The organism is Streptomyces sp. NPDC040622, from assembly GCF_055593965.1.
In genome coordinates this window covers 157783-271347 of record NZ_JBVIXD010000001.1, presented here as the reverse complement: position 1 = coordinate 271347, position 113565 = coordinate 157783, and the positions used below count along the sequence as shown (strand labels likewise).

General features: G+C 72.7%; 102 protein-coding genes and 4 pseudogenes (1 of these 106 only partly in view). 51 read left to right on the top strand and 55 right to left on the bottom strand.

Features of this window, described 5'->3' with window-relative positions; translation table 11 throughout:
* Positions 1-590: the 3' portion of a LacI family DNA-binding transcriptional regulator gene (locus tag ACZ592_RS01265; RefSeq protein ID WP_471579987.1), read on the top strand. 478 nt of this gene lie to the left of the window's left edge; 590 of the gene's 1068 nt are visible here — the last part of the coding sequence; its start codon lies beyond the left edge, outside the window; it ends in the stop codon at positions 588-590.
* Positions 591-691: 101 nt separating this feature from the next.
* Here ACZ592_RS01265 and ACZ592_RS01260 read toward each other — a convergent pair whose 3' ends face one another.
* The 3 genes and pseudogenes from ACZ592_RS01260 to ACZ592_RS01250 all read right to left on the bottom strand — a co-directional run bounded on the left by ACZ592_RS01260 (position 692) and on the right by ACZ592_RS01250 (position 4348).
* Positions 692-1177: a hypothetical protein gene (locus ACZ592_RS01260; RefSeq protein WP_471579394.1), complete on the bottom strand. Its 486-nt coding sequence runs from the start codon at positions 1175-1177 to the stop codon at positions 692-694.
* Positions 1178-1220: 43 nt separating this feature from the next.
* Positions 1221-2980 (bottom strand): annotated as a pseudogene (locus tag ACZ592_RS01255) (serine/threonine-protein kinase).
* A gap of 75 nt (positions 2981-3055) precedes the next feature.
* Positions 3056-4348 carry a DUF6986 family protein gene (locus ACZ592_RS01250; RefSeq protein WP_471579393.1) on the bottom strand — a complete coding sequence of 431 codons (1293 nt, stop codon included), beginning with the start codon at positions 4346-4348 and terminating at the stop codon, positions 3056-3058.
* A 243-nt stretch (positions 4349-4591) separates the two neighbouring features.
* Between ACZ592_RS01250 and ACZ592_RS01245 the strand changes: the two genes are divergently transcribed.
* Positions 4592-5488 carry an endonuclease/exonuclease/phosphatase family protein gene (locus ACZ592_RS01245; protein ID WP_471579392.1) on the top strand — a complete coding sequence of 299 codons (897 nt, stop codon included), beginning with the start codon at positions 4592-4594 and terminating at the stop codon, positions 5486-5488.
* A 58-nt stretch (positions 5489-5546) separates the two neighbouring features.
* On the opposite strand, the gene ACZ592_RS01240 is transcribed toward ACZ592_RS01245, so the two are convergent.
* From ACZ592_RS01240 to ACZ592_RS01225, 4 genes are all read right to left on the bottom strand, one after another.
* Entirely contained in the window at positions 5547-6509 is a 963-nt protein-coding gene (locus tag ACZ592_RS01240; RefSeq protein WP_471579391.1) for an electron transfer flavoprotein subunit alpha/FixB family protein, read from the bottom strand.
* 59 nt (positions 6510-6568) lie between these two features.
* Positions 6569-7354: an electron transfer flavoprotein subunit beta/FixA family protein gene (locus ACZ592_RS01235; protein WP_471579390.1), complete on the bottom strand. Its 786-nt coding sequence runs from the start codon at positions 7352-7354 to the stop codon at positions 6569-6571.
* A 231-nt stretch (positions 7355-7585) separates the two neighbouring features.
* Positions 7586-8095 carry a flavin reductase family protein gene (locus ACZ592_RS01230; protein ID WP_471579389.1) on the bottom strand — a complete coding sequence of 170 codons (510 nt, stop codon included), beginning with the start codon at positions 8093-8095 and terminating at the stop codon, positions 7586-7588.
* Positions 8096-8329: 234 nt separating this feature from the next.
* Positions 8330-8701, bottom strand: coding sequence for a thioredoxin family protein (locus ACZ592_RS01225; RefSeq protein ID WP_471579388.1), 372 nt, complete (start codon positions 8699-8701; stop codon positions 8330-8332).
* Between the two features lie 191 nt (positions 8702-8892).
* On the opposite strand from ACZ592_RS01225, the gene ACZ592_RS01220 reads away from it, so the two are divergent.
* Positions 8893-9618, top strand: coding sequence for a lysophospholipid acyltransferase family protein (locus ACZ592_RS01220; protein ID WP_471579387.1), 726 nt, complete (start codon positions 8893-8895; stop codon positions 9616-9618).
* Positions 9619-9628: 10 nt separating this feature from the next.
* Here the strand turns inward: ACZ592_RS01220 and ACZ592_RS01215 are convergent, their stop codons facing one another.
* From ACZ592_RS01215 to ACZ592_RS01185, 7 genes are all read right to left on the bottom strand, one after another.
* Positions 9629-10339, bottom strand: coding sequence for a B3/B4 domain-containing protein (locus ACZ592_RS01215; RefSeq protein ID WP_471579386.1), 711 nt, complete (start codon positions 10337-10339; stop codon positions 9629-9631).
* 28 nt (positions 10340-10367) lie between these two features.
* The gene (locus ACZ592_RS01210; protein WP_471579385.1) at positions 10368-10961 is read right to left on the bottom strand and encodes a transglutaminase domain-containing protein; all 594 of its coding nucleotides are present in this window, start codon (positions 10959-10961) and stop codon (positions 10368-10370) included.
* Between the two features lie 107 nt (positions 10962-11068).
* The gene (locus tag ACZ592_RS01205; RefSeq protein ID WP_471579384.1) at positions 11069-12139 is read right to left on the bottom strand and encodes a threonine aldolase family protein; all 1071 of its coding nucleotides are present in this window, start codon (positions 12137-12139) and stop codon (positions 11069-11071) included.
* Positions 12136-12876, bottom strand: a complete 741-nt coding sequence (locus ACZ592_RS01200; RefSeq protein WP_471579383.1) for an SDR family NAD(P)-dependent oxidoreductase — start codon at positions 12874-12876, stop codon at positions 12136-12138. The genes ACZ592_RS01205 and ACZ592_RS01200 overlap by 4 nt, the downstream gene beginning before the upstream one ends.
* A 26-nt stretch (positions 12877-12902) precedes the next feature.
* On the bottom strand, positions 12903-14306 hold the full coding sequence (locus ACZ592_RS01195) for a DUF6421 family protein (RefSeq protein WP_471579382.1): 1404 nt from the start codon (positions 14304-14306) through the stop codon (positions 12903-12905).
* An 81-nt stretch (positions 14307-14387) separates the two neighbouring features.
* Positions 14388-15854: an alpha/beta hydrolase gene (locus tag ACZ592_RS01190; RefSeq protein WP_471579381.1), complete on the bottom strand. Its 1467-nt coding sequence runs from the start codon at positions 15852-15854 to the stop codon at positions 14388-14390.
* Positions 15854-17113: an LLM class flavin-dependent oxidoreductase gene (locus tag ACZ592_RS01185; RefSeq protein WP_471579380.1), complete on the bottom strand. Its 1260-nt coding sequence runs from the start codon at positions 17111-17113 to the stop codon at positions 15854-15856. The genes ACZ592_RS01190 and ACZ592_RS01185 overlap by 1 nt, the downstream gene beginning before the upstream one ends.
* Before the next feature lie 222 nt (positions 17114-17335).
* Between ACZ592_RS01185 and ACZ592_RS01180 the strand changes: the two genes are divergently transcribed.
* Positions 17336-17731, top strand: coding sequence for a TetR-like C-terminal domain-containing protein (locus ACZ592_RS01180; RefSeq protein ID WP_471579379.1), 396 nt, complete (start codon positions 17336-17338; stop codon positions 17729-17731).
* Between the two features lie 81 nt (positions 17732-17812).
* Here the strand turns inward: ACZ592_RS01180 and ACZ592_RS01175 are convergent, their stop codons facing one another.
* From ACZ592_RS01175 to ACZ592_RS01160, 4 genes and pseudogenes are all read right to left on the bottom strand, one after another.
* Complete coding sequence (locus ACZ592_RS01175) at positions 17813-19018, bottom strand: GDSL-type esterase/lipase family protein (protein WP_471579378.1); 1206 nt, start codon at positions 19016-19018, stop codon at positions 17813-17815.
* A 55-nt stretch (positions 19019-19073) separates the two neighbouring features.
* Positions 19074-19652 (bottom strand): TetR/AcrR family transcriptional regulator, encoded by a 579-nt coding sequence (locus tag ACZ592_RS01170; protein ID WP_471579986.1) that lies wholly within the window; start codon positions 19650-19652, stop codon positions 19074-19076.
* 141 nt (positions 19653-19793) lie between these two features.
* Positions 19794-20415: pseudogene (locus tag ACZ592_RS01165) on the bottom strand (MarR family winged helix-turn-helix transcriptional regulator); the annotation flags it as partial.
* A gap of 110 nt (positions 20416-20525) precedes the next feature.
* Positions 20526-22241 carry a dihydroxyacetone kinase family protein gene (locus tag ACZ592_RS01160; RefSeq protein WP_471579377.1) on the bottom strand — a complete coding sequence of 572 codons (1716 nt, stop codon included), beginning with the start codon at positions 22239-22241 and terminating at the stop codon, positions 20526-20528.
* 357 nt (positions 22242-22598) lie between these two features.
* Between ACZ592_RS01160 and ACZ592_RS01155 the strand changes: the two genes are divergently transcribed.
* Positions 22599-23393 carry a helix-turn-helix domain-containing protein gene (locus tag ACZ592_RS01155; protein WP_471579376.1) on the top strand — a complete coding sequence of 265 codons (795 nt, stop codon included), beginning with the start codon at positions 22599-22601 and terminating at the stop codon, positions 23391-23393.
* 77 nt (positions 23394-23470) lie between these two features.
* Here ACZ592_RS01155 and ACZ592_RS01150 read toward each other — a convergent pair whose 3' ends face one another.
* Complete coding sequence (locus ACZ592_RS01150) at positions 23471-24478, bottom strand: alpha/beta fold hydrolase (RefSeq protein ID WP_471579375.1); 1008 nt, start codon at positions 24476-24478, stop codon at positions 23471-23473.
* 381 nt (positions 24479-24859) lie between these two features.
* On the opposite strand from ACZ592_RS01150, the gene ACZ592_RS01145 reads away from it, so the two are divergent.
* The 9 genes from ACZ592_RS01145 (at position 24860) to paaI (ending at position 35364) form a co-directional block, all read left to right on the top strand.
* Positions 24860-26278, top strand: coding sequence for an amidohydrolase family protein (locus tag ACZ592_RS01145; RefSeq protein ID WP_471579374.1), 1419 nt, complete (start codon positions 24860-24862; stop codon positions 26276-26278).
* 121 nt (positions 26279-26399) lie between these two features.
* The gene (locus ACZ592_RS01140; RefSeq protein ID WP_471579373.1) at positions 26400-27884 is read left to right on the top strand and encodes a nucleobase:cation symporter-2 family protein; all 1485 of its coding nucleotides are present in this window, start codon (positions 26400-26402) and stop codon (positions 27882-27884) included.
* Between the two features lie 14 nt (positions 27885-27898).
* Positions 27899-28618, top strand: a complete 720-nt coding sequence (locus tag ACZ592_RS01135; protein WP_471579372.1) for a GntR family transcriptional regulator — start codon at positions 27899-27901, stop codon at positions 28616-28618.
* A gap of 108 nt (positions 28619-28726) precedes the next feature.
* Positions 28727-30958 carry a molybdopterin cofactor-binding domain-containing protein gene (locus ACZ592_RS01130; protein ID WP_471579371.1) on the top strand — a complete coding sequence of 744 codons (2232 nt, stop codon included), beginning with the start codon at positions 28727-28729 and terminating at the stop codon, positions 30956-30958.
* 76 nt (positions 30959-31034) lie between these two features.
* Positions 31035-31964, top strand: a complete 930-nt coding sequence (locus ACZ592_RS01125) for an amidohydrolase family protein (RefSeq protein ID WP_471579370.1) — start codon at positions 31035-31037, stop codon at positions 31962-31964.
* Positions 31965-32076: 112 nt separating this feature from the next.
* Positions 32077-32820 (top strand): aspartate racemase/maleate isomerase family protein, encoded by a 744-nt coding sequence (locus ACZ592_RS01120; RefSeq protein WP_471579369.1) that lies wholly within the window; start codon positions 32077-32079, stop codon positions 32818-32820.
* Entirely contained in the window at positions 32807-34195 is a 1389-nt protein-coding gene (locus tag ACZ592_RS01115) for a UbiD family decarboxylase (RefSeq protein ID WP_471579368.1), read from the top strand. The genes ACZ592_RS01120 and ACZ592_RS01115 overlap by 14 nt, the downstream gene beginning before the upstream one ends.
* Entirely contained in the window at positions 34186-34773 is a 588-nt protein-coding gene (locus ACZ592_RS01110; protein ID WP_471579367.1) for a non-oxidative hydroxyarylic acid decarboxylases subunit B, read from the top strand. The genes ACZ592_RS01115 and ACZ592_RS01110 overlap by 10 nt, the downstream gene beginning before the upstream one ends.
* A gap of 153 nt (positions 34774-34926) precedes the next feature.
* Entirely contained in the window at positions 34927-35364 is a 438-nt protein-coding gene (paaI, locus tag ACZ592_RS01105) for a hydroxyphenylacetyl-CoA thioesterase PaaI (protein ID WP_471579366.1), read from the top strand.
* A 15-nt stretch (positions 35365-35379) separates the two neighbouring features.
* Here the strand turns inward: paaI and ACZ592_RS01100 are convergent, their stop codons facing one another.
* A complete protein-coding gene (locus tag ACZ592_RS01100) occupies positions 35380-35760 on the bottom strand; it encodes a DUF488 domain-containing protein (RefSeq protein ID WP_471579365.1) in 381 nt (126 codons plus the stop codon).
* Positions 35761-35902: 142 nt separating this feature from the next.
* On the opposite strand from ACZ592_RS01100, the gene ACZ592_RS01095 reads away from it, so the two are divergent.
* The 4 genes from ACZ592_RS01095 (at position 35903) to ACZ592_RS01080 (ending at position 39195) form a co-directional block, all read left to right on the top strand.
* Positions 35903-37453 (top strand): phosphatase PAP2 family protein, encoded by a 1551-nt coding sequence (locus tag ACZ592_RS01095; protein ID WP_471579364.1) that lies wholly within the window; start codon positions 35903-35905, stop codon positions 37451-37453.
* Positions 37454-37525: 72 nt separating this feature from the next.
* Positions 37526-38230 (top strand): PadR family transcriptional regulator, encoded by a 705-nt coding sequence (locus ACZ592_RS01090; protein ID WP_471579363.1) that lies wholly within the window; start codon positions 37526-37528, stop codon positions 38228-38230.
* Between the two features lie 78 nt (positions 38231-38308).
* On the top strand, positions 38309-38434 hold the full coding sequence (locus ACZ592_RS01085) for a hypothetical protein (RefSeq protein ID WP_471579362.1): 126 nt from the start codon (positions 38309-38311) through the stop codon (positions 38432-38434).
* A gap of 77 nt (positions 38435-38511) precedes the next feature.
* The gene (locus tag ACZ592_RS01080) at positions 38512-39195 is read left to right on the top strand and encodes a glycerophosphodiester phosphodiesterase (RefSeq protein ID WP_471579361.1); all 684 of its coding nucleotides are present in this window, start codon (positions 38512-38514) and stop codon (positions 39193-39195) included.
* A 27-nt stretch (positions 39196-39222) separates the two neighbouring features.
* On the opposite strand, the gene ACZ592_RS01075 is transcribed toward ACZ592_RS01080, so the two are convergent.
* Positions 39223-39774 carry a GNAT family N-acetyltransferase gene (locus ACZ592_RS01075; protein ID WP_471579360.1) on the bottom strand — a complete coding sequence of 184 codons (552 nt, stop codon included), beginning with the start codon at positions 39772-39774 and terminating at the stop codon, positions 39223-39225.
* Positions 39775-39853: 79 nt separating this feature from the next.
* Between ACZ592_RS01075 and ACZ592_RS01070 the strand changes: the two genes are divergently transcribed.
* Complete coding sequence (locus ACZ592_RS01070) at positions 39854-40246, top strand: VOC family protein (RefSeq protein ID WP_471579359.1); 393 nt, start codon at positions 39854-39856, stop codon at positions 40244-40246.
* Between the two features lie 39 nt (positions 40247-40285).
* On the opposite strand, the gene ACZ592_RS01065 is transcribed toward ACZ592_RS01070, so the two are convergent.
* On the bottom strand, positions 40286-41824 hold the full coding sequence (locus ACZ592_RS01065; RefSeq protein WP_471579358.1) for a carboxylesterase/lipase family protein: 1539 nt from the start codon (positions 41822-41824) through the stop codon (positions 40286-40288).
* 197 nt (positions 41825-42021) lie between these two features.
* On the opposite strand from ACZ592_RS01065, the gene ACZ592_RS01060 reads away from it, so the two are divergent.
* Positions 42022-42684: a class I SAM-dependent methyltransferase gene (locus tag ACZ592_RS01060; protein ID WP_471579357.1), complete on the top strand. Its 663-nt coding sequence runs from the start codon at positions 42022-42024 to the stop codon at positions 42682-42684.
* A 136-nt stretch (positions 42685-42820) separates the two neighbouring features.
* A complete protein-coding gene (locus ACZ592_RS01055; RefSeq protein ID WP_471579356.1) occupies positions 42821-44167 on the top strand; it encodes an NAD(P)/FAD-dependent oxidoreductase in 1347 nt (448 codons plus the stop codon).
* Positions 44168-44310: 143 nt separating this feature from the next.
* Here the strand turns inward: ACZ592_RS01055 and ACZ592_RS01050 are convergent, their stop codons facing one another.
* The gene (locus ACZ592_RS01050; protein WP_471579355.1) at positions 44311-45129 is read right to left on the bottom strand and encodes a GntR family transcriptional regulator; all 819 of its coding nucleotides are present in this window, start codon (positions 45127-45129) and stop codon (positions 44311-44313) included.
* 286 nt (positions 45130-45415) lie between these two features.
* Here ACZ592_RS01050 and ACZ592_RS01045 point away from each other — a divergent pair, with 286 nt between their 5' ends.
* Positions 45416-46738 carry a PTS transporter subunit EIIC gene (locus ACZ592_RS01045; RefSeq protein WP_471579354.1) on the top strand — a complete coding sequence of 441 codons (1323 nt, stop codon included), beginning with the start codon at positions 45416-45418 and terminating at the stop codon, positions 46736-46738.
* 75 nt (positions 46739-46813) lie between these two features.
* Positions 46814-47869, top strand: a complete 1056-nt coding sequence (locus ACZ592_RS01040) for an SIS domain-containing protein (protein WP_471579353.1) — start codon at positions 46814-46816, stop codon at positions 47867-47869.
* Between the two features lie 65 nt (positions 47870-47934).
* On the opposite strand, the gene ACZ592_RS01035 is transcribed toward ACZ592_RS01040, so the two are convergent.
* From ACZ592_RS01035 to ACZ592_RS01020, 4 genes are all read right to left on the bottom strand, one after another.
* Complete coding sequence (locus ACZ592_RS01035; RefSeq protein WP_471579352.1) at positions 47935-49716, bottom strand: ThuA domain-containing protein; 1782 nt, start codon at positions 49714-49716, stop codon at positions 47935-47937.
* Between the two features lie 2 nt (positions 49717-49718).
* The gene (locus tag ACZ592_RS01030; RefSeq protein ID WP_471579351.1) at positions 49719-52178 is read right to left on the bottom strand and encodes a PQQ-dependent sugar dehydrogenase; all 2460 of its coding nucleotides are present in this window, start codon (positions 52176-52178) and stop codon (positions 49719-49721) included.
* 240 nt (positions 52179-52418) lie between these two features.
* On the bottom strand, positions 52419-52955 hold the full coding sequence (locus ACZ592_RS01025; protein WP_471579350.1) for a MarR family winged helix-turn-helix transcriptional regulator: 537 nt from the start codon (positions 52953-52955) through the stop codon (positions 52419-52421).
* Entirely contained in the window at positions 52952-54751 is a 1800-nt protein-coding gene (locus ACZ592_RS01020) for an FUSC family protein (RefSeq protein WP_471579349.1), read from the bottom strand. Before ACZ592_RS01020 ends, ACZ592_RS01025 begins: the two co-directional genes overlap by 4 nt.
* Positions 54752-54988: 237 nt before the next feature.
* On the opposite strand from ACZ592_RS01020, the gene ACZ592_RS01015 reads away from it, so the two are divergent.
* Positions 54989-55540 (top strand): DUF5134 domain-containing protein, encoded by a 552-nt coding sequence (locus tag ACZ592_RS01015; protein WP_471579348.1) that lies wholly within the window; start codon positions 54989-54991, stop codon positions 55538-55540.
* Between the two features lie 175 nt (positions 55541-55715).
* Here ACZ592_RS01015 and ACZ592_RS01010 read toward each other — a convergent pair.
* Positions 55716-55936 (bottom strand): annotated as a pseudogene (locus ACZ592_RS01010) (transposase); the annotation flags it as partial.
* A 593-nt stretch (positions 55937-56529) separates the two neighbouring features.
* On the opposite strand from ACZ592_RS01010, the gene ACZ592_RS01005 reads away from it, so the two are divergent.
* Positions 56530-57789 carry a polysaccharide deacetylase family protein gene (locus ACZ592_RS01005; RefSeq protein ID WP_471579985.1) on the top strand — a complete coding sequence of 420 codons (1260 nt, stop codon included), beginning with the start codon at positions 56530-56532 and terminating at the stop codon, positions 57787-57789.
* Positions 57790-57819: 30 nt separating this feature from the next.
* Here the strand turns inward: ACZ592_RS01005 and ACZ592_RS01000 are convergent, their stop codons facing one another.
* Positions 57820-59907, bottom strand: a complete 2088-nt coding sequence (locus ACZ592_RS01000; protein ID WP_471579347.1) for a transglycosylase domain-containing protein — start codon at positions 59905-59907, stop codon at positions 57820-57822.
* A gap of 265 nt (positions 59908-60172) precedes the next feature.
* Here ACZ592_RS01000 and ACZ592_RS00995 point away from each other — a divergent pair, with 265 nt between their 5' ends.
* Positions 60173-61279 (top strand): amidase domain-containing protein, encoded by a 1107-nt coding sequence (locus ACZ592_RS00995; RefSeq protein ID WP_471579346.1) that lies wholly within the window; start codon positions 60173-60175, stop codon positions 61277-61279.
* Positions 61280-61525: 246 nt separating this feature from the next.
* Here ACZ592_RS00995 and ACZ592_RS00990 read toward each other — a convergent pair.
* Positions 61526-61793, bottom strand: a pseudogene (locus tag ACZ592_RS00990) (NF041680 family putative transposase); the annotation flags it as partial.
* 126 nt (positions 61794-61919) lie between these two features.
* The gene (locus tag ACZ592_RS00985) at positions 61920-62564 is read right to left on the bottom strand and encodes an HAD family hydrolase (protein ID WP_471579345.1); all 645 of its coding nucleotides are present in this window, start codon (positions 62562-62564) and stop codon (positions 61920-61922) included.
* 137 nt (positions 62565-62701) lie between these two features.
* Between ACZ592_RS00985 and ACZ592_RS00980 the strand changes: the two genes are divergently transcribed.
* Both ACZ592_RS00980 and ACZ592_RS00975 read left to right on the top strand, forming a co-directional pair.
* The gene (locus ACZ592_RS00980) at positions 62702-63637 is read left to right on the top strand and encodes a M56 family metallopeptidase (protein WP_471579344.1); all 936 of its coding nucleotides are present in this window, start codon (positions 62702-62704) and stop codon (positions 63635-63637) included.
* Positions 63638-63973: 336 nt separating this feature from the next.
* Positions 63974-64660, top strand: coding sequence for a phosphatase PAP2 family protein (locus ACZ592_RS00975; RefSeq protein ID WP_471579343.1), 687 nt, complete (start codon positions 63974-63976; stop codon positions 64658-64660).
* 97 nt (positions 64661-64757) lie between these two features.
* Here the strand turns inward: ACZ592_RS00975 and ACZ592_RS00970 are convergent, their stop codons facing one another.
* Together ACZ592_RS00970 and ACZ592_RS00965 are read right to left on the bottom strand one after the other, a co-directional pair.
* Positions 64758-65231 (bottom strand): peptidase inhibitor family I36 protein, encoded by a 474-nt coding sequence (locus tag ACZ592_RS00970; protein WP_471579342.1) that lies wholly within the window; start codon positions 65229-65231, stop codon positions 64758-64760.
* 112 nt (positions 65232-65343) lie between these two features.
* Positions 65344-66435, bottom strand: coding sequence for a helix-turn-helix domain-containing protein (locus ACZ592_RS00965; protein WP_471579341.1), 1092 nt, complete (start codon positions 66433-66435; stop codon positions 65344-65346).
* 265 nt (positions 66436-66700) lie between these two features.
* Between ACZ592_RS00965 and ACZ592_RS00960 the strand changes: the two genes are divergently transcribed.
* Positions 66701-67396, top strand: a complete 696-nt coding sequence (locus tag ACZ592_RS00960; RefSeq protein ID WP_471579340.1) for an HAD-IA family hydrolase — start codon at positions 66701-66703, stop codon at positions 67394-67396.
* 159 nt (positions 67397-67555) lie between these two features.
* Here the strand turns inward: ACZ592_RS00960 and ACZ592_RS00955 are convergent, their stop codons facing one another.
* Both ACZ592_RS00955 and ACZ592_RS00950 read right to left on the bottom strand, forming a co-directional pair.
* Complete coding sequence (locus ACZ592_RS00955; protein ID WP_471579339.1) at positions 67556-67825, bottom strand: hypothetical protein; 270 nt, start codon at positions 67823-67825, stop codon at positions 67556-67558.
* 139 nt (positions 67826-67964) lie between these two features.
* Positions 67965-68210 (bottom strand): DUF2630 family protein, encoded by a 246-nt coding sequence (locus ACZ592_RS00950; RefSeq protein ID WP_471579338.1) that lies wholly within the window; start codon positions 68208-68210, stop codon positions 67965-67967.
* 248 nt (positions 68211-68458) lie between these two features.
* Between ACZ592_RS00950 and ACZ592_RS00945 the strand changes: the two genes are divergently transcribed.
* Complete coding sequence (locus tag ACZ592_RS00945) at positions 68459-69190, top strand: TetR/AcrR family transcriptional regulator (RefSeq protein WP_471579337.1); 732 nt, start codon at positions 68459-68461, stop codon at positions 69188-69190.
* Here the strand turns inward: ACZ592_RS00945 and ACZ592_RS00940 are convergent.
* On the bottom strand, positions 69175-70680 hold the full coding sequence (locus ACZ592_RS00940) for an LVIVD repeat-containing protein (protein ID WP_471579336.1): 1506 nt from the start codon (positions 70678-70680) through the stop codon (positions 69175-69177). The two genes, ACZ592_RS00945 and ACZ592_RS00940, sit on opposite strands and share 16 nt — an antisense overlap.
* A 208-nt stretch (positions 70681-70888) precedes the next feature.
* Between ACZ592_RS00940 and ACZ592_RS00935 the strand changes: the two genes are divergently transcribed.
* Entirely contained in the window at positions 70889-71512 is a 624-nt protein-coding gene (locus ACZ592_RS00935; RefSeq protein ID WP_471579984.1) for a DUF305 domain-containing protein, read from the top strand.
* Between the two features lie 105 nt (positions 71513-71617).
* Here the strand turns inward: ACZ592_RS00935 and ACZ592_RS00930 are convergent, their stop codons facing one another.
* The gene (locus ACZ592_RS00930; protein WP_471579335.1) at positions 71618-72271 is read right to left on the bottom strand and encodes a DUF6214 family protein; all 654 of its coding nucleotides are present in this window, start codon (positions 72269-72271) and stop codon (positions 71618-71620) included.
* A 190-nt stretch (positions 72272-72461) separates the two neighbouring features.
* Between ACZ592_RS00930 and ACZ592_RS00925 the strand changes: the two genes are divergently transcribed.
* Entirely contained in the window at positions 72462-73838 is a 1377-nt protein-coding gene (locus ACZ592_RS00925) for an FAD-dependent oxidoreductase (protein ID WP_471579334.1), read from the top strand.
* A gap of 41 nt (positions 73839-73879) precedes the next feature.
* Here the strand turns inward: ACZ592_RS00925 and ACZ592_RS00920 are convergent, their stop codons facing one another.
* Complete coding sequence (locus tag ACZ592_RS00920) at positions 73880-74254, bottom strand: ArsR/SmtB family transcription factor (RefSeq protein WP_471579333.1); 375 nt, start codon at positions 74252-74254, stop codon at positions 73880-73882.
* A gap of 160 nt (positions 74255-74414) precedes the next feature.
* Here ACZ592_RS00920 and ACZ592_RS00915 point away from each other — a divergent pair, with 160 nt between their 5' ends.
* Both ACZ592_RS00915 and ACZ592_RS00910 read left to right on the top strand, forming a co-directional pair.
* Positions 74415-75494: an NADH:flavin oxidoreductase/NADH oxidase gene (locus tag ACZ592_RS00915; protein WP_471579332.1), complete on the top strand. Its 1080-nt coding sequence runs from the start codon at positions 74415-74417 to the stop codon at positions 75492-75494.
* Positions 75495-75573: 79 nt separating this feature from the next.
* The gene (locus ACZ592_RS00910) at positions 75574-76317 is read left to right on the top strand and encodes a phosphotransferase family protein (protein ID WP_471579331.1); all 744 of its coding nucleotides are present in this window, start codon (positions 75574-75576) and stop codon (positions 76315-76317) included.
* On the opposite strand, the gene ACZ592_RS00905 is transcribed toward ACZ592_RS00910, so the two are convergent.
* From ACZ592_RS00905 to ACZ592_RS00880, 6 genes are all read right to left on the bottom strand, one after another.
* Positions 76314-77054 (bottom strand): class I SAM-dependent methyltransferase, encoded by a 741-nt coding sequence (locus ACZ592_RS00905; protein ID WP_471579330.1) that lies wholly within the window; start codon positions 77052-77054, stop codon positions 76314-76316. The genes ACZ592_RS00910 and ACZ592_RS00905 overlap by 4 nt on opposite strands.
* A gap of 147 nt (positions 77055-77201) precedes the next feature.
* On the bottom strand, positions 77202-77585 hold the full coding sequence (locus ACZ592_RS00900) for a VOC family protein (protein ID WP_471579329.1): 384 nt from the start codon (positions 77583-77585) through the stop codon (positions 77202-77204).
* Between the two features lie 279 nt (positions 77586-77864).
* A complete protein-coding gene (locus ACZ592_RS00895; protein ID WP_471579328.1) occupies positions 77865-78698 on the bottom strand; it encodes a transporter substrate-binding domain-containing protein in 834 nt (277 codons plus the stop codon).
* Positions 78699-78785: 87 nt separating this feature from the next.
* Positions 78786-80360 carry a M81 family metallopeptidase gene (locus ACZ592_RS00890; protein ID WP_471579327.1) on the bottom strand — a complete coding sequence of 525 codons (1575 nt, stop codon included), beginning with the start codon at positions 80358-80360 and terminating at the stop codon, positions 78786-78788.
* Entirely contained in the window at positions 80357-81550 is a 1194-nt protein-coding gene (locus ACZ592_RS00885; protein ID WP_471579326.1) for an ROK family protein, read from the bottom strand. Before ACZ592_RS00885 ends, ACZ592_RS00890 begins: the two co-directional genes overlap by 4 nt.
* Entirely contained in the window at positions 81547-81684 is a 138-nt protein-coding gene (locus ACZ592_RS00880; RefSeq protein WP_471579325.1) for a hypothetical protein, read from the bottom strand. Before ACZ592_RS00880 ends, ACZ592_RS00885 begins: the two co-directional genes overlap by 4 nt.
* 157 nt (positions 81685-81841) lie before the next feature.
* Between ACZ592_RS00880 and ACZ592_RS00875 the strand changes: the two genes are divergently transcribed.
* The 6 genes from ACZ592_RS00875 to ACZ592_RS00850 all read left to right on the top strand — a co-directional run bounded on the left by ACZ592_RS00875 (position 81842) and on the right by ACZ592_RS00850 (position 89778).
* Complete coding sequence (locus ACZ592_RS00875; RefSeq protein ID WP_471579324.1) at positions 81842-83683, top strand: peptide ABC transporter substrate-binding protein; 1842 nt, start codon at positions 81842-81844, stop codon at positions 83681-83683.
* Positions 83680-84639 carry an ABC transporter permease gene (locus ACZ592_RS00870; RefSeq protein WP_471579323.1) on the top strand — a complete coding sequence of 320 codons (960 nt, stop codon included), beginning with the start codon at positions 83680-83682 and terminating at the stop codon, positions 84637-84639. The genes ACZ592_RS00875 and ACZ592_RS00870 overlap by 4 nt, the downstream gene beginning before the upstream one ends.
* Positions 84636-85541: an ABC transporter permease gene (locus ACZ592_RS00865; protein ID WP_471579322.1), complete on the top strand. Its 906-nt coding sequence runs from the start codon at positions 84636-84638 to the stop codon at positions 85539-85541. The genes ACZ592_RS00870 and ACZ592_RS00865 overlap by 4 nt, the downstream gene beginning before the upstream one ends.
* A gap of 15 nt (positions 85542-85556) precedes the next feature.
* On the top strand, positions 85557-87647 hold the full coding sequence (locus tag ACZ592_RS00860; RefSeq protein WP_471579321.1) for an ABC transporter ATP-binding protein: 2091 nt from the start codon (positions 85557-85559) through the stop codon (positions 87645-87647).
* A gap of 10 nt (positions 87648-87657) precedes the next feature.
* Positions 87658-88563: a homocysteine S-methyltransferase gene (mmuM, locus tag ACZ592_RS00855; protein WP_471579320.1), complete on the top strand. Its 906-nt coding sequence runs from the start codon at positions 87658-87660 to the stop codon at positions 88561-88563.
* A gap of 129 nt (positions 88564-88692) precedes the next feature.
* A complete protein-coding gene (locus ACZ592_RS00850) occupies positions 88693-89778 on the top strand; it encodes a WD40/YVTN/BNR-like repeat-containing protein (protein WP_471579319.1) in 1086 nt (361 codons plus the stop codon).
* 11 nt (positions 89779-89789) lie between these two features.
* Here the strand turns inward: ACZ592_RS00850 and ACZ592_RS00845 are convergent, their stop codons facing one another.
* Complete coding sequence (locus tag ACZ592_RS00845; protein ID WP_471579318.1) at positions 89790-90647, bottom strand: class I SAM-dependent methyltransferase; 858 nt, start codon at positions 90645-90647, stop codon at positions 89790-89792.
* 84 nt (positions 90648-90731) lie between these two features.
* On the opposite strand from ACZ592_RS00845, the gene ACZ592_RS00840 reads away from it, so the two are divergent.
* On the top strand, positions 90732-91268 hold the full coding sequence (locus tag ACZ592_RS00840; protein ID WP_471579983.1) for a helix-turn-helix domain-containing protein: 537 nt from the start codon (positions 90732-90734) through the stop codon (positions 91266-91268).
* Between the two features lie 30 nt (positions 91269-91298).
* On the opposite strand, the gene ACZ592_RS00835 is transcribed toward ACZ592_RS00840, so the two are convergent.
* A complete protein-coding gene (locus ACZ592_RS00835; RefSeq protein WP_471579317.1) occupies positions 91299-92456 on the bottom strand; it encodes a PucR family transcriptional regulator in 1158 nt (385 codons plus the stop codon).
* Here ACZ592_RS00835 and ACZ592_RS00830 point away from each other — a divergent pair.
* Both ACZ592_RS00830 and ACZ592_RS00825 read left to right on the top strand, forming a co-directional pair.
* The gene (locus ACZ592_RS00830; protein ID WP_471579316.1) at positions 92440-92748 is read left to right on the top strand and encodes a hypothetical protein; all 309 of its coding nucleotides are present in this window, start codon (positions 92440-92442) and stop codon (positions 92746-92748) included. The two genes, ACZ592_RS00835 and ACZ592_RS00830, sit on opposite strands and share 17 nt — an antisense overlap.
* On the top strand, positions 92637-93491 hold the full coding sequence (locus tag ACZ592_RS00825; RefSeq protein ID WP_471579315.1) for an oligopeptide/dipeptide ABC transporter ATP-binding protein: 855 nt from the start codon (positions 92637-92639) through the stop codon (positions 93489-93491). The genes ACZ592_RS00830 and ACZ592_RS00825 overlap by 112 nt, the downstream gene beginning before the upstream one ends.
* Before the next feature lie 39 nt (positions 93492-93530).
* Here ACZ592_RS00825 and ACZ592_RS00820 read toward each other — a convergent pair whose 3' ends face one another.
* Positions 93531-94208 (bottom strand): uracil-DNA glycosylase, encoded by a 678-nt coding sequence (locus ACZ592_RS00820; protein ID WP_471579314.1) that lies wholly within the window; start codon positions 94206-94208, stop codon positions 93531-93533.
* A 189-nt stretch (positions 94209-94397) separates the two neighbouring features.
* Between ACZ592_RS00820 and ACZ592_RS00815 the strand changes: the two genes are divergently transcribed.
* Complete coding sequence (locus ACZ592_RS00815) at positions 94398-95444, top strand: N-acetylglucosamine kinase (protein WP_471579982.1); 1047 nt, start codon at positions 94398-94400, stop codon at positions 95442-95444.
* Positions 95445-95539: 95 nt separating this feature from the next.
* Positions 95540-96484 (top strand): sirohydrochlorin chelatase, encoded by a 945-nt coding sequence (locus ACZ592_RS00810; protein ID WP_471579313.1) that lies wholly within the window; start codon positions 95540-95542, stop codon positions 96482-96484.
* A gap of 85 nt (positions 96485-96569) precedes the next feature.
* On the opposite strand, the gene ACZ592_RS00805 is transcribed toward ACZ592_RS00810, so the two are convergent.
* Entirely contained in the window at positions 96570-97613 is a 1044-nt protein-coding gene (locus ACZ592_RS00805; protein WP_471579312.1) for a lactonase family protein, read from the bottom strand.
* 127 nt (positions 97614-97740) lie between these two features.
* Positions 97741-99246: an FUSC family protein gene (locus tag ACZ592_RS00800; RefSeq protein ID WP_471579311.1), complete on the bottom strand. Its 1506-nt coding sequence runs from the start codon at positions 99244-99246 to the stop codon at positions 97741-97743.
* Between the two features lie 331 nt (positions 99247-99577).
* Between ACZ592_RS00800 and ACZ592_RS00795 the strand changes: the two genes are divergently transcribed.
* Positions 99578-99892 carry a DUF3159 domain-containing protein gene (locus ACZ592_RS00795; protein ID WP_471579310.1) on the top strand — a complete coding sequence of 105 codons (315 nt, stop codon included), beginning with the start codon at positions 99578-99580 and terminating at the stop codon, positions 99890-99892.
* 20 nt (positions 99893-99912) lie between these two features.
* Here ACZ592_RS00795 and ACZ592_RS00790 read toward each other — a convergent pair whose 3' ends face one another.
* Complete coding sequence (locus tag ACZ592_RS00790) at positions 99913-100263, bottom strand: STAS domain-containing protein (RefSeq protein ID WP_471579309.1); 351 nt, start codon at positions 100261-100263, stop codon at positions 99913-99915.
* A gap of 257 nt (positions 100264-100520) precedes the next feature.
* On the opposite strand from ACZ592_RS00790, the gene ACZ592_RS00785 reads away from it, so the two are divergent.
* Complete coding sequence (locus ACZ592_RS00785) at positions 100521-101603, top strand: PLL family lectin (protein WP_471579308.1); 1083 nt, start codon at positions 100521-100523, stop codon at positions 101601-101603.
* 25 nt (positions 101604-101628) lie between these two features.
* Here the strand turns inward: ACZ592_RS00785 and ACZ592_RS00780 are convergent, their stop codons facing one another.
* From ACZ592_RS00780 to ACZ592_RS00770, 3 genes are all read right to left on the bottom strand, one after another.
* Complete coding sequence (locus ACZ592_RS00780) at positions 101629-102447, bottom strand: SDR family oxidoreductase (RefSeq protein ID WP_471579307.1); 819 nt, start codon at positions 102445-102447, stop codon at positions 101629-101631.
* 181 nt (positions 102448-102628) lie between these two features.
* On the bottom strand, positions 102629-103843 hold the full coding sequence (locus tag ACZ592_RS00775) for a PP2C family protein-serine/threonine phosphatase (RefSeq protein ID WP_471579306.1): 1215 nt from the start codon (positions 103841-103843) through the stop codon (positions 102629-102631).
* Positions 103840-105450 (bottom strand): sensor histidine kinase, encoded by a 1611-nt coding sequence (locus ACZ592_RS00770; protein WP_471579305.1) that lies wholly within the window; start codon positions 105448-105450, stop codon positions 103840-103842. The genes ACZ592_RS00775 and ACZ592_RS00770 overlap by 4 nt, the downstream gene beginning before the upstream one ends.
* 107 nt (positions 105451-105557) lie before the next feature.
* Between ACZ592_RS00770 and ACZ592_RS00765 the strand changes: the two genes are divergently transcribed.
* Together ACZ592_RS00765 and ACZ592_RS00760 are read left to right on the top strand one after the other, a co-directional pair.
* Complete coding sequence (locus ACZ592_RS00765) at positions 105558-106331, top strand: response regulator (protein ID WP_471579304.1); 774 nt, start codon at positions 105558-105560, stop codon at positions 106329-106331.
* Between the two features lie 168 nt (positions 106332-106499).
* A complete protein-coding gene (locus ACZ592_RS00760; RefSeq protein ID WP_471579303.1) occupies positions 106500-107381 on the top strand; it encodes an alpha/beta fold hydrolase in 882 nt (293 codons plus the stop codon).
* 34 nt (positions 107382-107415) lie between these two features.
* Here the strand turns inward: ACZ592_RS00760 and ACZ592_RS00755 are convergent, their stop codons facing one another.
* Positions 107416-108249 carry a PIG-L family deacetylase gene (locus ACZ592_RS00755; RefSeq protein WP_471579302.1) on the bottom strand — a complete coding sequence of 278 codons (834 nt, stop codon included), beginning with the start codon at positions 108247-108249 and terminating at the stop codon, positions 107416-107418.
* A gap of 246 nt (positions 108250-108495) precedes the next feature.
* Between ACZ592_RS00755 and ACZ592_RS00750 the strand changes: the two genes are divergently transcribed.
* The gene (locus ACZ592_RS00750; protein WP_471579301.1) at positions 108496-108987 is read left to right on the top strand and encodes a nucleotidyltransferase domain-containing protein; all 492 of its coding nucleotides are present in this window, start codon (positions 108496-108498) and stop codon (positions 108985-108987) included.
* 382 nt (positions 108988-109369) lie between these two features.
* Positions 109370-111658 carry an ATP-binding protein gene (locus tag ACZ592_RS00745; protein ID WP_471579300.1) on the top strand — a complete coding sequence of 763 codons (2289 nt, stop codon included), beginning with the start codon at positions 109370-109372 and terminating at the stop codon, positions 111656-111658.
* Positions 111659-111709: 51 nt separating this feature from the next.
* On the opposite strand, the gene ACZ592_RS00740 is transcribed toward ACZ592_RS00745, so the two are convergent.
* Positions 111710-113413, bottom strand: a complete 1704-nt coding sequence (locus tag ACZ592_RS00740; RefSeq protein ID WP_471579299.1) for an AMP-binding protein — start codon at positions 113411-113413, stop codon at positions 111710-111712.
* Positions 113414-113565 lie beyond the last annotated feature (152 nt).

The following is a 113565-nucleotide window of genomic DNA, read 5'->3' as shown; positions in this document are numbered from 1 at the left end:
CCGCCGGTGTCGCCACCGTCTTCGTCGACCGGCCCGCCGGGAAGATCGACGCCGACGTGGTGCTCTCCGACAGTTTCGGCGGCGCGCGCGACGGCGTCGCGCACCTCATCGCCCACGGTCACCGCCGGATCGGTTTCATCGGCGACCAGCCGCGCATCCACACCGCCATAGAGCGGCTGCGCGGCTACCGGGCGGCGATGGAGGACGCGGGCATCCCGGTCGACGAGGAGTGGGTGTCGCTCGGCGTCACCGATCCGGAGCGGGTGCGCACGGCGACCGAGGAGATGCTGGGCGGCCCCGCGCCGGTCACGGCGGTCTTCGCGGGCAACAACCGTGTGACGGTGACGGTCGTACGGGTCCTGGCCTCGCTCGACCGTCCGGTGGCCCTGGTCGGCTTCGACGACATCGAGCTCGCGGATCTGCTGAGCCCCGGCGTGACCGTGGTCGCGCAGGACGCGGCGCAGCTGGGCAGGACGGCGGCGGAGCGGCTGTTCCGGCAGCTCGACGGCGCCTCGGAGACGCCGGAGCGGGTCGAGCTGCCCACGCGCCTGATCACCCGCGGATCGGGCGAGCTGCCGCCCGCGCCCTGACGGAGCACTCTGGGGGGGCGCTCCTGGTGCGGGCCGTGCCTGCTCCTGCTCCTGCTCCTGCTGTCGAGTGTCGAGCTCCGCTCGGGGGCCGATGGGCCTGCTCAGAGCAGGAAGACGATGCCGAGGGCGATCAGCGTGCCGAGCGCCACGAGGCCGCCGACGACACCGAAGACGCGCGCGGCCTTCTGCGTCGCCGGCCGGAGCTCCTGCCAGCCGAGCTCGTCGGCCGCGTCCCGGATCAGACGGTGGCCCTCTGCGGACGAGAAGGAGAAGCGTTCGCCGCTGTCCGGCGAGGTGCCCCAGGTCCGGTACCGGCTGCGGCCGACCTCCACCTTGACGCCCGCCGCCCCGATCGCGCCGTGCTGCCGGGTGCGCACGACATCGGTCATGGTGAACGTCCTGTCCCGCGGGTGCAGTTCGACGCGGTAGGTGTGCACCTGCGTGGAGCTGCGGAGCGCCTGCGGGACGTCCACGGCCACGTCGAAGCCCTTCTCCGTCGGCTGCAGCCGGTAGTCCGTGCCCGCCGTCGCGACCTCCATGCGGGCGTACAGCGCCGCGGGGCCGCCCGCGCCCGGGGTTCCGCTCATCGATTCCCCTCCTCTCCCGCGCCGGGTCACTGTCGTCCTGGGATCAGCAAGTGGGCAGGCCCGGCAGCGGTTTGTCGTTGCCGCCGCCCTTGAGGTAGACGTCGCTGACGAAGACGTCGGTGTTGCCGCTGTCGTCGTCCGTCCTGGCCCACCAGACGTTGGTCCACTGCCCGTACGTCTCGCGGCGGCCCAGGTTCTGCTGGCAGTAGAAGTAGTTGGTGCCCGCGTTGAGGGTGCCCGCCTCGGCGCCGGCCGCCGTGTACGACTTCGCGCCGCGCCAGACCTGGCAGTTGTACTTCCCGCCGCCCGCCGGGTGACAGGCGGGGTCCGTCGCCGATCCGCCGCCCTCGGTCGGCTTGGTGGTGGGGTCGGGGCGCGAGGGGGACTTGTCGCCGTCGTCGTCCTTGTCGCCGCCGGAGGGATCCTTGCGCTTCTTGTCGGCCTTGTCGGCTCTCTCGGCCTTGTCCGCGCCGTCGTCCGCGCCGGCGGACCGGTCGCCCTTCGGCTTGCGGGGCTTCTCGTCGCCCTGCCCCGACGGGTCGGGGCGCTTCGACTCGCCGCCGAGCGGTCCGCGGCTGCCGTCGTCCTCGGCCTGGCCCGCGCCGGCCGGGCCCGCGCCCTCGCGCGCCTGCGTGCCGCCGTCTCCCTTGCCGTTGAGGACGGCGACGGTGACGCCGGTCGCGGCGAGGACGACGGCCACGGCGACCGCGGCGAGCAACGCCCTTCCCCGGCGCGGGCGTTGGGCGGTGCGCGTCTCGGCCCGGCTCGCGGGAGCCGCGGGGGCCTGCTGCACCACGTACGGAGCGGGGCTCGGTGCGGGGCCTGCGGCGTCGCGGACGGGGGCGGCCCGAAGCCCGGCGGGGGTGCGCTCGGGATGCTGCGTTCCGTCGCCCCGTACGGCGCCTGAGCGAGCCCCTGTGGCGAGGTCGCTCCCGTCTCCCCCCGCCCCGCCGACGCCACACCGGCGAGCAGCAGCCGCGCATCCTCCGCGTCGGGGCGTGCCTGCGGGTCCTTGTCCATCAGCTGCCGCAGCACCGCGGTCAGCGGCCCCGAGCGGCGCGGCTCGGGCAGCGGGTCGACGACGATGGCGGTGAGCGTCGACCACGTCGACGTACGGCGGAAGGGCGAGGAGCCCTCGACCGCGGCGTACAGCGTGGCACCCAGCGCCCAGACGTCGGACGCGGGGCCCGGGTCGTGGCCCTGGGCGCGCTCGGGCGCCAAGTAGTCGAGTGAGCCGACCAGTTCGCCGCTGCGGGTGAGGTGGGTGGCCGAGCCGTCGCCGGGGTCGTCCATGGTGGCGATGCCGAAGTCGGTGAGGACGACGCGGCCGCCGGACTCCAGGAGGATGTTGCCGGGCTTCACGTCCCGGTGCAGGACGCCCACTTGGTGGGCCGCGGCCAGGGCCTCCATCACCCGGGCGCCGATGCCGGCGGCCTCGCGGGGGTCCAGGGTGCCGCGGCTCTGCAGCACGTCGTCCAGGGAGGGGCCTTCGACGAGCTCCATGACGATGAGCGGCCGTCCTTCGACCTCCGCGACGTCGTGCACGGCGACGACTCCGGGGTGGCGCACCCGGGCGGCCGCCCGGGCCTCACGCTGCATCCGCAGGCGCAGATCGGCCAGTTCGGGCCCGGCCGCGTCCGTGTACGTGCGCAGTTCCTTGACCGCGACCTCGCGGTGCAGCACCTCGTCGACGGCGCGCCACACGACCCCCATGCCGCCGCGCCCGAGTTGCGCCGTGACGCGGTAGCGCCCGGCGAGGAGTCTGCCGACCCCGTCCGTGTGTTCCTGGTCCCCCGAATGCACCGCTGCCCCGTTCCTGCGACACCACGTTCCGTGGCGTACAGAGTACGGGGCAGCTGTGACAGGCGGTGGCCGGTGTTACTTGCCCGACACCGTGAGGTCGCCGCGCCGCGGGCCCGAGAAGCCCTGCAGGCGGGCCAGGGTGAGGCCGGTGAGACGGGTCACCTCGCCCGCGTCGAGGGCGCCGCAGTCCAGTCCGCGCAGCAGGTACCCGGCGAGGGCCTTGGCGGTGGCGGGCTCGTCGGCCACGCCGCCGCCCTCGTGGTGCCCCGCGTAGGCGGCCAGGCGCGCGGCGGCCGCCTCGAAGCCCTCGCGGTAGAACGCGAACACGGCGGCGTAGCGGGTGGGGATGTGGCCGGGGTGCATGTCCCAGCCCTGGTAGTAGGCGCGGGCCAGGGCGCGGCGGGTGAGGCCGTAGTGCAGCCGCCAGGCGTCGTGGACCTGCGATGTGGTGCCGACGGGCAGGACATTGGTCGAGCCGTCGGAGACGCGGACTCCGGTGCCCGCGGCGGCGACCTGCATGACCGCCTTGGCATGGTCGGCGGCCGGGTGGTCGCTGGCCTGGTAGGCGGCGCTGACGTGCAGGCAGGCGCTGTAGTCGAAGGTGCCGTAGTGGAGTCCGGTCGCGCGGCCCTCGGCGGCCTGGATCATGCGGGCGACGGCGGCGGTGCCGTCGGTGGCCATGATGGACTGGCTGGTCTCGATCTGGATCTCGAAGCCGATGCGGCCCGGCTCGATGCCGCGCGCCTTCTCGAACGCCTCCAGGAGGCGCACCATCGCGGTGACCTGCTCCGGGTAGGTCACCTTGGGCAGCGTCAGGACGAGGCCGTCGGGCAGGCCGCCGGCCTCCATGAGTCCGGACAGGAAGATGTCGAGGGTGCGGATGCCCCGGTCGCGTACCGCTTCTTCCATGCACTTCATGCGGATGCCCATGTACGGGGCGGCGGTGCCGTTCTTGTAGGCCTCGGCGACCAGGCGGGCCGCGCGGGCGGCGTCCTGGTCCTCGTCGGCGCCCTTGTAGCCGTCCTCGAAGTCGATGCGCAGGTCCTCGACGGGCTCGCGCTCCAGCTTGGTGCGCACGCGCGCGTAGACGGCCTCCGCGAGGTCGTCGCCCAGGCCGAGGACGGCGGCGAAGGAGGCAGCATCGGGGGCGTGCTCGTCGAGCATCGCCAGCGCCTTGTCGCCCCACGTACGGATCGAGGCGGCGTCGAACTGCTCACCGGGGACGTACACGGTGTGGACGGGCTGGCGGGTGCCTGGGTCTCCCGGGTAGAGGCGCTCCAGCTTCGCGTCCACCGGGGCGAGGGAAGCGCTGATGCCCTCGCTGACCGCGCCGGCGAGGCTCGTTGCCACCTTCTCTTGCTGACCCATTCCTGCATCCTCCACACGCTCGGTGCCGCGCCCGGCATTTCCGCTCCACGGAATCAACAATCCGTATAGCGAAGTTATCTGCGACCTTCGTGCTGGTCAACACCCTCTCGTGTCGTGGACCCGTCCCCGACCTCGGGAGTTCACGCTTGTCCCGGATTCTTCTCCCGCTGTCTCAGATCCTGCTTCCGCACCCGTACGCGCGCACCCCATCCTGACCGCGCGCCCCGAACCGAAGGAGACCGTGTGTCGTCCGACTCCCGTGTCACACGCCGTTCCGGCCTGCGGACGGTGGTGGCCGCGGCCACCGCGCTGCCCCTCCTCACCGCCCTGTCCGCCGGTCCCGCGCACGCCGTGCCGCGTCCGGGCCGCCGCCTGGAGGTCATGTCGTTCAACCTCCGCTACGCGAGCACCACCCCGCCGAACACCTGGGCCGACCGCCGCCCGGTGACCCGGGAGCTGCTGCGCCGCGCCAGGCCGCACGTCATCGGCACGCAGGAGGGGCTCTACCAGCAGGTGCGGGACATCGCGGCCGACCTCGCCCCGCACTACGACTGGATCGGCACGGGACGCGCGGGCGGCAGCCGCGACGAGTTCATGACCGTGTTCTACGACACCCGCAGGCTGGCCCCGGTCGAGTACGACCACTTCTGGCTCTCCGACACCCCGGACGTCATCGGCTCCAACACCTGGGGCGGCGGCTCCATCCGGATGGTCACCTGGGTGCGCTTCCACGACCTGCGCACGGACGACGAGCTGTACGTGCTCAACACCCACCTCGACAACGCCTCCCAGCACGCACGCGCGCGTGCCGCCGAGCTGATCGCCGAACGCGTCGCCCGCCTCGACCGTTCCCTGCCGCTCGTCGTGACGGGCGACTTCAACGTGGCCGCCCACAAGAACCCGGTGTACGACACGCTCCTGGCCGCGGGCCTCGTCGACTCCTGGGACGCGGCGGACCGGCGCGGCAAGGCGTACGCCACCTTCCACGGCTACAAGCCCCTCACCCCGGACGGCGACCGCATCGACTGGATCCTGACGACCCCCGGGGTGCACGTCCACGAGGCGGCGATCAACACGTTCTCGCTGGGCGGGCAGTTCCCGAGCGACCACCTGCCGGTGCAGGCGAGCCTGACGCTGTGACGCGCCGAGGCCCCCGTCCCGCGGCAGCGGGAACGAGGGCCTCGGACGGTCGAGGAGCTCAGCCCTTGCGGGTCTTGACCTCTTCGGTGAGCTGCGGGACGACGTCGAAGAGGTCGCCGACCACGCCGTAGTCGACCAGGTCGAAGATCGGGGCCTCGGCGTCCTTGTTGATGGCCACGATGGTCTTCGAGGTCTGCATGCCGGCGCGGTGCTGGATCGCGCCGGAGATGCCGGAGGCGATGTACAGCTGCGGGGAGACCGACTTGCCGGTCTGGCCGACCTGGTTGGAGTGCGGGTACCAGCCGGCGTCGACCGCGGCGCGCGAGGCGCCGACGGCGGCACCGAGTGAGTCGGCGAGGTTCTCGATGATCGAGAAGTTCTCGGCACCGTTGACACCTCGGCCGCCGGAGACCACGATCGCGGCCTCGGTCAGGTCGGGGCGGCCCGTCGACTCGCGCGGGGTGCGCGCGACGACCTTGGTGCCGGTGGCCTTCTCGGAGAAGGAGACGGCGAGGGCCTCGACGGCGCCGGCGGCCGGGGCGGGCTCCACGGCGGCCGAGTTCGGCTTGACCGTGATGACCGGGGTGCCCTGCGAGATGCGGGACTTGGTGGTGTAGGAGGCGGCGAACGCGGACTGCGTGGCCACCGGGCCCTCGTCGCCGGCCTCGAGGTCGACGGCGTCCGTGATGATGCCGGACTTGATGCGGACCGCGAGGCGGGCCGCGATCTCCTTGCCCTCGGCGGAGGACGGGACGAGCACGGCGGCCGGGGAGACGGCCTCGTACGCGGCCTGGAGGGCGTCCACCTTCGGTACGACGAGGTAGTCGGCGAACTCGGGGGCGTCGGCGGTCAGTACCTTGACCGCGCCGTGCTCGGCGAGCGTGGCGGCGGTGGCCTCGGCACCGGAGCCGAGGGCGACGGCGACGGGCTCGCCGACGCGGCGAGCCAGGGTCAGCAGCTCCAGGGTGGGCTTGCGGACGGCGCCGTCCACGTGGTCGACGTAGACGAGAACTTCAGCCATGGGACTTCAATCTCCTGCGATTACGAAGAAGTTGGGGCGGTTGAGGGGGTGACTGAAGCTCAGATGAACTTCTGGCCCGCGAGGTACTCGGCCAGCTGCTTGCCGCCCTCGCCCTCGTCCTTGACGATCGTGCCGGCCGTGCGGGCCGGACGCTCGGCGGCGGAGTCGACCTTGGTCCAGGCACCCTCGAGACCGACCTCTTCGGCCTCGATGTCCAGGTCACCCAGGTCGAGCGACTCCACCGGCTTCTTCTTGGCGGCCATGATGCCCTTGAAGGACGGGTAGCGGGCCTCGCCCGACTGGTCCGTCACGGACACGACGGCCGGCAGGGACGCCTCCAGCTGCTCGCTGGCGGTGTCGCCGTCACGGCGGCCCTTGACGACGCCGTCCGCGACGGAGACCTCGGAGAGCAGCGTGACCTGCGGGACGCCGAGGCGCTCCGCGAGGATCGCCGGCAGCACGCCCATGGTGCCGTCGGTGGAGGCCATGCCGGCGATGACCAGGTCGTAGCCGGTCTTCTCGATGGCCTTGGCCAGCACCAGCGAGGTGCCCATCACGTCGGTGCCGTGCAGATCGTCGTCCTCGACGTGGACGGCCTTGTCGGCGCCCATGGAGAGCGCCTTGCGCAGCGCGTCCTTGGCGTCCTCGGGGCCGACGGTCAGCACGGTGATCTCCGCGTCGTCCGCCTCGTCGGCGATCTGCAGTGCCTGCTCGACGGCGTACTCGTCGAGCTCCGAAAGGAGGCCGTCGACGTCGTCGCGGTCGACGGTCAGGTCATCGGCGAAGTGCCGGTCGCCGGTGGCGTCGGGCACGTACTTCACACAGACAACGATCCTCAAGCTCACGCCGGCTCTCCTACTGCATCGTCTTTACTGGGCTGCTGCCTTGGCTTATGGCTACTGCCTTCTTGCAGGCAGCATAGGCGCCTGAAGCGGCGGATCCCGGTCGGGGCGGCCCGCGCTCCGACCGGAATATTACTCATGAGTACACCCAGTTCATTCCCACTGAGCAAGCGCTTTGAACTGTGACCTTCCCAACGCTCCGTAATCGGGGGAGGGGCCCGTGAGCGGGAACTCTCAGTCGCGCAGCGCGTTGAAGCGCCCCTGGTGGTACAGGAGCGGGCGGCCCTCGTCCACGCGGTCACCGACGACGGCCTGGGCGAGCACGATGCGGTGGTCGCCCGCGGGCACGCGCGCGACGATCCGGCACACCAGCCAGGCGAGCGCGCCGTCGAGCACGGGCACACCCTGCGGACCCTCGTGCCAGCTCGTGGGCGCACCGAATCGGTCGGCTCCGCTGCGGGCGAACGTGGCGGCGAGCTCGTGCTGGTGCTCGCCGAGTATGTGGACCCCGACGTGTGTGGCCTCGGAGACCGCGGGCCAGCACGAGGAGCCGGTACCGATCCCGAACGAGAGCACCGGGGGCTCGGCCGAGACCGAGGCGAGCGAGGTGGCGGTGAAGCCGACGGGGCGGGAGCCGTGGGCGGCCGTGATCACCGCGACACCGGCGGCGTGCTGGCGGAAGACCGAGCGCAGCAGGTCGGGGGTGGCGGTCCGGGGGGTGCTGAGGGCTGGCGATGCCGTCATGGAATTGTCCTTCTGCCGGAGGTACGAGCGAAGACGTCGGTGCTCAGCACTGCGGACAGCGCGCGCTGGCATGGCGGGCGAGGTCCACGTGGACGCGCTCGTACAGAAGGAGATCCCGAGGCATGAAAGCAGGCTCGCGATAGATGCCGCGTGCAGTCAAGTCCATTCCGGGATATGAAAGACGGATCACGGCCCCGGGCTCCCGCCACGGGCCGTGACCTGCGCGACGGTCGGTCACACGGCCTCCCCCAGGGCGGCGATCACATCCGCCTTCCGGGGCTGTCCGACCGCGCGCCGCACGACGTGTCCGGCCGCGTCCAGGACGAGCACGGTCGGGGTCTTCAGGACCCGCAGCTCTCGTACGAGGGCGAGTCGGGCCTCGGCGTCGATCTCCACGTGGGAGACGCCGGGGACCATCTCGGCCACTTCCGCGAGGACTCTGCGGGTCGCACGGCAAGGCTGGCAGAAGGCGCTGGAGAACTGCACGAGCGTCGCCCGCTCCCCCAGCGGCTCCCCGATGTCCGCCGCGCCGAGCCGTCGCCCGGTGTCGCGTCCCTGCACGTGATCCTCCACCCCCGCTGTCCTGGCCGGCGCCCTGATCGGCATCGCTCCCAGGTACAGCAACGGCGCGCCCCGGATGATTCCGACGTGACGAGAATCTCGCGCATCGGCGGCACCAAGGCTGGTCACCCGTCCGTTGATGGGGCACGATCTGCGCAAAGCCGAAAACCTACGGCTGCGTAACTTCCCGCCGGGAACCCCCTCCCCAGGCAGAGAACGAAGGGCCCTCCCCACCCATGGCAGAGCTTGTCTACCGTCCGGTCATCGGTGCCGCGAAAACCCTGTTCAAGGCATGGGACCTGAAGATCGACTGCAAGGGGTCGGAGAACATCCCACGCTCCGGCGGCGCGGTCCTCGTCAGCAACCACATCAGCTACCTCGACTTCATCTTCGACGGGCTGGCCGCCCTGCCCCAGAAGCGCCTGGTGCGTTTCATGGCGAAGGAGTCGGTGTTCCGGCACAAGATCTCCGGTCCGCTGATGCGCGGGATGAAGCACATCCCCGTCGACCGCACGCAGGGCGAGGCGGCCTATCAGCACGCCCTGGCCTCGCTGCGCTCCGGAGAGATCATCGGCGTCTTCCCCGAGGCGACGATCTCGCAGTCGTTCACCCTGAAGTCGTTCAAGTCCGGTGCCGCGCGCCTGGCCCAGGAGGCCGGGGTGCCCCTCATCCCCATGGCCCTGTGGGGCACGCAGCGGCTGTGGACCAAGGGCCACCCCCGCAACTTCAAGCGCAGCCACACGCCGATCACGATCCGGGTCGGCGAGCCGGTGGAAGCGCCCAAGGACCAGTACGCGGGCGCGATCACGCGGCGTCTGCGCGAGCGCTGCCAGGAGCTCCTGGAGGCCGCGCAGCGCGCCTATCCGGTGCGCCCCAAGGGCCCGGACGACACGTGGTGGATGCCGGCGCACCTCGGCGGCACGGCCCCGACGCCCGCCGAGGTGAAGGCCGCCGAGGCCTGAGCCTGAGCCGTTACGACGGTTCGCCCGGTTCCGGTGCGCGGACGGTGATCCGCGCGCCGGGGCTGAACTTCTCCAGGAGCTCGACGAGCTCGGCGCCCGCGGCTCGCAGGCCGGCGTCCGGGCCCATGCCCTCCAGCAGGAAGACCGCGTTCACCGACTCCTCGGTGAGGCGGGTGCGCGGGCCTTGGCGCCAGTTCCAGCGACGGCAGGTGACGCCCTCGTCGTCGCACCACACGACCTCGCCCGCGTCGGGGTGCTCCACGACCCGCTCCCCCGCCGCCGCGGTCACGAACTCCTCGTCGCCTGCGGCCCGCACGAGGCGCATGCCGCCCTTGATCAGGTCCAGGTCCTCGCCGCCGACCGGGATCAGGTGGGCCACGCTGATCGCGTTGTACAGGTCGACCAGGACGTTGATCCGCGGCAGGCCGCCGTCGGCGAGCGCCCGCTTGGCCAGTGCCTCGGCGGAGTTGCGGGTGCGTGAGGGCTTCGCACCGAACGCGGTGTAGGCGGCGCGCCAGGCGGACATGTGCGGGTCCTCGTGCGGTGCGCGGCCGTCGAGGCGGGCGGCGAGGCGTCGGGCGGCGTCGTCGAGGAGCGCCGACGTGCCGTCGGTGCTGGGTCCGTTGACGAGCCCGTGGGCCTCGATGACCAGGTGCGTGAAACCGGGTGCGAGGGCGCGCACCTCGTCGGAGACGGTGAGCGAGAGGGGCGGGACGGTCATTCGGGGCGCCTTGCTGCGTCGGGGCTCGTCAGAGCGCGTCGGGAAGGTTCTCCCACAGGTACGGCCGGTCCGGGGCGCTCTTCAGGACGCGCAGGACCACCGGGTGCGGTACAGCATAGAGTACCGGATAGTCCATCTCACTGTCCTCGGCGTCGGGCACGTAGGCCAGCCGCTCCCCCGTGAGCGAGAACTGCGCGTCGACGCCCGGTTTGTTGCCGCGGCAGTCCTGCCGGTGCCACCGTCCGCGGAAGCGCACGGCGACCATCCCGTGCACGCAGTGGCCGGTGCCGGCGTCATGGGTCAGCCGCTGATAGGCGAGCGCGGTCGGGATGTCCTCGGCGCGCAGCAGCGCGGCGAGCGCGTGCGCCTTCGCGTGACAGATGCCGGTGCCCTGCGCCAGGACGTCGGAGGCGCGCCAGGTGACGCGCAGGTCGCCGCTGTCGGCGGAGTGCGGAATGGCGTCACGTACATACTCATAGGCGGCCTGCGCGTATACGTATGAATCCGTGGCCGTCGCGGCAAGGCGTGCGGCGGTCTCGCGCACGAGCGGGTGGTGGTGATCGATGACCTCGTCCGCGGCCAAGTAGGCGGACAGGTCAGGGGTTTCCTGGATCAGCTGCATGCGACGAGAGAATAGAAATACGGTCGACCGCGCGTCAATGCCTTTACGGTCGACCGTATATCTATGCACCTATCCACGTAAGCTCAGGTGGCCCTACGCGTGGTGGATCAGCGCGCCATCTCTTCCTTGAGCGCCGCGAGGAAGCCGTCGACGTCCTCCTCGCGGGTGTCGAACGCGCACATCCAGCGGACGTCACCCGCCGCCTCGTCCCAGAAGTAGAAGCGGTACCGCTTCTGCAGGCGCTCGCTCACGTCGTGCGGCAGCCGCGCGAAGACGGCGTTGGCCTGCACCGGGTAGAGGATCTCCACGCCGTGCACGGAGCGGACGCCCTCGGCGAGGCGCTGCGCCATCTCGTTGGCGTGCCGGGCGTTGCGCAGCCACAGGTCCTTGGCGAGCAGGGCCTCCAACTGCACCGAGACGAAGCGCATCTTGGAGGCGAGCTGCATGGACATCTTGCGCAGGTGCTTCATGTGACGCACGGCGTCCTGGTTGATGACCACGACGGCCTCGCCGAACAGCGCACCGTTCTTGGTGCCGCCGAGCGAGAGGATGTCGACGCCGACGGCGTTGGTGAAGGTCCGCATGGGGACGTCGAGGGCGGCCGCGGCGTTGGCTATCCGGGAGCCGTCCAGGTGCACCTTCATGCCCAGCTGGTGGGCGTGGTCGCAGATCGCGCGGATCTCGTCGGGCGTGTAGAGCGTGCCCAGTTCGGTGTTCTGCGCGATCGAGACGACCTGCGGCATCGCGCGGTGCTCGTCGTCCCAGCCGAACGCCTGCCGGTCGATCAGTTCGGGGGTGAGCTTGCCGTCGGGCGTGGGCACGGTGAGCAGCTTGAGGCCGGCCATGCGCTCGGGGGCGCCGCCCTCGTCCACGTGGATGTGCGCGGACTCGGCGCAGATCACCGCGCCCCAGCGGTCGGCGACCGCCTGGAGCGCGACGACGTTGGCACCCGTGCCGTTGAACACGGGGAACGCCTCGGCGGTGGGCCCGAAGTGACCTCGGATCACCTGCTGGAGGTTGGCCGTGTAGTCGTCCTCGCCGTACGCGATCTGATGGCCGCCGTTGGCGAGCGCCAGGGCGGCCATCACCTCGGGGTGGGCTCCCGCGTAGTTGTCGCTCGCGAAGCCGCGGACGTCCGGGTCGTGGTGCCGCCGGGCGTCGGTCTTCGGAGGGTTCACGGCTTCTCGGTCAGCCACAGGCGGTTTCCGTTCACTTCCCCGGCGGGCCGCTCCCAGACGCCGGCGATGGCCTCGGCCAGCTCCTTGACGTCCGTGAAGCCCGCGAACTTCGCGTTGGGCCGCTCCGCGCGCATCGCGTCGTGCACCAGCGCCTTGACCACCAGGATCGCAGCAGCCGCGCGTGGCCCGTCCTCGCCCCCCGCCTTGCGGAAGGCGTCGGCGAGCGCGAGCGTCCAGGCCTCTGCGGCCGCCTTGGAGGCCGAGTACGCCGCGTTGCCCGCGGTGGGCTTGGAGGCACCGGCGGCGCTGATCAACAGGTAGCGGCCTCGGTCGCTGCGGCGCAGGCCCTCCTCGAAGGCGAGGGAGGTGCTCTGCACGGTGCGGATCAGGAGCTTCTCGAGGAGGTCCCAGTCGGCGAGGTCGGTCTCGGCGAAGCTGGCACTGCCGCGCCAGCCGCCGACGAGGTGGACCAGGCCGTCGATCCGCCCGAACTCCTTCTCCGTGCGCGTCGCCCACTCGCGGGCCGCGTCGAGGTCGAGGAGGTCGACCGTGTCGCCGATGACGGTGGCACCGCCGTGTGCGTACCGCGCCGCGTCCACCGCTTCGGCCAGGCGCGCCGCGTCGGCGTCCGAGGCCACGACGGTGGCCCCTGCCTCGGCCAGCCTGAGCAGGGTGGCACGCCCCGCGGGTCCGGCGGCTCCGGCCACCGCGACGACGGCTCCATCGAGTGCGGACATGGTCCTCGCCTCCTCCTGGCGGCCGCTCACGCGGCAGCCTTCTCGACGCCCGAGGAAGCCGTGATCCCCTTCGTGGAGGCGATCACGTTCTTCAGCTTCTTGGAGAGCGCCTCATAGAACATGCTGAGCGGAAACTCGTCAGGAAGCACATCGTCGACGAGTTTGCGCGGCGGAAGCGAGGTGTCCAGGGCGTCCGGGCCCTTGGCCCAGCGCGATCCGGGGTGCGGGGCGAGGTACCGGGACACCAGATCGTACGCGGCGAACCAGTGGACCAGCTTGGGGCGGTCGATGCCCGCCCGGTAGAGGTCCTCGATCTCGCCGCACAGCTGGTTGGTGACCTGCGGGGCGCGCTCCCAGTCGATCCGGAGCTGGTTGTCGGTCCAGCGGACCACGTCGTGCTTGTGGAGGTAGGCGAAGAGGAGCTGGCCGCCGAGGCCGTCGTAGTTCTTGACGCGGTCGCCGGTGACCGGGAAACGGAACATCCGGTCGAAGAGGACCGCGTACTGCACGTCGCGCGCCTGCGGGACGCCGTCGGCCTCCAGCTTCACGGCCTCCTTGAAGGCGGTGAGGTCGCAGCGCAGCTCCTCCAGGCCGTACATCCAGAAGGGCTGGCGCTGCTTGATCATGAACGGGTCGAACGGCAGGTCGCCGTGGCTGTGGGTGCGGTCGTGGACCATGTCCCACAGGACGAACGCCTGCTGGCAGCGGTCCTGGTCGCCCACCATCGCCCGGATGTCGTCGGGCAGTTCGAGCCCGAGGAGGTCCACGGCGGCCTCGGTGACGCGGCGGAAGCGGGCGGCCTCGCGGTCGCAGAAGATGCCGCCCCAGGAGAAGCGCTCGGGGGCCTCGCGCACGGCGATGGTCTCGGGGAAGAGTACGGCCGAGTTCGTGTCGTACCCGGCGGTGAAGTCCTCGAAGGTGATGCCGCAGAAGAGCGGGTTGTCGTAGCGCGTGCGCTCGAGCTCGGCCAGCCAGTCGGGCCAGACCATGCGCAGCACGACCGCCTCGAGGTTGCGGTCGGGGTTCCCGTTCTGCGTGTACATCGGGAAGACGACCAGGTGCTGCAGGCCGTCCTCGCGGTGCGCGGCGGGCTGGAAGGCGAGCAGCGAGTCGAGGAAGTCCGGCACCTCGAAGCCGCCGTCGGCCCAGCGGCGCAGGTCCGCGACGAGCGCACGGTGGTACGCGGCGTCGTGCGGCAGGAGCGGGGAGAGCTCCTCGACCGCGGCTATGACGCGGTCCACGGCGAGTTCGGCGAGGCTTCTCGGCGGGGCGCCGTCCGCCGCGAAGTCAATGGATCCGTCGGCCGACTGCCAGGGCCTGACGTCCTCCACGGCATCCTTGAGCACCGGCCACGCCGGGTGGTCCACCACCCGCCCACCAGCGGAAGGAACCGCACCCTCCGTACCCGCCTGCACAAGAATTTCCGTCATGACCCACCTTCCACGGGAGAACCTCGCGTATGAACACCGTATGCATGCGAGGTTCTCCGCGACAAGGGGGGTCTCCGGAAATTATCCTGTGCCACCCCCTTCCAGGCCGCTGTTTTTCCTGCGATCAGCGGCTGACTCGATTGCTTCTGCCACATCGGTGAGGGCCTGTGCCGCGTCGGGAAGCAGCTCGGGGAAGCCGAGGAATCCGTGGAACATCCGGGGGTAGTGGGCCACGGTGACGTCCGTGCCGGCCGCGCGCAGCCGCTCGGCATAGGCCAGCCCCTCGTCGCGCAGCGGATCGCAGCCCGCGGTCACCAGGTGCGCGGGCGGCAGCCCCCCGAGGTCCGGGGCGCGCAGCGGCGAGGCGAAAGGGTGCGCGCCGTCGCCGTCGGGGCCGAGGTACTGCTCCCAGAACCAGCGCATGTGCGGGGCTGTCAGGAAGAAGCCGTGCGCGTTCTCCCGGTACGAGGGGGTGTCCTGGGCGGCGTCCAGGACGGGGTAGAGCAGGACCTGCAGCGCGACGGCGGGCCCGTCCTCGTCCCTCGCCCTGAGGGCCACGGCGGCGGCGAGCCCGCCCCCACTGCTGTCCCCCGCGGCGACGAGGGCGCCCGCGTCGCCCCCGAGCCTGCCGCACGCGGCGGCGGCCCAGCACAGGGCCGCGTACGCGTCGTCGACGGCCGCGGGGAAGCGGTGCTCGGGGGCGAGGCGGTAGTCGACGGAGACCACGGCGGCGCCGGCCCCGGCGGCGAGTCCCCGGGCCGTGGCGTCGTGGGAGTCGAGGCCGCAGAGCGTGTAGCCGCCGCCGTGGAAGAAGACGACGGTCGGGCGGGGCCCTGCGTGCCGCTCCGGGTCCGGGAGGTAGATGCGCACGGGGATCTCGGGCGCGTCCCGCACCCCCGGGATCGTCCGGTCCACGACCGCCCCGACGACGGCCGGCCGCTTCCCGGAGGAGGGCGCCGCCGCAAGGATCCCGCGCGCCTCGGCGGCGTCGGTGACGCTGCCGCCGAGATCGGGGAAGGCGGCGGTCAGGGCGTGGACGAGGGGGCGGGCGAGGGGGTCGAGACGGGCTTCTTCGGCGGGGAGGGACGGTCCGGGGCGGGCGCCCCCGGTGGGGAGGGACGGTCCGGAGCGGCCACCCCCGGCGGGGTGGGACGAACCGGAGCGGCCACCCCCGGCGGGGTGGGACGAACCGGAGCGGCCACCCCCGGCGGGGAGAGACGAACCGGAGCCGCCGCCCCCAGCGGGGAGGGACGCTCCGGGGCAGGCATCCCCAGCAGGGAGGGGCGAACCGGAGCCGCCCGCTTCGGCGGGGAAGGACGGTCCGGAGCGGCCACCCCCAGCGGGGAGAGACGAACCGGAGCGGCCACCCCCAGCCGGGAGGGGCGAACCGGAGCCGCCCGCTTCGGCGGGGACGACCGGGCCGGAGCCGCCGCCCCCGGCAGGTACGGCCGAGGCAGGGCGGGCCTCCTCGCCGGACTCGACCGGCCCGGAGCCGTGCCGTTCGGCAGGGACGGCCGGATCGCGGCGGCGTCGGGGCACGGGTCGCATCAGCGGGCGCCCGCCTCCTCGCCCTCCTGAGCCCCTCGGGCTCCCCCGGCTCCCCCGGCTTCCCCGGCTCCCCCGGCTTCCCGAGGCGGCTCGGCCACCTTGGCCGCTGCCTCCGCCGCCCCCGCGGCCCCCTCCGCCTCCCGCGCGCGAAAGTGCGGGATGACCTTCTCGCCCCACTGCCGCAGGGTCTCCAGACACGCCTCCTGCGGGACCGTGCCCATCTGGATGAGGCACATGATCTCGTCGGCCCCCGCGTCGCGCAGCCGCTCCACGTAGGCGATGGCGTCGTCCGCGGTGCCGTAGGCGTGGTCGGCGTTGAACGTGGCCGTCGAGGTGGGGCGCACCGGAATGTTGTGCTCGTGGAGCCGGGCGACGACCTGTTCGGCGGCCTTGCGCATCTCGGCGGCCTCGTCGCTGCCCTCGACGACCGCTTCGTCGGGGATGCCCGCCCCGCCGTACCAGTGCCCGATGGACTGCGCGAAGAACCGCTGGCCTCGGATGCCGACGCGCCGCGCCGCCTCGCCGTCGTCGAGCACGATCGTCGGGCAGAGCACGGAGAAGTGGTCGTTGACGACACTCGACACGCATCGCGCGTCGGTGCGGGCCGCGACGGCCGCGTCGTACGCCTGGCGCATCCCGGCGATCGACTCGGGTCCCGCGAAGCCCATCACCAGGGCGCCGACGCCGAGTTCGGCCGCCTGCGTCAGCGTCTCGGTCCTGCTGCACGCGAGGAAGAGCGGGGGGTGCGGGGTCTGCTTCGGGCGCGGCAGGATCGGGTGCGGGCCGATGTCGAGGAGCGGGCCGTGATGCTCGAGCTCCTCCTTCTCCCAGGCCTTCCCGATGATCCGCAGCGCCTCCTCGACCTCTTGCGTCGTACGGTCCTTGTCGACCCCGCACAGCGACGTCTCCTGCGCCGTGCCGCCCCGGCCCGCGCCCAGGTCGAGCCGCCCGCCGGAGAGCAGGTCCAGCATGGCGGCGCGCTCGGCGACCCGCGCCGGGTGGTTGAAGTTGAACGGCATGCAGACGACGCCGTGCCCGATCCTGATGGTGCTGGTGCGCGCGGCGACCCACGTGAGGAAGATTTCCGGCGCGCTCATGTGCGCGTACCACTTGAGGGAGTGGTGCTCGACAGCCCAGATGCGGTCGAACCCCATCTCCTCGGCGAGTACGGCCTGTTCGACGCTGTCGCGGATGACCTGGTGCTCACGCTCGACGGTCGGGTCGGCGAGCTGCGCCTCGAAGATGACGGAGAACTTCACGTGCCCTCCAGGGAGTTGTGCCGATGCGGCTTGAACCCTTGATGTTCCTAACAGTCATATGACTAGCCGTCAGGTCCACAAGTCGCAAGGGATTCCACAGAGGTTCCGCGTGACCGACGGAGGCCCCGCGCGGACGGTTGCCCGTACTTCGCGGTCGCCCGCCTCGGTGCTCAGGAGCCGGGCACCCTCGGCGAATCCGGAGCGCCGGGCGAGTGCCCGGAGGTGGCGGCGGTCGCTGATGTCGTCGCCGTCGGCGGTGGCTCACGTGGCACGAGCGGCGCGCTCTGCCCGCTCGACGCGCCCCGGGATGAGGTGCCCGACCCGCTGGACGCCCTGTTCCGGCACATCGCCGACAGCGCGGCCCTGTACCGGCGCATGCTGGGCCCGCAGGGCAGCGCGTCACTGACCGTCCGCATGCGGGAACGGCTGGCCGCCGAACTCACCTCGGCCTTCCGCACGGGACGCCGGCCCGCCGGCATCGACGACGTCCCCGTCGAGACGCACGCCGACTACCTGGCGGGCGCCATGACCGGCGTCATCGCCACGTGGATCACGGGCGGCTCCCCCGCCCCTGCCGGGGACACGGCTCTCGCGTTCTGGCGGGTGTTCCGGACCTGAGCGCGGGGCGGCGCGGTGCACGATCCACTCGGCCCTGCCATCCCCTCAGACCGTTCGGTCCGCTCAGGCCGTACCATCCGCTCAGGCCGTCCCGCCCGAGAAGGCGCCGTCGACCGCGAACGCGCGCTCGGCGAAGCGCGCGCCGATGCGCCGGTGCGCGGCGGCGTCCGGGTGGAGGTCGTCGGGCAGGGGCAGTTCGGCGGAGTCCTCGGCACCGTAGAGTTCGCGGCCGTCGAGGTAGTACAGGTGCGGGTCGTCGGCCGCACGCTGCTTCACGATGCGGGACAGTTCGTCGCGGATGACGTTGAGCGTGAGCTTGCCGCCCGCCCGCTCCGCGGGGTCGCCCATGGCCTTGAACCGGATCTTGCCCTCGCTGAAGTCGCTGAGGTCCGGCGCGGAGGGGCCGGGGGTGTCCTCGTGGACGGGGCAGAGGATGGGCGAGACGACCAGGAGCGGGACGTCCGGGTGCCCCTCGCGGATCGTGTCAAGGAAGCCGTGCACCGCGGGGCCGAACGCGCGCAGGCGCATCAGGTCGGCATTGACCACGTTGATCCCGATCTTGACGCTGATCAGGTCGGCGGGGGTGTCCCGCAGGGTGCGCGCGGTGAACGGGTCGAGCAGGGCGCTGCCCGCCAGCCCCAGGTTGATCAGGTCCACGCCGCCGAGCGAGGCGGCGAGCGCGGGCCAGGTCGTGGTGGGGCTCGCGGCGTCGGAGCCGTGGCTGATCGAGCTGCCGTGGTGCAGCCACACCTTGCGGTTCGTCTCCGTCGCGGGCTCGACGGGGGCGTCGGTGCGCAGCGCGATGAGTTCGGTGGTCTCGTTGTGCGGCAGCCAGATCTCGACGTCCTTCATGCCGTCGGGCAGATCCGCGAAGCGCAGCGTGCCGGGCTGTCCGGCGGCGAACTCGGCCGTCCCCGTGGTCATGTCGATCGTCAGTATGTTGCCGCCGGTGGCGCTCGCGTGGCCGGCCGGGCGGCCGTCGACGAGCAGGTCGTAGACGCCGTCCGGGCGCGGCGGGGCGCCCGTGTAGGCCCGCTTGGTCCGCAGCGCGTCGAGCTCGATGGCACGGGCACGGGTGCGGAACACCAGGCGGACGCCGGCGGGTTGGGACTCCGCCATGGCCAGTTGACCGTCGGTGTTCTGGGCGCGAGCCCGTGCCGGGAGGCGGTGCGGCAGCACGCCGTGCTCGGTCTGCTCGATGTCGAGGGCGCCGCGCAGGAGGTCCGCGGTGATGGGTGTGGTGATCCAGTGGTGGTCGTTGTTGTTCATGGCCTCAACGTTGTTCATAGCCTCAACCTGTTGATCAATAGGAGGGGACAGATTCAGGTCCCCGAAGAGTGAGTCAGGTCCCGTCCGGGCCCGGCCAGTTGCGCAAGAGGGCGTCAAGGGCGTCGATGACGCGCGTCCAGGTCTCCTGGCTGTCGGGGGCGCTGTGACTGAAGGAGCCTGCGAGTTCGAGGCTTACGTAGCCGTGGAAGACGCTGCCGAGGAGGCGGACCGCGTGCGTCTGGTCCGGCTCCGTGAGGTCGTAGCCGCGCAGGATCGCCCGCGTCATCTCCGCGTGGCGGCCTCCGGCGCTCGCGGCGGCCGCCTCCGGGGCGAGCCGGAACTGGGCCGCCGCATATCTCCCGGGGTGCTCGCGGGCGTAGTCGCGGTAGACGTTCGCCAGGGCGGCCAGGGCGTCCTTGCCCGCGCGTCCTGCCAGGGCGTCGGCTCCCCGGTCGGCGAGTTCCGCCAGGGCCAGCAGGGCGATGCCTGTCTTCAGGGCCTGGGAGTTCTTCACGTGCGAGTACAGGCTCGCGACCTTGACGCCGAACTGTCGGGCGAGCGCCGAGACGGTCACCTGGTCGAATCCGACCTCGTCGGCCAGCTCGGCCCCGGCCCGGACCAGTCGTTCCGTGGTCAGCCCCACGCGCACCATGACGTACCCCTCTCTCGACATCGCCGAGTATGCATTTGCCTAAAGGCTTTAGGCAAATAGGAACGTCTTTAAGGTTGTACGGGCCCGATTCGCTTCTCGAACCAGTGGCGGGCGTACGGCTCGTCGCTGAAGGGCGGAACCCAGCTTGAGCCCGGCGCAGCCGATGGGTTCGCCGTGTGTACAGGCGACCGGGAACAGCCCGCGCGGCGGCCGGAGCCCGCCCGCGTCGGGCAGCAGGCTCCGCGCGGGGGCGAAGCCGGTGTCGAAGCGCTCCCCCAGCTCGGTGGAGTAAGCACGCAGGAAGGAAGGAACGGGCATCCGCGGCCGTCGGGGTCGACGGCCTCCACGGTGACCGTCGCAGCGGTGAGCGGCCGGTCGGCCTCGGCCGTGGCGGCGACGAGACGGGCGCGCCGCGCGGGGTTGAGCGGCGCCAGGAGGGAACGCGCCAGTTCGTCGCTGCGCTCGTCGAGCAGGGCACGTTGGCGGCGGCCCGCCTCGGCCGGTGGACCGTGCAGGCCTTGCGGTCACGGGGATGCGGCTCGACCGCCACCAGGCCGTCGGTCTCCAGCGCGCGCAGCAGGCGGCTGACGTAACCGGAGTCGAGCCCGAGGCGCTCACGCAGCCGGCGCGCGCCCTGCCCGTCCTCGCCGATCTCCCACAGCAGGCGGGCCTCGCCGACGGGCCTGTCACGGCCCAGGTGGCGGTCGTGGAGCACGCCCACGCGTTCGGTGACGGTGCGGTTGAACCGCCGTACCTGATCGATCTCTTCGGCCTTCGTTCCCTGACCTCAGTCAGGGAACGAAGGCCGGACCGGAGACCCGGGCGGGCGGCGGCGGGACCGGGGCGGACCGGCCGGTCAGGGCGCCGCGCCGGTCAGGGCACCGTGATGTGGCCGGGCGCGGGCAGGCGCGGGGCGGTGGCGGGCTCGTGGATGTCCGCAAGGGCCATGAAGAGCAGGGCCACGGCCAGGGCGCCCGGGTCCGGCACGCCGAGGGCGTGGTCGCCCACGTAGCTGGCCCTGCCGCGCCGGGGGCGCAGCGACGCGGTGGCCAGGGCGCCGCGGATGGCTGCCTGGGCGGCGTCGGTGAGCGGGGCCTCGGGGTCGGTGTCGCGGGCGGCGGCCAGCGACTCGGCGGCGGGCGCGAGGGCGTCGACCAGCGTGCAGTCTCCGGGGCTCGCGCCGCCCACCCGGTGGATGGCGGCGTGACCGGCCGCGGCGGCGTCCGCGAGCGCGGCGACCGAGGGAGCACCGCCGTCCGCCGGCGATGCGGCGGCGAGGTGCTGGAAGAGGAGCCCGAACAGCGGGCCGCTGGTGCCGCCCACGTCGTCCAGGAAGGCCTGGGCGAGAGCGGCCGTGCCGTCCATGCCGGTCTCGTCCGCCAGCTTCACCGCCCGCCGTACGCCACCGGCGAGGTTGTCGCCGAAGTCGCCGTCGCCCACGAGCTGGTCGAGCTTGGTCAGGTTGTCGCGCACCTGGGTGACGGTCTGCGCGTACCGGTCGAGGAGCGCGCGGTCGCCGCCCGCCTGCGGTACGTCGGCCCGCGTGCTCTCGGGGGCCTGCGGCGCGGTGGTGGCTGCCGGGTCCCGGTCGAGGGAGGGGCGCGGCAGGACGAGCGGGGTGCGGGTCGGGGCGGCCCACAGCTCCGGCCACCCGTCCTCGAGCCTGGTGAGGGTCAGCGAGAAGCCCGCCATGTCCAGCGCCGCGGTGAAGGTGCCGGGGACGACCAGGACGGGTCGCAGGCCGCGGGCGGTGAGCTCGTCGCTCAGGAGCACGGCGATGGCGTTGAGCTCCAGCTCGGTGGTGGCGCCGAGGCCGTTGACGAGGGCGAGCACCTCGTCGGGGCCCTCCGGCAGCGCGTCGAGCAGGTCGTCGGTCATCCGCCGCACGAGGTCGCCGGTCGCGGGCCGGGCGATGGTGCGGATGCCGCGCTCGCCGTGGATGCCGACGCCGTAGTCGAGGGTCCCCTCGTCCAGCGCGAAGGCGGGACTCATCGTGGTGGGCGAGGTCTGGGCGCGGGCGGCGACCGCGACGCTGCGGGAGCGGTCCACGATCCGCCGCCCGAGCTCGGCGAGCTCGTCGAGGGTCGCGCCCCGGTCCGCGGCCGCGCCGAGGAGCTTCTCGACGACGACCGTGGCGGCGGTTCCCCGGCGGCCCGTCGCACTGTCCGCGCTGTCCGTGGCCAGGTCGTCGTCGACCAGGACCGTGGCGACGGAGATCCCGTCGTGCCGCAGCCGCTCCGCCGCGATCTGGAAGTTGATCACGTCGCCGGTGTAGTTCTTGACGATGTGCAGCACGCCGCCGCTCTTGGCCGCCGCCGCGCTCGCCTCGTAGATCTGCCGGTTGTGCGGGGAGGCGAAGATCTCGCCGGGACAGACGGCGTCCAGGCCGCCGCGCCCCAGGAGGCCGGTGTGCAGGGGCTCGTGCCCGGAACCGCCGCCCGAGACGAGGCCGACCGTGCGGGCCGGGTCCGCGTCGCGCGCCCACAGGTAGAGCGGGCTGCTGTTCACCTCGATCATGCCGTTGTGCGCCAGGGCCAGCCCACGGGCGGCGGTCAGCACGGCATCGGTCTCCGGCAAGAAGTGGCTCATCGTTGAACTCTCCGTAGGTGTGCGGGGGTACGCGGGCGGCTCGCGTACGGGTGGTGCGCGGGCCTCTCGCGTACGAGTGGCGTACGCGACGGCTCGCGTACTGGTGCGGTCGGCCCGGCGGAAGGGCCGGTCGGGCCGTCCGGCACTCCGGAGTTCCGATGGTGCCGGGTGCCGCGCCGCCCACCCTCGTCGCCCGCCGCTCCCAAGGTCGGCACTCACGGATACCGGCACGCTCGCGTTCCGGTGTCCGCGCCCGTGTGCGAGGCTGACACCGTGCCCCGGACCGGGCGGCGATCCGCGCGGGGCTCGCGGCACTCTTCGCACGACAACCCCTTCTTTGCGAGGTCTTTACCGTTGATGGACGCGCGACGCGTGGATCTCGGGCGGATGCTCCGCGGCCGGCGGATGGCCCGGGACCCCGCACTGCCGGCCGACCCCGTCCCCTTCCGCGGCCACCGCAAGTACCTCACCCAGCTCGACATGGCGCTGCTCCTCGGCGTCTCCGAGCGCTGGTACCGCGCGCTGGAGCGGGGCGAGGACCGCACGTACGCGCGCGAGATGATCGCCGGCGTCGTCCGGATCCTGGACCTGTCGCCCCGGCAGGCCGACGCTCTGTACCGGGGCACCGGCCACCAGCCGCCCCGCACCCCGGTCGAGGGCGTCCGGCCCGATGCCGCGCTGCTCGACCTGCTGCACCAGCAGCGCAGGGTGAGCTGGATCTGTGACCAGGCGTGGGACGTACTCGACGCCAATGCCGTCGCCGCGCGCCACTGCCCCTGGCTGGTCCACGCGGAGGCGAACGTCATGACCTGGGCGTTCTCCGCGGAGGCCCGCTACCAGCTGCGCGACTGGGACACGAAGTGGGCGGTCCCGCTGCTCGGGCGGCTGCGCCTGGCCTGGCAGCGCTGGCCGGAGAACGCGCGCCTCGACGAGGTGGTGCGCACCGTGCGGCGCGAGCCGGGCGTCGCCGAGCTGTGGGACCGTACCGACGACGGCCGCCCGGCCCCCGACGACGCGGCACGCCCGATGTTCTTCCCGCTGGTGGCGCCCGACCCCGTCGACGTGCGTGTCGCGGCGTACGGGCGCTACGGCGACACGGCGCTGCGCTGGCTGGTCCTCACCCCGGTGGACCCGTCGGTCACGTTCCCCTGAGGCCGCCCGGCACGTACTCCTGCCCACCCGGTCCGCTCACCGGCGGGCCCGGCGCCGGGCCCTGTGCGCCCATGACGTCAGTCGGACAGGGTGGCGAGCCAGTCGGTCAGGAGCCGGTTCACCTCCGCGGGGCGTTCCTGCTGGACCCAGTGGCCGCAGCCGTCGAGGACGTGCGCCGCGTGCAGGCCGGGCAGGGTGTCGGGGAACGCCTCGATCGCGTCGGCGAGCCAGGTCGTCGAGGCGTCCAGGGCGCCGCCGACGAACAGCGACGGCTGGGTGATGGGGGCGCCCGTGAAGCGCGGGGTGAGGTCCTCCCAGTCCCGGTCCATGTTCCGGTAGCGGTTGAGGGCGCCGGTCAGCCCGGTCCGCTCGAACTCCCCCGCGTAGACGTCGAGGTCCCGCTCGTCGAGCCAGCCCGGCGGCTTCCCCGCGGGGAACCGGTCCCGCAGTCGCCCGCCGGGGCTCACGAAGTGCGGGTCCGGCGTGCCGGCGCCCGGCAGGGTGTCGCCGGAGAACGCGGCGTAGAAGCCGGCGAGCCAGCCCCGTACGTCGGGTTCGGCCTCGGCCTCGGCGCGGCCCGGCTCCTGGAAGTACGCGACGTAGAACTCCTCGTCGCCGCCGAGACCGGCGAAGGCCTCGCTGGGGCGCGGGCCGCCCGGCGGCGTGTAGGGGACGCTCAGCAGGCCGACCGCGCGGAAGACGTCCGGCCGCAGGAGCGCGGAGTGCGCGGCGACGTTCGCGCCCCAGTCGTGGCCGACGATCACCGCGGTCTCCTCGCCGAGCGCGTGCACCACGGCGACGCTGTCCTCGACGAGGTCGAGCATGCGGTACGCGGCGGTGTCCGCGGGCCGTGACGAGCGTCCGTAGCCCCGCATGTCGACGGCTGCCGCGCGGTGGCCCGCCGCGGCCAGGGCCCCGAGCTGATGGCGCCAGGAGTACCAGGACTCCGGGAAGCCGTGCACGAGCAGGACGAGGGGCCCGGCGCCCTGCTCCACCAGGTGGATCCGGCCCGCGGGCGAGGGGACCAGCCGGTGCGTGCGGTCCGTGGCGGGCTGCGTGTCGGACAGGGGCCTGGTGCCGGACATGGATCCTCCTGAGGTGCTCGTGCCGGGTCCCGGGCGGGCTCCGACGCTCGTGACCACCGCAAGAGTGGCCTTCTCCAGCATGTGTGGGGGTGTGCGGCGCGGCGATCTTCGTTGCCGTTTCGGCAAAACACCGTGAACACCGCGAACACCGCGAACACAGCGAACACCGTGAACACCGCGCCGCGCGCGCCGTGACGAGTCGCCATGCCGAGTGCGGCGCGTGCCCTCCGGAGCGATGTCCGTCCCGGTGCGGCACCCTCCCTTCCGTTCCCCACGCCCGCCGGGCGTCAACTCCGTTCCGTACGCCGGGGGTTGACAGGCACGGTGGCCGGAATACGTTACATGCAATATGGAACATGCCGTCGAACAGATGGGGCTCCGGTGACAGAGACGAACCATCAGCGACCGCGCACCTGCGATCTCCTGCTCTCCCACGCCCGCGTCGTCACCGTCGACGACGAGCGGGCCGTGCACGAACCGGGGTCCGTCGCCGTGGTCGGCGACCGCATCGCGGCCGTCGGACCCGCGGCGGACGTCGACGCCGCCTGGCGGGCCGCCAGAACCGTGGACTGCCGGGGCCGTGCCGTGCTTCCGGGGTTCACCGACGGGCACACCCACCTCTTCCAGTCGCTCGCCCGCGGCCTGGGCGAAGGGCTGCCGATCTGGCCGTGGCTCTGCGAGTTCATGTGGCCGTACTCGATCGCCGTGGGCCCGGACGACGCCCGCGTCGCGGCGACGCTCGGCGCGGTGGAGGCGCTGCGTTCGGGCATCACGGCCGTCGTCGACCACCACTACGCGCCCACGGACGCCGAGACCGTGCTCGCGGTCGCCGACGCCGTCGAGTCGGCCGGCCTGCGGGGCGCGATCGCCCGCGGCATGCTCGGCGACCGCACGGCCGTCGCGGCGGCGCGCGGGCTTCCCGAAGCGCTGTTCCGCTACTCCACCGCGGAGGAACTGGAACTCACCCGCGAGTGTCTGACGCGCCGGCCGCCCGGGGCCCGGGTCGGCGTGTGGCCCGCACCGTTGAACCTCGGCTACGCGGACCAGAAGCTGGTCACCGGATCGGTGGCGCTGGCCGCGGAGTTCGACACGCGCTGGCACACGCACTGCTGCGAGGGCGCCAAGGATCCGGCGAGCTACCTGGACGCGTACGGCGTGCGGCCCGTGGAGTGGCTCGCCCGCGCGGGGCTGCTCGACGCGCGGGCGACGCTCGCCCACGCCGTGTGGCTGGACGACGACGAGATCTCCGCGGTCGGCGAGCACCGCGCGGGCGTCGCCCACAACCCGGCCTCCAACGCGTATCTCGCCTCCGGCGTCATGCGCCTGCGGGCGCTGCGGGAGGCCGGGGCCGTGGTGTCGCTCGGCACGGACGGGCCCAGCGCGGGCCACCGCCAGGACATGTTCGAGGTGATGAAGCAGACCCTGTTCGGGCAGCGCCAGCACACCTTGGACCCGGCGGTGCTGCGGGCCGAGGACAGCCTCGAGCTCGCCACGCGGGAAGGCGCCCGGTACGCGGCCACCGGCGCGGGCACGCTGTCCGTCGGCGCGCCCGCCGACCTCGTCGTGGTCGGCCTGGACCGTCCGCACCTGCGTCCGCTGCACCGCACCGTGGCCGCCCTCGTCTACTCGGCGCGCGGCTCGGACGTCGACATGACGATCGTCGACGGGAGAGTCGTCTTCGAGGACGGCCGCTGCCCGCTGGTCGACGAGGAGGCGGTGCTCGCCGAGGCCCAGGAGCGGGCCGAACACCTCATGGAGCGGGCCGGGTTCGCCGGTCTGCGCACGGCCTGGCGGCGCTGAATCTCCACAGCGCCGCGGCCCGGTCCCACCTCAGCACCGCATCTCCGTCTCTCGGCTGCCCGTCCGCGGCCTCGCACGTGCGCCACAACATCACGCCCCGTCGGGCGGAGGGAGAACGCACATGCCCCACCGGAAAGCACAGGACAAGGACGTCCACCCGGCCGCGGAGAGGGACCCGGCGCAGCGGGCCCCCGCACCGGAGGACCCCGTGGAGAACGTGCCGTCGGCCTGGCGGCTCGCCGTGTACGGGCTCCAGCACGTCCTCGCCTTCTACGCCGGAGCCGTGGTCATGCCGCTGCTCGTGGCCGAGGGCATCGGCCTGTCCGGCGACGACATCGCTCTGCTGGTCAACGCCTCGCTCCTGACCTGCGGCATCGCGACCCTGTTGCAGTCCGTCGGGCTGCCGGGCGTCGGCATCCGGTTGCCGGTCGTACAGGGCACGTCGACGACCGCCGTCCCCTCACTCGTCTCCGTGGGCCTCGCGGCGGGCGGGGCGAGGGCGGGGCTGCCGACGGTGTTCGGCGCGGTGATCGCCGCCGGGCTCGCCCTGTTCGTGATCGCGCCCGTCTTCAGCCGGCTCGTGCGGTTCTTCCCGTCGCTGGTCACCGGCACCATCGTCACGATCGTCGGCATCACCCTGCTCGCGGTGGCCGCCCGGCAGGTCGGCGGCGGCGACCCGTCGGCGCGCTCGTTCGGGTCGCCCGCCCATCTGGGCCTGGCCGCCGTCACGTTGGTCGCCATCCTGCTCTTCAACAAGCTCTCGCGGGGGTTCCTGGCCACGGTCGCCGTGCTGGCGGGGCTCGTCATCGGCACCGGGGTCGCCGCGCTCGCCGGGCGCACGGACTTCTCCGGGATCGGGGACTCCGCTTGGGTGGGCGTGGCGGCGCCGCTGCATTTCGGCGCGCCCCGGTTCGACACGGTGGCCGTGCTCTCCCTCTTCCTCGTCATGGTCATCATCGCGGTGGAGTCCATCGGGCAGTTCTTCGCCGTCGGGCGGATCGTGGGCCGGGAGGTGTCGGGGCGGCACGTCACGCGCGCGCTGCGGGCGGACGGCCTGGCGACGGCCGCCGCCGGAGCCCTCAACTCCTTTCCCAGCACGGTGTATTCGCAGAACATCGGGCTGATCCAGCTGACCCGGGTGAAGTCCCGCTGGATCGTCGCGGCGAGCGGCGTGATCATGATGCTGCTCGGCCTGGTGCCCAAGGTGGGGGCCGTGGTGGCGTCGATGCCGACGTCGGTCCTCGGCGGCGCGACGATCGTGCTGTTCTCGACCATCGCCGTCGTCGGCGTGCAGATCCTCGGCCAGGCGGACCTGACCGACCAGCGCAACACGATCCTCGTCGCGGCCAGCATGGGCATCGGCTTCCTGCCCACCGCGTTCCCGCAGTTCGCCGAGCAGATGCCGGGTCGGCAACTGCATGCACTCTTTGAGAGCGGCATCATCCTGGGAACCCTGACGGCGGTGCTGCTCAACCTGTTCTTCCACCATCTGAGGCTGCCGGGGCAGAAGAAGGGCGACGCGCGCTCCATTGACCGGCCAGAACATTGCATGCAACATGAAGAACAGCCTGCCGGGCCCGAATTACCGGCCAAGGACACGCCATGACAAGGGAGTTGAGGATGTCGACGCAGAGGGCGGTGAACCCGGTGGCGGCGGGCAGCCTGCTGGCGGACCGCGCGTACGAGGAGCTGAAGGGAGCCGTGCTCGCCGGGCGGCTGCGCCCCGGGGACGCCCTGTCGGTTCCCGCGCTCGCCGCCCAGATGCGCATCAGCCGCAGCCCCGTCCGGGAGGCCGTGCAGCGGCTCATCCACGACGGCCTGGCCACCCACGTCGCCCATCGGGGCGCGGTCGTCTCCACGGTCGACATCGAGGACGTGCGCGAGCTCTACGTCGTGCGCGAGGTGATGGAGGGGCTCGCCGCCCGCCTCGCCACGGAACGGCTCGGCGCCGGCACGGTCGACGAGCTGCGCCGCCTCCTGGAGCGCCACGAGGCCCTCGTGGCCTCCGGGTTCGACGAGCAGGCGCACATCGAGATGGATGTCGCCTACCACCGGCTGATCCGCGAGACGGCGGGCAACGACCACCTGGCCGCCGCCCTCGACACCATCGAGGGCAAGGCGCACCTGGCGCTGCACTCGCTGTGGCGCAGCCCGCAGGCGCCGCGGCTCGCCGTGGACGAGCACCGGCGCATCTTCGAGGCGATGACGGCGGGGGACCCGGACGCGGCGGAGCAGGCGGCCCGCGACCACATCAGGCGGCTGCGGACCCGGCTCTCCCAGGCCGTCACCGCGGGCCCCGCATCGGAGACGGACGACCGGGCGGTACGCCCCATCGCGTGAGCGTCCACCCCCCTCGCTCACCCCGGCCCGCTCCCGCCCCGCGCCACGGAAGGCTCCACGGCCCCACGGACAGTTCCACGGAATTCCACGGAAGGGATGTGACCGATCGTGAGCACCGTCACCGGCGTGCGCGACGGCGTCGGCGAGAGCGTCCGGCGCCCCGACGGCAGGCTGAAGGTCCGCGGCGACTTCGCCTACGCCTCCGATCTGCGCTGGGACGGCATGGTGTGGGGCGCGACCCTGCGCAGCCCGCACCCGTCGGCCCGCATCGTGCGCCTGGACGCCTCGCGGGCTCGCCGCCTGCCGGGGGTGGTGGCCGTGCTCACCCACGAGGACGTGCCGGGACAGCCGCTGTACGGCATGAAGGTCGCCGACCAGCCGGTGCTCGCCGCCGACCGGGTGCGCTACCAGGGCGAGCCGGTCGCGCTGGTGGCCGCCGACCACCCCGAGACGGCCCGCCGCGCGCTGCGCCTGATCGAGGTGGAGTACGCCGAACTGCCCGCCCTCACCGACCCCGAGCTGGCCCTCACGGACGCAGGGCCGCTGGTGCACGAACGGCGCGTGGACGGCGGCAGGGGCAACGTCGTACGCCATGTCAGGATCCGGCACGGAGACCTGGCCGCCGCCCGGGACGCGGCGGACGTCGTCGTGTCGGGCACGTACCAGGTCGGCATGCAGGACCAGGCGTTCCTCGGCCCGGAGGCGGGGCTCGCGATACCGGCCGAGGACGGCGGCGTGGACGTGTACGTCTCCACGCAGTGGCTCCACGACGACCGGCACCAGATGTGCGCGGCCCTCGGACTGCCGCCTCACAAGGTGCGGCTGACCCTGTCCGGGGTGGGCGGCGCGTTCGGCGGACGCGAGGACGTGTCGGTGCAGATCCACGCCGCGCTGCTCGCGCTGCGCACCGGGCGGCCGGTGAAGATGAGCTACCACCGCGAGGAGTCCTTCTTCGGCCATGTGCACCGGCACCCGGCGACGATGTGGTTCGAGCACGGCGCCACGCGCGAGGGGAAGCTCGTCTTCGTGAAGGCGCGGCTCCTCTTCGACGGCGGCGCCTACACCTCCACGTCCCAGGTCGTCATCGCGAACGGCTCGTACTTCGCCGCCGGGGCGTACGAGGTGCCGCACGTCGAGATCGACGGCTTCTCCGTCTTCACCAACAACCCGCCGTGCGGGGCGATGCGCGGCTTCGGCGCCGTCCAGTCCTGCTACGGCGTGGAGTCCAACCTCGACAGGCTCGCGCGGGAACTAGGTCTGGATCCGGTCGAGTTGCGGCTGCGCAACGCCATGACGACCGGCACCGTCCTGCCGACCGGGCAGGCCGTGGACGGCCCGGCACCCGCCGCCGAGCTGCTGCGGCGACTGCGCGCCCGCCCGCTGCCGCCCGCCCCCGAGGGCGCCTTCGCCTTTCCCGGCGGCCTCAACAACACCTCGCACGGGGAGGGCATCAGACGCGGTGTCGGGTACGCGATCGGTGTCAAGGCGATCGGGTTCTCCGGCGGGGTCGACGACCGCTCGGTGGCGCGCGTGCGGCTCTCGCTCATCAACGGCGAGCCGGTCGCCGAGGTCCGTACGGCGGCGGCCGAGTGCGGGCAGGGCATCATCACCGTGCAGGCGCAGATCGTCCGCACCGAACTGGGCGTGGACCGCGTGGTGGTGCTCCCGGCCGACACCCGGGTCGGTGACGCGGGCTCGGCGTCGGCGTCACGGATCACGTGGATGAGCGGGGGCGCGGTGCGGGGCGCCTGCCAGGCGCTGCGCGAGCGGCTGGTCGGACTCGGTGAGGGTGGGCTCACCGAACTGCTTGACGCGCACGGCCCGTTGGAGAGCGAGTACGAGTACGCGCACCGGCGCACCCGTCCGGTCGACCCCGAGCGCGGGCAGGGCGACGCGCACATCGCCTTCGCGTTCGCGGCGCACCGGGCCGTGGTGGACGTGGACACCGGGCTCGGCCTGGTGAAGGTGGTCGAGCTGGCCACCGCGCAGGACGTCGGCAAGGCGATGAATCCCCTCGCGGTGGCGGGCCAGATCGAGGGCGGCAGCGCGCAGGGACTCGGCCTCGCCCTCATGGAGGAGCTGCGGGTGGAGAACGGCCGGGTCCGTAACCCGTCCTTCACCGACTACCTCATCCCCACCATCGCGGACATGCCGCCCGTCCCCATCGACCTCCTCGAACTGCCGCACCCCGACGCGCCCTACGGCCTGAACGGGGTGGGCGAGCCGCCGACCCTGTCGTCCACGCCGGCGATCGTGAACGCGCTGCGCGACGCGACCGGCCTGGACCTGCCCCGGGTGCCGGTGCGGCCCACCGATCTCCTGACCGCGGAAGGGGGGTGAGGCGGGCCCTGCCCCGGGTCCCCGAACGGTCCACCACAGAGACACGGTCGGTACCAGCTGGGAAGGAACGAGCACCTTGATCATCGATACCCACATGCACCCCACGAACATCGTGGACCAGGCGTGGCGGCACGACGGTTCCCCCTTCACGGGCGAGCGCACCATCGAGATGATGGACGGCCCGTACATGATCAACGGCAAGCCGCGCCGGATCGACTACGGCTGCATCATGCCGCCGCCCGGCAACAGCGTCTGGCAGGACGGGATGCGGACCGGGCGCGAGGGCATCCGCGACTACATGGCGTACATCACCGAACTGGTCCAGCGCTATCCGGACCGGTTCATCGGGAACTTCATGTACAACCCTCGCTTCGGGCCCGAGAACGGCGCGAAGGAGCTGGAGTTCCACGTCAAGGAGTACGGCTACAAGATGGTCAAGCTCCACGCCAACATGCACGCCTACCGCCCCGACCGGGCGCTCGACTGGCTGCGGCCGGTGCTGCGGGTCTGCGACGAGCTGGGGCTCGTGGTCCTGATCCACACCGGGGACGGTCCGTACTCGATCCCGACGCAGTTCTACCCGATCATCCGGGAGTTCAAGGACGTCAACTTCATCCTGGCGCACTTCGGGGTGCAGACGGGCGGCGTCTACTGCTTCGAGGCGCTGTACATGATCCTCGACTCGCCCAACGTCTACGGGGAGTCGGGCTGGCTGCTCCAGTCGCGGATCGTGGAGTTCGCACAGCAGATGGAGCGCCACCAGCTGGTGTTCGGCACGGACTCGCCGCCGAACGAACCGGGCATGTGGGCACGGGAGTTGGAGGTGCTGTGCGGCCCGCCGCCGCAGGGCATGCACCTGTCCGAGGAGGACCTGGAGGGGTACCTCGGCAACAACATGGCCAAGCTGCTCGGCCTGAAGCCCACTCCCCCGCCGCGCGACCAGGAGGAGGCACGGCTGCGGCTGAAGGACACGTACGCCTCGCTGGACGCGGCATCGCGGGCGTAACTCCGCCGCGCGGGGCCGCCCTTGCGCACCGAGGGCGGCCTCGCACCTTCCTCCCGTCATCCCCGCCGGCCCGTCACCCCCGGTCGGCACGACGTCGAGAAACGGACCCCTCATGCAGCGCATCGGCCACCTCCTGCCCTCCACCTCGCTCGGCGCCGGCCGCTGGGCGGTGCAGATCTGCGCACCCGTCGCGGTGGAGACCGCCCACCCCACGGCCCGCGCGTCGCTGCCCGAGCAGCTGTGCGGCCCCGCGATCGCCGGCAGCCAGGCAACGGAACTGGTCCGCGCGGCGCAACAGTTGGCGCAGGCGGGTGCGGACGCCGTGGTGTGGAACGGCGGCTCGTGCGGGCTGCACGGCGCGGCGCACGCGCGGGCCATCGCCCGCACGATCGAGGAGACGGCGGGCGTCCCCGCTTCCACGGTCACCCTGGGCCAGCTCGACCTGCTGACCCGGCACGGGCTGCCCTCGCTGGCCCTGGTCACCCCGGGCTCGCGGGAGAGCGCGGGGCGTATCGCCGACACCTACCTCGCCGCCGGCCTGCGGGTCTCCTCGGTCACCGCGCTGGGCCTCGCGTCGCCCCGGGAGGCCGCTGAGCTGCCCGTGGCGCGGCTGCGGCGGCTGCTGCTCGACGCGGACTCGGACGACGCGCGGTGCCTGGTGGTGGCGGGCACCGAGCTGCCGGTGGCGCCGGTGGCCGCACCGGTCGAGCGGGCCATCGGCAAACCCGTCTTCGACGGGGCGCGGGTCGCGGTGCACACGGGTCTTGAGCTGCTGGGACTGCGCGTCAACTCCCCTGAGTGGGGGCGGCTGTTCACCAGCGAAGAGCGGGCGGGGGTCTGCTGTGACAGCCACTGAGACCCCGGCGCAGGACCTGCGCGCGTTCCTGGACACCCTCGCGGGCACCGACGACGTCCTCACCGTGACGGAGGAGATCGAGGGCGAGGACGTGGCCGCGCTGGTCGGGGAACTGGCGGCGCGCGGCAGGGACGACCTGCTGGTGTGCCCGCGGGTCAAGGGCCTCGGCACCACGCTGGTCACCAACGTCTTCGCCTCGCGCCCCCGCCTGGCCCGCCTCCTCGGCACCGACCGCGCCGGACTGCACCGCGCCTACCAGACCGCCGCGGCCCGGCCCCGGGAACCACGGGTGGTGGCACGCGGCCCGGTCCAGGACGTCGTGGCGCAGGGCTCGGCGGTCGACCTGACCGCCCTGCCGCTGATCCGGCACTTCGCGTCCGACCGCGCCCCGTACATCACCAGCGGCGTCATCACGGCCGAGGCGCCGCCCGACGCGCCGGGCCGCGCCGGGAACCTCAGCTACCACCGCTCCATGGTCCACTCCCGCACCGAACTCGCCACGAGCCTGCACTCGCGCGGCCACCTGTGGCAGCTGCTGCGCCTGGCCGAGGAGCGGGGCCGGGTCCTGCCGGTGGCGATGGTGATCGGCGCCCATCCGCTGTTCCTGCTCGCCGCGTCCGCCCGCGTCGGCCCCGGGGACGACGAACGCGCCCTGGCGGGCGGCCTGTTCGGGGCGCCGCTCGACGTGGTGGAGACCCCGCGCCACGGGATCCGCGTGCCCGCGGGGGCCGAGCTGGTCCTGGAAGGCTTCATCGATCCGCTGCGCCGGGCGGACGAGGGCCCGTTCGGGGAGTTCTCCGGCTACTCCTCGGACCGCTCCACCCGCAACGTCCTGACCGTGGAGACGGTCCTGCGCCGCCGCGACGCCCTGCTCCTGGACGTGGTCGGCGGCAACAGCGCCGAACACCTCAACCTCGCCCGGCTGCCCCGCGAGGCGGAGATGGCCGACCAGCTGACACGGCGCTTCCCCGAGGTCACCGCCCTCCACTACCCCACGTCGGGCACGCACTTCCACGCGTACGTCGCGCTGCGCCAGGCCCGCCCGGGCCAGGCACGGCAGATCATGCTGGCGCTGCTGGGCTGGGACCCGTACCTCAAGACGGTCGTGGCGGTCGACGAGGACGTCGACGTGACCCGCGACGCGGACGTGCTGTGGGCCACGGCCGCGCACCTCCAGCCGCACCGTGACGTGTTCGTCGTCGACGGCCTGCCGGGCAGCCCGCTCGACCCGTCGTCGACCGCGGACGGCACGACGTCGCGGATGGCCCTGGACGCGACGCGGGGCGCCGACTTCCACGGCGTACGCATCCGCATCGATCCGCACCGTGCGGAGACGGCACGGCGGCTCCTCGACGGGCCGGCGGCGTGCGGCTGATCGTCGGCGTCACGGGCGCCACCGGGGCGGTCCTCGGCGTCCGGCTCCTGGCGGCGCTGCGGGAGCTCGACGACGTCGAGACCCATCTGATCCTCAGCCGCTGGGCACGCGCCACGATCGAGCTGGAGACGCCCTGGACGGTACGTGAGGTCGCCGGGCTCGCGGATGTCGTGCACCGGCCCGGGGACCAGGCGGCGGCCGTCTCCTCCGGGTCGTTCACCACCGACGGCATGGTCGTGGTGCCGTGCAGCATGAAGACGCTCGCCGGAATACGGGCGGGCTACGCGGACGGGCTGATCGGCCGCGCCGCGGACGTCGTGCTCAAGGAGCGCCGCCGTCTGGTGCTCGTCCCCCGGGAGACCCCGCTGCACGAGATCCACCTGGAGAACATGCTGGCGCTGGCCCGCATGGGCGTCACCCTGGTCCCGCCGATGCCCGCCTTCTACAACCACCCGGCGACGGTCGCCGACATCGTCGACCACCTCGTGGCCCGCGTCCTGGACCAGTTCGGCCTGCCGGGTCCGCGCACGGGACGGTGGAACGGCCGTGCTGGGCGGCTTCCCGGCCGCCTCCCCTGAGCGGCCCACCCGATCCACCCAATCCACGTGGTCCACCCGATCCGCCTGATCCGCCTGATCCGCCTGATCCGCCTCTTGACAGCCGGTGGCCCCGCTGGCTTACGTTGACGCCGCATCAAAACCGAATGTTCGGTCGGCACAGGGGTGGAGAGAATGACGGCCCACGTTCCAGGCGGCCCGATACCCGGCCCGGTCGAGACGATGTTCGCCGCGGACGAGGCGTCACGAGGGCTCGGCATCGAGCTGCTGCGGCACGGCGAAGGGACCGCCGTGGTCCGCATGACGGTGACGCCGGCCATGGTCAACGGCCACGGGACCGCCCATGGCGGCTATCTGTTCCTCTTCGCCGACACGGCGTTCGCCTGCGCCTGCAACACCCACGGACCCGTGACCGTCGCCGCGGGCGCCGACATCGACTTCGTCGCACCGGCGCACGAGGGCGATGTCCTGCTGGCCACCGCGCAGGAGCGCACCCGCTTCGGCCGCAGCGGCATCTACGACGTGAGCGTCCGGCGGGGCGAGGACGTCATCGCCGAGTTCCGGGGCCGCAGCCGCACCCTGCGCGGCACACGGAACGACGAGCGGCGATGAACGACTGACCGGACCTCAGTCCCCGTCGGTGCCGGTGAGGACCGCCACCAGGACGCGCACATGCCCGTGCGGGAGGTCCTTGGTCGCGGTGAGGAGGGTGAGACGGCCCGCGCGGGCGAGGGCGCGGAGCCGGTCGAGGCCGGCGGGGCGGTCGGCCTCCGTGAGCTCCCGCCGGTAGCGCCCGGCGAACTCCTCGTACCGGGCGGGATCGTGGTCGTACCAGCGCCGCAGGTCGTTCGACGGGGCCAGTTCCCTGTCCCACGCGTCGAGCCCGGCCCGCTCCTTGGAGATGCCGCGCGGCCACAGCCGGTCGATGAGGACCCGGCTGCCGTCGTCGGGCTCCGCGGGGTCGTAGACGCGCTTGACCTGGATGTCGAGGGGTCGGCTTGTCGTCATGTCCCCATGGTCGCCGCACCGTGCCGGACGTGCCGGACGTGCCGGGCGCACCGTGTGTTCCGGGTAGGCCGGGCGACACGCGCGTGACCCGTTCGGGCGAGCAGTACGGGCCTTCGCCCCCTCACCCTGATCCAGTGTGGCCATGACGGGACGCATCGGCAGGATCGACCGGCGATGGTTCGAGCGGGTGGCGTCGGCGCGGCTGCCCGGCGCGGACCAGGTGCTGCCCTCGCTCAGCGCTGCCGCCAACCACGGGCGGCTGTGGTTCGGCACCGCGGCGGTCCTGGCGACCGCAGGCGGCCCCGCGGCCCGCCGCGCCGCGCGCCGCGGCGTGGGCGCCCTCGCGCTGGCCTCGGTGACCACGAACGTCGTCGCGAAGTACGTGGTGCGCCGGCACCGCCCCGTCGTGGATGCGGTCCCCATGGTGCGGCGCCTGGCGAAGGCGCCGTGGACGTCGTCGTTCCCCTCCGGACACTCGGCGTCGGCGGCGGCGTTCGCCGTGGGGGTGGCCCTGGAGGCGCCCCGGTACGGCGCCGTGGTCGCGCCGGTCGCCGCCGCCGTGGCCTTCTCCCGCGTGTACGTGGGGGTCCACTACCCCGGTGACGTGCTCGCCGGCTGTGCGATCGGGGCGGCGGCCGCCGCGGTCACCTGCTACTGGTGGCCGCCGCGGCCCTCGCCCGCGCAGCACCGGCGGACCCGGGTGACGGCTCCCGCGCTGGCGGCCGGCGAGGGGCTGGTGGTCGTCCTCAACTCCGGGTCGGGCAAGGGCGTGCCGGGGCGGCTGCCCGCGCGCGAACACCTGGAGCTGCTGCTGCCGAAGGCCGAGATCCTGGTGCGCGGCCCGTCGGACGACCTCGACGAGCTCCTGGACGAGGCCGTGGCGCGGGCCGCGGGGTCGGCGGGGGTGCTCGGCGTCTGCGGGGGCGACGGCACGGTGAACGCGGCGGCCCGGCGGGCCGCCGAGGCGGGGCTGCCGCTCGCGGTGTTCCCCGGCGGAACCCTCAACCACTTCGCCCTGGACGCGGGCACACCCACCTTCGAGGACACCGCGCACGCCGTGCAGCGCGGCGAGGCGGTCCGCGTCGACCTGGCGCGGGTGCGCGACGGCGGGGGCGCAGACGTGACGGGCTTCGTCAACACCTTCAGCATCGGGCTCTACCCAGACCTGGTGCGCAAGCGCGAGAAGCTGGAGGGCCGCATCGGCAAGTGGCCGGCGGCGGCCGTCTCCTTCCTGGAGGTGCTGCGCACGGCGACGCCGCTGCGGGTCCGCCTGGACGGCCACGAGCGCGTCTTGTGGCTCCTCTTCGCGGGCAACGGCCAGTACCTGCCGAACGGCCTCGCGCCCACGCACCGGCCGCGCATGGACGACGGTCTCCTCGATGTCCGCACGGTCGACGCCGAGGCACCGCTGGCCCGTACGCGTGTCGCCCTCTCCGCCCTGGGCGGCGCGCTGCGGCGCTCCCGGGTCTTTCACACCGAGCGCGTCCAGGCACTCCGGCTCGGCGGCCTGACGGACGTGGCGACCCTCGCGTACGACGGCGAGACCGCGCCGGCGCCGGACGCCCTGGTCCTCGACAAGCGGCACGGCGCTCTGACGGTCTACAGCCCCGCCGCGCCCCTGGACGAGATCGCCCAGCGGGCCCGCACGATGACGCTGGCGGCCAACCGCCGCCCGCGCCGCGATCAGACCTGACGGATCGCCCGTCGGCGGCGGGCCGCGCCGGGGCCTTGCGCCCGGAGCTCGCCGTTCACTTCAATGCGGCGTATGGCAGCCCGTCGTACGACATCGCAGCAGCAAGAAGGCCCTTCTTCCAGCTCCTCCAGCGACTCCTCCGGCGCGCTGCCGCCGACCGCCTGGGCCGTGCTCGGTCTGCTCTCCTTCCCCGGGGAGCGGACCGGGTACGAGCTCAAGAAGTGGGCCGACGCCTCGCTCCGCTTCTTCTACTGGTCGCCCGCCATCAGCCAGATCTACGCCGAACTGCGCCGCCTGGAATCACTCGGGTTCGCCACCTCGCGGCGCTCGGGGCCCGACGCGCCCCGCACCAAGCGCTCGTACGCCATCACCGACGAGGGCCGCGCGGCGCTCGCCGCCTGGGCGTGCGGCGGCCGGGACGCAGGCCCGCCCGTCCTGAAGCACCCGCTGCTACTGCGGGTCTGGCTCGGGCACCTCACCGCGCCCGACCATCTGCGGGCGCTGGTCGGTGAGCACGTCGCGCGGACGAAGGGCGAGCTCAAGGAGGTGCGGGACGCGCTGGCGCGGGCCGAGGGCGCCGAGGCCTGGTCCCACCCCGAGGTGGCGCTCCGCTGGAGCGAGCGGCGCCTGGAGTCGGAGGTGGAGCTGGCCGAGGCGATGCTCGGTGACCTCGACGCCCTCGACGCGGGGGGCGCGACGGGGACCTCGCCGGACAAGGCGTCACCCGCCGCTCCCAGACCCCGTCAACCCAGCGAGGACGCGCCCACCCCCGGGTGAAGCGGCTCGCCCCGGTGGTACTCCTGGCGGTAGGACGGACCGGGTCAGCCGCCCCCCGTCGTACGGAGCCGCGCACCCGTGAGCACCCGCGCCGTCCTTGTCGCCGCCCTGATCACCGGACTCCTGCTCGGTATCGCGGGAACCAGAGCGGACGACTCCACTCACTCGCGTCCACCCGGTTCCCACACCGAGGCGGGCCATTAGGCTGCGACATTGCCGCGTGGCTTCATCCGTCCTCGCCGCGCGGCCGCCGAGCCTCCGTCGACGGAAGCGAGTGGATCTTGAACTTCCTCACCATCGGTCATCGCGGGGTCATGGGTGTCGAGCCCGAGAACACCCTTCGTTCCTTCGTCGCCGCCCAAGCGGCGGGTCTCGATCTCATCGAGCTGGATCTGCATCTGAGCAAGGACGGCGCCCTCGTCGTCATGCACGACGCCGACGTGGCCCGCACGACCGACGGCAAGGGGCCGATCTCCGAGAAGACCCTCGCCGAACTGCGGGAACTGGACGCCGGCCGCGGCGAGCGCATCCCCGTCTTCGAAGAGGTCCTCGACGCGGTGCAGGCACCGCTGCAGGCCGAGATCAAGGACATCTCGGCCGCGCGCGCCCTCGCCGAGGTCATGCGCGAGCGCGATCTGGTCGCGCGGGTGGAGGTGATCTCCTTCCACGACGAGGCGATCGGCGAGATCGCGCGCCTCGTGCCGGGGGTGCGCACCGCGCTCGTCGCCAGCCGGTACGGCACGGACGTGGTGGAGCGCGCCACGGCCGTCGGCGCGACCACGCTGGTGCTCAACATCCGGCGCCTGACGCTGGAGATCGTCGAGCGCGCCAAGAAGGCCGACCTGCGGATCATCGGCTGGGTCGTGAACACGCAGGACGACCTGCGCCTGGTGCGGGCGCTGCAGCTGGACGGCGCGACCACCGACTACCCCGAGATCAAGCGGACGGGCCGCTTCACGGCCTAGGGCCGCACGGCCTGGGACCGCACGGCCTCAGACGAGGTCCTTGACCAGCAGTTCGAACTGCAGGTCGTCGCGCTGCGGGATGCCGAAGCGCTCGTCGCCGTACGGGAAGGGGGTCATCTTTCCCGTACGGCGGTAGCCGCGCCGGACGTACCAGGAGATGAGGTCCTCGCGGGCGGAGATCACGGTCATGTGCATCTCGCGGACGTTCCACGTCGCGCGTGCCGCCCGCTCGGCCTCGGCGATGATCACCTTGCCGAGGCCCGCGCCCTGCAGCGCAGGGCTCACCGCGAACATGCCGAAGTAGGCGTGGTCGCCCCGGTGTTCCAGCTGGCAGCAGGCGACGAGGGCGCCGTCCCGCTCGACGGCGAGCAGCCGGCTCGTCTCGGACTCGATGACCTCGACGACACCTCGCGGGTCGGTGCGCTGCCCCTCGAGAAGGTCCGCCTCGGTGGTCCACCCGGCCCGGCTGGCGTCCCCGCGGTACGCCGACTCGATGAGCGCGACGATCGCGTCGACGTCGGCGGTCGTGGCGTCACGGTAGGCGAGCTCGCCGGACGTGGGGTGCGGGGCGGTGTCCATGGGCCTGACTCTCCGAATCTCTGCGCGGTCGGTTCCGCCGAGCCTAACTCCCCGCCGGGGACGGCTAGGGTGCGGCCGCATGGTGCATGTACTGAGCAGCAGGACGCTCCTGCGTCCCACCGACCCCGAGCGCTCCCGCGTCTTCTACGGCGAGACGCTGGGCCTCGGCGTCTACCGCGAGTTCGGGACGGGTCCCGAGCGCGGCACCGTCTATTTCCTCGGCGGCGGCTTCCTGGAGGTCTCCGGCCGCGCGGACGCTCCGCCCTCGCCCGGCCTGCGGCTCTGGCTCCAGGTGGCGGACGTCGCGGCGGCGCACGAGGAACTCGCGCAGCGCGGCGCCGAGGTGCTGCGGCCCCCGGTGCGCGAGCCGTGGGGCCTGGTCGAGATGTGGATCGCGGATCCCGACGGCGTCGAGATCGTGCTCGTCGAGGTCCCGCACGACCACCCGATCCGCTACCGGCCGGGCATCTGACACCGGCCGGGCAGCTGACAGCGGCCGGGCAGCTGCCGCCTAGGGTCCGCCCAGGTCCAGCACGGGGAAGGTGTGGTCCCGCCAGATCAGGCGGGACGCCTCCTCGGGGTAGGCGGTGACGGCCGGCCGGGCGTCGAAGAGCTGGACGAGGCGCTGTTCTTCGTCGTAGAGGGGCCAGCCGGGGTCGCCGTGGGCGGCGAACGACGTCCAGGCGGCGCGCATGCGGGCGGACAGTTCCTCCGCCTCCGCGGAGGGGACGCCGCCGATCAGGGCGGCGGGCTGGCCACGGTCCAGGTTGCCGAGGACGAGAGGCACGTCGAGGCCGTGGCAGGCGCCGAGCACGCCGTCCATGCCCGGGGCGGGCCAGGTCAGTTCGTAGACGTGGGCGCGGCCGCCTCCGGCGGTCTGGGCCCGGGCCAGGTGGAGCGTCGGCATGCGGAACACCCAGTCGGACAGGACCAGTTCGTGCAGTTCGCCGGGGCCCGCCGCCGGGAACGCCTCGCGGTAGCGGCGGGCGCCGTCCGGGCCCGGCGCGAACGTCCGCAGGGCGGTCGCCGCCTGTTCCTCGGTGACCTGGCCGAGCAGCCCGTCGAGCGCGGTGAGCAGGCGCTGTTCGTGGCGGGTGTGACCGACGAGCAGGTCGATGTGCCGTCCGGCGCCGGCGGCCAGGGCCTGCCACGGCGTGCCGGACAGGGCGTCGCCGTCGACGACGGGCGCGAAGGTGATCGCCCGGCGCGCGGGCGGGCCCCAACGTACGGCCCACTGCGCCGACTTGGCGCCGACTGCGTCGCCGGCGGCGGACAGCTCGTGCGGGGCGACCGCCGACAGGTCGGCCACCGTGGGCCGCAGGCCCAGCTCGGCGGCGCACGCGGCGGCGATGTCGGCGGCGAGTGCGGGCGAGAAGAAGGTGCCCTGCGCGCTCTGGGCGACGGCCCGGGAGAAGAGCCCGGCCGCGCGCTCCGCCGCCAGCAGCGCGGCGACCGATCCGCCGCCCGCCGACTGGCCGAAGACGGTGACGCGGTCCGGGTCGCCGCCGAAGGCGCGGATGTTCTCGCGCACCCACTCCAGGGCGGCGATCTGGTCGAGCAGGCCTCGGTTGGCGGGCGCCCCCTCGATCTGCCCGAACCCCTCCAGCCCCACGCGGTAGTTGAAGGTCACCACGACGACCGAGCCGTCCCGTGCCAGGCGGCAGCCGTCGTACTCGGGCAGACCGGACATGCCGATGGTGTAGGCGCCGCCCTGGATCCACACCATCACCGGCAGCCCCGCGCCCGGCGCAGGCTCGGGCGAGAAGACGTTGACCGTCAGCCAGTCCTCGCCCGCCGACCGCTGCGCCAGCGCGTCCATGCCGAAGTGTCCGCCCTGCGGGGGCGGTGGCCCGTACGCGCGGGCGTCGCGCACCCCGTCCCAGCCCCGCGCGGGCCGCGGCGCGGCGAAGCGCAGCGCGCCGACCGGGGACTCGGCGAACGGAATGCCCCGGAAGACGGCGACACCCGCCGCACGACGGCCGCGCACCGCCCCGGCCCCCGTGCGGACCTCGGGCCGGTCGCCGGACGCCCCCGACTCGGCAAGGCTCATCACCACTCCCCCTCCGCAGGGCCGGCACGCGCGGCCACTGGGACGCGCGTCGCCCGGACACCACGGAGCATCCCGCCGCGCCGGCGTCGGGCGCCAGCCATTTACGGCGTCGCACACACGACCGGTCACGGGCTCACCGCCCGGGGGCCGCCGTGGCAGCATGAGGAGCCGTCGCCGAGTCGCCGTGGAGGCAGCCCGTGTCCGACCTCGACAGCCAGACCGCGTACTGGGACGCCGCCGCGGAGACCAAGACCTTCGCCCACCCCTTGCACACGCCCTGGCTGGACGGGGTGGGCCGGGACGCCGCCGTCCTCGACTACGGCTGCGGTTACGGCCGCACCCTGCGGACCCTCGCCGAGCAGGGCTTCCACGACCTCGCGGGAGCCGACACCTCCCCGGGCATGATCGGCCGGGCCCGCGCCCTGCACCCCGCGATGCGCTTCGACGTGCTCGACGCGCCGCCCGCCCTCGACCGCCCGGACGCGAGCGTCGACCTGGTCGTCCTCTTCGCCGTGCTGACCTGCGTACCCCGCGGTGACGCCCAGCGGCGGCTGGTCGGCGAGCTGGGCCGCGTACTCAGGCCCGGCGGCCTGCTCTGCGTCAGCGACCTCCTGCTCCAGGACGACGCGCGCAACCGCGAGCGGTACGAGCGGTGCGCGGAACGCTACGGGGACTACGGCGTGTTCGAGACCGGCGACGGCGCCGTCTGCCGCCACCACACCGAGGACCGCCTCCGCTCGCTGTTCGCGGGGTTCGAGACGGTCGACAGTCGGCACCTCACCGTGGCCACGATGAACGGGCACGAGGCGGCGGGCCTGCAGCTCCTCGCCCGCAAGCCACCCACACCCCCACCCATGTGAACCACGTCACACGAGCAATCCATCCGGGATGCAGGGGTACAAGGCCACGGGTACGGTCCGCAGAAGATCTTGCACGATCCCGAAAGACGCCACAAAGCCCTGAAGTCGATCTCCCACACCTCAGGAGAGACATCACATGGCAGCTCCCCGGATCCTCATCGTCGGCGGCGGTTTCGCCGGCATGGAGTGCGCTCACAAGCTGGAGAAGAAGCTCTCGCCCCACGAGGCGGAGCTGCGGCTGATCAGTCCGCAGGACCACCAGCTGTATCTGCCGCTGCTGCCACACGTCGCCTCCGGAGTCCTCACGCCGCAGTCCGTGGCGGTGCCCCTGCGCAGGATGCTGCGCCGCACCGCGATCGTGCCGGGCGGCGCCATCGGCATCGATCCCAAGGCCAAGGCCGTGGTCGTACGGAAGATCAATGGCGAGGAGGTCGTGGAGCGCTACGACTACTTGGTCCTGACCCCCGGCAGCGTCACCCGGCAGTTCGACATCCCCGGTGTCGACCGATACGCGGTGGGCGTCAAGACGCTCGCCGAGGCCGCCTGGATCCGCGACCACGTCATCTCCCAGCTGGACCTGGCCGCGGCGAGCTCGCACCGCGAGGAGCGCGAGCAGCGGCTGCAGTTCGTGGTGGTCGGCGGCGGTTACGCGGGCACGGAGACGGCCGCGTACCTGCAGCGTCTGACGAGCGCCGCCGTGAAGCGCTACCCGGGCCTGGATCCCGCACAGATCAAGTGGCACCTGGTGGACGTGGCCCCGAAGCTGATGCCGGAGCTCGGCCCGCGGCTCGGCGACAAGGCGATGGCGATCATGCAGCGCCGGGGCGTGAACGTGTCCCTCGGCGTCTCGGTGGCCAAGGCGACCGAGGACACGGTCACGCTGACCGACGACCGCGTCCTGCCGTGCCGCACGCTGATCTGGACCGCGGGGGTCGCGCCGAGCCCGCTCATCGCGACGCTGGGCGCCGGGACGAACCGGGGCCGGCTCGTCGTCGACGCCGATCTGACGGTCCCGGGGCTCGACGGCGTCTTCGCGCTCGGCGACGCGGCGGCGGTGCCGGACCTGGCCAAGGGCGGCGACGCGGTCTGCCCGCCGACCGCCCAGCACGCCATGCGCCAGGGCTGGGCCGCCGCGCGGAACGTCCTCGCGGCGCTGCGCGGCTTCCCGCTCACCGACTACCGGCACAAGGACATGGGCCTGGTCGTCGACCTCGGCGGCATCCAGGCCGTGTCGAAGCCGATGGGCGTGCAGCTCACGGGGCTGCCCGCGCAGATCGTGGCGCGCGGCTACCACCTGGGCGCCCTGCGCACCGTGACCGCCCGCTTCCGCACGGCCGCCAACTGGGGCCTCAACGCGCTCGCGGGCGACGATTACGTGCGGACCGGCTTCCAGTCCCGGCGGCCCGCGACGCTCAAGGACTTCGAGCTGACGGACGTGTACCTGACGGAGGAACAGATCAGGGAGCGGATCGCCGCGGCCTGACGCGCGCGAAGGACGTGCGGGGGCCGGATCGTGAGCGCGGGTCCATCGGCCCCCGGCGTGGTGACTTCCGCCGGGCCCGGCGCGGCTTTCGCGGGCGGACCATGGAAGGGTGCGGCGACGACGTGACCTGAGGGGCGCCCCGGTCAGCCCGGCTGGAAGGTGGTGCGCAGGCGGTAGCGCTCGCCGCTGTACTCGACGGTCGACAGCAGCACAGGCCGCTGATCACGCGCGTAGATCGTCTGGTCGAGGGCGAGTACGGGTGAGCCCGCGGGGACGCCCAGGTGCCCGGCCAGTTCCGGCTCGGCGCCGCGGGCCTCGATGGTGACCTCGGAGCGGTCCAACTCGACGCCACGGGCGCGCAGTTCCTCGAAGAGCGAGGCGGAGGTGAACTCGGCCCGCTCGATGCCGGGTGCGAGCCGGGCGAGGACGAGGGTGCGGTCGACGGCGACCCGGACGTCGTCCAGGAGCCTGACCCGGTCGAGCCGCAGCAGTGCGGTGCCCGCGGGGACGTCCAGCCGGTCGGCGTCGTCCAGGGAGGCCGTGACGGCCTCGTGCCGCAGCACGATCGAGCTCGGACGCATGTGCTTGCGCCGGGCCGTCGCCGTGAACGACTCCAGGTCGTTGGGCCACTCCCGGGCGGGAGCGGGCTCGGCGACGAACCAGCCGCGCCCGTGCGAGGCCGTGAGCAGCCCCTGCTCGACCAGGTGCAGCAGGGCCTTGCGCAGGGTGACGCGGGAGATGTCGAAGCGCGCGCACAGGTCACGCTCGGAGGACAGCCGCGCCCCGGGGGCGAGCCCGTCCCGCGCGATCTCCGCCCGGATCAGGTCGGCCGCCTGCGACCACAGGGGCGCGGCACCGGTGGCGCGCTGGGGCGCGCGGCCCGCGGGGGCGTGGCCCGCGGGGGCGTGGCCCGCGGGGGCGTGGCCCGCGGGGGCGTGGTCCGCGGGGGCGTGGTCCGGCATGCGGAAACCTCCAGGTCGACGCGGTCGGCACCGACGAACCATACCACCGCTTACCACTGAGGAGCGGGCCCTACGCACCGGCGCCGCAGGCCCTAGGACCCGAGAACGGCCGCGGAAGGCCTCGGACACGACCCGGCATGAATACCACTATTGACCAGTTGCAGACCACTGTTTACCTTGTGGGTGCAGCGACCGGACACTTCCCTCGCTGACCTCGGTGTTCTCGCCCCACGGCTCCTGGGCCGTCCGTGGACACCGATCCCCCGGGCCCGATGGAGGAATTCGGATGAGTACGGCCACCGCGAAGAAGCGAGCCGGCGGCGGAGTCATGGCAGTCATGCAGCGCATCGGCCGCAGCCTGATGCTGCCCGTGGCCGTGCTGCCCGCCGCCGCCATCCTGCTGCGCCTGGGCAAGCCCGACCTGCTGGGCCGTGAGGAGTTCCCCGAGCTCATCCGCAAGTCCGGCATGATCCTGACCGCCGGCGGCCAGGCGGTCTTCGACAACCTGCCGATGCTCTTCGCGATAGGCGTGGCCATCGGCTTCGCCAAGAAGGCGGACGGCTCGACGGCCCTCGCCGCCGCCGTCGGCCACCTCGTCTTCAAGAACGTCCTCGCGAGCCCCGCCTTCCCCAACGGCGTCGACGGCAAGCCGCTGGACGCCAAGGTGCTGGGCGGCATCGTGATGGGCCTGGTCTGCGCCCTGCTCTACCAGCGGTTCAGCCGCACCAAACTGCCCGACTGGCTCGGCTTCTTCGGCGGACGCCGCCTGGTGCCGATCCTCAGCGCCTTCGCAGGTGTCGTCATCGGCACGGCCTTCGGCGTCATCTGGCCGACGGTCGGCGGCTGGTTCTTCCACTTCGGCGAGTGGCTGGTGGGGACCGGTGCCTGGGGCGCGGGCCTGTTCGGCGTGGTCGTCCGTGCCCTGATCCCGGTCGGGATGCACCACTTCTTCTCGTTCTTCCCGTGGTTCGAGGCCGGCAGCTTCACCAACCCGCAGACCGGCGCCGAGGTCCACGGCGACATCGCGCGCTTCCTCGCGGGGGACCCGAGCGCCGGACAGTTCATGACCGGCGGCTTCCCGATCTACATGTTCGCACTGCCCGCCGCCGCACTCGCCATCGCGCACACCGCACGCCCGGAGAACCGCAAGGTCGTCAAGGGCATGATGATCTCCGTCGCGCTGACCTCCTTCGTCACGGGCGTGACCGAGCCGATCGAGTTCAGCTTCATGTTCGTCGCGCCCGTCCTCTACGCCCTCCACACGGTGCTGTTCGGCATCTCGATGGCCGTCTGCTACGCCCTCGGGATCCGGGACGGCTTCGGCTTCTCGTCCGGTGCGATCGACTACGTCGTCAATTTCGGCATCGCCACGAAGCCCTGGCTGCTCATCCCCATCGGTCTCGTCTTCGCCGCGCTCTACTACGCGATCTTCCGGTTCGCCATCGTCCGGTTCGACCTGCCCACACCGGGCCGCGAACCGCTCGACGAGACGACCGACGCCGACGGACCCGCCGAGTCCGCTGAGCCCGCCGAGTCCGCTGAGCCCGCTGACTCCGTGGATGCCGACGCCTCCGCCGCGCCCGGCTCCCCCGCACCGCCCAAGGCCTGACGCCCCCGCGCCCCTCGCCCCCCAGATCCCGCTCCCGTGCGCGTCCCCGCGCCGGAGCTCCCGAAAGGAACCCCCATGTCCGGCTCCCGCATCACGTTCCAGACCGGCCAGGACGCCCAGCCCGAGGCCCTGGAGCGCGTCGCGGCCCACGTCCGTGCCCAGCTGACCGCCGCGGACTCCACCGCGCTGCGCGCGGTGCGGCGCCCGCTGTTCGCGGGGATCGGCGCCTCCTACGCGGCGCTCGCCGTGCCCGTCGAGGTGCTGCGCACCCACGGCGTCGCGGCCCAGCGCGTGCAGTCCGACGAGATCGAGGCGGGTCTGACCGGCTTCGACACGGACCTGCTGCTCGGGGTCTCGCAGGGCGGCCGCAGTTCGGAGACGCTGGCGGCGTTCAAGGCGGCCGGCGACGCGCCGACCCTCGCCGTCCTGAACGTCACCCCCTCCCCTCTCGGCGGCCTCGCGGGCCGCACCGTCGACCTGGGCAACGAGCCGGACTCCTACGCCTCCACCGTGGGCTTCACCGGCACCGTCGTCGCCCTCGACCTGCTGGCCGGGGCCGTCGCGGGCCGGCACGACGACCCCTGGCACGGCATCGCCGGCCACGTGCGGACGACGCGCGAACGGGCCGCCGCGGCGATCGGGCCGGTGCGCTCCCGGGCCGCCCGGTGCGTCGCCGCCGACTGTGTCGCCACCGGTGCCTCGCGCGCCGCCGCGGAGGAGACCGCCCTGCTGCTGCGCGAGGTACCGCGGCTGCCCGCCGCCGCCTCGACGACCCGCACGTACCTGCACGGCGAGATGGAGTCGGCGGGCAACACGCTCCACGTCGTCTTCGGTGACGGCCGCGAGATCGACCTGGCGCGATCCCTGTCCTCGGCCGGTCACCTCACCCTCCTGGTCACCGGCGAGGACATCGCCCCCACGGCCGATCTCGCGGTGGTCCGCCTCCCCGAGACCGGCACCGCCCCGCGCGTCGTCCTCGAAACGGTCGTCGCCCAGGAACTGGTCCGGGCCCTCGGCGTCGAGCGGGACGTGCCGATCGAGTCGTTCGTCTTCGCCAACGACGACACCAAGGAAGGCGGCGTGAACCCGGGTGACTTCGCCATCGGTTCCCCGGAGCTGACCCGCTCCTGACCGCGCGGGGCGGCGGCGTCACTCACTCATGGACGGCCCTCGTGGACGGCCCGCACGAGCGGCTCTCACGGCCGGCGCACCTCCGCGTCCCGTCGTTCCTCGAAGCGGCCCGCCCAGTACGCGGTCCGGTCCAGGTAGGCGGTCTCGGCCGCCTCGCCGGTCTTCCCGTACGCCCCTTCGAAGGTCTGGTAGCCGTGGCCCGCCGGCGGTGTGCTGTCGGCGGGCTCGATGGAACTGCCCTCGTGCCACTCGTTGAAGGACGTCACCGACACCCAGGCCGGGTCGCCGCCGACGGCCGGGTCCAGGGCGTTGTTCCACTGCTTGTCGTAGGCCGCTCCGTCCGCGCGGCCGAGGGTGGGTGTCGTGTTGCCGGGGACCGCCCGGTCGTCGAGGTAGCCGGGGGCGACCGACGGGGCCCAGATCAGGCCGTGCGCGCGGGCGTAGTCACCGGCCTGCTTCCAGCCGGGCGCGGTGGCCCCCGCGATCCCGTCGTAGGTGTACATCCCGGAGAAGTGCGCGATCTTGGTGGTGTCGGTCGTCTGGGCGAGCACGATGTTGTCGTCCGTCACCTCGTCGAGCGCCGCCCAGTCGGTGACGCGCAGGCTCTCGAAGACGTAGAACGCGGGCCGGTCGCCGTGTTCGGCCGAACGGTAGAAGGCGGGATGGCCGCCGTAGGCGTCGTTGATGTACTTGATGTCCGCCACGGTGGATGCGCCCGTGCGTCCCGCGTACGGCTCCAGGTGCCAGGCCACCTTGACGCCTTGTGCCGCGGCCGCGTCCAGGACGCGTCGGGCCAGCCGGTCCTCGTAGCCGTCGCGGCCCCACCAGCTGTAGACGAGGACCCCTGCGCCGGAGCGTTTCACCCACTTCATGTGCTGGGCGACGGCTCCCGTCACGTCCCCGGAGTCGTAGGGGCCGAGCGCCGGGTAGAGGTCGGCGCCGATGTCGTCCGGCGGCGTGTGGCCGCCCTGCGGCCAGTGCCGCCAACTGCCGCTGCCCGCGGGGCTTCCGTACCACGGGTAGTAGAAGAGGTGGACGTTCTGCGATCCCTCGTCGGCCGGGCCCGCGTCGGCCGGCCCGCAGTCGCCGGGTGCCTGTCCCGCCGCGTAGCGGACCGCGCCGAGCAGCAGGGCGCGGAACGCGGGATCGGCGTACGACTCGGCGGTGTGGCCGAGTCCGGTGTAGAAGGAGCGGCCCTTGCCCTGCGCCCGGCACCAGGTGATGGGGTGGTCGCCCGCCATCTCCCCGCCGTTGTACGTAGATTCGTCCAGGCTCTGCAGGACGTGCACGCCGGCCCGGGGGTTGGCGCGGTAGTTGTACCACTCGTCGGTGCGGGACCAGGTGGCACCGAGGTGCGAGGTCGCCGGGTGCGTGCGGTCCTCGGTGACGACGGTGGCCCGCTGGACGGCCGGGTGGCTCTTGAAGTACGCGCCGACGAGCTGTCCGTAGTAGGGCCAGTCGTATTCGGTGTCGGCGGCCGCGTGCACCCCGGCATAGCCGCCGCCCGTGTCGACGTACGACTTCAGGGCGTCCTGCTGGGCGTTGTCGAGCACGTCGCCCGTGGTGTTGAGGAAGACGACCGCCGCGTATCCGGAGAGGTTGTCGGGCGTGAAGGCGGCCGGATCCTCGGTGGCCGTGACGGTGAAGTCGTTCGCCTCCCCGAGGCTGCGCAGGGCGTCGATGCCGGCCGGGATCGAGTCGTGGCGGAAGCCCGCGGTCCTGGAGAAGACGAGGACCTCGTCGGGGGCCGCGGCATGGGCGGGCGCGAGGGGCGCGGTGAGCCCCGCGGCCAGTGCGAGGGCGAGGGCGGCGGGTCCGCGGCGCAGGCGCCGCATCAGGTTCCGCATGGTCAACGTCCCTTCCGCGCGGAGGTGGAGAGGGTGAACGCGTCGACGTCGAAGAGGTTCCCCTGGCCGGTGGGCCCCTTGAAGACGAGCACGAGGTCGGTGGTCCCCGACGGCGCGCCGGACAGGTTCGTGGTGACGTCCTGGAAGTTCTCCCAGCCGCCGGTCACGGGCACGTTCACGGAGCCGATGAGCGTCCCGGCCGGCGAGCCCGCGCGGATCTCGATGGTGCCGCCGGCGCCGCCGGAGGATGTGCGGGCGGTGAACGACGTCGCGCTGCCGAGCGCGTAGGGCTTGAAGGAGATCCAGTCGCCGTTGTCGGTGAAGCCCACCGTGTTGGCGCCTTCGGCGTTGCCGTGTCCGGCGATCTGGATGCCCGACTGGGCGGAGAAGTGCTCGGCCTGGCGGTGGCGCGGCTGCAGGGTGTGCCTGCTGTGGGTGGTCAGGCCGTCCTTGTCGGTGTACTCGGCGTCGAAGACCCCGTACAGGTTGGCCGCGCTGTCGTGCTCGCCGTCGGTGGGCACGGTGATGCTGCCGGTGCAGCCGTTCTTGGAGGTGATGGCGTGCGAGTGGCTGTCGTGGCCGAGCAGATAGGTGACCTTGACCTTGGCACAGTCGATGCCGCCGTCCTCGGGGTCGCTGACCGAGACGTCGAAGGGCACGGTGTCACCGAAGGAGAAGGGCCGTCCGTCGGCGGGCTGTTTCAGGGTGACCGTGGGTGCGGTGTTGCCCGCCGTCACCACGAGGCTCGCGCTGCCGGTGAGCCCCTCGGGGTCCTTCACCGTGAGCGTGGGCCGGTAGGTGCCCTTCGTGGTGTACGTGTGTGAGGGGTTGGCCTGCGTCGAGGTCGTTCCGTCGCCGAAGTCCCAGGCGTAGGAGAGGGATCGGCCCTCGGGGTCCGAGCTGCCCGCGGAGGAGAACTGCACGGTCAGCGGCACGGCGCCGGACGCCTTGTCCGCGGCGGCCTTGGCGACGGGGCTGCGGTTGCTGCCGCCCAGGTACTCGATGCGGTACAGGGCCTGGTTGTTGCTCCCGGTGCCGTAGTCCAGGACGTACAGGGCACCGTCGGGGCCGAAGTCACTGTCCATGACCTGTGTGCCGGTCCAGGGGAAGTCCTCGATCGTGCCGCGGGACCCGTCGGGCTTGACCTCGATGGACTTGATCCATTTGCGGCCGTACTCGGTGGCGAGGAAGCGGCCGTCGAGGGACTGCGGGAACTTGACCGAGGAGTTCAGGTCCGGGTCGTACCGGTAGACCTCACCGCCCATCGGGGACTCGGAGCCGCTGCCGAGCTCGGGCGGCGACCCGTCCCAGCCGTACTTGATCCAACTGGGCTTCGCGGCCGGGAGCTTGGCCAGTCCGGTGTTGCGGAAGGAGTTGTTGGCCGGGCCGCCCGCGCAGTCGTACTTGGCGGCGGAGGGGCCGCTGGGGAAGGTGTACTCGTTGTAGGTCTCGGTGGTGGTGTTCGTGCCGGTGCAGTACGGCCAGCCGTAGTTGCCCGGCGCGGTGATGCGGTCGAACTCGACCTGCCCGCCGGGACCGCGGCCGGCGTCGCCGCCGCCCGCGTCGGGTCCGTAGTCGCCGAGGTAGACGGCGCCGGTCTTCTTGTCGACGCTCATCCGGAAGGGGTTGCGGAAGCCCATCGCGTAGATCTCGGGACGGGTCTTCGCCGTGCCGGGGGCGAAGAGGTTGCCGGCGGGGACGGTGTAGCCGCCGGCCGCCGTCGGTTTGATCCGCAGCACCTTGCCGCGCAGGTCGTCGGTGTTGCCCGAGGAGCGCTGGGCGTCGAACTGCGGGTTGCGCTCGGCGCGTTCGTCCAGCGGCGCGTAGCCGGCGGAGTCGAACGGGTTGGTGTCGTCGCCGGTCGTCAGGTACAGGTTCCCCGCGGCGTCGAAGTCGATGTCGCCGCCCACGTGGCAGCACTGGCCGCGGTCGTTGGCCACTTCGAGCACGACCTTCTCGCTGGCCATGTCGAGGGTGTGGTCGGCCTTGAGCGTGAACCGGGACAGATTGAGGTGACCCTTCCACCGGTCGAAGTCGGCGGCGCTGCCGGTGGCCGGGGCGTCACCGGGCGGGGTGTCGAGCTTGGGCGAGTAGTAGAGGTACACGTGGCGGCTCGATGCGAAGTCCGGGGCCGCCGCGACGCCCTGCAGCCCCTCCTCGTCGTGGGTGTAGACGTCGAGCTTCCCGGCGGACGTGGTGTTCCCCGCCGCGTCGGTGTATCTGACCGTGCCGTCGCGGGCGGTGTGCAGGACAGACCGGTCGGGCAGCACCGACAGCGACATCGCCTCGCCCAACTCGGCGTTGCCCGAGGCGAGTTGGACCTGCTGATAGTCCGCGGCCGGAATGTCCCGCGCGGCCGCGCCCGCGGCGCCGGAGGTGGCGGCGGACGTGACGGTGACACCGGAGAGCACGAGTGCCAGTGCGGTGAGCAGCTTGAGCCCTGTACGAGGGCATGGGGACATGGGGCATCCTCCTGACGCTCGGGGTGTGTCAGGCAGGGGCGCGCGCCGGCCGCGCTCGCTGCGAGGGGGTGACCAAGTCGTGCGTGAATTGCACGTTCAGCACAGAGAATTACGCAGACGTGCGAGCGCTTTGCATGCTGGCAATCGGCCGACAATTTGTCAAGGCCGTGTCAAAAATAGCCCGGCGGGCGGGCGCGGGCCGGCCGGACGCGACGGTCCGGCCCCTGCGGCCACCTCGCCTCAGCCCCGCCGCACCCCGAGCCGCCCTTCCAGCTGGGCCAGCAACTCCCCGAGGAGTCCGCTGAGTTGACCCTGCCCCGCACCGTCGAGCACGGACAGCACGACCGTCTCGTACGCGAGCTGCTCCGGCAGGATCGCGTCGACGAGGTCGCGTCCGGCCCCGGTCAGGCCGACGTGCGCGACGCGGCGGTCCCGCGCGTCGGCGCGCCGCTCGACCAACTGCCGCTCCTGGAGCTGCTTGAGCCGCTTGGTGACGGCGGCCCCGGAGGAGAAGGTCTCGCGGGCCAGCTCGCCGGGCGTCAGTTCGTGGCCGGTGCGGCGCAACGCGCCGAGCAGGTCGAACTCGGCGCGGGTCAGACCCGCCCTGCGCAGCGGGGCGTCCTCGGCCTGCTGGAGGAGGGCCGCGCAGCGGTTGATGCGGCCGATGACCTCCATGGGTCCGGTGTCGATGTCGGGCCGCACCGTCTGCCACTGCCGCACCACCGCGGCCACGGTGTCCCCGCCGTGGCCGCCCACCGGACCGTTCTCTGTCGTCATGCTCGTGCGCCCTCCCAGGCGTCCGCGAGCCCCGCGCGGGGCCGCGTCCCCTGTCCGTTCTCACCGCTCTGTCGTCGGACCGTCGCCGCGAGCGTACGGTGTCCGGCGCGTTCGGCGGCGAGCACCCGCTGTTCGGGCAGGGCGCGCTGCCACCATTCGCCGGCGGCCGCGTCGGCGGCGGCGCGCAGGTCGACGAGGGCCGCGGCGAGGCGGCGCCGCGCGGGTTCGACCGCGCCCGCCCCCGCGAGTCCGGCCTCGGCGTGCTCCCTGGCGAGGTCGGTGGCCGTGATGGCCCGCTCGATGTGGTCGGCGGCGCGCCGGTTGGTGACCAGGACCGCCGCCGCGACGCCGAGCACGGCGCCGACGAGGGTGTCCACGACTCGGTCGAGGATCAGCTCGCCGGGCTGCTGGAAGCGGGCGAACTCGGTGACGAGCAGCGCCATCGGCGTCACGCACACGCTGCCCAGCCAGTAGTTGCGGGTGATCAGCGCCTCCGCGCCGAAGGCGAGGACCAGGCAGCTCACGATGAGCTCGGCGTGGCCGAGGTGCGCGAACGGCGCGACGGCGGCGAAGGCGAGCACCCCCACGAGGTTGCCGACCACGCGCTGCACGCCCCGGTTCCAGGTGAGGGTGACGTTGGCCTGGTAGAGGGAGGCGGCGGTGACCAGGGCCCAGTAGGGGCGGCCGATGCCGAGCGCGAGCGAGCCGTATCCGGCGAGGGCACAGCCGACGGCGGTGCGCAGCGCGATGGGCAGCAGCGGGGAACCCGGCGCGAGCCGCCGCCACAGCGGGACCCCGGGCCCGGCGAGTTCGGCGTCCACGCCGAGGAGTTCGTCCGCCTCGCCGGGACGTACGGGGCCGGGACGCGGGACGGCGCCGGTGCCGCGCAGCCCGGCCGCCCAGGCGCGCAGCGCGACGGGGTCCGAAGCGGCGGGGTCCGCGAGCGACTCCTCGGCTCGGACCACGAGCCGGGCCAGGGCGCGCCGGGCGGCGACGCCGCGGGCGCCGGTGGCGAGCAGCGACTGCCAGGCGGCGTGCACGGCACCGGCCGCGGCGGCGCGGGCCCGTTCGGCGGCCTTGGCGCCGTCGGTGTCGCCGCGTTCCGTCTCGCCGCGTCCCGTCTCGCCGCGTCCCGTCTCGGCGCGTCCTGTCTCGTCGTGGCCCGAGTCGCCGTGGGCGGCTTCCGCGTACGCGGCGGTGGCCAGCAGGGCGCGGGCGGTCGCCCTGCGCTCGGGTCCGTGCGGGCGCACCAGCGCGGGCGCCATGCCGACGAGCCAGGCCACGGCGCCGCCGGCGAGGGTGAGCGCGATGTGGCCGGGGACCTGGCCCAGCGTCTGGGGCGCGAAGAGGGTCGCCGAGCTGATGAAGGTGAAGATCAGATGACCGGGCGGCCCGATGCGAGTGGCGTCGCAGAGCGTCTTCTGCGCGGCGGCGAGTACGGCGCCGACCGCGACGAGGATCGCGGCGGACCCGGTCAGCGAGGCGGTGACCAGGGCGACGGCGATGCTCGCGGTCATCCCGGCGACGACCCAGGCCAGGGCACGCGCGCGTGCGGCGTAGGGGAGGTTGTGGGCGTACAGGGCGCAGAACGTGCCGGCCATCGTGTACATCACCAGGTCGAGCCGCCCGAGGGCGAGCAGCGTCAGGTTCGGTATCGCGGTGGCCACGGCCACGCTGGTGGCGGGCTTGAACCAGATGTCGGACGGCTTGCCCGGGCGCAGCACCCCGGCGAGCGGGAGCCGGCGGGCGCGGACGGGACGGGGGGACGGGTGCGGGGACGGCGGCGTACTGCTCATACCCAAAAGGTTAACAAGTGTTTTACTCGAAAACGATTTGCGTCGGAACCGGGCTCCTCCGGCACCGGAACCAGGACTCCTCCGGCCTGCCGCACCGCACCCCGCCGAGGGCGCGCGGGAGCTGCCCCCGGCGGCTCGACCGCTCCCCAGTGCTCCCCATGCACCCCCGTGCGCTCGCGTACGGCCTCGCGCGCCTGGGCATCGACTCGACGGACACCGTCGACAGGGGAGGGTGCGGTGCACGGACCGGCACAGGCCGCCTGGCTGCTCGTCGCCGTGTGCGCGGCGACCGGGGCCTACTGTCTGCTGCGGATGCGCAGCCGGATCGAGGAACAGCGCCGCACGGCCGGCGGCGAGGCGCTCATGGGGTTCGGGATGGCGGTGATGGCCGTGCCCGCGGCCGTGCTCGCGCCGCCGCGCTGGACGTGGCTGGTGTACGCCGCGGTGTTCGGCGCCGCCGCCCTGCACGCCGTGTGGGCGGCCCGCACGAACCGCCACCACCTCCACCACCTGGTCGGCGCGTCCGCGATGGTCTACATGTCGGTGGCGATGGCCACGGCACCGGGCGCGCACGCCGGGCACGGTGGAGCCGGTGTGCCCCTGCTGACCGGCGCGCTCCTGCTCTATTTCGCCGGGTACGTCCTGTGGTCGGGCGCGCGGCTCGCCCCCGGGGCGGTCTCCGGGGCCGGCGGCCCCGCCGTGCTGGGGTGGGCGGACCGGTCCGAGGTGGCACTGGCCTGCCGCCTCTCGATGGGCATCGGGATGCTGGCGATGCTGCTGACGTTGTAGGGCCCGCCTTTTCATCGCTGTCGTCGCCCGGAGGGCGGGCCCGCGGCGTCTGCCGCGCGCTCTCTGCGTGCTCTCGGCGCGCTCTCTGCGTGCTCTCTGCGTGCCGGGCGGATGTCCTCGTACTGGACGTACGTGGGCATGCGCCCGGCGCCGCGAAGGTGCGTGCCAGGCCTCGCGGGGCGTCCGGACGCAGCCATGGCGTGACGTCGACAGCCAGGGCCGGGCGGTCATCGGCCGCCTCGGGCAACGGCATTGATGCCACCGCCCGACGCAGCCGGCCGACGTCCAGCCGTCCGCGATCGAGGCCCGCGTCCAACGCTCCGTGACCGCGGCGGTGTTCGGCCGCGGAAGCGCCAGGCCGACCAGCTTCTTGACCGGCCCGTCCGCGCACAGGATCAAACGAAGGCCGCCCCGCTGAGCGGCGTCTGTCACCATGAGTGATCAAGTTCGAGACGCGATGCGACCGGCGAGGGTAGACGCAAGCCGCCCTCTCCCCCGCCGCCCGGTCACCGGCGCGCCCCCGCAGCCGCGTCGCCCGCAGGAGCGGGGGCGCCCGTTCACCGCCACCGGACGGGACTGCCGCACCTCACCGGAGCCCGCCGCAGGGGGCGGTGGCCCCCTGCCGACGCCATGTCATCGCGGCCCGGTCACGGGCGCCCCGGCCGCTTCCTGCGTGGCGCGGTCCGGGCCCGTCCCCGCGCAGGACGTCGCACCTGCCGCGCGTGCGGTCTCGACGCGCCTGCGGGCCCGCGGGGCCGGCGGCCGCATCCGCGGGTCGAGCATCGGCCGGCTGCCGCTGTACCGGTGAGGCCTCACCGGCGACCCGGGGTGCGGGCCGCCACACGGTCGGTCCTATATTCATACAAACAATTCACGCGCGGCCCTGCTGCGACGGACACCGGGGTGGGACCGCAGTGATCGAACCCGACGGCACCGAACCCGCCCGGGGAGGGGCCCGCGTGGCCCGTAAGGCGCGCGCGAAGGCGCGAATGCGCAAGCGCGTGGCCGTGGTTGCCGCTGTGGTCGGGCTGGGCGGGGCGGCCGCCACGGGTGTGGTCGCTCTGGGGGGCTCCTCCGGGGGCCGGGACGGTGCCGGGGACACCGCGTCCGCCTCTTCGGGCAGCGCGGCGGACAAGGCGCGTGCGGCGAAGCGTGCGAAGAAGGGCGAGGAGAAGTGGGACGGCAAGGTACGGGTGCTGGGGGACGGCTCCACCTCGTACACCGGGCCGCAGCCCGGGCAGCTCAAGCCCAAGCGGCTCAAGCCCGGGGAGAAACCGCCGCAGTTCGTGGTCTTCTCCTGGGACGGCGCCCTGGAGGGCGATGACCGCCGCTTCTCCCACTTCCGCCAAGTGGCGCGGGAGAGCAAGGCCCACATGACGTTCTTCCTCACCGGGATCTACCTCCTGCCGGAGAGCAGGAAGTCGCTCTACCGCCCTCCGCAGCACAACCCGGGATCGGCCGCCATCTCGTATCCGACCGTCCCGCACATCCAGACCACGCTGGAACAGCTGCGCGGTGCCTGGAAGGACGGGAACGAGATCGGTTCGCACTTCAACGGGCACTTCTGCGGCGCCAAGGGCGGCGGTGACTGGAGTACCGGGGAGTGGAAGAGCGAGATCGAGCAGACGTACGCGTTCATGAAGAGGTGGAAGACCAACACCGGGTTCACCAAGGAGGGGCCCCTGCCCTTCGACCCGGACCGGGAAGTGGTCGGCGGCCGTGCGCCCTGCCTGGAGGGGCAGAAGAACCTCCTGGCCGCGGCCAAGCCGTTCGGCTGGCGCTACGACGCGAGTTCCGCGGGCGACTTCCAGATATGGCCGTCCAAGGCCGAGGGCATGTGGAACTTCCCTCTGCAGCTCCTGCCCCTGGAGGGCAAAGAGGTGCAGGTCCTCTCCATGGACTTCAACTTCCTCTACCACCAGTCCGGTGACAGCACCCAGGGCGACCCGGCGAAGTTCCCCGCGTGGCAGGCGCAGGTCTCCAAGTCGTACATGAACGGCTTCAACCGCGTCTACAACGGCAGCCGTGCGCCGATGTTCATCGGCAACCACTTCGAGGACTGGAACGGCGGCATCTACATGAACGCCGTCGAGGACGTGATGCGCACGGTGTGTCCGCGCAAGGGCGTGCGCTGCGTGTCGTTCCGCGAGCTGGCCGACTGGCTCGACGTCCAGGACCCCAAGGTCCTGGCCCGCCTGCGCCTGCTCGACCCGGCGCAGGCACCGGAGTGGAAGTCACTGGTCAAGTAGCGGGGGCCGTCCACTCCATGACTCCTGCCTCTAGGTGAGCGCCTCGATGTAGTGGGCCCACAGGTCAACCGCCCGCCGACTGGCGGGTGTTGCGGGGTCGTCACCGCCCAGCCCCTTGAGCGGCAGCGGCACCAGGTCCTTGAGAGACATGCGGTAGACGACCACGGCCGTGGTCTCCTCGCGGGTGCCTCCCACGAACCAGCCCGCCGTGTTCGCGGTGGTCGTCCCGGTCTTGCCCACAGTGCCGGCGTGGGCCGCTCCCGCCGCCTTGGCCGACCCCTCGGTCATGGTGGCCCGCAGGGCGTCCGTGACCGTCCGGGCGGTCTTCCCCGACACCGCCCGGACGGGTTCGGGTCCGACGATCGGCACGGCGTCCCCGGCCCGGGTGACCGAGCGCACCGAGTAGGGGTCGGTGTGCATGCCGCGGGCGGCGAAGGTCTGGTAGGCGCCGGCCATCCGGATGGCGCTGGGCGTCGAGTTCTCCCCGAGCGCGAACAGGGGGACCCGCTCCCCCAGGCTCGAGGGGAGCAGCCCCGCCCGCAGGGCGTACCGCTCCACCCGGTCCAGGCCGACGTCGAGGCCGAGTTGGAGCAGGGGCGTGTTGACGGAGTCGGCGACAGCCTGCCGCAAGGTCACCCGACCCCAGTCGCGGCCGCCTTCGTTGCGGCCCTTGACCACCTGCCCGCTGCGGTCCCAGTACGGGCCCTCCGGCGTCTGCACGGCGATCTTGTCGTCGCCGTCGTAGACGCTGGCCGCCGAGACGGGGGTGCGGCCCCCCTCGCGGGTGCGCCGGACGCCGTCCTCGAGCGCTGCGGCATAGACGAAGGGGGTGAGCGCCGAACCGGCCGGAATGGTCGTCGCGTTCGACTGGTTGAAGCCCTGCTTCAGGAAGTCGTGGCCGCCGTACACGGCGAGCAGCCGGCCGTCCGGGGCCACGCTCGCCGCGCCGATCCTGGCGTGCTGGTCGGTCTCGGGGCGCCGCTCGGCGTCGAAGTCCTTCTGGGCCTTCTGGACGGCGGCGGTCAGGGCCTTCGTGCGGTGGCGGTCGAAGGTCGTGCGGATCTGGTAGCCGCCGAGGTCGTAGTCGGCGGCTCTGATGTGCCCGGCCTTGATCGCGTGCCGCTTGGCCAGCTCCACCAGATAGCCGGTCTGCGCGCCGGGGATGTTGCCGGAGCCCGACTTCGTGGGTTCGGGGAACTTCTTGTAGGTGGCTCGCTCGGCCCGGGTGAGGTGGCCGGTTGAGACCATGCGGTCCAGGATCCAGTTCCAGCGTTCGACGGCCCGCTCGCGGTTCTCCTTGCCAAGGGCCGGGTCGTAGAGTCCGGCGCCCTTGAGGAGAGAGGCCAGGAAGGCGCCTTCGCTGGGGTTGAGGCGCGAGACGTCCTTGCCGTAGTACGCGTGCGAGGCGCGCTGGATGCCGTAGGTGCCCCGCCCGAACCAGCTCGTGTTCAGGTAGTCCTGGAAGATCTTGTCCTTGCTCGTGTGGTTGTCCAGCTTCACGGCGAGGAGGGCTTCGGTGAACTTCCGGGACAGGGTGCGGTCCTGGCTGAGGTAGACGTTCTTCACGTACTGCTGGGTGATGGTCGACCCGCCCTGGGTCTCCCCTCCGGTGACCGCGGCGGTCGCGGCGCGCAGGACTCCGCTCGGTGAGACTCCGGCATCCGAGTAGAAGCTCGCGTTCTCGGCCGCGAGGACGGCGCCCCGGACTTTCGGCGGCACCTTCTTCAGCGGTATCTCCTGCCGGATGACCCAGCCGGTGCGGGCCATGACGCTGCCGTCGGACCAGTAGTACACGTTGTCCTGTTGTGTGGCGAACGAGTTGAGGTCATCCGGTATGTCCGTCGTGGCGTACGCGATCGTGACGAAGCCGGTCAAGCCGAGGGCCAGGTACAGGAAGGCGCCCAGCCACTGGCGCCATGACGGCAGCCACCGGCGCCATCCGCTGCGGCCCGGACGGGGGTAGGCCGGCCGCAGCCGGCGCAGTTGTCTGCGCACCCCGGCCAGGGCGCCGGGTATGCCGCCCTCGGTCCGCTGCCTGGACTTCCTGCGCCGGCCGGTCGCCGCGCGGCGCTCCCCCGGTGCCGCCCGCCGTCTCCCGCTCCCCTGACCTGCGGCCATCCTGCGCCCACCCACCCCGTGTGCCTCCTCTGCTGCGCTCTGGCGCTCAGATTAGAGGCACGCGGCCCGGCCCGCGGGGCCCTGGCCCCCCCGGTCCGGGAACCCGCGGGTCCTGCGGAGGGGGGCAACGGCTCCGGAAAGGCCCGCAGTTGTGCCAAGATTCCGTGCTCCGGTCGGGGTGATCGGGTGATCGGGTAACGGAAGAGGAAATGCAGTGATACCCATAGCGATATCCAAGAGATACAGATCCGTCGTCCTCGCAGGTGTGACCGCGGCCGTGGCGTCCGGCTGCCTGCTCGCGCCCCCCGCGCACGCGGACGCCGCCGGCAGTGCGCCCCGCGAGGCCGACCACCGGGCGCTCGCCGCCTTCGCCCGCATCGCCGACGATGTCCTCTCCCGGCGCACCCAGGCCCTGGTGGAGGACCGCGCGGGACGCGGCGGCCCCGACGCCGCCGTGACCACGCGCATGTCCGGCCGGCTCAGGAAGGACGAGGACGCCGCGCTGCGCTCGCTGCACGCCCGCAAGGCGCGGCTGGCCAGGCTCGGCGAGGCCTACACGAAGGCGGACACCCGCGTCGTCGTGGACCGCGCCACGCTCACCGGCAGCACGGCGACCGTCCAGGTCACCGCGTCCTCGACGCTCACGTACAAGAAGACGCGCGAGGGCGGGCCGCAGACCACCGCGTTCTCGACGCGGCAGGAGCTGAAGCTCGCCGGCACGAAGGACGGCGGCTGGCGGCTGACCGCGATCACCTCGCGCAACGAGGGCCCCGTCGCGGTCGACGAGCCCTCGGCGGCCCGGGTGAACACCGTCGATGACGACGGCAACCAGTACCCGGACGGCACCCCGGCATCGACCACGTACCCCACCACACCGATGCCCTCGGGCAAGACGGCCGGCGCCTACGACTACTCCGCCATGGCCACGTACGCGGAGAAGTACTGGCGCAGCTACAACCCGGCGTACCGCAAGTTCAACGGAGCCGGCGGCGACTGCACCAACTTCGTCAGCCAGGCGCTGAAGGCGGGCGGCTGGAAGTCCGTCCCCGGCTCCGCCTACGACTACCGGAACTGGTGGTACGAGAGCGCCGGCCAGAGCACCTCCTGGGTCGGGGTGAACGAATGGGCGTGGTTCACGCTGTCCAACCGGCGGGCCCCGAACCTGGCGAGCGTCTACCAGATGGACGTCGGTGACGTCCTGCAGGTGGACTTCGACAAGAACGGGTCCAAGGACCACACCATGCTGGTGACCTACCGCGACAGGCGGGGCATGCCGTACCTGACCTACCACTCCACCGACACCTACCGCAGGTCCCTCGCGAGCGTCATCGCGTCCTACCCCAACGCGCGCTACTTCGCGTACCGCACCTGACGCATCCGGTAACTCCCCCCGGTCGGCGCGGACGGCTCCGGGGTGTCCCGCCACGGCAAGGAAGCGCGGCCACAGCGGGGGGAGGTGACCGATGTGGCGGGGCCGGACTCCAGCCGTCGCGGACCGGAGCAGCGGCCCCGTCCTGCGTCCGAACCGGGAGCTCGGCCCAGCGGCCGGCTGGCGTTTCGGCCCTGCCCGAAAGCCCTGGAGGCGGCCCCGGGGCCGCCTCGGCTCGTTCTCCGTCCACCAAGATCTTCCGGGCCTGCCGACGGCCTTGAGGGTCTCGGGGCGTTCGACGGTCTTGCGGACGCCGTAGCGGGGTGCCCGGTGCTTGTTCCTCGCGCCGGGTGGGCGTCCGGGGCCTGCTCCTTGGGGGTGGGGAACACGGGCCGGGCAGGCGAGGCGAGCGCGGATGTTCCTGAACCCTCGGGCGGATCCGGGCGGGGGTGAGCCGGTCAGGGGTGGTGGGTTTCTCCCAGGGGCGGCGGAGGTCCGCGGCGCGGGGCCGGGCGAGCGAGACGCCGTCCGGACCCGCCCCTCCCCGCCCTGTGACACGGACGGAAGATGGGGAACAAGCCGAGCGGCGCGGTCGGCGTCCGGTGAGGGACCCCCGGGCCGGGCGCCGGGGGCGCCGGGGGCCTCAGCGCCCGATCAGGGAGGAGAGCGCGATGAGGCCGTCGATCTGCCAGTCCGCCGCGTCGGCGACGGCCGGGTCGTCCGCCCAGTAGTGCCCCCACGGACCGCGGCGGATGTGTGCCGTCCGCAGGCCCGCCTGCCGGGCGGGGTAGACGTCGTGGGCGGGGTGGTCGCCGACGTACAGCGTCTCCTGCGGCCCTGCCTGGGAGACTTCGAGCACCCGGGCGAAGAAGGCGGGATCCGGCTTGGCCACGCCCCAGTCGCCGGACGTCACGACGAGGTCCGCGGGCAGATCGAGGTCGCGCAGCAGTTCGCCGGCGCGCACCGTCTGGTTCCCGGCGACGACGACGCGGACGCCGAGCTTCCGCAGACCGCCCAGGGCGGGGCGCACGTCCGCGTACAGGTCGGCCTCGCCCAGGTGCTCACCCCGGCCCGCGGCCTCGCGCGCGTGGTAGGCCGAGGCGATGTCCATGTCCGGACTGATCAGGCGCAGCGCGTCGGCGCTGTCCCCGCCCCGCGCGACGACGGCGCCCACGAGCGCGGAGACGGTGTGACGTGGCACCTGCAGCCAGTCCGCCCATGATGCCCAGTAGCGGTCGTCTTTGGTGAGGGTCTCCCCCACGTCGAACACGATGGTCTCGATCACCATCAGCACATTACGGCGTCCCGGCGCCCGGGCCGCGGTCGTCACTCGTACGGGAAATACACCCGTGTCGGCCGTGGCGTGCGTCACTTGGGGTGACAGCCCATACCCTCGGGTAGCCCGACCCTCATAGGCTGGGCCGCATGATGGTCCCCGTCGCGTTGTTGCTGCTGGGCGTTCTCACCGCTGTCGTCGCCCCCCGCATGCTCGCGCGGGCCGACTGGCCTGAGCGCGAACCCGTGGTCGCGCTGTGGGCTTGGCAGTGCGTGGTGGCGGGCGTCCTGCTCTGCTGCGCGCTCTCGATGACCCTGAGCGCCGCCGCCGCGTGGCAGGCCGTGCGCGGCCATCTCTTCGCCCCCGCGCCGCACGCCGTGGTCGAGGCCTACGCCCTGCAGGCGCCCGGCCCGTGGGCCGCGGCGACGGCCGTGATCCTGGCCTGCGGCGGGGTGTGGACGGCGGCCATGCTGACCCGGGAGATCGCCCGCTCGCGCGCCCGGAGGTCCGGGCGGCGCGCCGAACTGCTCGTGCGTTCCCCGCTGTTGCCCGGCGAGGAGCCGGGCGCCAACCGCCTCGTCGTCCTGGAGGGCGAGCGCCCCGACGCCTGGTGGCTGCCCGGCCAGGCACCTCAACTGGTCATCACCACGGCCGCGTTGCGCCGCCTGAAGGGCCGCCAGCTGGACGCGGTGCTGGCCCACGAGCAGGGGCACGCGCAGGCCAGGCACGACTGGCTGCTGCACTGCTCGGGGGCGCTGGCCATCGGCTTCCCGCAGATCCGGGTGTTCGCCGCGTTCCGCGACGAGATGCACCGCCTGGTGGAGCTCGCCGCGGACGACGTGGCGTCGCGCCGCTTCGGCCGTCTGACGATCGCCCTCGCCCTGGTCGAACTCAACGAGGACCGGGGCGTGTTCGGTCCCTGCCCGGCCCACCAGGCCCACGTCCCGCAGCGCGTGCACCGGCTGCTCGCGGCCCGCCCCCGGCTCACCACGGGCCGCAGGATCCGTCTGACGGCGACGGCGGCGCTGGTGCCCGTGATCCCCGTCCTGGTCACCTTCGTGCCCGGTCTGCGCGCGCTCGGCTAGGGCCTGTCCTCACACCCCTGGAGTCGCCCGGAGGGCGGGTCCGCGGCGTCTGCTGCGTGCTCTCGGCGTGCCGGGCGGATGTCCTCGCGTGGCGAAGCGGACGGCCGCCTTTTCCTACCGGTCCGCACTCGTTCGTACCGGCGGGCGGTGATCCGGCACGCGGGTGCGCCTGCCGGGCCCGGGAAGACGGCAGCGCATCAGGGGGCGTACCGGACCACCGCGCCCCGGGCACGGGCCGTCGATTCCGCCGAACGGGCGCCGCCCCCGCACACGCCCGCACAGCCCTGACCGCCCCCGGGATGGCCCCGACCCCGCTCCGTCGGCGAGGATCACTCCATGTACCCCGCGCCCACCGACTCCCCGACCCGACCGCCCGGCACCCGGGCCGCGCGCACAGCGGCCGCCCTGTGCGTGCCGTCCGTCCTGCTGCTCTTCCTGGTCGCGCTGGAGTGGCGTCCGCTGCTCTCGCTCGACGGCGACATCGCCCGTACCACCCACCGATGGGCCGTGGAGGGACCCGGCGTCACCCGGGTCAACCGGATCCTGTCCGACTGGGTGTGGGACCCCTGGGCCCTGCGCGCCCTGTGCGCGGTCGTCGTCATCTGGCTCGCGGTGCGCGGGGCGTGGTGGCTCGCGCTCTGGCTCACCGGCACCTGCCTGGTGGGCTCGGCGGTGCAGCAGGGGCTCAAGGCCGCGGTGGACCGGCCGCGCCCGGTGTGGCCGGACCCGGTGGACTCCGCGCACTACGCGGCGTTCCCCTCGGGGCACGCGATGACGGCGACGATCGTCTGTGGCCTGCTTCTGTGGCTGCTGCACACGCACGGCGCGCGCCCCGCCCTGTGGCGCACCGCCCTGGCCCTCGCCGTGCTCTCCGTCGCCGGCGTCGGCCTGACCCGGATCTGGCTGGGCGTGCACTGGCCTTCGGACGTCCTGGGCGGTTGGCTGCTCGGTGCGCTGCTGGTCGCGCTGGCGATCGCGACGTACGCGCACGGACCGGGCAGGCGGGCTTCCCGCACGACCTGAGGAGGCGGTTTCCTCTGGTCCCGCCCCATGAGGCGCCCCGGAGAGGAGGGTGGCAGGCGGTTCACCCGCCACCCCTCTCCCGCGCCCACCGGGCAACTCACGCACGGAGCCCACCGGGCAACTCGCGCACGGACCGGATGCCGATCTCTGAGCAGTCCGCGAAGACGGAGCTCACCACGTCCTCGTCCGCGGGTGCGAGGTCGCCCTTGAACCAGCCGGGGACGGTTCCCAAGTACCCGCTGTAGTCGCTGTGCTTGTAGATGTGGATACGGGTGGGCGTCCGGTTCCAGACCGAGCTCGCCCGGTCCTCGAACCACGAGGGCACCGTGTGGTGGCCACAGCTGGGCACCACCCACAGCCAGCCGCCGCCGTTGTCGTTCTGGAAGAAGCACGAGCCGCTTCCGCACTGGTCCCAGGCCTGGGCCCCGTAGTCGCCACCGCTGAGCCGGTACAGACCCTCCACGCCCGGCACCTTGGTCACGCGGGTCTCCTCGGCGCTCGCCGCGGTCGGCGCGGCGAGCGCGCAGACGGCCGCCGTGGCCGCGACGAGCGCTGCGATTCTCTTACGCATGTCTCCTCCTGACGTTCTGAAGTTCTGAAGTCCTGGAGCCGCTGGGTTGGGTTGATGGGCTGGGGTTGATGGGTCGGGTTGATGGTTGCCGAGTCGCTGGATTGCCGTGCGTTCACTGTGGCCCGCGATGACCGTCTGATCGTCGGCAACGAGCGCACTCTTCCTGGGCATCCAGCGCACGCGCCCGCGGTCGGGCCACCGCCCTCGCCTCGCTCGGCGGGAATCCGTACGCCTTGCGGAAGGCGCGGCTGAAGTCCGCCGGGTGGCGGAAGCCCCAGCGGGCGGCCGTCGCGGCGATGGTGCGGTGGTCCAGCGCCGGATCGGTCAGGTCCGTGAGGCAGCGCTCCAGGCGCAGGCGCCGGATCATCGCGCCCACGGTCTCCGGCTCACCCCGGAAGAGCAGGTGGAGGCTGCGTACGGAGATGTGGTGGTGGGCGGCGATGGCCGCGGGGAGCAGCTCCGGATCGCCCAGGTTGTGGTCGATGAAGAGCTTGACGCGGGCGCGCAGCGTGGCCTTGCGCGTCTCCACGGGCAGCGTGTCGTGAGCGCCGAGCCGACCGGCCAGCACGGTCGCGGCCAGGTCGACCCCGATCCCGCCGAGCCGCACCAACTCCGCGGGGCCACAGGCGCGGGCGGCGGTGGGCAGCCCGGCCAGGTACGAGCCGAGCAGTGCCGCCGACCCCGAGCGGGACCGGGTGGACAGCGGCTCGGCCAGCAGCCGGTCCGCCCGGCCGCCGGCCAGCGGCAGCACCGTTCGCGGCAGCCGCAGCAGCGTCAGACGGGTCTGTCGCCCCCGGTCGACGAAGTCGCAGAAGAGCGGTGCCGAAGTCGAGAACAGGGTCATGTCGCCGGCCCCGAGGCAGGCCACGCCGCGGGCCTGCTCCAGCCGGATGGGACTCCCCTGGACGAGGACCAGGTAGTACTCCTCCGGATCGTGGCGGCGGATGTACCGGGGGGAACGGTGGGCGGCCATCGGGGAGAAGTTGAAGGCGGCCACCTGGCTGTGCGGCATCCCCACGGCCTCCACGCTGCCCTGGAAACGGGCCGCGTGCGGGCTGCGGATCGTCACGGGCATGACCTCGGCGCCGACCATCTCGACCCACCAGTCGAAGCGCTCCGCCGCCGGGACCACGTCGGTGCTCGCGGACACCACGGGTCCCTCCGCGCCGCCGTCCTGCCGCGCCGCCTCATGGGTGATGGACATTCAATGATGCTCACGGGCGGGCGCCCGGCCGGAAAGCCGACAGCCGGTCAGATGACGTCGCTTTCCCACCATCCCGTTGTCCGCCTTCCCTGTCGCCCCCCCCTTCGCGGTGCCCGCGTTCCCCGTTGCCCCCCTCCCGGTTCCCGCCTTCCCCGTTCCCGCTTCTCGGCCGGATCCGAACTCCCTCCCCCGTGGACAGCTGGACGCACGCCACCGTGATCCCCTGGGCGAGGCACGAGATGACCGAGGCGAGAGGAAACCCCAGATGACCGTCAAAGGCGTGCTCTTCGACTTCTCCGGGACGCTGTTCCGGATCGAGCCGGCCGAGTCATGGCTGCACACCGTGCTCACCGACCTCGAAGTGCCGCTGCCGGACGCGGAGTCGGGGCGGGCGGCCGAGGCACTGGAGCGGGCGGGCGCACTGCCCGGCGGCGCCCACCCGGTCGACGTGCCGGAGCATCTCGCCCGGGTGTGGGCCGCCCGCGACCGCAGCGCCGAGCTGCACCGCGCCGCGTTCACGGGCCTGGCCAGGGAGGTGCCGCTCCCCGATCCGCGGCTCTACGACGCGCTGTACGAGCGCCACATGACCCCCGAGGCCTGGCAGCCCTACGACGACGCGGCGGACGTCCTCGCCGGGCTGCGCGAGCGCGGCGTCGGCGTCGCGGTGGTCAGCAACATCGGGTGGGACCTGCGCCCCGTCTTCCGCGCGCACGGCCTCGATCCGTACGTCGACGCGTACGTCCTCTCGTACGAGCACGGTATTCAGAAGCCCGACACGCGCCTGTTCGCGCTGGCCTGCGAGGCGCTCGGCATCGCCCCGCGGGACGCCCTGATGGTCGGCGACGACCGGCGGGCCGACGCCGGTGCGGCCGGTCTGGGGTGTGCGGTGCGCTTCGTCGATCACCTGCCGTTGGCGGAACGCCCCGACGCGCTGCGGCCGGTGCTGGACCTGACCGGGTGAGGGGTCAGCTTGTCGACCTGGTTGTCGACCGGGCCGGGTGAGGGGGCGGCGCGCGCCGTCAGCGTCCGGGCGGGCCGAGGGGCCGCAGGGACCCGAAAGGCCGCAGTACGGCTGATTTTCGCTGCGGTCGCGACGCGACCGCAGCGCATCACCCGTGTCTCATTGCGCCGGCTCCCCGCCCGCGGCACGGACGCGCAGGTGCCCGCGGAGCACGATGCGGCCGTCGGCGTGCCGCTCCACGTCGGTCGCGGCGGGCGGCGCCTCGGTGGTGCCGTCGACCTGCCGGTGGGGCGTCGTGCCGGACGGGCACCGCCCCACGACTTCGGCGACCTCGGCGGCGGGTGCGGCGTGCCGGCCGGGTCCTGGGGCGTCGGCCGGTGTCGAAGACCCGCGGCAGACCGCGTACGCACTCGGCGGCGTGCAGGTCACGAAGGGCGCCGAAGGTGACGGTGACGACGCGGCCCCGGTACGGCTCGGCCGGCTCGCCGCCGGTGCCGCCACGGCCGGTGCCGCCCGCCGGGTCCTCAGTTCGCTCGGTCTCCGCGGCGGGGCCGTCAGTTCTCTGCCGTCATGACCGGTACCCCTCGACCTGGTCGGACGGCCGCACCCGCGCGCTGTCGGGGTCCTCGCCGAACTCGCTCTTCGCGCGCCGCTGGCGCAACAGGTCCCAGCACTGGTCGAGCTCACGCTCCAGAACGCCGAGCCGCTCTCGCTCGGTGGGCCCGTCGATCTCGCCGGCAGCCAGGGAGTCGCGCAGCTGTTTCTCGTCCTCGACCATCGCCGTGATGCGGGACAGGATCTGCTGTTGGTCCATGTCGGTCAGCCTCCTCGGCCCCCCGGCCCACTGTAAGGAGGACGGGCCCGATCGGCGAGAAGAGAGCCCGGAGGGCCGCCTGGACGGCTCTGGAACAGCCTGCGCGCGGTCGCCCGTGGGCAGGCAACACTCCCCCGCGGTGCTGCCTGCCCCAGGCTCCTGCGACCCGCGCGGCGCCTGACCTACGACTCCGGCCCGGGTCGCTCCGAGTATACTGGCTCAGAGCCAGTCAACGCAGGAGTTACAGAATGTCCCCGCGTAGCCCTTCGGTCAATGAGGAATTGCGCAGACGTTCCAGGGAGCGGCTGCTGCAGGCCACGGTGGAATTGGTCGCCGAGCGCGGCTACGAGGCGACGACGCTCGGCCACATCGCGGACCGGGCGGGCGCCGCGCGCGGTCTGGTGTCGTACTACTTCCCCGGAAAGCGCCATCTGCTGCAGTCCGCGGTGCACCGGCTCATGCACCGCACACTGGAGGAGGCGCTGGAGCGGGAGCCCCGCCCCGGGAAGGGGGAGGACGGGGAGCGCGGGGAGGACAGCAGGGGCGGGCGGGAGCTGCTGGCGCGGGCCATCGACGCGATCCTGGGCCTCGCCCGGGACGAACCCCTGCTCATGCGCACCCACATGGCGGGCATCCTGCAGGCGGAGGGCTTCGTGCAGTGCCCCGAGCAGCAGCGCCTCGCGGAGCTGCTGCGCGAAACCGTCGTGCGCTACGGATCGGACGACCCCGACCGCGACTATCCGCTGCTGCGGGCGCTCTTGATGGGCGCGGTCTTCGCGCTGCTCATCCCGGGGGCGCCGATGCCCCTGGAGAGACTGCGGGCCGAGCTGTTCCAGCGGTACGGACTCGACTGGGAGCTCGGGTTCCCGCCGGGCGGCACACCGCCCGACGGGACTTCCGCGAACCGGCCGACACTGCCGACCTCAACCGGTCGCCGCTCCTGGCGACTTGACGCTGGTGGCCGCTACTTGTCGAAGTAGTCCGGCTGCGTCTGGACGTTGAGCTCGTGCAGGCGGACCCGCTGGCCGGGGTCGGTCCGCTTGTCGTTGATCTTCAGGACGTCGAGGCCCTTGGCGATGTCGTTCGAGTAGACGCGGCCGTTGTAGTAGTACGCCGACCAGGAACCGCCCGTGGTGATCTTGTCGGTGGTGAGCGGACCGCGGTCGAAGTAGCCGATCTCCTTGGGCTTCCTGGAGTCGGTGAAGTCCCAGACGGAGATGCCGCCCTGGTACCAGGCCTGGACCATGAGGTCCTTGCCCCTGACCGGGATCAGGGAGCCGTTGTGGGCCACGCAGTTCTCGGTGTCGGCCTGGTGGCGCGGGATCTTGAAGTAGCTCTTGAAGACCAGCTTGCGCTTGTCTCCCTTGCCCTTGATGTCGTAGATGCCGTTGGCGCCGCGCTGGGGTCCGGTGGCCGCGTTGCAGGTGGCGCCGGAGCCGCCGCCGAGCTCGTCGGTGAAGACGACCTTGTCGGCCTTCTGGTTGAAGGTCGCCGAGTGCCAGAACGCGAAGTTGGCGTTGTCCTGCACCTGGTCGATGACCCGCGGGTTCTCCGGGTCCTTGATGGAGAAGAGGATGCCGTCGCCCATGCAGGCGCCCGCCGCGAGGTCCTCGGAGGGCAGCACGGTGATGTCGTGGCAGCCGGTCGTCTTGGAGACGCCCGGGTTGGTCGGGCCGCCCGGGTTGCCGCCGCCGTCGGGTCCCTCACCAGGGAAGAGCACCGGGAAGTTGACGACCGCCGCCTTCTGCGGGGCCTTGCGCGGCACCTTGATGACCGAGATGCCGTCGTGCGGGGGCCGGCAGTCCGGGAACGTCGCGTTCGGGGAGTACGAGGAGACGTACACGTAGACGTTCCTGCGCTCCGGCACCAGCGTGTGCGTGTGGGAACCGCAGGCGGTCTCGACGGCCGAGACGTACTTGGGGTTCGACTTGTCGCTGATGTCGAAGATCTTCATGCCCTCCCAGGAGGACTTCTCCGTGGCGGGCTGCGTGGTGCTGTTGCAGGAGTTGTCGCTGCGGGAGGAGTCGGTGGAGAGGAAGAGCAGGTTCCCGGAGACGGATACGTCGTTCTGCGATCCCGGGCACAGGACCTGGGAAACCGTCCTGGGAGCCTTCGGGTTGCTGATGTCGTAGATGCGGAAACCGTCGTAGTTGCCGGCGAAGGCGTACTTCCCCTGGAAGGCGATGTCCGTGTTGAGGCCGGGCAGCGCGTCCTTGGGGATGTTGGCCAGGTGCTCGATGTTGTCCGAGTGGACGATCTCGCCGGGCGCGGGTATCTCGCCGTCCCCGATGGCCTTCCTGGTCCGGTCGGCGTCGCTCTTGGAGACGCTCTTCGGCGCGGCGGGACTGTCACCGGGGTCGGGTACGGCTCCCGCGGGCGCGGCGGTGAGCAGCGCGGCCAGCAGTCCGGCGGCCGCCGCGCCGACTCCCAGGCGTCTGCGCCGGGTTCGGGGGTTGTTCAACAGGGTCACTGCGTCCTCCCTTGTCGCCGTTCGCAGTCGAACGGTTCACGGACACCCGCAGTATCGTGCTCATCATGCACAGATCAACAGAGGGAAACGTACTCGTAACGAGAGTTTCCGATCACCCGCGCTCATCCGCGTGCTAATACGGACCCCAACTCGCCTGCCGCAGGAGGTCGCTGTGCCCAACCGTCGTACGCCCGCTCTCACCGCACTCATGGCGGCGGCCGCTCTCGCCCTTGCGGGGTGCGACTCCGGCGGGGACGGCGGGAACAAGGCCGACACCAAGAGCCGGGCGGAGCCCGGCCCTTCGGTGATCGCGCCGGGCAAGCCGGGCGAGACCGCGGCAACGATGTCGGCGAAGGACGCGGCGCGGCAGAGATCCGAGGACGACTCCCCCAACTCGGCCGACTTCACCTACACGCAGATGATGATCGTGCACCACGGCCAGGCCCTGAAGATGACCGAACTCGCCCCCGAGCGGGCCGAGTCGAGCCGGGTCAAGCGCCTCGCGTCCCGGATCAGCTCCGCCCAGCGGCCCGAGATCGGCGCGATGAAGGGCTGGCTGAAGAACCACGGCGGCCCGCGCGAGCACGCGGGGCACGATCACGGGACGATGCCGGGCATGGCGACGCGGGCGCAGCTCGACCAGTTGCGCGCCGCGCAGGGCAAGGCGTTCGACCAGCTCTTCCTCAAGCTGATGATCACGCACCACACCGGGGCGCTCACGATGGCCACGGACGTGCTCTCCGACGGCAACAACATCCAGGTCGAGGAGATGGCCAACGACATCGTGGCGCAGCAGTCGAGCGAGATCAGCAGGATGCGGGAGATGGACTGACGTACGGGTGGTGGGGGCGGGTGACGCCGGGTGGTGAGGGGCGGGTGACGCCGGGTGGTGAGGGGCGGGTGACGCCCGGCCGGCCCGGACGGTTCACCCTGCCTCCTACCGTCGGTTGTGCCGCGGAGCCAGAAAACCCGCGTCGCGCGCCCCCGCGATCAGTCTGAGCGACTTGCGGCGGCTGTGCCCGGTCGCGCACATCACGGCGAGCACCGGATCCTGCCCTTCGCTCTGCGCGGCGCGGTAGGCCTCGGCCACGATGCGGCGCCCGGCGCTGCCGCGCGGCCAGGCGGGGCGGGCTCGACGGGCGGCGGGCGGTTCGTCCGGACGGCTCTGGGTGTCGTGGGCGCACGGCCGGGCCCCGCCCGTCGCCGCCCCGCGCGGTTCGGCCTCGTACGGTTCGGCCGCACGCGGTTCGGGCCCGTGCGGTTCCGCCCCGTGCGGCCGGTCGTCCTCCAGCGGACGTTCGATCCAGTCGACGAGCGCGGCGAAGTCGTCCGGGGAGAGCGGTGGCTGGGCGTGCAGGTCCTTGATGGCGATGCGGCCGTGCGACACCACGGCGAGCACGTCGACGTCGGCCCCGTCGCTGAAGGTCAGCCGGACGCGGAACGAGGGCGGCAGAGGGCCCTCCTGCGCGTCGGCGTCGTTGTGCGCCGCGGCGGAGGCGTGACCCGGCAGCTCCCACCAGGCCGGCCACTCCGGTACGGCGACGTCCGGTCGATAGTGATCAGAAACATCAGCAAATGATCTGTTCCGCACACGTACACGCTATCCGCGCGGGCGCGTCCGTCCGGGTACGGCACGCACGGGGACGTCGAGGACGCGGAGCGGGACACCCTGACAGCGCACCCGCCGACCGCACGCACCGGCCGCCGCACACCCTGACAGCGCGCGCCCCCGGTGCGATCCTGGGACCGTCCCGGGGTCGCCTCGCGGAAGGAGCACCACCGTGCTGCAGGTCGCCGTCGTCGGTTCGGGCCCCAGCGGGGTGTACACCGCGCAGTCCCTCGTCCAGCAGGACCGGGTGCCGGACGTCCGGGTCGACGTGCTCGACCGACTCCCCTGCCCGTACGGCCTGGTCCGCTACGGCGTCGCACCGGACCACGAGAAGATCAAGTCCCTGCAGAACAACCTCCGCGCGGTCCTGGAGCACGAGCGCGTCCGCTTCCTCGGCTCCGTCGAGATCGGCCCCGGCGCGCTGCCCCCGGCCCGGCTGCTCGGCCTCTACCACGCGGTGGTCTACTGCGTCGGCGCGGCGGCGGACCGCAGGCTCGGCGTGCCCGGCGAGGACCTGCCCGGCAGTTGGTCGGCGACCGAGTTCGTCTCCTGGTACAGCGCGCACCCGGACGCCCTGCCGGACGTGTCCGCGCCGGACGACTTCGTACGGGGCGTGGACTCCGCCGTCGTCATCGGCGTCGGCAACGTCGCCGTGGACGTCGCGCGCATGCTGGTGCGCGGCGCCGCCGAACTGCTCCCCACCGACATGCCCGACGCGGCGCTCGGCGTCCTCGCGCGCAGCCGGGTGCGCGAGGTGTCGATGGTGGGGCGGCGCGGGCCCTCGCAGGCGCGGTTCACCACCAAGGAGCTGCGCGAGCTGGGCGCGCTCCCGGACACCGAAGTCGTGGTGGACCCGGCGGAGTTGGCGCTCGACCCGGCGTACGCGGATCCCTCCGGGCTGCCCGCGGCGAGCCGCCGCAACGTCGAGGTGCTGCGCGGCTGGGCCGAACGCCCCGAGCGGGGCCTCGCCCGGCGGCTGCGGCTGCGCTTCTTCCTGCGGCCCGCCGCCCTGACGGCGGGGGCGGACGGCCGGGTGGCCCGCACCCTGTTCGAACGCACGCTGCCGGACGGCCGGGGCGGGGTGACGGGTTCGGGCGAGTACGAGGACATCCCGGCGCAGCTGGTGCTGCGCTCGGTCGGCTACCGCGGGGTGCCCCTGGACGGGCTGCCGTTCGACGCGGCCCTCGGCACGGTGCCGCACGCGGCGGGACGGGTGCTGCGCGACGGCGCGCCCTCCCTGGGCGAGTACGTGGCGGGATGGATCAAACGCGGCCCGACCGGCGTCATCGGCACGAACCGCCCGTGCGCCAAGGAGACGGTCCTCTCCCTGCTGGACGACGCCCCCGCCCTCGACCGGAGAGAGCTCGCCCAGGACCCCCTGGCCGGGCTGCGCGAGGCGGGCCTGCGCCCCGTCGAGTGGCCCGGCTGGCTGGCGATCGAACGCGCGGAGGCGGAACTCGGGCGCACGCTCGGGCGGGGCGTGGTGAAGATTCCGGACTGGGAGGGGCTGCGGGCGGCGGCCGGCGGGGCGCGGGGGGTACCGGGCTAGCGGGACTCCCGGCACACCCCGCACCCGGCCGGACGGATCGCTCAGCCCGCGTCGCCGAGCCGCGCCGCCTGGCGGTCCGCCGCGGCCAGGACGGCGGCGAGCAGGCCGGGGAAGAGCGCGTCCAGGTCGTCGCGGCGCAGCACGTTCAGCTTGGCCGTGCCCCGGTAGATCTGGCGGATCACGCCACTCTCGCGCAGCACGCGGAAGTGGTGCGTACACGTCGACTTCGTGACGGGCAGCTCGAAGTACGAACAGGAGAGCCCGGCCGCCCCTTCCTCGCGTGCCAGCGCCCGCACCACCCGCATGCGCATCGGATCGGCGAGCGCGTGCAGTACCGCCTCGAGCCGGAGGTCGTCGGGCTCGGGGTGGGCGAGCGTCCTGCTGCCGGCACTGCCGGTCGCTGCGGCGGTCGTCATGGCGGCTCCACTTCGTCCTGGTCGCCCCGAGTCCCTGAGCTCCGGGCCATCACTGCGTCCCAGTGTACGAGTTGTACGAGAGGCTTCGTAGTTTGACAGGCGCCGTACTACGAGGTTTATCGTACGAGGAGCACTTCAGCCGTGACGAATGGAGCCCGCCGTGAGCTCGCTGTTCGAGCCGTACACCCTGCGATCCCTGACCATCCCGAACCGGGTCTGGATGCCTCCGATGTGCCAGTACTCGGCGGCGCCCGACGGCGCCGAGGCCGGAGCCCCGCAGGACTGGCACTTCGCGCACTACGCGGCCCGTGCCGCCGGCGGCACGGGCCTCATCATCGTCGAGGCCACCGCGGTCAGCCCCGAGGGCCGCATCAGCCCGTACGACCTGGGCATCTGGAACGACACCCAGGTGCAGGCGTTCCGCCGCACCACGGACTTCCTCAGGAGCCAGGGCACGGTCCCCGGAATCCAGCTCGCCCACGCGGGCCGCAAGGCGGCCACCGACCGTCCCTGGAAGGGCGGCGCCCCACTGGGCCCGGACGAGCACGGCTGGCGGCCCGTCGCCCCCAGCCCGGTCGCCTTCGACGAGCGCCACCCCGTACCGGCGGAGCTCACCGTCGAGCAGATCCACGAGGTGGTGGAGCAGTTCGCCGACGCCGCGCGCCGTTCGCTGGACGCCGGCTTCGACATCGCGGAGATCCACGGCGCCCACGGCTATCTGATCGGCGAGTTCCTCTCCCCGCACAGCAACCGGCGCACGGACCAGTACGGCGGTTCGTACGAGAACCGCACCCGCTTCGCCCTCGAAGTGGTCGACGCCGTGCGGGCCGTGTGGCCCGAGGACAAGCCGCTGTTCTTCCGCATCTCCGCCACCGACTGGCTGGAGGAGGCGGGCTGGACGGCTGACGACACCGTCCGTTTCGCCACCGAGCTCAAGGAGCACGGCGTCGATCTGCTCGACGTCTCCACGGGCGGCAACGTGTCGGGCGTCAGGATCCCCCTCGGACCCGGCTACCAGGTGCCGTTCGCGGCGCGGGTGAAGGCCGAGACGGAGCTGCCGGTCGCCGCGGTCGGCCTGATCACCGACGTGGAGCAGGCCGAGAAGGTCCTCGCCAACGGCGAGGCGGACGCGGTCCTGCTGGGCCGGGAACTGCTGCGCGACCCCTCGTGGGCGCGGCGCGCGGCGCGTGAACTCGGCGCCGAGGTGCACGTGCCGGACCAGTACCACCGGTCCGTCTGATCGCGTGCCCCTGCGCGTGTGCGGGGGCACGCGATAAATCCGGCGACGTCGACGATCATCCCCGGAATACTGGTCGTCCATGGATGAGGTCAAAGTCGTCGTCGCCCACTCCGAGCGGGCGACCCTGCGCGTCGGCGACGTGTTCCTGAAGGTGGACGCCGACCGGGCGCGCATGGACGTCGAGGTCGAGGCGATGGCCCTGGCGCCGGTCCCGACCCCGCGGATCCTGTGGCGCAAGCCGCCCGTACTCGCGATCGCCGCGGTCCCGGGGACGGCGCTCGGCCGCCTCGGCGAGCCGTCGGCCGCGTCGCCGGCGGCGTGGGCCGCGGCGGGTGCGGCCGTCCGGAAGCTGCACGACGCCCCGTTGCCGCCCCGGCCGGGCAGGGCGGGCCGGGACCTCGACGCGTTGACGGCGGACCTCGACGGCGAGTGCGAGTGGCTCGTGTCGAACGGCGCCTTGCCCGCCGACCTGGTCACCCGCAGCCGCCGGATCGCCGAGGCCGCGCTCCGGCCGTGGACTCCGGCGTTCACCCACGGCGATCTGCAGATCGCTCACGTGTTCGTCGACGGCGACGGGGTCACGGGCATCATCGACTGGTCCGAGGCGGGCCGGGGCGATGCGCTGTACGACCTCGCCACCCTCACGCTCGGCCACCGTGAGCACCTCGACGACGTCGTCGCCGGCTACGGCAGCGACGTCGACCTCGACGTGCTCCGCGCGTGGTGGTCGCTGCGAAGCCTGCTGGGAGTCCGCTGGCTGATCGAGCACGGCTTCGACCCGTCCGCGCCGGGCTGCGAGGTCGACGTACTGAGGTCCCTCTAGGGTTTGTGGGTCACCCACAGCAGTTCCGCCGGCCAGCGGTGTGCCCAGTCGGGTGGGTCGGTCTCGTTGTAGCCGTTGGGTGTTCCGGGTTCGGGCCGCGGCTCGATGAGGTCGTCGATGACGAGACCCGCGCCGCGCAGGACCCTGACCCAGTCGCCGTAGGTGAGCTGATAGCTGGTCGCGCCGTCGCCTTCGGCGATGGCGTCCAGCCCGAAGTAGTCCCGCTGCAGCGTCGTGGTCACGCGACGGGCGGCTTCGTCGTAGCAGGCCTCGAACCAGGGGCTCGCGACGTTGAACACCAGACGCCCGCCTCGGCCCAGGACGCGGGCGGCCTGCGGGACGGCCAGGTGCGGGGGCGCCCAGCTGAGCCCACCGAAGTCGCAGAACACCAGGTCGAAGCTGTCGTCGGCGAAAGGGAGTTGTTCGGCGGAGCCCTGCACGAGCGGGTAGCGGTCCGCTCCCATCGCACGGTCCGCCGCGGCGAGTTGGGCTTCGGACAGGTCGAGCCCGACCACGGTGGCCCCCTCGGCGGCGAGCGCCCTGGACCACTGCCCGGCGCCGCAGCCGAGTTCGAGGACGCGCTTGCCGGTGACGTCGCCCAGGGCCTGCAGGCGCGCGTCGGGGATGGAGTACATGCCCCACAGCCGGGGCGCGGCGCCGATGTGCGGGTCGTGCTCGTGCTGGTAGGCGCTGCTGATCCGGTTCCAGAGCCGCCGGTTGGCGGGGATGCTGTCCACGTGCCGACTCCAGCACTGCCTGCCGGGGGCGGTCAACACGATTAAGCTCCTGGCCGGCCCTCGGCGGTCACGCCGGGCCGCGGGTGGCAGTCGGCCCCGCGAACGGAGCGGTGGGCCGGTTCCCGACCAGGTCGAGCCAGGCCGCGTTCACTCAGGAATGGCAGCCAGCGTGAAGGAGTGCCCCGCGGGATCCGAGTACGTACGGCTGTCCCGCGGACCGTTGTTGTCCTTCGTCTCCACGGGGCGCGCACCGAGGCCGACCACCTCGCGCTCCGCCTCGTCCATGTCGTGGCGGGCCACCATGATCCTCAAATGCGCCTGCTGGGAGTCCTCGGGACGCGGCCAGCTCGGCGGGATGTAGTCCCGTTCCCTGTGCACGGCCAGACAGACCCCGGTGTCATTCGTGATCTCCACGTAGTCGGGGTCCTTGCTCAACCGCACCTCGGCGTCGAGGAGTCCCGCGTAGAACTCGGCGAGCCGCTCGGGCTCCGAACAGTCCAGTACGAGCACGGTGTTCTTGTGAACGGTCATGCGGACCGTGTCCCCCGGGCCCCTCCCTCCAAACGACCAACGGTTTCCTGGCCCGTGGCGTGGGCACTCGGACGCGCACGGAGTGGTTGATGAGGCCCACGGAGTGGTGGGGACGGGCCGCTTGCACCGACGAGGGAGGAACGGGTGGCACTGCGCAGGCGCCTGCGCCGCCGGGCCCGGCGCATCGGCGCGCAGCCACCCGCGGGGTGACGGCGCCCAGGTGCTCACCGCGGCCCGTGCGGCCGGGCAGGTGCTCGCCGGAAACCGACCCGCTCCGGCTCACTTCATCCATTCCGCCTCGTACTTCGCGTACGTGCCGTCGTGCGTGGCCAGGTGCACGAACTGGTCGACGTACGCCTTGAACTCGTCGTCGCCGCGCGGCATCGCGTACGCCTTCTCCGAGAAGGTGAAGGGCTTGTCGGGGTGGAGGGCACAGAGTTCGGGGTGGATCTTCGACTGGTAGAGCGTCTCGCTCGCGTCCGTCATCATGACGTCCGCCCGGCCGTCGACGATCTCCTTGAAGATCGTGGTGTTCTCCGGGTGCAGCTTGATCGTGGCCCGCTTGATGTGGGAGCGGGCGAACTCCTCGTTGGTGCCACCGGGGTTGACGATGACGGTGGTGCCCGGCTTGTCGATGTCGGCGAGCGCACCCGCACCGAACTCGTCCTTGTCCGCGCAGCGCACGACGGGCGTCTTGCCGTCCTCGCGGGTCGGCTCGCTGAAGGAGACCCGCCGGGCGCGCGGCAAGGTGATCGAGACACCGCCGACGGCGATGTCGCAGCGCCCTGCCGCCACGTCCCCGGTCAGTTTCGCCCAGGTCGTGGCGACGAATTCCGGTCGGGCTTCGAGGCTCTTGGCGAGGTCCTTCGCCATCTCGATGTCCACCCCGCTGTACGTGCCCCCGGCGGGCTCCCGCTTGGTGAAGGGGGCGTAGTCGCCGGTCGTGCAGACCTTCAGGACGCCTTTGTCGGGCACGGCGTCCAGGAGGCTGACGTGCCGGCGCTCCCCTCGGTCCGGTCGGTCCGGCCGCCCGCCCGCGTCGGGCGAGGCGGGCGCGGCGGCGGTGACGGCCAGCAGACAGACCAGGGCGGACAGGGTGGCGGCACGCTTCACGGGTGGGCTCCTCTGTACTACGGGTGTACTACGGGCGGCTCGAAGGGATCACCCTCGCAGACCCGTTCCCGCAGCTGAAGCCCCTTCTCACGGAGCGAGCGGCGCGAGGCGTGCCGGGGTCAGGTCCGGCTCCCCGCCGTCGTACGCGTCGTCGTCGAAGGGGTACAGCGGCCGCTCCACCCGGTGGTGGCCGAGGCGCGGCAGGTCCTGGTCGACGCCGCCGGGTGTGAGCGCGAGGAGCCAGTCGGCGGCCATGTCGTGGAGTTCGGGCTCCAGGTAGCCGATCTTCACGACGACGAGGTCGTACGTGCGGGGGTCGACGCCGAGGCCTCCCTCTGCGGGACCCATGAAGTCGGCCAGGGTGTGGAAGGGCTTGCGGCGCTCGACCAGGATGACGGTCAGGCCGCCGCTGCGCACAGCCGCCATGTCGACGCCCCGGTCGTAGGCGCCGCCCTCGGCGCGGTCCTTCTGGTCGGCGGCGCGCTGCAGGGCGACGACGGTGCCGGTGAGCTCGTGGGGACCGCCGTGGTTCGCGTCGACCTTGCCGCCGACGCTCAGCGTGACCTCCGTGCCCACGCCCGCCTCGAAGCAGCGGGCGACGGCGACCGGGTCGGTGATTCCGGGGTGGACGGCGGTGACCCGCCCCGAGCGGATCGCGTCGTTCTCCAGGAGCTTGCCGAGCATGTACGCGAGGTCGCCGGCGCCGCCCGCCGTGGGGTTGTCGCCCGAGTCGCTGATCAGGAAGGGGCGCCGGTCGGAGGCCACGGCCCGCGCGACGCACTCCTCGGCGGTGCCGGTGGGGCCGACGAAGACGAAGTCGCGGCGCGCGTCCCAGTAGCGGCGGGCGAGCTTGGCGGCCTCGGCCGCGGCGAGTTCGGCGTCGTCGCCGGTGACGACGATGGCGGCCTGGCAGCGCGGCTCGTCGGCCCAGGCGTAGCCGACCCACATCGCGGCGTCGAGGATGCCGGGCAGCCGCTCGATCTCGGCGAGCGAGGCGTAGAGGGACTTGGCGGGCTCCAGGCGGGTGCTGGTCTTCTCGCCGGGCAGCAGGACGGGGACCTGGACCCAGGCGCGGTGCGGCCGGGTGCCGTCGCGCAGGCAGGTCACGAGGTTGCGGGCCGCACGTTCGCGGGTGTCCCAGGCGTCCTCGTGCGGAGCGAGGCGGTGGGCGGTGAGCAGGTCGATGGGCTCGGCGAAGCGGCGCGAGACGTTGCCGTGCAGGTCCATGGCGGTGGAGATCATCGGGCGGCCCGTGCCGTCCGGGGTGCCGACGGCGTCGAGGGCCGCGCGCACCGCTTCGGTGAGGTCGGCCTCGGCGTCGGTGAGGCCGATGACGCTCATCGCGCCGTGGATGTCGAAGACCAGGCCGTCGAGCGGGCCCGCCGCGCGGATGCGGGTGACGAGTTCGTCCTTGAGGATCAGGTACGACTCCGCCTCCGCCGGACCGCCGGGCAGTGAGGTCGCGTGCAGCAGGGGCACCCACTCGACACGCGCGGCGAGGTCGGAGTCCGGCCGCGTCCAGGTGTAGCGGTCCAGGAGGTCCTGGCCGCGGGTCTGGCGGAAGTCGTCCGTGGTGGAGCGGTGCGGGCAGAACGTGGACGACTCGATGCCGATCCCGCCGATGCCGATGCGCAGACGGCGGTGGTGCGTGGAGGGGGTCATGCGGGTGCGCTCTCTTCCTGGGGTGCGAGGGCCTGGGCCGGGGAGGTCGGGACGTACTGGCGCAGGGCGGTGAGACCGACGCCGAGCAGGCCCGCGTCGACGCCCGTGACGGTGGTGGTGATCTCCAGGTCGGCCGTGGCCAGCGGCAGGCAGCGTTCGTAGAGGACGCCGCGCACGGCGGCGACCAGGGGTTCGGCGGTGGCGAGGACGCCGCCGAGGGCCACGGCCTGCGGGTTGAAGAAGTTGACGACGACGGACAGGACGGTGCCGATGTGCCGTCCCGCGGTGCGGACGAGGGTGGTGGCCTGCGGGTCTCCGTCGGCCACGAGCCGCAGCAGATCGCTGGTGTCGGTCACCTCGACGCCCTGCAGGGCGAGTTCGCGGATCAGGGCGGCGCCGCTGGCCACGGTCTCCAGGCAGCCGATGTTGCCGCAGCTGCACGGCCGGTCGCCCGCGGCGTCGACGCGGACGTGGCTGATGTCGCCCGCGCTGCCGTTGGCTCCGTCGTGCGGGCGGCCCGCCGAGATGATGCCGCTGCCGATGCCGCGCCCCGCCTTGACCACGACGAGGTGGTCGAGCTCGGGGCGGGCGGCGCGGTGTTCGCCGACGGCCATCATCGTGGCGTCGTTGTCGACCGTGACGGGGATGCCGAGGCGCTCGGCGAGGACGTCGCGCAACGGGTAGCGGTGCCAGCCGGGCATCCGGGAGGGGCTCAGGACACGGCCGGTGGCGGGCTGCACGGGGCCGGGGAAGGCGACGCCGAACGCCCGCACCGTGCGGCCCTCCTCGCGCTGCCGGGCGACGAGCGTCTCCACCTGGCCGCAGAGCCAGTCGACGGCGGACTCGGGGCCCGCGGTGATGTCGTGCGGCAGGTCGACCGCGCCGGTGACGGCGCCGTCGAGGCCGACCGCGCCGAGCCGCGCGTGATGGCTGCCGAGGTCCGCGGCGAGGGCGACGCCGCCGTGCGCGGCGACGCGCAGCAGCCGTGGCCTGCGGCCGCCGCGCGAGGCGCCCTCGCCGGATTCGCTCAGCAGCCCGGCGTCGACGAGTTCCTGCACCCGCAGGGAGACCGTCGAGGGGGCGAGGCCCAGCTCGCGCACGAGGTCGGCCCGTGAGGTGGCCGCCCCCGAGGAGACCAGGTGCACGATGTGCTGCCCCGAACCTGGCTCGCCGAGTGGTGTTCCGGTCATGCGGCCCCCAGTTGCTTCCCTGTTGCTTCGACGCGCGCTGCCGCGACACCGGGCGCCTCGCCGCAGGTTGCTTCGACGTGGGGTGCCGCGATGCCGGTTACTTCGATGTGTTCGTTCGACAGCAGGATGAACACTAAGTCTCACCGAACCAAGTTGACCAGACCCTTCGGCTTTTCCACTTCTTGCCGAATGAAGCTATTGACTTGTTTTTCACCTGCGGCCTAGCGTTCGGGCGCCGCCCCGTCGTTCTCCGGCACGGGCCGGCCCCGTACCCCTTGGAGGCCCATCGCCATGCGCTCATTCAGGTCCGCGGCGGCCGCGCTGCTCGTCCTCGCGGCGGCCCTCACCGGCTGCACCCGCGAGGGCGGCCGCATCGACATGGGCCCCACCGGCGGCACCCCGGTGGAGGGCGGCACGGCGACGATGGCGCTCCCGCCGGCCGCGACGCCCAACTGGATCTTCCCGATCGGCGCGCCCGGCTACGGCGCCTCGTACAACTACGGGATCTACTCGCTGATGTTCCTGCCGGTGTACGACCCCGTGCAGGACGAGGAGAAGGACGAGCTGACCACGCACGGGCCCGGCACGCTGGGCCTCGAGCCGAAGTACGGCGACGGCAACACGACCGTGACGGTGCCGCTGCGCGAGGGCGTGAAGTGGTCCGACGGGAAGCAGGTCACCGCGCGTGACCTGGAGTTCTGGTTCCACCTGGTCAAGGCCAACAAGGCGGACTGGGGCAGCTACTCGGTCGGCACGATGCCCGACAACGTCAAGCGGTTCGAGACCGTCGACGACCACACGATCCGGCTGCACCTGACACGCGCGTACAACCCGGACTGGTTCACCGCGAACCAGCTCACGCTGCTGCGGGCCATGCCCCAGCACGCCTGGGACGCGAAGACCGACGACGGCAGGATCGGCGACTGGGACCGGACGCCCGCAGGGGCCAAGGCGGTCTTCGCGCGGCTGACCCGGCACGCCAAGAGCCTCGGCTCGTACGGTTCCGACCCGCTGTGGAAGACCGTCAACGGGCCGTGGAAGCTGGCGGGCTGGCGCGACAGCGGGCAGGTCACGATCGTGCCGAACGAGAAGTTCACCGGCCCAAAGTCGGAGCGCCCGCACCTGGACAAGGTGGTCTTCAAGCCGTTCACCACGGCCGACTCCGAGTACAACGTGCTGCGGTCGGGCGGTGTCGACTACGGGTACATCCCGCCGTCGGTGATGGCGCAGAAGGAGAAGTTCGAGGACAAGGGCTACCGCGTCGATCCGTGGGAGGGCTGGGCGGCGACGTACATCGTCTACAACTTCAACTCCACGCACGGCGGCCCGATGATGGACCAGCTCTACATCCGACGGGCCATGCAGCACCTCGTCGACCAGAAGGCGATGAGCGACGTCATCTGGCAGGGCAGCGCGACCCCGACGCTCGGCCCGGTGCCGGTCACGCCGAAGAGCCAGTACCTGTCGGACACGATGGAGAAGAACCGGTACCCGTTCTCCGTCGAGAAGGCCACCGGGCTGCTGGAGCGGCACGGCTGGCGCATCGAGGACGGCACGGCGCGCTGCGTACGCCCCGGAACGGGCGGGGACGAGTGCGGCAAGGGCATCGGGAAGGACGCCCCGCTGAAGCTCACCCTGCTCTCCCAGTCGGGCTCCACCGAGACGACGAACATGATGCAGGAACTGAAGTCGTCGCTCTCCAAGGCCGGGATCGACCTGACCGTGCGTCAGCAGCCGCTGAACTCGGTGCTCGGCAACTCCGTGCCCTGCAAGGCGAAGGACGCGGGCTGCGACTGGGACATGTCCTTCTTCGGGACCGCGGGCAGCTGGTACTACCCGCTCAACCCCAGCGGCGAACAGCTCTTCTCGACGGGCGCCTCCGCCAACTTCGGCAACTACAGCGACAAGAAGGCGGACCGCATCATCCGGGGCGTGCAGTACTCCCCCGACATGAAGTCGGTGCACGAGTACGGCGAGTACCTCGCCGAGCAGCTGCCCGTCATGTGGATGCCCAACCCGGCGTACCAGGTCTCGGTGATCCGCAACGACCTGCGCGGGGTCTCGCAGAACCCGACCGTCACCTTCGCGCCCCAGCACTGGTACTACGTCAAGAAGAAGGGGGCCGAGAAGTGACCGGCTTCACCGGCTTTCTGGTCAAGCGCTTCCTCCAGGCGATCGTCGTCCTCTTCCTGGTCTCGGTCATCGTCTTCGTGCTCCTGCACCTGCTGCCGGGCGGCCCCGCGCGCGCCATCCTCGGCCCGAAGGGCACGCCGCAGCAGATCGAGCACTTCAACCACCAGCAGGGGTACGACCGTTCGCTGCCGATGCAGTACGCGATGTACCTGAAGCGGCTCGTCACGGGCGACCTCGGCGAGTCCTTCAAGCTCAACTCGCCCGTCTTCGACCTGCTGAAGCAGCGCCTGCCCAAGACACTGCTCCTGACCGTCCTGTCCACCGTGCTCGCGGTCGTCATCGCGGTCCCGCTGGGCCTGCTGCAGGCCGTGCGGCGCGGCAAGGCGTCGGACTACGCGCTGACGGGCCTGGCCTTCCTGATGTACGCGACGCCGGTGTTCTTCCTCGGCCTCATCATGATCATCCTGTTCGCGCAGGTCATGCCGATCTTCCCGGCCGAGGCACCGCAGGGCGAGTCGATCGGCGACCTGCTCGGCGACTTCACCGGGCTGATCCTGCCCGTGGTCACGATGGCCTTCGGCATCATCGCGATGTTCAGCCGCTACATGCGCTCCGCGGTGCTCGACAACCTCACCGAGGAATACGTCCGCACGGCGATGGCCAAGGGGCAGTCGAGCCGCCGGATCATGGTCCGGCACGTCCTGCGCAACGCGCTGATCCCCCTCGCGACGCTGCTCGGCCTCTACCTGCCGACGCTCTTCAGCGGCGCCCTCGTCGTCGAGTCGATGTTCAACTACCCCGGCATGGGGCTGCTGTTCTGGAACGCGGCGCAGGGCTCCGACTTCCCCGTACTGCTCGGCGTGACGCTCGTCGTCGGTGTCGCCACCGTCGTCGGCTCGCTGCTCACCGACGTCCTGTACGCCGTCCTCGACCCCCGGATACGGAGCGTGGCATGAGTACCACGGTCGCCCCTGTCACCGCGCCAGGCCACGAGGACGCCGCGCGGGCCACCCCCTCACTGGCCCGCCGCACGCTCCAGGTCTTCACCGGCAACAAGCTCGCCCTGACCGGCGTGGTGGTGCTGCTCCTGCTGCTCGCGTTCAGCTATCTCGGCCCGCTCCTGTACTCCACCGAGCAGGTGCACACCGACCTGGCGCAGGCCAACCTGCCGCCCGGCACGTCGGGCCACCTCCTCGGCACCACCGACCTCGGCTACGACATGGTCGGCCGGCTGATGATCGCGGGCCGGACCTCACTCGAAATCGGTCTGGCAGCGGGCCTGTTGGCCACGCTGTTCGGCACCGTCTACGGCGCGATCGCCGGATACTTCGGCGGCTGGGTCGACGCCACGATGATGCGGATCACGGATGCCGCGCTCGCCATCCCCGCGATGTTCCTGCTCGTCGTGGTGGCCGCGATCATCACGCCCAGCAAGGGCGTCCTCATCATGATCATCGCGGCGGTGGCGTGGCTGTCCCCGGCCCGCCTCGTGCGCGGCGAGGCGCTCTCGCTGCGCAACCGCGAGTACGTACAGGCCATGCGGATGATGGGTGGCGGCGGCACCCGGGCCGTCTTCAAGCACATCGTGCCGAACGCCATCGGCACGGTCATCGTCAACTGCACCTTCCAGATCGCCGACGCGATCCTCTACGTCAGCTATCTCGCCTTCCTCGGCCTGAGCATCCCGCCGCCCTCGGCCGACTGGGGATCGATGCTGTCGGCCGGCATCACCTACACGCAGAACGGCTACTGGTGGCTGATCTTCCCGCCGGGCATCGCGATCGTGCTGGTCGTCGCCGCGTTCAACTTCATCGGTGACGGACTGCGGGACGCCTTCGAAGTGCGGCTGCGGAAGTAACAGGAGACACGACAGATGACCGAGCCCCAGCGCACGGCCGAACCGCGGCCCGCGACCGAACCCCTGCTGACCATCGAGGACCTGCGCGTCGACATCGCCTCGCGCGAGCGCACCGTCCACGCCCTCGACGGCGTCTCCCTCTCCCTGGCTCCCGGCGAGGCCCTCGGCATCGTCGGCGAGTCCGGCTGCGGCAAGACGATGACCGCGCTCAGCGTCCTCGGCCTGCTGCCGCCGGGCGGCGAGATCACCGGCGGCCGCGTCCTCTTCGACGGCCAGGACCTCGCCGCCGCACCCGCCCCCGTCGTCCAGGACGTCCGCGGCAACACCATCGGCATGGTCTTCCAGGACCCGCTGACCTCACTCAACCCGACGATGACCATCGGCGCGCAGGTCGCGGAACCCCTGCTCCTGCACAGCCCCGGCATCGGCCGCAAGGAGGCCTGGGCACGCGCCCAGGAGATGCTGCGCCTGGTCGGCATGCCACAGCCCGCCGAGCGCATGAAGGCCTACCCGCACCAGCTGTCGGGCGGCATGCGCCAGCGCGTCGCGATCGCCATGGCGCTGGTCTGCGAGCCGAAGCTGCTGATCGCGGACGAGCCGACGACGGCCCTCGACGTGACGACGCAGCACCAGATCCTGGAGCTCGTCGACGACCTGCGCACCCGTCTCGGCATGGCGATGATCCTGGTCACGCACGACCTGGGCGTCATCGCCAACCGCGTGGACCGGGTCGCGGTGATGTACGCGGGCAAGGTCGCCGAACAGTCGGACGTACGCGGCCTGTTCGCGCGACCGCGCCACCGCTACACGGAGGCACTGTTCGCCGCGCTGCCCGAGCGGGCGGCCGGCAGCGGCACCGCGCTGCACACCATCCCCGGCCTGCCGCCGAACCTCGCGACACGCCCCACCGGCTGCCGTTTCGCACCGCGCTGCACCTTCGCCACGGACGAGTGCCGCGCCGAGGAACCGCCGCTCGTGGAGGACACCGTCCAGGGAGCGGAGCACCGGTTCGCGTGCTTCCACCCGGTGCCGGAGGCCGCCGCGTCCAAGGACGACGTGGTGGTCCCCCCGGCCGTGCCCGCCACCGCCGAACCCGGTGACGTACTCCTCGAACTCGACTCTCTGGTGAAGGAGTTCCCCCTCAAGGGAGGACCCTTCTCGCGCGGCCGGGGCACGGTCAGCGCGGTCGGCGGGGTGTCGCTCACGATCCGCAAGGGCGAGACGTTCGGCATGGTCGGCGAGTCGGGCTGCGGCAAGACGACGCTCGGCCGGGTCGTGGCGGGCCTGGAGGAGCCGACCGGTGGTGCGGTGCGCTTCGAGGGCACCGATCCGGCGCGGATGTCGCGGGCCGAACGGCGCGCGCACCGCCGCCGAGTCCAGCTGATGTTCCAGGACTCCACCGCCGCGATGGATCCGCGCATGCGGGTCGGCGAGATCCTGCGCGAACCCCTCGTCATCCAGGGCGTCGGCAACCGCGCCGACCAGGAGAAGCTGGTCGGCGAACTCCTCGACGCCGTGGGCCTGCCGCGCGGCGCCGTGCACCGCTACCCGCACGAGTTCTCCGGCGGACAGCGCCAACGCCTGGGTCTCGCAAGGGCGTTGACGCTCTCGCCGGACCTGGTGGTCGCCGACGAGCCGGTGTCCGCGCTCGACGTGTCGGTGCAGGCACAGATCCTCAACCTGATGCGGGAGCTGCAGCGCGAGCGCAGCCTGACCTATCTGTTCATCTCGCACGACCTGGCCGTCGTACGCCACCTCGCGGACACCGTCGGCGTGATGTACCTCGGCAAGCTCGTGGAGTCCGGCCCGGCCGAGCAGGTGTACGCGCATCCGCTGCACCCCTACACGCGCGGGCTCCTGGACACGGTCAACCTGCCCGACCCCGAGGCCGCCGCGGGGTCGGACCGCGCGCCCCTGGAAGGGGAGACCCCCTCGGCGGCGAAGCCCCCGTCGGGCTGCCGCTTCCGGACCCGCTGCCCTCTCGCGCAGGACGTGTGCGCCACGACCGAGCCACAGGTCAGCACGCCGAACGGGGCCGGGCACGAGGTGGCATGCCACTTCCCCCTGGCCGCGCCCCGGCTGGCGTCGGCGCTCCGGGACTCCTAGCGTCGGCGGGGTGAGACTCGCCGAAGCCCTTGCCCAACGCCCTGTCGTGCTCGACGGCGGCCTATCCCACCAGTTGGAGGCCGCCGGGCACGACCTGGGTGACGCCCTGTGGTCGGCGCGGCTGCTCGCCGACGAGCCCGGGGCGATCGAGGCCGCCCACCGCGGATACTTCGAGGCGGGCGCCGAGGTCGCGATCACCGCGAGTTATCAGGCGACGTACGAGGGATTCGCACGGCACGGCGTCGACGCCCGGCGCACCCGCGAACTCCTGCGTCTGAGTGTCGAGTTGGCCCGCCGCGCCGGGTCCGGGGTCGGGCACGAGGTGTGGGTGGCCGCGTCGGCGGGACCCTACGGGGCGATGCTCGCCGACGGCTCCGAGTACCGGGGCCGGTACGGGCTCTCCGTGGACGCGCTGGAACGCTTCCACCGGCCGCGGCTGGAAACCCTCGCCGAGGCCGACCCGGACGTCCTCGCCCTGGAGACGGTCCCCGACACCGACGAGGCGCGGGCACTGCTGCGGGCGGTGCGCGGCCTCGGCGTCCCGGCCTGGCTGTCGTACAGCGTCGCGGGCACCCGCACGCGGGCGGGACAGCCGCTCCAGGAGGCCTTCGCGCTCGCCGCCGACGCGGACGAGGTGCTGGCGGTCGGCGTGAACTGCTGCGACCCTGCGGACGTCGACGCCGCCGTGGCGCTCGCCGCACGGATCACCGGCAAGCCTGTGGTCGTCTATCCCAACAGCGGCGAGACGTGGGACGCGACGGCCCGCTCGTGGCGGGGCCCCGCCCGGTTCACCGCCGGTCAGGTCGCGGGGTGGCGGGCGGCCGGGGCGCGGCTGATCGGCGGGTGCTGCCGGGTGGGCCCTTCGGTCATCGCGGAGGTGGCCTCCCGCCTGTCGCCGCCCCGGTCGACGGGCTGACCACCTGACCCCGCGCCATGCCGGGGACACGGCGCTGACCTGCGAGTACTCCGTCTCCGGGGGTGACTGTCAGTGCCGGGGTGCAGACTTGCCGGTACCTGAGACAACGACGTCCCGGAGGTGGTCGGCATGGCCGACATCATCCTGACCGTAGGCACCCGCAAAGGCCTCTTCATCGGCCGCAGGCGAGAGGGCGCCTGGGAGTTCGACGACAGTCCGTACTTCAACGCGCAGGCGGTCTACTCCGTCGCCATCGACACCCGCGCCCCCACCCCACGCCTCCTCGTCGGCGGCGACAGCGCGCACTGGGGCCCCTCCGTCTTCCACTCCGACGACCTGGGGCGGACCTGGACGGAGCCCGCGAAGCCCGCCGTGAAGTTCCCCAAGGACACGGGGGCGTCGCTGGAGCGGGTGTGGCAGCTGCACCCGGCCGCCGCCGAGGACGACGTGGTGTACGCGGGCACCGAGCCGGCGGCGCTGTACCGGTCCGAGGACCGCGGGGAGTCCTTCTCCCTCGTACGCCCCCTCTGGGAGCACCCCACCCGCTCCAAGTGGGTGCCGGGCGGCGGCGGAGAGGGCCTGCACACCGTCCTGACCGACGCCCGCGACGCCCGTGCGATGACGGTCGCGGTGTCCACCGCCGGGGTGTTCCGCACCCAGGACGGCGGCGCCTCCTGGGACCCCTCGAACAGCGGCGTCTCCGCGGTGTTCCTGCCCGAACCGAACCCCGAGTTCGGCCAGTGCGTGCACAAGGTCGCACGGGACGCGGCCGACCCGGACCGGCTCTATCTGCAGAACCACTGGGGTGTGTACCGCAGCGACGACTCGGGCGCGCACTGGACCGACATCGGCGACGGTCTGCCCTCCGACTTCGGTTTCGCGGTGGTCGCCCACCCGACGCGCGGCGGCACGGCGTACGTCTTCCCGATCACCGCGGACAGCGACCGCGTCCCCGCCGACCACCGCTGTCGCGTCTACCGCACGGCCGACGCGGGCAAGAGCTGGGAGCCGCTGAGCGCGGGCCTGCCCCAGGAGGACCACTACGGCACGGTGCTGCGCGACGCCATGTGCAGCGACGACTGCGACCCTGCGGGCATCTACTTCGGCAACCGCAACGGCGAGGTGTACGCGTCGGCGGACGACGGCGACAGCTGGCAGCAGCTCGCCTCCCACCTGCCGGACGTGCTGTGCGTACGGGCGGCGTCCATCGGTTGACCGTTCGACGCTCAGGGGCGGCGGGCGATCCACGTGGTGCGGGTCGTGCGCACGCTCAGGCCGGCACGCCGCGCGATCCCGTGCGGGTGGGTCTCGTCCAGCAACGCGTCCAGGGCGGCCAGGTCGTCCGGGGCCAGGGCGTCGGTGGCGTGGGAGCGCAGCTTGGCCAGGCAGACCTGGGCGTACCGGCTCAGGGCCGGCCCCGCCTGGGTCTGGTCGAGGCGGATCTCGAAGGGTCGGCGCGCCTCGACGGTGAATCCGGCATCGGTGAGCCGGTCGGTCCATTCGTGGGGCGGCCGGGTGTTCGTGACGGCGTGCAGGCGGGCCTCCAGGCCTGGCCGGCCGACGCCGGTGTCCTCGGGCAGGAAGCGGGGGAAGAAGTCCATCTCGGTGACGGCAAGGAGTCCGCCCGGCCGTAGGCGCTCGAACGCCTGGGCCAGGGCGCGGGCCGGATCGGCCAGGTGGTGCAGGAACGCGGCGGCCCACATCAGGTCGTACGGACCGGCCTCACCGGTCGGCGGCCACTGCTGGTCGAGGTTCGCCTCCAGCGTGCGGATCCGGTCGGCGACACCGTGCGCCGCCGCCTGCTTGTGGAGGCGGTGCAGCATGTGCGGGGAGATGTCCACCGCCGTCACCGTCGCCGTGGGGAACCGGTGGGCGAGGGCGAGGCCGCCGGTGCCGGGGCCGCTGCCGAGATCCAGGATCCGGGCCGGGGCGGGGTGCGCGAGATCGGCGAGCCAGCCGGTCAGCTCCGTGAGGTAGGGGGCCAGGACGTCGGCGTCCAACTCGAGCAGCCGGGCCATCCCCGTGTCGGAGCCGGTCGCCGGCTCGTGCCAGAGCTGGCCGTGCGTGCCGTGGTGTGTGCTCATGCCCCGACGGTAGGGCGCCCCTTGTCCAGACCTCATAGACTCTTGCCGGTGGAGCAAGAATCGACGTTGGACGCCACCGTCAGGATGCGGATCAGGGCCCTGCGCAAGGCGCGCGGCTGGTCGCTGGACAACCTCGCCGAACGCGCGGGCATCAGCCCTTCCCAGCTCAGCCGCATCGAGACCGGACACCGCCGCATCAGCCTCGACCAGCTCACCTCGATCTCCGGGGCGCTGGGAAAGTCCCTCGACGTGCTCGTCGAGTCCCCCGACGACTCCGACGTCGTCATCCGCCCCGACCGCGACGAGTCCCGCGGCCTGACCACCTGGCTCCTCACCAACGGCGACGGTCCTCAGGCTCTGACCGTCGCCAAGATGCGCATCACCGACCAGGCGGGCGACGTCCGCGCCGACGACTTCGGCGTCCACCCCGGCAGGGACTGGTTCACCGTCCTGTCCGGCACCGTCGTCCTCTACCTCGGCGACCGCGTCATCCGCGTCGAGGCGGGGCAGGCCGCCTCGTTCACCACGATGACCCCGCACGCCCTGCGCAGCGACCGGGGCCCCGCCGAGATCCTGTGCGTCCTCGACCACAACGGCGAACACAGCCACCTCCGCACCTGAGCCCGGCAACCTTCCTGGGCTTGGCACACCCTAGGGATCGAGCCGCAGGTGGAGCATCGCTTCGAAACGGGCTTCGGGGGTGGTGAGATCGAGTCCGGAGACCTTGGCGAGGCGCTTGAGGCGGTAGCGGAACGTGTTGGGGTGGACGTGCATGGTGGCCGAGGCGGAGATGACGTCGCCGAACGCGTCGAGCCAGGCGGCCAGGGTCGCGGTCAGCTTCGTGCCGTGTTCGGCGTCGTAGGCGCGCAGCCGGACGAGCGGTCCGTCCGGCGGGGCGCCGTCGGCGGCGATCCGGTCGGCGAGTTCGAGGAGCAGGGCGTCCACGTAGACGGCGGCGAGGCGGGCGGTCCTGAGGCCGGGCCGCCACTCGCGCAGGACCCGCAGCGCCCGGTCGGCATCGGCACGTGAGCGGCGCAGGTCCTCGGGCCTGGCCGCGACACCGCCGACCCCGATCACGGCGGACGCCCGGTCGCCGATGCGTTCCAGGAAGGACTCGGCGACCCGCCGGGCCGCCTCGTCCGACGCGGTGGGCAGCACGGCGTAGGTGACACCGCCGAGCGTGGCCGTCGCCGTCCTCGGGTGGATCGCGTTCAGGTGCAGGGCGAGCGCGCCGGCGATCCGGTCGGTGGCCACGACCCGGTCGGCGACGGGTGAGGCGTCGGTCGCCGCGAGGGCCAGGACGCATGCGGGCTGGGCGGAGAGGCCGAGCCTGGCGGCGGCGCCAGGAGCGCCCTCGCCGCCCTCCAGGAGGGTGGCCAGCAGGTCGGCGCGGAGCCGGTGCCCCACGTCCTCGCCCGCCCTGCGGCGCAGCAGATGCAGCGCGGCGACCTTGGCCGCGTCGCTCAGCGCCCGCTCGCCGTCCTCGCTCAACGGGCCTTTGGCCACGACCCAGATGGACCCGAGGATCTCGCCGCCCGCGCGGACCGCGATGGCGACCCGCGGCTTCGCCGAGATCCCTTCCAGATACAGCGGCTCGTCGTTGCGGTAGAGCGCGCGGAACGCGCCGCGCTCCTCCAGGACCCGCAGCTTCTCGGCCGGTACCTGGCGATCGAGGATCGTCGCGATCCTGGCGTCGTCGCCCTCGTCCTGGCGGCTGGAGAAGGCCAGCACCCTCCCGTCTCGGTCCTCGACCGCGTACGTCATCGAGTCCTTCAACGTCAGCAACCAGGTCGTGCTGCGCGCGAACAAGAAGTACTACGGCACCAGACCCGCGTACGACAAGGTCGTCATCCGCAACGTCGAAGCGCCGGCCCGGAAGCTCAACGTGCTGCGCGGCGACAGCCAGATCGCCCTCAACCTCTCCGGTGACCAGGCCGGGAACATGCCGGGCGGGCTGCCGGCCTCCTCGAACTGGCCGGCAAGGGGTCGGTGCAGGCGCCCGGCATCATCCCGTCGCCGCTGCTCGGCGCACTCCCGCCGGAGCAGGCGCCCGAGCGGGACATCGCGGGAGCCAAGGCGGCGCTCGCGGCGAGCGGACTGACCGACCCGTCGGTCGAGCTGGAGTATCCGAGCGAACTCACCGTCAACGGCCTCACCCTCCAGCCACTGGCCGAGCGCGTCCAGGCCAACCTCAAGGAGGTCGGCATCACCGTCGATCTCAAGCCCACCCCGCTGACCACCGCGGCGGACAACTACCGCGACGGGAAAGACGAGATGGGCCTCTGGTACTGGGGTCCCGACCACCCGGACCCCAGCGGCTACCTGGTGTTCCTGCCCGGCAGGCCGGTGGGCCTGCGCCTCGGCTGGAAGGGGGGCGCGGACAAGGAGCTGGAGGTCATGGGCGGCAAGGCGGCCACCGCGATCGGCGACGAACCCGTCTCCGCCCTGGACGCCTCCGCCCAGTCCCAGGTCGCCACGCTCCTGCGCGACCTCGCCGTGGACGCGGGCGCCGGGCTGCCGTTCATCAGCCACGACCTGTCCGTGGTCCGGCTGATCGCCGACCGGATCGCGGTCATGTACCTCGGCAGGATCGTGGAGGCCGGCGAGACCGCCACCGTCTGGGACTCCCCCCGACACCCCTGCACCCAGGCCCTCTTGCGGGCCGCCCCGCGCCCCGACGGCCTCGGCACCCTGCCCGCCGAACTCGCCGGGGACGTCCCCGACCCCGCCGACCCGCCACCGGGCTGCCGCTTCCACCCCCGCCGCCCGCACACGATGGGCATCTGCCGCGTGAAGGAACCCGACTTCGGCCCGACCGCGTGCCGGCTCCACGCGCCTTCCTGACCGTGGGGCGGGGAGAACCGGCGGCCCGGAGGGTTCGGCCTACGGCAGTCGCCAGTCGACCGGCTCGGCGCCCTGCCGTGCCAGCAGCTCGTTGACCTTGCTGAACGGCCGCGAGCCGAAGAACCCGCGGTCCGCCGACATCGGCGAGGGGTGCGAGGACTCCACCGCCGGCAGTTCACCGAGCAGCGGCCGCAGATTGCGGGCGTCTCGGCCCCACAGCACGGACACCAGCGGGCGCCCCCGCGCGACCAGCGCGCGGATGGCCTGCTCGGTGACTTCCTCCCAGCCCTTGCCGCGATGTGCGCCGGGCTTGCGCGGGGCCGTGGTGAGCGCCCTGTTGAGCAACAGGACGCCCTGCCGCGTCCACGGCGTCAGGTCACCGTTGGAGGGCCGTGGCAGACCGAGGTCCGCGTTCATCTCTCGGTAGATGTTCTCCAGGCTGCCCGGCAGCGACCGCACGTCGGGCGCCACCGCGAAACTCAGGCCGATCGCCATCCCCGGCGTCGGGTAGGGATCCTGACCGACGATCAGCACGCGTACGTCGTCGAAAGGCTGCTGGAAGGCCCGCAGGACATGCGCCCCGGCCGGCAGATACGTCCGGCCGGCCGCCACCTCGGCACGGAGGAAGTCCCCCATGCCCGCGATGCGATCGGCCACCGGCTCCAGAGCCTTCGCCCAGCCGGCTTCAACAAGTTCGTGCAACGGTCGCGGTGCCATACCGACTCACTCTAGTAGCCCACACCGACAGTACGTACAAGCACATGAGCCTCCTGCGTGGGGGCCCTGACCGGCGCTACGCTTCCTCCTCATCAAGGCCGGACGTCTGGCCGGACGTCGGGCCGCACGTCGGGAAGGTGAGGAGCCCAGGTGCCCAGTGATCAAGCCATCGGTGGACCGGCGGCCGCCGTGACGGGCCCGGGTCCCGGCCGACGACGGCGGGAGTTCGTGCTCGGCGTCGACTCGGGCGGCTCCGGACTGCGCGCCGCTCTCGCCGGTACCGACGGCCGCGGCGGTCCCGACGGCCCCGACGGTACCGACGGCCCCGACGGCATGGCCCGCACCGACCCGGCGCGCTCCTCGGAGCCGGTGCGCACCGGCGCGCGGGGCATCGACGCCGGGCACTTCCTCGAACAGCTCCTGCCCATGGCGCGGGGTCTCCTGGAGCGGGCGGGCGGCGGACGGATCACGGCCGTCGCCATCGGCGCCGCGGGCCTCGCGACGCTGGGCGACGACCTGCGTGCCACGCTGCCGTCCGCGCTCGAACAGGCTCTGGGTGTACGCCGCACCGCGCTCGCCGCGGACGCCGTCACCGCGTACGCGGGGGCGCTCGGCGACCGGCCTGGCGCGGTCGTCGCCGCGGGCACCGGCATGATCGCGATCGGCACGGACCTGACCGCGTGGCACCGCGCCGACGGCTGGGGTCACCTGCTCGGCGACTGCGGCGGCGGTGCCTGGATCGGCCGGGCGGGGCTCGATGCGGCGATGCGCGCGCACGACGGCAGGCGCGGCGGTTCGAAGGCGCTGCTCGTGCGCGCGGAGAAGATGTTCGGCCCGCTGACGGGCCTGCCCGGGCAGCTCTACCCCCGTACCGACCGGCCCGCGGTCCTCGCGTCCTTCGCGCCCGAGGTGGCTGGGTGCGCGGGCGACGACCCCGTGGCCGACCGCATCGTGCGAGACGCGGCCCGCCAGATCGCCGAGTCCGCGGCGGCCGTCTGCCCGGCCGACGAGGGGGCCGAAGTCGCGCTCACCGGCGGCCTGTTCAAACTGGGCGACCCGCTGCTCGTACCCCTGTCCGAAGAACTGGCCGGCCAACTGCCGCACGCGCGACGGGTCGCCGCGGCAGGCGACCCGCTGGACGGCGCGCTGCGCATAGCGGTCGATATCGCCACGGACCGGCTGCGGCTGCCGTACGACGCGCGCATGCTCTCCGTCCACAGAGAAGGCGACAGTTGACCTCTGCGTAATTCATCAGACAAAAACGGACTTATACCGCCCACCTGCACCCTCCCCGAACAGGGACGGCCCGCAAGCCAGTAGCATGCGGGCGCATGAGCTCCCCCACTGGGCCCGCATCCGGCCTGCCTGTACGAATGCCGCGCCCCCGTCAGCCGGGCCGGCACCGCCGTCCGGAGCCCGTCGCGGCTCCTGAGGGCGCGCCCGCACTCGTTCTCGCCGTGCCGGGCGCCCCCAGCACCACCACGCGCAGCCTCGCCGAGGAAGTCGTGAGCATCGCCCGCTCCGAGCTGCCCGGCCTCGACGCCAGAATCGGTTACGTCGACGGTGAGGAGGACGCCACCGTCGCGTCCTTCCCCGAGTTCCCCTCGCTGCGGTCCGTGCTCGCGCACGCGGCCGCCGAGCGCACCGCCCGTGTCGAGCGGGCCCGCGCGGCCGGCGCCGACGTGGCCGAGCCCGACGGCCCCGTGGCCGTCGTCGTGCCGCTGCTCGCGGGCCCCGACAGCGCGATGATGCGCCACATCCGGCAGGCCGTCATGGACAGCCGTGCCCCCGCCGAGCTGACCGATGTGCTCGGCCCCCACCCGCTGCTCGCCGAGGCGCTGCACGTGCGCCTGTCGGAGGCCGGGCTCGCCCGCGCCGACCGCGCCCGCCTGTTCACCGTGGCGACGGCCGCGGACGGCATCGTGCTCGCCACGGTCGGCGGCGAGGAGGCCGTGCAGGCCGCCGGGATCACCGGCATGCTGCTCGCCGCGCGCCTCGCGGTGCCGGTGATGGCCGCCGCGCTCGACCAGGAGGGCGCCATCGCGGCGACCGCCGAGCAGCTGCGCGGTTCGGGCTCGGACCAGCTGGCGCTCGCGCCGTACCTGATCGGCCCCGAGCTCGACTCCGGTCTGCTCGACGCCGCCGCGAAGGAGGCGAACTGCTCCGTCGCCGAGCCGCTCGGCCCCTACCCGGCGATCGGCAAGCTGGCGCTCGCGAAGTACACGACGTCGCTCGGCATCACGCCGCAGCAACCCTCGGGCGCGCCGGTGCACTGAAGGCACTCTCGGTCACCTCTGTACGCCGATGGGCCCGCCCCGATGTGGGGGCGGGCCCATCGGCGTACGGGCGGAGGCGGAAGGCTCAGTCGAAGATCACGCAAGAAGCCGCGGGCGCCTCGATCGAGCCCGCGCGGCTCGGGATGCCCGTCTCCTGGTCGACCGTGAACCAGGTGACGTCCCCGGACCGCTCGTTGGCCGCGTACAGGTGCCGCCCGGACGGGTCGACGGCCAGGTCGCGCGGCCAGTGACCGCCGGTCGGCACGGTCGCCGTCAGCCGGGGCGCGCCGCCCGCCCCGTCGAGCGCGATGACCGAGATGACGTCCGTGCCGCGCGTGGCGGTCCACAGGAACCGTCCGTCGGGTGCGACGACGACCGCCGAGGGGTACGCGTCACCGTCCGGGACCTCCGCCAGGACCGGCACCTCCGCCAGCGGCTCGAGGACGCCGTCCGCCGCGTCCCACGCGCAGACGGTGAGGGTGGGGGCCAGCTCGTTGAGGACGTACGCGCGATCGCCGCTCGGGTGGAAGGCGAGGTGCCGCGGGCCGGAACCCGGGCGCAGCGCGATCTCGCGGTGGAGGGTCGGCTCGCCGTCGCCGGAGAGCGCGCAGACGCGTACCGAGTCGGTGCCGAGGTCGACGCTGACCACCCAGCGGCCGCTCGGTTCCGCGAGGACCTGGTGGGCGTGCGGGCCTTGCTGGCGCTGCGGGTGCGGGCCCGAGCCGGTGTGCCGGAGCTCGCCGGACGGCGCGGGGCCGAGGGTGCCGTCGGCGCGCAGCGGCACGGCGGTGACGCTGCCCGAGCCGTAGTTCGCGGCAAGGACGTGACCGGCGTGCAGGGCGAGATGCGTGGGTGCCGAGCCGACCGGGACGGCGGGCCCCGCGAGCTCGGGCTCGTCGCCGGCGGTCCGGAACGCGGCGAGCGCCCCGTCAGACGTCTCGCTGACCGCGTAGAGCGTGCCCCCGTCGGGCGAGAGTGCCAGGTAGGACGGGTCGGGGACGGCGTCCGTGGAGCCGAGGACGGTGAGCGCGCCGGTGTCCGGGCCGACGGCCGCGGTGAGCACGCCGAGCCCTCCGGCCGCGGTGAAGGATCCGATGTACGCCCGTCCCGCGCGCCTGCCGACGACCACTGGCTGTCCCCTCTCGACCGGGGCGCCCCTGCCCGGCGCCGCTCGTGTGCGGGCGACGCTAGCAGCTGGTCTGGACCAGCTCGCGACCGGAGGTCACGGGGTCACGGTTTCCGGCCGCGGGCCCGGGTCAGGCACCCACCGGGGTCCGCGTGGACACGCTCAGGGGGACGGCCAGCTCGGCGAGCGCCTTCTCCACGCCGTGCAGATGGGCGAGGGCCGGCCCGATGCCCGCGGGGTGCGGGTCGGCGACGGCGCCTGTGGCCGGTCCGCGCTCCGCCTGCGGCGCGGTGAGCGCCTCCACGGCGGCTTCCACGCGCCAGCAGGCCGCGGCGAGCCGGTCGTCGTGCGAGGCCTCCGGGTCCGCGGCGATCGAGGCCAGCCCGCGCACCTCACGGGCACAGTCGTCCAGCAGGGCGAGCACCTGACGGGCGCGTTCCTTGCGGGCCCGCAGCGGGCTGAACGGATGCACCAGCGGGGCGAGCGAGAGCCGCACCTTCCCGAGGAGCTGCTCCAGCTCGGCCACCCGGTGCGCGGGGTCGGAGCCCTCGGCCCCGGCGAGCCGTGCGGCGGCCTCCGCGGTGCAGGCGTGCACGCACCGCAGGGCGCGCTGGATCCAGGAGTTCGTGGTGGCGTGCGTGGTCACGGGCAGTACGAGGAGCACGGCGAGTACGGCGCCGAGCGCACCGGCGCCGGTCTCGGCGACGCGCAGTGCGAGCAGCTCCGGGTTCAGCACCCCGAGCAGTCCGTAGAGCACTCCGGCCATGACGGTGACGGCGAGCATCATCCACGTGTAGGACACGGCGGCGGTGTAGAAGATCCCGAAGACGCCGACGGCCACGACGATCGCGGAGGGGACGGGCGCGCCGTTCAACGGCACCGCGACGACGAAGCCGACGCCGATGCCGATGACGGTCCCGAGCACCCGCCGGAAGCTCCGCACGAGGGTCTCCCCGCTGGACGCGGTGTTCACGAACACCCACCAGGTGGCGCCCACGGCCCAGTACCACCGCTCGCCGGACAGCACCTGCCCCACGGCGAGCGCGAAGGCGCCGCCCGCGACGGCCTGGACGGCCTGGCGCGTGGTCGTACGGGCCAGGCCCCGGCCGGCCGGCGGCACGGCCACGGCGGCGGGCGGCAGCCGGCGCTCGTAGCACCATGCCCCGAACCGCACGGCGGACGCGGCGCACAGCGAGATCAGCACCGCCGCGTACAGCTCCGGGAGCTGGGAGAGCGTCGTGTGCAGGAACTGCGTGGCGAAGAACATCATGAAAGCGAAGACCCCGAGCGAGTGCCCGCGCGGCCCCCACCGCCGCGCGTACACGCCGATGCCCATCACGACGAGGAAGGCGACGTCCCGTGCCACGGGCACGTCGTGCAGCGCCGCCGCGAGCGCGAGTACGGGGAAACCCACGACCGGCAGCAGCGCGGTGGTGACCGCCTGCCCCCGCACGGTCGCGTCCCCCACGGTGAACAGGGCCAGCAGTGCGGCGAGCCCTCCGGTGATCGCCGCGACCAGCGAATGTCCGGCAAGCCCGCACACGGCGACCGCCGACGAGATGCCGAGGACGGCCCGCGACGCGAACCTCAACCGCGCCCGCCCCGGATCCGGCGCCACGAACACCTTCTTCAGCACGGCTTCCCCGCCCCTTCCGCATCCATCCCGACCAGCCCACATGAAGAAGGCGCCACGGAGATCCGCGGCGCCATCGACACCCCCATAAGACCATCAAGCAGCCCCCTGGCTCAACCGACCCCCACCTCACTGACCCAATGGTCCACCCGTACCGCTCAAAGGCGGACCACAGAGAGACCAACGGCTCAGCGGCCGCCAGCACCGGCTCGCCCCCTGCCTCCACCAGAGCCCCGAAGACCCTCGACGCGAGGACCCTCGACGCGAGCACCGCCCCCGGCACCCCGAGCCGGGGCGCGGCAGGACGTCAGGGCGCGGCGGGAGGCCCTTCATCGTGCTCGCCGTCTGCCTCGTCAGCATCGCGATCGGACGGCCCCTGACAGGCGTGCTCCTGAACAAGGTCAACGCCGGTCCGGCCGACTGGCGCCTGCTCGTGCCACTGCGGCGCGTCTACACCGTCTCGACCTGGGTCTGCGTGGCCGTCAACACCGTCAACACCGTCAACGCCGCACTGCAGGTCATCTACTACCGCGGCGATGAACCCGTCGTCCTCGGCATCGTGCACATCGCCACCGGCCCCGTCCTCGCCGCGATCGTGGCGGCCACCGTCGCCTTCGCCCGCAGGGCGATGCCCGCCCCCGCCGCCTGAGACGCGCCGTCCCGGCCCGTTCAGCGCGGCGTCGCCGCCGAGCAGGCATCGGCGACCGAGGGGTAGATCCGCAGGATGTGGTCGGCGCCTGTGGTCCGCAGAAGGCGCGTCACCTGCGACTGCGGCGCGGCGACGCGCAAGGTGGTGGCGCTTTGGGTGATCAAGAGAAGGTTCAACGCGCTGGAGTCGGCGAACGGTACGCCCGCCAGGTCCAGCACGACGACCGGCTGTGCCAGCGCCGCCTTCTCCAGGGCATGGCGCAGCGGCGGAAGTGACTCGATGTCGAGCTCGCCGTGCGCGACGACGACCCAGCAGCCGCCCAGCGCGTACTGCTCCACCTTCGCCGCAGGGCGACCCACGCGATCCGGCACCGCAAGCTCCTTCTGTACGCGGTCTGTGCACCAACTCAAGTATCGGTGCTCCGCCTTCGCCTCTCCGGCCGGAGTGGGCGACGCACGCGTGACGCATTCCGGCGCGTAGACAGGCGGCGCAGCGACCCGGTCCCCGCGATACGCCCCGGACCGTGCACGCCGGGCGGACGACCGCGCCTCCGGCGCACGATCGCGCGCCGGTCCTCTCCCGCTGTCCCGTTGCTACCTTCCGACGCGGAAGCGGAAGGGGGCCCTGGATGTGCGCTTCATGGCATGAGTACAGCATTGCGCCGGAACGCAGCGCCACCGACACCCGCGGCATCACCGCGGTGTCGCGGATCTCCACCAGCATGGAAATCTGGTGGACCGGCATCAATCAGTCGGTCGAAGGCGCCTATTGGTACGAGGGCGGCCCGTGGAAGCGGCAACAGATCGCACCCGCAGGCAGCGCCTCCGTGAGCGGCGGCATGGCCGTCGTGTCGCGGATTCCCGGCAGCATCGAGCTGTGGTGGATCGGCGCCAACGGGTCGGTCGAGGGCGCCCATTGGTACGAGGGCGGCCCGTGGTCCCGCTACCGGATCGCGCCCGACGGCAGCGCGAACAGCGAAGGCAACCTCGCCGCCGTCTCACGGATCGCCGGTCACCTGGAACTGTGGTGGGTCGGCGCCAACGGCTCCGTGGAGGGCGCACATTGGTACGAGGGCGGCAGGTGGACGCGCTATCAGATCGCGCCGGCCGGCAGTGCCGCGGTACGGGGTGGCGTGGCCGCGGCGTCGCGGGTCCCCGGCAGCATCGAGCTGTGGTGGATCGGCGCCAACGGGTCGGTCGAGGGCGCCCATTGGTACGAGGGCGGCCCGTGGTCCCGCTACCGGATCGCCCCGGACCGCAGTGCCTCGGTCAATGGCGGCATGGCCGCGGTCTCCCGCGCGTCCGGCACTCTGGAGGTCTGGTGGATCGGTGACACCGGGGGCGCCGTCGCGTCGGTGGACGGCGCGTACTGGTACGAGGGCGGCCAGTGGTCCCGCTATCGCATCGCGCCGAACGCCGGCGCGTCCCAGGGCAGCGGGATCGCCGCGGTGTCCAGGACCCCGGGCAGCATGGAGATCTGGTGGGTCGGGCCCCAGCGCGAGGTGCGGGGCGCGCACTGGTACGAGGGCGGAAAGTGGACCGCGTACCAGCACTCCTCGTTCGGCAGCGGTGCCGCGTTCGGCGGGGTGGCCGCGGTGTCGCGGATTCCCGGCAGTCTGGAGACCTGGTGGATCGGCGGCGAAGGCGCGCCGAAGGGCCCGGGGTCCGTGCAGGGCGCCTACTGGTACGAGACCGGGAGCGAGGCGGGCTGACGCGACGCGGCCGGTTCCTCCGTTCCTACGCGAGGCCGCCGTTGCTCATCAGCAGTTGGCCGTTGATCCACTGGCCTTGCCTCGAGCACAGGAAGTCGACGAGGTGCGCGGTGTCCTGCGGAGTGCCGAGCCGGCCGAGGGGGGCGCCGCGGATGCAGTCCTCGCGGACGTCTTCGGGCATCCAACCGGTGTCGACCGGACCGGGATTGACCGCGTTGGCGGTGACGCCGAGGTGACCGAGTTCGTGGGCGGCGGCCAGGGTGATGCGGTCCAGGGCTCCCTTGCTCGCTCCGTAGGGCAGGTTGCCCACGGTGTGATCGCTGGTGAGGCTGATGATCCGGCCGGTACCCCGTTCCGCGGCGAAGCGGCGTCCGAACTCGCGGATGAGCAGCCAGGTGGCGCGCGTGTTGACGGCGAAGTGCCGGTCGAAGCTCTCGACGGTGGTGTCCAGCAGCCCTGAGTCGACGGACTCGCAGTGGCTCATCACCAGTGCGGTGACGCCGCCCATCCGTTCTTCGACCTCGTCGAAGACGCGTGCCGGCGTCTCCGGGTCGGCGAGGTCCGCCTCGATCGCGGTGGTGCGGGCGCCCTGTTCGGCCAGGGCCCGGCTGATCGCCTCGGCCGCGCCGGGCTCACGTCCCCAGCTCATGCGGTCGTCGTAGGGGGTCCAGTAGGTGAAGGCGATGTCCCAGCCCGACGCGGCAAGCCGCCGGGCGATGCCCGCCCCGATGCCGACGGTGCGGCCCACCCCGGTGACCAGGGCGAGCGGCCGGCCGGCCGGGCCGTCCTGTCCGTGAGCGGGCCGCCCGTGAGCGAGCCGGTCATGATCGCTGTTCGTCGTCACGATCCGGAATGCTTCACGAGCGGTACCGCGGCCGTCAATCGCGTACATGTCGGCATCGGGCTGAGCAGGGACCTCGTAGGGGTAGGGGTGGAAGCGGGCGTCCTCGTGCTCGTCGAGGTGGTACTGCGGGTTCGCTGGTCCGCGACCTCGACGACTGGGGCCGGGGACGGCCCCGCCCAGGTCAGCCGTGCGGTCCGTCGGCGGGTGACTGGTCCCAGTCGAGGCGGAGTACCGCGAGGTCGTCGGAGTGGCGGCCGGCGTTCAGGGCGTGTGTCTCCTTGATGAGGAGATCGACGTGCGCGGCCGGGTCGGTGCGCGGCAGCTGGTCCATGAGGGCGAGGAGCCCTTCGACGCCCAGTCGTTGACCCGTCGTTCCACTGTGGCCTTCGGTGAGGCCGTCCGTGTAGAGCGTCAGGGCTCCGGTCCTCTGGAGCGGGATGACGGTGGCGGGCCAGCTGCGCAGGGCGGGCGCGATGCCGAGGGCGATGCCGTGGGCGGCGGCGGCTTCGTGGGTTCCCTCGGCGGTGGTGATGAGGGGTTCGTGGTGGCCGGCCAGGTGGAGGGTGGCGGTGGCGGCCGCCTGGTCGAGGGTGAGGAGGGTGCAGGTGGCGAAGAGCGGGTGGCTGCCCCGCTCGGCGATCAGGATGCGTTCCATCAGATGCAACAGGCCCTCGCCGCGGTGACCGCCGAGCACGAGCGAACGCCAGGCGATCCGCAGGCACACGCCCAGTGCGGCCGCGTCGGGACCGTGCCCGCTGACGTCGCCGACGACGGCGTGCAGCAGACCGTCGTCCCCCTCCACGACGTCGAGGAAGTCCCCGCCGAGCAGGGCCATCGCGGCGCCGGGCAGGTACCGGGAGGTGACGCGCACCGTGGAGGTGCCGAGGATGGGCTGGGGCAGCAGGCCGCGCTCGAGGCGGGCGTTCTCCTCGGCACGCAGGCGGGTGGCCTGGGCCTGGGCGCTGGCGCGTTCGGTCTGGCTGCGGTAGACGGCGTAACGGACCGTGCGGTTCAGCAGTTCGGCCTCGACCTTGCCCTTGACGAGGTAGTCCTGGGCGCCGGCTGCCATGGCGTCGGTGCCCGCCTGCGCCTCGGACAGGCCGGTCAGGACGATGACCGCGGTGTGCGGGGCCATGGCGCGGACGGCGGTGACCGCGTCTATCCCGGACACGTCGGGCAGGTGCAGATCCAGGAGCACGCAGTCGGTCTCGCCACCGGTGAGGTCGGTGCGGGCCTCGCCCAGCGTGGCGCGGGTGGTCAGCTCGAAGCGCAGGCCGGTGTCCTGGAGGAGCTCGTCGACGAGCAGGGCATCGCCCCGGTCGTCCTCGATGAGCAGGATGCGGTACAGCGGTTCGCCGGTCGCCGTGTCGCGGGCGGCGGACGTGGTGGTGGTCACGGGGACGTCAGCTCCGCTCCGGCTCGGGTGGCCTCCGGCAGGACGGAGGGGTCGGGGGTCTCCGGCGGCTCGGGGGCCAGCGTGAAGGCGATGCGCGTGCCGTCCCGGTGGTCGGGGTCGACAGCGATGGTGCCCCCGTGGAATTCGACGATCTTCTTGCACATCGCCAGGCCGATGCCGCTGCCGGAGTAGGTGTCCTTGGTGTGCAGGCGCTGGAAGATGACGAAGACCTTCTCGGCGTACTCCTCTTCGATGCCGATGCCGTTGTCGGTGATCGTGAAGGCCCACAGGCCGTCGTCCTGCCGGGCCGTGATGTGGATCACGGGCGCGACGCCGGGGCGGCGGAACTTCACGGCGTTGCCGATGAGGTTCTGCCAGAGCATGCCCATCTGGGTGGGGTCGGCGATCAGGGTGGGCAGCGGATCATGGGTGACCGTCGCGCCGGACTCCTCGATCCCGACGCTCAGCGCGGACAGGGTCCGCTTCAGCACGGTGTCGAGGTCGACGCTCTGGTGGGTGTTGTGCAGCCGTCCGACGCGGGAGAAGTCGAGGAGGTCGTTGATGAGCGTCTGCATGCGGTTCGCCCCGTCGACCGCGAACTCGATGTACTGGTCGGCGCGTTCGTCCAGCTGTCCGCCGTAGCGGCGCTGGAGGAGCTGGGTGAAGCTGGAGATCTTGCGCAGCGGCTCCTGCAGGTCGTGCGAGGCCACGTAGGCGAACTGCTCCAGCTCGGCGTTGGAGCGCTGCAGGTCGGCGGTCTGTACGTCCAGGCGCAACCGGGCATCTTCGGCGAAGGCCAGTTCGCGTACGAGACGCCGTCGCATGAAGTCGATCTCGGCGCTGAGGCGGCGCAGGTCGGCGGGTCCCGTGGGCTCGATGGGGTGATCGAAGTCACCGCCGGCGATGGTGCGGGCGTCCGCGCCGAGGGCTTCCAGGGGCCGGGTGATGCCCCGGCGCAGGCCCTCGAAGATGATGGCCGTCAGGATGAGGATCAGGATCCCGATGGCGCCGAACACCCAGTTCCGTACGGTCATGGTGGTCATCAGGTCGTCCCTGGACCGCACACGGTCCTGACGCAGCCGTTCCTGCTGGTCGGCCAGTGCGGCACGGACCCGGTCGAAGGACTTCTTGCCCTCCGCCGCCCGCTCGGCGGCCAGCGGCACGGGGGCGCCGGGCGGCGCGGCGGCGATCGGCCGGGCGATCCGCTGCTGCCACCGGGTCAGCGGCTCCCGCACGGCCTCCAGATCGTCCAGGCGGGCCCGGTCGTCGTGCAACAGTTCGGTCAGGCGTGCGGTGTTCGTCCGCTGGCCGGCCAGTCCCTGCCGGTAGGGGGTGATGAAGCTGCGGGTGCCGGTGAGGCCGTAGCCGCGGATCCCGGTCTCCTGGTTGAGGACGGCCGCCTCCAGGCGGATCGCGGTGGTCAGCGCGGGCGACCGTACGTCCACGAGATCCTCGCTGAGCGTCGCGGTACGGCCAAGGACCCATGCCCCGGTCGCGCCGAGCAGGGCCAGCACGGTCAGGGACACGGCCGCGCCCACGCGCAGCCAGCGCCGGGCCGTCCATGCGGCGAGCCCTCGCCCGCGCCGGTACTGCCCCTCGCCGCTCATCGTCAATGCCCCCAGCTGTGTGGCCGCTCGGAAGGCGCGGCGCGCACAGCCTATAGCGGCGACAACTGTTGTTGTCACCACCCATGCGGGGGCCTAGAGTTCCGGTCATGCCAGGCAAGAACTTCCATCTGCGGGCCGGTCCGCAGGAGACGGCTGCCATCGCGGACGCGGCGGTCGCCAACGTCGCACAGCGTCTGGCCCGGCGTCTGCTGCAGGCCCCGGCGCTGCCTGCGGCAGTCGACGACCCCGCACCCGCCTTGGCCCTGCTCCACCTGCTCGACCAACTCCAGCACGCCACGGAACGGCTCCAGCAGGACGTCGCGGCGGCCGCCTCCCGTGCGGGCGCCGGCTACCCGCAGCTCGGTGCCGCCTGCGGCATGACCCGGCAGGGCGCCCGGCGCCGCTGGCCGGGCCTCTTCGACCACTCAGACGAAAAACCCACGGAGCGTCCGATGATGACGACCCCCGCCCGCCCCTTTGACGTCCTGCTGGTCGAGGACGACATTGCCGACGCCATGCTGATCGAGGAGGCCCTCTCCGAGCGCGGCGCCCGCAATCTGGTGCAGGTCACCGATGGAGTCGCCGCGCTGGAGCACCTGCGCACCCCGGGCGCCCCTCGGCCCGACCTGATCGTCCTGGACCTCAACATGCCCCGCATGAACGGCCGCGACCTGCTCAAGGTCCTCAAGAACGACGAGGACCTCCACACGATCCCGGTGGTCGTCCTCACCACCTCCACCGCCCCGGACGACGTCACCGGCGCCTACAGCAGCCATGCCAACGCGTACGTGACCAAGCCGGTGAATCTCGACGAGTTCGAGAAGGCCGTGCAGAGCATCGACGCCTTCTATCTCGACACCGCCGCCCGGCCTCGCCCCTGAGCCGATGTGGATGTCCGGCGCGTAACGGTCGTAGAGGAGCGCGAACGTCTCGGGTCGCTCCAGGGACTGGCGGACGACCTCCCCAATGGGTTCCCGCACCCGGTGACCAGGGAGGAGGGGCGCCCGCGGGAGCGATGAGTTTGGGCGGGGGGTCAGGTCTGCCCTGGTATGACTCGAACCATCGCCGACATCTCCGTCCCTCCCCACGACGGCTCCGTCCCTCCCCGGGGGATCACCTTGGGCATCGAGTCGTTCGGTGCCGACGACGCGCCGCTCGTCCTGCTCGCGGGCGGGACGACGATGCTCTCCTGGCCCGACGCGCTGTGCGAACGCGTCGCCGCCGGCGGGCGCCGCGTGGTGCGCTACGACCTGCGCGACGGCGGAGGGTCGACGACGCTGGACCCGCAGGCGCCCGCCTACACCCTGCGCGACCTCGCCGCCGACGCCGCGGCCCTCGTCGACGCGCTCGGCGGCGGGCCCGCGCACCTCGCGGGGATCGGTGTCGGCGGCATGGTCGCCCAGGTGGCCGTGCTCGACCGTCCGGGCGCGTTCTCGGCGCTCACCCTGGTCGGCACCCGCGCGGTCGCGCCCGGCCCGCCCGACGACGACCTCCCCGACCACGACCGGGCGACGATGGAGCGGCTCTTCTCGCGGCCGATGCCCGACTGGGCCGACCGCGATGCGGTGGCGGAGTTCGCCGCCGCGGGCGCGGAGATCCTCGGCGACGACCCCCTCGCGGCGCGTGCGGTGGCCGCGCGCGTCTGGGACCGCACGCCCGGCACCGCGCCCCCGGTGCAGTTGGCCAATCAGCTGGGCACGGTGTTCTCCCGGCTCGACTGCACGCCCCGCTGGCGCGAGCGCCTGCCCGGGATCACGGTCCCCACCCTCGTCGTCCACGGCCGCCGCGACCGGTTCTTCCCTGTCGGCAACGGTGAGGCGCTCGCGCGGGAGATCCCCGGGGCCCGGCTGCTCGTCCTCGACGAGGCCGCCACCGCGATCCCCGACGAGGCGGTCGGCGAGGTCGCGGCGGCGATGCTGGCGCTCGGGTAGGGACGGCGCCTGCCCGGTCGCCCGGGCGGGCGGATCAGCGCAGCCCGGCGAAGAGGTCGTTCTCGGGTACGGCCGCGTCGGTGCCGTCCTTGACCCGTACGAACGTCTCCACGCCCATCAGCTCGCCGAACCGCTCCTTGCCCATCTTGAGGAAGAAGATGTTCTCGCCCTGGCTGGCGTGCGCGGCCAGCGCGTCGAACTTCTGGCCGCTGAACGCGGTGGTGTCCACCCACGTGGTGATCTCGTCGTCAGGGAGGCCGATCTCGGCCATCGCGGCGGCCTCCGCGGGATCCGGCTCCGGCATGTCCGGGTGGAACTCGCGCATGATCTCCCCGAACCGCTGCATCCCGGAGCGGGGCATCGTCGTCCAGTACACCTTCGGCGTGAGCCCGGTCATCTCCAGCGCCGCCATCGTGATGCGGTGGGCCTGGATGTGGTCGGGGTGGCCGTAGAAGCCGTTCTCGTCGTAGGTGACGACGACATCGGGCCGGTAGTGCCGCATGAGCTCCGCGAGCCGGGCGGCGCCTTCCTCCACGGGGGTCTGCCAGAAGGATCCGGGGGCCTCGTTGCTCGGCCAGCCCGTCATCCCGGAGTCGGCGTAGTCCAGCATCTCCAGATCGCTGATCTTCAGGACGTCACGGCTCGCCTCGAGCTCCTGACGGCGCATGGCGGCGACGGCCGCCGGATCGTGTCCGGGCTCGCCCGGCTTGACACCCCCCGGACCGTCCCCGCACCCGCCGTCGGTACAGGTCACGAGGACCGTGCGGATGCCTTCCGCCGCGTACCGCGCGAGGATCCCGCCGGTTCCCGTGGCCTCGTCGTCGGGGTGGGCGTGCACTGCCATCAGCGTCAAAGGCCGTTCGGTCATGAAAAGTCCTCCTGCAGGAATACGTCTTGATCCACATGCGCGGCGGGCGTACCGCGATCCCGGGGACCCGGCTCCCGGCCGGGCGGACGACCTTACGGCCCCCGCGTTCCCCGCACGCGCGGCGCCGGTCCCCGGTCGGTGCAACCGTGCGCACCGGGCGTGCTGTTCCCGGGCGGCCGGTCCGAAGTCGCCGGTCCGGGAATTCGTTCGCCGTCCGGGGCCGTCGCTTCTAGCCTGCGTCGTGTGATGACGGCTGAAGACGTGCGGTACGTCCTGGCTCTGCTGCGAAGGGCCGGGGCAGAGGTCTGGATCGGTGGAGGCTGGGGAATCGACGCCTTGATCGGCGAGCAGACACGAGACCATCGCGACCTGGACCTGATGCATCGGCTGGATCAGGAAAAGGCCGTGGTGGCGGCTCTCTCCGAGGCGGGCTTCGTGGAAAGCCTGAACGAGCGGCCCATTCGTTTTGTCGTCACCGCTCGGGACGGCCGGGAGATCGACCTTCATCCCCTCGCCTTCGGGGCCGACGGCTCGGCGGCGCAGGCGTCACCCGGGCCGGGGCACCCTTTCCGCTATCCGCCCTCGTGCTTCGTGACGGGCACGATCGGCCGAACGGCCGTCCCGTGCCTCTCCGCCGAACAGCAGGTCTACTTCCATCAGGGATACGAGCCCACGGAACGCGATCGGCACGACATGGCTCAGCTCCGCCGGGCCTTCGGGATCGCCACGCATTTCTGAGGACGGGCGGCCGGCGAACGCTCCTGTTCGGCGCGCTTCTCCTCGGCGAAGGCCTTCGCGTCGGCTTCCGTGCGCGTTCGGACCCATGGGCCGTTTTGCCCCGCACCAGGAATCATCAGACACCCCCATGGTCAATTCTCCAGCGCCTCACCGTTTCCTCGGGAATGCAGACTTCCCGGCCCCGCGGGCACGTGGGAGAGGCCGCCTTGAGCCGTACTAGGGCCCGTGCGGAAACGGCGCGCCAGCCCATAGACTCAAGAACAGACCAGCAGCCCGGTTTTGAACTCCAAGATTCTTCTCAAGATCGACGGGGGCCATCAGCGATGATCCGTGCACGGCGGGGCAGGTCCGAGAATCACTCACGCGGCATCAGGAACTCCCCATGAGGGCAGAGTTGGCGGCGTGGGGCGGAGAGCCGCCGGAGGTGCATTCCGGGCGTGCGCCGCGCCCCGAGGCACCGGCTCGCACCCCCATGGTCGGACGCGGCATCGACCTCCTGAACCTCTCCATCCAACTGGAGCAGCGCAGAGCCCGGTTGATCACACTCGTCGGGCCAGGCGGCGTCGGCAAGACACGTCTCGCCGAGGCCGCGGTGGCCGACGCCGGGCTGTCCGTCGCGCACCACGTGGACGCCCATGACATCGAGGGCGCCCGGGCGTTGGCCGAGGCGGTGGACATCCCGCCGCTGTCGGCCGAGTCCTGGCTGGTCCTGGACGGCTTCGAACTGTCGGGGGACACCGCGTCGGCCCTGGTCGACACACTCCTCGACGAGCAGCCCCTGCTGCGCATCCTGGCCACCGGCCGCAGGCCGCTGCATGTCTACGGCGAGCAGGTGTTCCCCGTACAGCCACTGTCCGCGCCGTCGCCTCCCTACCATCAGGACGTGTCCGAGCTCCAGGAGTACCCGGCGGTGACACTCTTCGTCGACCGGGCCAGGCGGATCCTCCCCTCCTTCGCCCTGACCGCGGACAACGCCCGGCCCGTCGCCGAGATCTGTGCCCGCCTGGACGGCATCCCCCTCGCCGTCGAACTCGCCGCGAACCGCCTGCGGTTGTTCGACCTCAACGTCCTCCTGACACGGCTGCGGGACGGCCGGCCGGTCCTCGGCGGCTGCCACCCGGCGCGCTCGCCCCGGCACCGCTCCATCAGCGCGATCTCCGAGCGCAGCTACCACCTGCTCGACGAGCACCAGCGCGAGCTCCTCACCCGCCTGTCGGTGGCCGTCGGCAGCATGAGCCTCACCACGATCAAGGAGCTCTGGGACCTGCCGGCCAACAGGGCCGAGGAGGCCGTCGAGGCCCTGGTCTCCCACGAGTTGCTGCGCGTCCACACCTCCGGCACGGAGACCCGGTGCTCGATGTACAACATCGTCCGGGAGTTCAGCCTGGAGCGGCTCGAAGCGGCCGGCGGCCTGGCCCACGCCCGCGATCAGCACGCCGAGCACTTCCTCGCCGTGGCGCTGCGGGCGGAACCGCACCTGGCCGGGCCGCGCCAGCACGAATGGCTCGGCCGGCTGGCGACGGACCACGACAACGTCCAGGCCGCCCTCTCCCATCTCACCGCGCGGGGGCGCCGGCACGACACGGCCCTGGCCGCGCTGGCGCTGCGCCGCTTCTGGTTGACGCGCGGCCACCTCGCGGCCGGGGAGCGGCGGCTGGCGGACGCCTCGGCCGTGTTCCTCGCCGACGCCGGGCAGCGGCAACTCACCGCACGGGCCGAGGCGGCGCGCGGCACGCTGGCCATGGCCGGCGGGGACAGCCACCTCGCGGCGGACTGTTTCCGCCGGGCCGCCATCGCCTACGCGGAGTGCGGACAGCGCCACCAGGAGCTGACCACCCTCGCCCAACTCGCCGCGGTGCGGCCCGATCCGGCGGACGGCGACGCCCGCGGCCTCGCGGAGCACGTCCTCAAGGCCGCTCGGACCTCCCCCGCGCCGGAGGAGGTCGCGGAGGCGGCACTCGCACTCGCCGCGCAGGCCCGCCAGAGCGACACCAAGCTGGCCTGCGACCTGCTCGACGCGGCGGAGACGGTGTACGCGCGGGCGCAGGACGTACGCGGCCAGGGCCTCGTCCTGGTGCAGCGCGCCGATCTGAGCATCGCCCGGGGCGATCAGGAACTGGCGGAGAGCCTCCTCCACGAAGGCCTGCTCCGGCTCCAGGCCGTCGGGGAGTGCACCATGCTGCCCCCGGCCCTGGAAGCCCGCGCCTATCTGTTGTGGCAGCGCCTGCCGGAGCAGGGCCAGCGGGTCGCCCGGATCCTCGCCGCCTCTTGCGCCCTGCGGGAGGCGACCGGAGCCAATCCGCTCCCGGCCACGGCCGTCCCCCTCGCCGCCGCCCGCGAACTGCGCAGGTCCTTCTCGGGCCCGGAGTACGAGGCGGTGCGCCGCGAGGGGCGGGCGCTGTCTCCCTGGGCCGCGGCCCAGGAGGCGCTGGCCGCCCCGCTGTCCACCGGATCCTCGCCGTCCGCGGCGCCCCGCTCCGCGTCGCTCTCGGCCCGCCAGTACGAAGTGGCCCTGCTCGTCAGCGACGGATTGACCAACCGGCAGATCGCCACCCGGCTCAACCTGTCCGAGTGGACCGTGGTGAACCACGTACGGCACATCATGCGCCGTCTGGACGTGCCCTCCCGCATCCACATCGCCCAGTGGGTGGCGCAGCGGCAGGCACGGTAGCGGCCGGGAGCGCAGGGCCGGGAGTCCGGAGAGCCGGGGCCCGGCCCTCCCTCAGGCGGCCGCCACCAGGGCCTGGATCCGCTCGTGGTCGAGGCCGCCCTCCGGATGGCGCGGCAGGGCCCCCTCGATCTCCAGGAGCCTGGTCGGCAGATACCACGGCGTCACGTCCCGCTCGGCGAGGATGCCGACGAGCTCGGTGAGCGCCGGGCACCGGTCGCCGCTGGGAACGATCACGACACAGGTCGACTGCTGTCCGTGCGCGTCCCGGTGGAGGACCACGGCGACCTCCCGGACTCCGGGGTGCCGCAGGATCTCCTCCTCGACCTCCGCCGCGGGGAGCGAGACCGACGTACCCGCCGGACGAGCGGCTCCGCGTTCGAGACGGATGCCGCCCTTGCCGTCGTCGCACGCGAGCACGCCCGTGTCCAGCCACCCGTCGTGCCGCGACCAGGTCGAGTACAGGGGTTCGTCCGCCCCCACCCGCCCGTAGCCGACGCAGAGCTGGGCGCCGCGCACCCAGAGCCGGGACGGCCCTTCGCCGCCGGGTCCGGGCCGCAGGTCCGCCTCCAGGCCCGGCATCGGCTCTCCGTCGCTGAACGCCTCCCAACCGTGCGGGGCGTCCTCCCGGTTGCGGAATCCCAGGCCGAACTCCCCCATGCCCCAGCACGAACGCACGCCCAGGACCAGCGCGGACCTGATGTCCCTGAGCAGCTCCACGGAGCCGGACAGGGCGTCGCACATGACGAAGCGCAGCAGCGGCAGAGAGCGCGGTCTGCGACGCTGCTCGCTGACGAGCTGCCGTACGAACTCCGGTGTCATGAAGGCCTGGGTGACCGACGCGTCGGAGAGCAGCCGCAGATAGCTGTCGGGCGACCAGACGTCCTGGTAGACACCCGTGCCCCCGGCCAGCAGCGGTCCCCATACGCAGTAGCGCATGCCCGCGGCGCTCGCGATGGGGTGCGGCGTGCTGAACACCTCGCGTGCGGCCCAGCCGCGCCGGCTCTCGGAGGCGGGACCGCCGCAGCCCGCGTACAGGGTGTTCTCCGTGTGCAGCACGGCCCTTCGTTCGCCCGCGGGTCCTGTGATGAACTGCATCAGGCAGAGCCGGTCCAGGTCGGGGCCCGACGGCAGGTCCGGCAGCGCGGTGTCCCTCTCGTGCGGGGTGCGCAGAAAGAACGCGTCGAAGTCGATGGCGCCGGGCGGTACCCGGTCGCCGTGGACCACGCGGTGCCGCAGCCAGGGCAGCCGGGACGCGATCTCGCCCAGGGCGCCCGCGCAGTCGTACCCCTGCCAGGTGTCGCGCACCACGCACACCTGCGCCCGCGCTGCGGCCAGGACGCGCTCGGCGTCCCGGCCCCGCAGCCCCGGCACGAGCGGCACGGCGATCGCTCCCCGCCAGCAGCAGGCGAGGGTCAGCGCGGCCGCCTCCCAGGTGTTCGGCAGCTGGAAGGCGACCCGGTCGCCGCGCCGGACGCCCAGCGCGGTCAGGGCCGCCGTGAACCGCCGTACGTGACTGGCGAGTTCGCCGTACCGCAGGACGGTCGGCCGGCCGTCCGCCACCCGGTGGGCGACGATCGCCGGGCTGTCGGGCCACGCCGCGGCGAAGCGCAGCAGGTCGTGCAGCACGGACGTGTCGCGCCACCAGCCGTCGGCACGGTGCCGGTCGGCGACCTCAGCGGGGACCTCGATGCCGAACGGGTCCGCGCCGTCCGGGAGCTGGGCGGCCGCGCACCCGCCCATGGTGTTCTCCGTCATCCGCTCCCCTGCCCACCGCGCCGGATCCGTGCATGTCCCCCCCACCCCCCGGGGGGGGGGGGGGGGGGGGTGGTGGGGGGGGGGGGGGGGGAGGGGGGGGAGGGGGGGGGGGGGGGGGGGGGAGGGGGGGGGGGGGAGGGGGAGGGGGGGGA

Excerpts from the sequence above, each read along its gene's own strand:
- ACZ592_RS01260 (WP_471579394.1), bottom strand. The coding sequence starts at position 1,177 with ATGAGCGGAACCCCGGGCGCGGGCGGCCCCGCGGCGCTGTACGCCCGC.
- ACZ592_RS01250 (WP_471579393.1), bottom strand. The coding sequence starts at position 4,348 with ATGGGTCAGCAAGAGAAGGTGGCAACGAGCCTCGCCGGCGCGGTCAGC.
- ACZ592_RS01240 (WP_471579391.1), bottom strand. The coding sequence starts at position 6,509 with ATGGCTGAAGTTCTCGTCTACGTCGACCACGTGGACGGCGCCGTCCGC.
- ACZ592_RS01230 (WP_471579389.1), bottom strand. The coding sequence starts at position 8,095 with ATGACGGCATCGCCAGCCCTCAGCACCCCCCGGACCGCCACCCCCGAC.
- ACZ592_RS01225 (WP_471579388.1), bottom strand. The coding sequence starts at position 8,701 with ATGCCGATCAGGGCGCCGGCCAGGACAGCGGGGGTGGAGGATCACGTG.
- ACZ592_RS01220 (WP_471579387.1), top strand. The coding sequence starts at position 8,893 with ATGGCAGAGCTTGTCTACCGTCCGGTCATCGGTGCCGCGAAAACCCTG.
- ACZ592_RS01215 (WP_471579386.1), bottom strand. The coding sequence starts at position 10,339 with ATGACCGTCCCGCCCCTCTCGCTCACCGTCTCCGACGAGGTGCGCGCC.
- ACZ592_RS01210 (WP_471579385.1), bottom strand. The coding sequence starts at position 10,961 with ATGCAGCTGATCCAGGAAACCCCTGACCTGTCCGCCTACTTGGCCGCG.
- ACZ592_RS01200 (WP_471579383.1), bottom strand. The coding sequence starts at position 12,876 with ATGTCCGCACTCGATGGAGCCGTCGTCGCGGTGGCCGGAGCCGCCGGA.
- ACZ592_RS01195 (WP_471579382.1), bottom strand. The coding sequence starts at position 14,306 with ATGACGGAAATTCTTGTGCAGGCGGGTACGGAGGGTGCGGTTCCTTCC.
- ACZ592_RS01190 (WP_471579381.1), bottom strand. The coding sequence starts at position 15,854 with ATGCGACCCGTGCCCCGACGCCGCCGCGATCCGGCCGTCCCTGCCGAA.
- ACZ592_RS01175 (WP_471579378.1), bottom strand. The coding sequence starts at position 19,018 with ATGAACAACGTTGAGGCCATGAACAACAACGACCACCACTGGATCACC.
- ACZ592_RS01170 (WP_471579986.1), bottom strand. The coding sequence starts at position 19,652 with ATGGTGCGCGTGGGGCTGACCACGGAACGACTGGTCCGGGCCGGGGCC.
- ACZ592_RS01160 (WP_471579377.1), bottom strand. The coding sequence starts at position 22,241 with ATGAGCCACTTCTTGCCGGAGACCGATGCCGTGCTGACCGCCGCCCGT.
- ACZ592_RS01155 (WP_471579376.1), top strand. The coding sequence starts at position 22,599 with ATGGACGCGCGACGCGTGGATCTCGGGCGGATGCTCCGCGGCCGGCGG.
- ACZ592_RS01150 (WP_471579375.1), bottom strand. The coding sequence starts at position 24,478 with ATGTCCGGCACCAGGCCCCTGTCCGACACGCAGCCCGCCACGGACCGC.
- ACZ592_RS01140 (WP_471579373.1), top strand. The coding sequence starts at position 26,400 with ATGCCCCACCGGAAAGCACAGGACAAGGACGTCCACCCGGCCGCGGAG.
- ACZ592_RS01135 (WP_471579372.1), top strand. The coding sequence starts at position 27,899 with ATGTCGACGCAGAGGGCGGTGAACCCGGTGGCGGCGGGCAGCCTGCTG.
- ACZ592_RS01120 (WP_471579369.1), top strand. The coding sequence starts at position 32,077 with ATGCAGCGCATCGGCCACCTCCTGCCCTCCACCTCGCTCGGCGCCGGC.
- paaI (WP_471579366.1), top strand. The coding sequence starts at position 34,927 with ATGACGGCCCACGTTCCAGGCGGCCCGATACCCGGCCCGGTCGAGACG.
- ACZ592_RS01100 (WP_471579365.1), bottom strand. The coding sequence starts at position 35,760 with ATGACGACAAGCCGACCCCTCGACATCCAGGTCAAGCGCGTCTACGAC.
- ACZ592_RS01095 (WP_471579364.1), top strand. The coding sequence starts at position 35,903 with ATGACGGGACGCATCGGCAGGATCGACCGGCGATGGTTCGAGCGGGTG.
- ACZ592_RS01090 (WP_471579363.1), top strand. The coding sequence starts at position 37,526 with ATGGCAGCCCGTCGTACGACATCGCAGCAGCAAGAAGGCCCTTCTTCC.
- ACZ592_RS01075 (WP_471579360.1), bottom strand. The coding sequence starts at position 39,774 with ATGGACACCGCCCCGCACCCCACGTCCGGCGAGCTCGCCTACCGTGAC.
- ACZ592_RS01070 (WP_471579359.1), top strand. The coding sequence starts at position 39,854 with ATGGTGCATGTACTGAGCAGCAGGACGCTCCTGCGTCCCACCGACCCC.
- ACZ592_RS01065 (WP_471579358.1), bottom strand. The coding sequence starts at position 41,824 with ATGAGCCTTGCCGAGTCGGGGGCGTCCGGCGACCGGCCCGAGGTCCGC.
- ACZ592_RS01055 (WP_471579356.1), top strand. The coding sequence starts at position 42,821 with ATGGCAGCTCCCCGGATCCTCATCGTCGGCGGCGGTTTCGCCGGCATG.
- ACZ592_RS01050 (WP_471579355.1), bottom strand. The coding sequence starts at position 45,129 with ATGCCGGACCACGCCCCCGCGGACCACGCCCCCGCGGGCCACGCCCCC.
- ACZ592_RS01045 (WP_471579354.1), top strand. The coding sequence starts at position 45,416 with ATGAGTACGGCCACCGCGAAGAAGCGAGCCGGCGGCGGAGTCATGGCA.
- ACZ592_RS01040 (WP_471579353.1), top strand. The coding sequence starts at position 46,814 with ATGTCCGGCTCCCGCATCACGTTCCAGACCGGCCAGGACGCCCAGCCC.
- ACZ592_RS01035 (WP_471579352.1), bottom strand. The coding sequence starts at position 49,716 with ATGCGGAACCTGATGCGGCGCCTGCGCCGCGGACCCGCCGCCCTCGCC.
- ACZ592_RS01030 (WP_471579351.1), bottom strand. The coding sequence starts at position 52,178 with ATGTCCCCATGCCCTCGTACAGGGCTCAAGCTGCTCACCGCACTGGCA.
- ACZ592_RS01025 (WP_471579350.1), bottom strand. The coding sequence starts at position 52,955 with ATGACGACAGAGAACGGTCCGGTGGGCGGCCACGGCGGGGACACCGTG.
- ACZ592_RS01020 (WP_471579349.1), bottom strand. The coding sequence starts at position 54,751 with ATGAGCAGTACGCCGCCGTCCCCGCACCCGTCCCCCCGTCCCGTCCGC.
- ACZ592_RS01005 (WP_471579985.1), top strand. The coding sequence starts at position 56,530 with ATGCGCAAGCGCGTGGCCGTGGTTGCCGCTGTGGTCGGGCTGGGCGGG.
- ACZ592_RS01000 (WP_471579347.1), bottom strand. The coding sequence starts at position 59,907 with ATGGCCGCAGGTCAGGGGAGCGGGAGACGGCGGGCGGCACCGGGGGAG.
- ACZ592_RS00985 (WP_471579345.1), bottom strand. The coding sequence starts at position 62,564 with ATGGTGATCGAGACCATCGTGTTCGACGTGGGGGAGACCCTCACCAAA.
- ACZ592_RS00980 (WP_471579344.1), top strand. The coding sequence starts at position 62,702 with ATGATGGTCCCCGTCGCGTTGTTGCTGCTGGGCGTTCTCACCGCTGTC.
- ACZ592_RS00975 (WP_471579343.1), top strand. The coding sequence starts at position 63,974 with ATGTACCCCGCGCCCACCGACTCCCCGACCCGACCGCCCGGCACCCGG.
- ACZ592_RS00970 (WP_471579342.1), bottom strand. The coding sequence starts at position 65,231 with ATGCGTAAGAGAATCGCAGCGCTCGTCGCGGCCACGGCGGCCGTCTGC.
- ACZ592_RS00965 (WP_471579341.1), bottom strand. The coding sequence starts at position 66,435 with ATGTCCATCACCCATGAGGCGGCGCGGCAGGACGGCGGCGCGGAGGGA.
- ACZ592_RS00960 (WP_471579340.1), top strand. The coding sequence starts at position 66,701 with ATGACCGTCAAAGGCGTGCTCTTCGACTTCTCCGGGACGCTGTTCCGG.
- ACZ592_RS00950 (WP_471579338.1), bottom strand. The coding sequence starts at position 68,210 with ATGGACCAACAGCAGATCCTGTCCCGCATCACGGCGATGGTCGAGGAC.
- ACZ592_RS00945 (WP_471579337.1), top strand. The coding sequence starts at position 68,459 with ATGTCCCCGCGTAGCCCTTCGGTCAATGAGGAATTGCGCAGACGTTCC.
- ACZ592_RS00935 (WP_471579984.1), top strand. The coding sequence starts at position 70,889 with ATGGCGGCGGCCGCTCTCGCCCTTGCGGGGTGCGACTCCGGCGGGGAC.
- ACZ592_RS00920 (WP_471579333.1), bottom strand. The coding sequence starts at position 74,254 with ATGACGACCGCCGCAGCGACCGGCAGTGCCGGCAGCAGGACGCTCGCC.
- ACZ592_RS00910 (WP_471579331.1), top strand. The coding sequence starts at position 75,574 with ATGGATGAGGTCAAAGTCGTCGTCGCCCACTCCGAGCGGGCGACCCTG.
- ACZ592_RS00900 (WP_471579329.1), bottom strand. The coding sequence starts at position 77,585 with ATGACCGTTCACAAGAACACCGTGCTCGTACTGGACTGTTCGGAGCCC.
- ACZ592_RS00890 (WP_471579327.1), bottom strand. The coding sequence starts at position 80,360 with ATGACCCCCTCCACGCACCACCGCCGTCTGCGCATCGGCATCGGCGGG.
- ACZ592_RS00885 (WP_471579326.1), bottom strand. The coding sequence starts at position 81,550 with ATGACCGGAACACCACTCGGCGAGCCAGGTTCGGGGCAGCACATCGTG.
- ACZ592_RS00875 (WP_471579324.1), top strand. The coding sequence starts at position 81,842 with ATGCGCTCATTCAGGTCCGCGGCGGCCGCGCTGCTCGTCCTCGCGGCG.
- ACZ592_RS00865 (WP_471579322.1), top strand. The coding sequence starts at position 84,636 with ATGAGTACCACGGTCGCCCCTGTCACCGCGCCAGGCCACGAGGACGCC.
- ACZ592_RS00860 (WP_471579321.1), top strand. The coding sequence starts at position 85,557 with ATGACCGAGCCCCAGCGCACGGCCGAACCGCGGCCCGCGACCGAACCC.
- ACZ592_RS00850 (WP_471579319.1), top strand. The coding sequence starts at position 88,693 with ATGGCCGACATCATCCTGACCGTAGGCACCCGCAAAGGCCTCTTCATC.
- ACZ592_RS00845 (WP_471579318.1), bottom strand. The coding sequence starts at position 90,647 with ATGAGCACACACCACGGCACGCACGGCCAGCTCTGGCACGAGCCGGCG.
- ACZ592_RS00840 (WP_471579983.1), top strand. The coding sequence starts at position 90,732 with ATGCGGATCAGGGCCCTGCGCAAGGCGCGCGGCTGGTCGCTGGACAAC.
- ACZ592_RS00820 (WP_471579314.1), bottom strand. The coding sequence starts at position 94,208 with ATGGCACCGCGACCGTTGCACGAACTTGTTGAAGCCGGCTGGGCGAAG.
- ACZ592_RS00810 (WP_471579313.1), top strand. The coding sequence starts at position 95,540 with ATGAGCTCCCCCACTGGGCCCGCATCCGGCCTGCCTGTACGAATGCCG.
- ACZ592_RS00785 (WP_471579308.1), top strand. The coding sequence starts at position 100,521 with ATGTGCGCTTCATGGCATGAGTACAGCATTGCGCCGGAACGCAGCGCC.
- ACZ592_RS00770 (WP_471579305.1), bottom strand. The coding sequence starts at position 105,450 with ATGAGCGGCGAGGGGCAGTACCGGCGCGGGCGAGGGCTCGCCGCATGG.
- ACZ592_RS00765 (WP_471579304.1), top strand. The coding sequence starts at position 105,558 with ATGCCAGGCAAGAACTTCCATCTGCGGGCCGGTCCGCAGGAGACGGCT.
- ACZ592_RS00760 (WP_471579303.1), top strand. The coding sequence starts at position 106,500 with ATGACTCGAACCATCGCCGACATCTCCGTCCCTCCCCACGACGGCTCC.
- ACZ592_RS00755 (WP_471579302.1), bottom strand. The coding sequence starts at position 108,249 with ATGACCGAACGGCCTTTGACGCTGATGGCAGTGCACGCCCACCCCGAC.
- ACZ592_RS00750 (WP_471579301.1), top strand. The coding sequence starts at position 108,496 with ATGACGGCTGAAGACGTGCGGTACGTCCTGGCTCTGCTGCGAAGGGCC.
- ACZ592_RS00745 (WP_471579300.1), top strand. The coding sequence starts at position 109,370 with ATGAGGGCAGAGTTGGCGGCGTGGGGCGGAGAGCCGCCGGAGGTGCAT.
- ACZ592_RS00740 (WP_471579299.1), bottom strand. The coding sequence starts at position 113,413 with ATGACGGAGAACACCATGGGCGGGTGCGCGGCCGCCCAGCTCCCGGAC.